The 87,336-nt window shown below is 69.2% G+C and carries 72 protein-coding genes and 2 pseudogenes; 39 read left to right on the top strand and 35 right to left on the bottom strand.

Annotation, left to right across the window (positions count from 1 at the left end; all coding sequences use genetic code 11):
- Nucleotides 1-98: 98 nt before the first annotated feature.
- The 7 genes and pseudogenes from MTDSW087_RS17375 to MTDSW087_RS17345 all read right to left on the bottom strand — a co-directional run.
- Nucleotides 99-1,100, bottom strand: a pseudogene (locus tag MTDSW087_RS17375) (GGDEF domain-containing protein); the annotation flags it as partial.
- Nucleotides 1,101-1,321: 221 nt separating this feature from the next.
- Nucleotides 1,322-2,206, bottom strand: coding sequence for a 3'-5' exonuclease (locus MTDSW087_RS17370; protein WP_238178707.1), 885 nt, complete (start codon nucleotides 2,204-2,206; stop codon nucleotides 1,322-1,324).
- A gap of 144 nt (nucleotides 2,207-2,350) precedes the next feature.
- Complete coding sequence (locus MTDSW087_RS17365; protein ID WP_244948390.1) at nucleotides 2,351-4,402, bottom strand: AAA family ATPase; 2,052 nt, start codon at nucleotides 4,400-4,402, stop codon at nucleotides 2,351-2,353.
- Between the two features lie 78 nt (nucleotides 4,403-4,480).
- A complete protein-coding gene (locus tag MTDSW087_RS17360) occupies nucleotides 4,481-4,996 on the bottom strand; it encodes a hypothetical protein (RefSeq protein WP_238178705.1) in 516 nt (171 codons plus the stop codon).
- 345 nt (nucleotides 4,997-5,341) lie between these two features.
- Nucleotides 5,342-6,301 carry a metallophosphoesterase family protein gene (locus MTDSW087_RS17355; protein WP_238178703.1) on the bottom strand — a complete coding sequence of 320 codons (960 nt, stop codon included), beginning with the start codon at nucleotides 6,299-6,301 and terminating at the stop codon, nucleotides 5,342-5,344.
- A gap of 244 nt (nucleotides 6,302-6,545) precedes the next feature.
- Nucleotides 6,546-7,820, bottom strand: coding sequence for a metallophosphoesterase (locus MTDSW087_RS17350; protein ID WP_144765986.1), 1,275 nt, complete (start codon nucleotides 7,818-7,820; stop codon nucleotides 6,546-6,548).
- 133 nt (nucleotides 7,821-7,953) lie between these two features.
- A complete protein-coding gene (locus MTDSW087_RS17345; RefSeq protein WP_144765984.1) occupies nucleotides 7,954-8,931 on the bottom strand; it encodes a DUF6634 family protein in 978 nt (325 codons plus the stop codon).
- On the opposite strand from MTDSW087_RS17345, the gene MTDSW087_RS17340 reads away from it, so the two are divergent.
- Nucleotides 8,924-9,475 carry a helix-turn-helix domain-containing protein gene (locus MTDSW087_RS17340; RefSeq protein WP_238178701.1) on the top strand — a complete coding sequence of 184 codons (552 nt, stop codon included), beginning with the start codon at nucleotides 8,924-8,926 and terminating at the stop codon, nucleotides 9,473-9,475. The genes MTDSW087_RS17345 and MTDSW087_RS17340 overlap by 8 nt on opposite strands.
- 431 nt (nucleotides 9,476-9,906) lie before the next feature.
- Here MTDSW087_RS17340 and MTDSW087_RS17335 read toward each other — a convergent pair whose 3' ends face one another.
- Together MTDSW087_RS17335 and MTDSW087_RS17330 are read right to left on the bottom strand one after the other, a co-directional pair.
- A complete protein-coding gene (locus tag MTDSW087_RS17335) occupies nucleotides 9,907-11,358 on the bottom strand; it encodes a sensor histidine kinase (RefSeq protein WP_144765982.1) in 1,452 nt (483 codons plus the stop codon).
- Nucleotides 11,351-12,028: a response regulator transcription factor gene (locus MTDSW087_RS17330; protein ID WP_144765980.1), complete on the bottom strand. Its 678-nt coding sequence runs from the start codon at nucleotides 12,026-12,028 to the stop codon at nucleotides 11,351-11,353. Before MTDSW087_RS17330 ends, MTDSW087_RS17335 begins: the two co-directional genes overlap by 8 nt.
- Before the next feature lie 277 nt (nucleotides 12,029-12,305).
- On the opposite strand from MTDSW087_RS17330, the gene MTDSW087_RS17325 reads away from it, so the two are divergent.
- From MTDSW087_RS17325 to MTDSW087_RS17310, 4 genes are all read left to right on the top strand, one after another.
- Nucleotides 12,306-13,568: an efflux RND transporter periplasmic adaptor subunit gene (locus MTDSW087_RS17325; RefSeq protein WP_144765978.1), complete on the top strand. Its 1,263-nt coding sequence runs from the start codon at nucleotides 12,306-12,308 to the stop codon at nucleotides 13,566-13,568.
- Between the two features lie 4 nt (nucleotides 13,569-13,572).
- The gene (locus tag MTDSW087_RS17320) at nucleotides 13,573-16,710 is read left to right on the top strand and encodes an efflux RND transporter permease subunit (RefSeq protein WP_144765976.1); all 3,138 of its coding nucleotides are present in this window, start codon (nucleotides 13,573-13,575) and stop codon (nucleotides 16,708-16,710) included.
- 103 nt (nucleotides 16,711-16,813) lie between these two features.
- Nucleotides 16,814-17,038 (top strand): hypothetical protein, encoded by a 225-nt coding sequence (locus MTDSW087_RS17315; RefSeq protein ID WP_238178700.1) that lies wholly within the window; start codon nucleotides 16,814-16,816, stop codon nucleotides 17,036-17,038.
- Nucleotides 17,039-17,725: 687 nt separating this feature from the next.
- Nucleotides 17,726-20,203 (top strand): TonB-dependent receptor, encoded by a 2,478-nt coding sequence (locus MTDSW087_RS17310; protein WP_144765972.1) that lies wholly within the window; start codon nucleotides 17,726-17,728, stop codon nucleotides 20,201-20,203.
- Nucleotides 20,204-20,344: 141 nt separating this feature from the next.
- Here MTDSW087_RS17310 and MTDSW087_RS30230 read toward each other — a convergent pair whose 3' ends face one another.
- The 3 genes from MTDSW087_RS30230 to MTDSW087_RS17305 form a co-directional block, all read right to left on the bottom strand.
- Complete coding sequence (locus MTDSW087_RS30230; protein WP_186383883.1) at nucleotides 20,345-20,491, bottom strand: hypothetical protein; 147 nt, start codon at nucleotides 20,489-20,491, stop codon at nucleotides 20,345-20,347.
- Nucleotides 20,484-20,642 carry a hypothetical protein gene (locus tag MTDSW087_RS30225; protein WP_186383882.1) on the bottom strand — a complete coding sequence of 53 codons (159 nt, stop codon included), beginning with the start codon at nucleotides 20,640-20,642 and terminating at the stop codon, nucleotides 20,484-20,486. The genes MTDSW087_RS30230 and MTDSW087_RS30225 overlap by 8 nt, the downstream gene beginning before the upstream one ends.
- Nucleotides 20,643-20,746: 104 nt before the next feature.
- Entirely contained in the window at nucleotides 20,747-21,040 is a 294-nt protein-coding gene (locus MTDSW087_RS17305) for a PepSY domain-containing protein (protein ID WP_144765970.1), read from the bottom strand.
- 116 nt (nucleotides 21,041-21,156) lie between these two features.
- On the opposite strand from MTDSW087_RS17305, the gene MTDSW087_RS17300 reads away from it, so the two are divergent.
- The 3 genes from MTDSW087_RS17300 to MTDSW087_RS17290 are packed head-to-tail and all read left to right on the top strand — an operon-like array spanning nucleotide 21,157 to nucleotide 23,545.
- On the top strand, nucleotides 21,157-21,474 hold the full coding sequence (locus MTDSW087_RS17300) for a PepSY domain-containing protein (RefSeq protein ID WP_144765968.1): 318 nt from the start codon (nucleotides 21,157-21,159) through the stop codon (nucleotides 21,472-21,474).
- Nucleotides 21,475-21,513: 39 nt separating this feature from the next.
- Nucleotides 21,514-22,179 carry a response regulator transcription factor gene (locus MTDSW087_RS17295; protein WP_144765966.1) on the top strand — a complete coding sequence of 222 codons (666 nt, stop codon included), beginning with the start codon at nucleotides 21,514-21,516 and terminating at the stop codon, nucleotides 22,177-22,179.
- Entirely contained in the window at nucleotides 22,148-23,545 is a 1,398-nt protein-coding gene (locus MTDSW087_RS17290; RefSeq protein WP_373321906.1) for an ATP-binding protein, read from the top strand. Before MTDSW087_RS17295 ends, MTDSW087_RS17290 begins: the two co-directional genes overlap by 32 nt.
- 191 nt (nucleotides 23,546-23,736) lie before the next feature.
- On the opposite strand, the gene MTDSW087_RS17285 is transcribed toward MTDSW087_RS17290, so the two are convergent.
- Together MTDSW087_RS17285 and MTDSW087_RS17280 are read right to left on the bottom strand one after the other, a co-directional pair.
- Entirely contained in the window at nucleotides 23,737-25,101 is a 1,365-nt protein-coding gene (locus tag MTDSW087_RS17285; protein ID WP_144765962.1) for a sensor histidine kinase, read from the bottom strand.
- Nucleotides 25,094-25,774, bottom strand: a complete 681-nt coding sequence (locus MTDSW087_RS17280) for a winged helix-turn-helix domain-containing protein (protein WP_144765960.1) — start codon at nucleotides 25,772-25,774, stop codon at nucleotides 25,094-25,096. Before MTDSW087_RS17280 ends, MTDSW087_RS17285 begins: the two co-directional genes overlap by 8 nt.
- A 642-nt stretch (nucleotides 25,775-26,416) precedes the next feature.
- Here MTDSW087_RS17280 and MTDSW087_RS30220 point away from each other — a divergent pair.
- From MTDSW087_RS30220 to MTDSW087_RS17235, 10 genes are all read left to right on the top strand, one after another.
- Nucleotides 26,417-26,749: a hypothetical protein gene (locus MTDSW087_RS30220; protein WP_186383881.1), complete on the top strand. Its 333-nt coding sequence runs from the start codon at nucleotides 26,417-26,419 to the stop codon at nucleotides 26,747-26,749.
- Nucleotides 26,749-27,612, top strand: a complete 864-nt coding sequence (locus MTDSW087_RS17275; RefSeq protein ID WP_186383880.1) for a MipA/OmpV family protein — start codon at nucleotides 26,749-26,751, stop codon at nucleotides 27,610-27,612. The genes MTDSW087_RS30220 and MTDSW087_RS17275 overlap by 1 nt, the downstream gene beginning before the upstream one ends.
- A 156-nt stretch (nucleotides 27,613-27,768) precedes the next feature.
- Nucleotides 27,769-28,356: a Ros/MucR family transcriptional regulator gene (locus MTDSW087_RS17270; RefSeq protein WP_306421677.1), complete on the top strand. Its 588-nt coding sequence runs from the start codon at nucleotides 27,769-27,771 to the stop codon at nucleotides 28,354-28,356.
- Between the two features lie 328 nt (nucleotides 28,357-28,684).
- On the top strand, nucleotides 28,685-29,344 hold the full coding sequence (locus MTDSW087_RS17265) for a response regulator transcription factor (protein WP_144765956.1): 660 nt from the start codon (nucleotides 28,685-28,687) through the stop codon (nucleotides 29,342-29,344).
- Nucleotides 29,341-30,636, top strand: coding sequence for a sensor histidine kinase (locus MTDSW087_RS17260; protein ID WP_144765954.1), 1,296 nt, complete (start codon nucleotides 29,341-29,343; stop codon nucleotides 30,634-30,636). The genes MTDSW087_RS17265 and MTDSW087_RS17260 overlap by 4 nt, the downstream gene beginning before the upstream one ends.
- Nucleotides 30,637-30,728: 92 nt before the next feature.
- The gene (locus tag MTDSW087_RS17255) at nucleotides 30,729-31,505 is read left to right on the top strand and encodes a COG4705 family protein (RefSeq protein WP_144765952.1); all 777 of its coding nucleotides are present in this window, start codon (nucleotides 30,729-30,731) and stop codon (nucleotides 31,503-31,505) included.
- 68 nt (nucleotides 31,506-31,573) lie between these two features.
- Complete coding sequence (locus MTDSW087_RS17250) at nucleotides 31,574-31,981, top strand: hypothetical protein (RefSeq protein ID WP_003596871.1); 408 nt, start codon at nucleotides 31,574-31,576, stop codon at nucleotides 31,979-31,981.
- 29 nt (nucleotides 31,982-32,010) lie between these two features.
- Nucleotides 32,011-32,793 carry a COG4705 family protein gene (locus MTDSW087_RS17245; protein WP_238178711.1) on the top strand — a complete coding sequence of 261 codons (783 nt, stop codon included), beginning with the start codon at nucleotides 32,011-32,013 and terminating at the stop codon, nucleotides 32,791-32,793.
- A 28-nt stretch (nucleotides 32,794-32,821) separates the two neighbouring features.
- Nucleotides 32,822-33,598: a COG4705 family protein gene (locus tag MTDSW087_RS17240; RefSeq protein WP_144765950.1), complete on the top strand. Its 777-nt coding sequence runs from the start codon at nucleotides 32,822-32,824 to the stop codon at nucleotides 33,596-33,598.
- Between the two features lie 298 nt (nucleotides 33,599-33,896).
- Nucleotides 33,897-34,670 carry a phosphatase PAP2 family protein gene (locus MTDSW087_RS17235; RefSeq protein ID WP_144765948.1) on the top strand — a complete coding sequence of 258 codons (774 nt, stop codon included), beginning with the start codon at nucleotides 33,897-33,899 and terminating at the stop codon, nucleotides 34,668-34,670.
- Nucleotides 34,671-34,686: 16 nt separating this feature from the next.
- Here the strand turns inward: MTDSW087_RS17235 and MTDSW087_RS17230 are convergent, their stop codons facing one another.
- Nucleotides 34,687-37,353, bottom strand: coding sequence for a PAS domain S-box protein (locus MTDSW087_RS17230; RefSeq protein ID WP_144765946.1), 2,667 nt, complete (start codon nucleotides 37,351-37,353; stop codon nucleotides 34,687-34,689).
- A 130-nt stretch (nucleotides 37,354-37,483) separates the two neighbouring features.
- Nucleotides 37,484-38,845: a sensor histidine kinase gene (locus tag MTDSW087_RS17225; protein ID WP_144765944.1), complete on the bottom strand. Its 1,362-nt coding sequence runs from the start codon at nucleotides 38,843-38,845 to the stop codon at nucleotides 37,484-37,486.
- Nucleotides 38,846-39,489: 644 nt separating this feature from the next.
- Between MTDSW087_RS17225 and MTDSW087_RS17220 the strand changes: the two genes are divergently transcribed.
- From MTDSW087_RS17220 to MTDSW087_RS17185, 7 genes are all read left to right on the top strand, one after another.
- The gene (locus MTDSW087_RS17220; RefSeq protein ID WP_144765942.1) at nucleotides 39,490-39,723 is read left to right on the top strand and encodes a hypothetical protein; all 234 of its coding nucleotides are present in this window, start codon (nucleotides 39,490-39,492) and stop codon (nucleotides 39,721-39,723) included.
- A gap of 1,108 nt (nucleotides 39,724-40,831) precedes the next feature.
- Nucleotides 40,832-44,119 (top strand): PAS domain-containing protein, encoded by a 3,288-nt coding sequence (locus tag MTDSW087_RS17210; RefSeq protein ID WP_144765994.1) that lies wholly within the window; start codon nucleotides 40,832-40,834, stop codon nucleotides 44,117-44,119.
- Between the two features lie 148 nt (nucleotides 44,120-44,267).
- Complete coding sequence (locus MTDSW087_RS17205) at nucleotides 44,268-44,687, top strand: hypothetical protein (RefSeq protein ID WP_144765940.1); 420 nt, start codon at nucleotides 44,268-44,270, stop codon at nucleotides 44,685-44,687.
- A gap of 80 nt (nucleotides 44,688-44,767) precedes the next feature.
- On the top strand, nucleotides 44,768-45,163 hold the full coding sequence (locus tag MTDSW087_RS17200) for a FixH family protein (protein WP_144765938.1): 396 nt from the start codon (nucleotides 44,768-44,770) through the stop codon (nucleotides 45,161-45,163).
- Nucleotides 45,160-46,644 carry an efflux RND transporter periplasmic adaptor subunit gene (locus MTDSW087_RS17195; RefSeq protein ID WP_144765936.1) on the top strand — a complete coding sequence of 495 codons (1,485 nt, stop codon included), beginning with the start codon at nucleotides 45,160-45,162 and terminating at the stop codon, nucleotides 46,642-46,644. Before MTDSW087_RS17200 ends, MTDSW087_RS17195 begins: the two co-directional genes overlap by 4 nt.
- Nucleotides 46,641-49,814, top strand: coding sequence for an efflux RND transporter permease subunit (locus tag MTDSW087_RS17190; protein ID WP_144765934.1), 3,174 nt, complete (start codon nucleotides 46,641-46,643; stop codon nucleotides 49,812-49,814). The genes MTDSW087_RS17195 and MTDSW087_RS17190 overlap by 4 nt, the downstream gene beginning before the upstream one ends.
- 19 nt (nucleotides 49,815-49,833) lie before the next feature.
- The gene (locus MTDSW087_RS17185) at nucleotides 49,834-50,310 is read left to right on the top strand and encodes a DUF411 domain-containing protein (protein ID WP_186383879.1); all 477 of its coding nucleotides are present in this window, start codon (nucleotides 49,834-49,836) and stop codon (nucleotides 50,308-50,310) included.
- 287 nt (nucleotides 50,311-50,597) lie between these two features.
- Here the strand turns inward: MTDSW087_RS17185 and MTDSW087_RS17180 are convergent, their stop codons facing one another.
- The 4 genes from MTDSW087_RS17180 to MTDSW087_RS17165 form a co-directional block, all read right to left on the bottom strand.
- The gene (locus MTDSW087_RS17180) at nucleotides 50,598-50,846 is read right to left on the bottom strand and encodes a hypothetical protein (protein ID WP_238178694.1); all 249 of its coding nucleotides are present in this window, start codon (nucleotides 50,844-50,846) and stop codon (nucleotides 50,598-50,600) included.
- An 86-nt stretch (nucleotides 50,847-50,932) separates the two neighbouring features.
- Nucleotides 50,933-52,264 carry an MFS transporter gene (locus tag MTDSW087_RS17175; RefSeq protein ID WP_144765929.1) on the bottom strand — a complete coding sequence of 444 codons (1,332 nt, stop codon included), beginning with the start codon at nucleotides 52,262-52,264 and terminating at the stop codon, nucleotides 50,933-50,935.
- 10 nt (nucleotides 52,265-52,274) lie between these two features.
- Nucleotides 52,275-52,541, bottom strand: coding sequence for a metal-sensing transcriptional repressor (locus MTDSW087_RS17170; protein WP_144765927.1), 267 nt, complete (start codon nucleotides 52,539-52,541; stop codon nucleotides 52,275-52,277).
- A gap of 714 nt (nucleotides 52,542-53,255) precedes the next feature.
- Nucleotides 53,256-53,444, bottom strand: coding sequence for a DUF1289 domain-containing protein (locus tag MTDSW087_RS17165; protein WP_144765925.1), 189 nt, complete (start codon nucleotides 53,442-53,444; stop codon nucleotides 53,256-53,258).
- 86 nt (nucleotides 53,445-53,530) lie between these two features.
- On the opposite strand from MTDSW087_RS17165, the gene MTDSW087_RS17160 reads away from it, so the two are divergent.
- The 11 genes from MTDSW087_RS17160 (at nucleotide 53,531) to MTDSW087_RS17110 (ending at nucleotide 65,279) form a co-directional block, all read left to right on the top strand.
- Nucleotides 53,531-53,809, top strand: coding sequence for a metal/formaldehyde-sensitive transcriptional repressor (locus tag MTDSW087_RS17160; protein WP_009866592.1), 279 nt, complete (start codon nucleotides 53,531-53,533; stop codon nucleotides 53,807-53,809).
- A 13-nt stretch (nucleotides 53,810-53,822) separates the two neighbouring features.
- Nucleotides 53,823-54,944: a nickel/cobalt efflux transporter gene (locus MTDSW087_RS17155; RefSeq protein ID WP_144765923.1), complete on the top strand. Its 1,122-nt coding sequence runs from the start codon at nucleotides 53,823-53,825 to the stop codon at nucleotides 54,942-54,944.
- A 74-nt stretch (nucleotides 54,945-55,018) separates the two neighbouring features.
- Nucleotides 55,019-55,231, top strand: coding sequence for a heavy-metal-associated domain-containing protein (locus tag MTDSW087_RS17150; RefSeq protein WP_144765921.1), 213 nt, complete (start codon nucleotides 55,019-55,021; stop codon nucleotides 55,229-55,231).
- A 91-nt stretch (nucleotides 55,232-55,322) separates the two neighbouring features.
- Nucleotides 55,323-55,781 carry a hypothetical protein gene (locus MTDSW087_RS17145; protein WP_144765919.1) on the top strand — a complete coding sequence of 153 codons (459 nt, stop codon included), beginning with the start codon at nucleotides 55,323-55,325 and terminating at the stop codon, nucleotides 55,779-55,781.
- Nucleotides 55,782-55,866: 85 nt separating this feature from the next.
- Nucleotides 55,867-57,606: an efflux RND transporter periplasmic adaptor subunit gene (locus MTDSW087_RS17140; protein WP_144765917.1), complete on the top strand. Its 1,740-nt coding sequence runs from the start codon at nucleotides 55,867-55,869 to the stop codon at nucleotides 57,604-57,606.
- A 12-nt stretch (nucleotides 57,607-57,618) separates the two neighbouring features.
- Complete coding sequence (locus tag MTDSW087_RS17135; protein WP_144765915.1) at nucleotides 57,619-60,768, top strand: efflux RND transporter permease subunit; 3,150 nt, start codon at nucleotides 57,619-57,621, stop codon at nucleotides 60,766-60,768.
- Between the two features lie 18 nt (nucleotides 60,769-60,786).
- Complete coding sequence (locus MTDSW087_RS17130; RefSeq protein WP_144765913.1) at nucleotides 60,787-61,152, top strand: hypothetical protein; 366 nt, start codon at nucleotides 60,787-60,789, stop codon at nucleotides 61,150-61,152.
- 160 nt (nucleotides 61,153-61,312) lie between these two features.
- Complete coding sequence (locus MTDSW087_RS17125) at nucleotides 61,313-61,555, top strand: hypothetical protein (RefSeq protein WP_144765911.1); 243 nt, start codon at nucleotides 61,313-61,315, stop codon at nucleotides 61,553-61,555.
- A gap of 91 nt (nucleotides 61,556-61,646) precedes the next feature.
- Entirely contained in the window at nucleotides 61,647-62,024 is a 378-nt protein-coding gene (gene copM / locus MTDSW087_RS17120; protein ID WP_144765909.1) for a CopM family metallochaperone, read from the top strand.
- A 148-nt stretch (nucleotides 62,025-62,172) separates the two neighbouring features.
- Nucleotides 62,173-64,572, top strand: a complete 2,400-nt coding sequence (locus MTDSW087_RS17115) for a heavy metal translocating P-type ATPase (RefSeq protein ID WP_144765907.1) — start codon at nucleotides 62,173-62,175, stop codon at nucleotides 64,570-64,572.
- Between the two features lie 227 nt (nucleotides 64,573-64,799).
- Nucleotides 64,800-65,279 carry a hypothetical protein gene (locus MTDSW087_RS17110; protein ID WP_096486621.1) on the top strand — a complete coding sequence of 160 codons (480 nt, stop codon included), beginning with the start codon at nucleotides 64,800-64,802 and terminating at the stop codon, nucleotides 65,277-65,279.
- Nucleotides 65,280-65,654: 375 nt separating this feature from the next.
- Here MTDSW087_RS17110 and MTDSW087_RS17105 read toward each other — a convergent pair whose 3' ends face one another.
- The 8 genes from MTDSW087_RS17105 to MTDSW087_RS17070 all read right to left on the bottom strand — a co-directional run bounded on the left by MTDSW087_RS17105 (nucleotide 65,655) and on the right by MTDSW087_RS17070 (nucleotide 76,535).
- Nucleotides 65,655-65,993, bottom strand: a complete 339-nt coding sequence (locus MTDSW087_RS17105) for a ubiquitination-like system serine protease family protein (protein ID WP_144765905.1) — start codon at nucleotides 65,991-65,993, stop codon at nucleotides 65,655-65,657.
- Nucleotides 65,993-67,387, bottom strand: a complete 1,395-nt coding sequence (locus tag MTDSW087_RS17100) for a ThiF family adenylyltransferase (protein ID WP_003596986.1) — start codon at nucleotides 67,385-67,387, stop codon at nucleotides 65,993-65,995. The genes MTDSW087_RS17105 and MTDSW087_RS17100 overlap by 1 nt, the downstream gene beginning before the upstream one ends.
- Before the next feature lies 1 nt (nucleotide 67,388).
- Nucleotides 67,389-68,102, bottom strand: a complete 714-nt coding sequence (locus MTDSW087_RS17095) for a multiubiquitin domain-containing protein (RefSeq protein ID WP_003596987.1) — start codon at nucleotides 68,100-68,102, stop codon at nucleotides 67,389-67,391.
- Between the two features lie 144 nt (nucleotides 68,103-68,246).
- Nucleotides 68,247-71,678: an ATP-dependent helicase gene (locus tag MTDSW087_RS17090; RefSeq protein WP_144765903.1), complete on the bottom strand. Its 3,432-nt coding sequence runs from the start codon at nucleotides 71,676-71,678 to the stop codon at nucleotides 68,247-68,249.
- Nucleotides 71,665-72,297, bottom strand: coding sequence for a hypothetical protein (locus MTDSW087_RS17085; protein WP_012455887.1), 633 nt, complete (start codon nucleotides 72,295-72,297; stop codon nucleotides 71,665-71,667). The genes MTDSW087_RS17090 and MTDSW087_RS17085 overlap by 14 nt, the downstream gene beginning before the upstream one ends.
- Nucleotides 72,294-72,986, bottom strand: a complete 693-nt coding sequence (locus tag MTDSW087_RS17080) for an RNA polymerase sigma factor (protein ID WP_238178692.1) — start codon at nucleotides 72,984-72,986, stop codon at nucleotides 72,294-72,296. Before MTDSW087_RS17080 ends, MTDSW087_RS17085 begins: the two co-directional genes overlap by 4 nt.
- 484 nt (nucleotides 72,987-73,470) lie before the next feature.
- On the bottom strand, nucleotides 73,471-73,947 hold the full coding sequence (locus tag MTDSW087_RS17075; protein ID WP_003596991.1) for a hypothetical protein: 477 nt from the start codon (nucleotides 73,945-73,947) through the stop codon (nucleotides 73,471-73,473).
- An 890-nt stretch (nucleotides 73,948-74,837) separates the two neighbouring features.
- Nucleotides 74,838-76,535, bottom strand: coding sequence for a hypothetical protein (locus MTDSW087_RS17070; RefSeq protein ID WP_144765898.1), 1,698 nt, complete (start codon nucleotides 76,533-76,535; stop codon nucleotides 74,838-74,840).
- A 537-nt stretch (nucleotides 76,536-77,072) separates the two neighbouring features.
- Between MTDSW087_RS17070 and MTDSW087_RS17065 the strand changes: the two genes are divergently transcribed.
- Nucleotides 77,073-77,324: a hypothetical protein gene (locus MTDSW087_RS17065; RefSeq protein ID WP_144765896.1), complete on the top strand. Its 252-nt coding sequence runs from the start codon at nucleotides 77,073-77,075 to the stop codon at nucleotides 77,322-77,324.
- On the opposite strand, the gene MTDSW087_RS17060 is transcribed toward MTDSW087_RS17065, so the two are convergent.
- From MTDSW087_RS17060 to MTDSW087_RS17045, 3 genes are all read right to left on the bottom strand, one after another.
- A complete protein-coding gene (locus tag MTDSW087_RS17060; RefSeq protein WP_144765894.1) occupies nucleotides 77,325-78,020 on the bottom strand; it encodes a VIT1/CCC1 transporter family protein in 696 nt (231 codons plus the stop codon).
- A 5-nt stretch (nucleotides 78,021-78,025) separates the two neighbouring features.
- Nucleotides 78,026-78,571 (bottom strand): cytochrome b, encoded by a 546-nt coding sequence (locus tag MTDSW087_RS17055; protein WP_144765892.1) that lies wholly within the window; start codon nucleotides 78,569-78,571, stop codon nucleotides 78,026-78,028.
- Between the two features lie 367 nt (nucleotides 78,572-78,938).
- Nucleotides 78,939-79,796, bottom strand: a complete 858-nt coding sequence (locus MTDSW087_RS17045) for a Dps family protein (RefSeq protein WP_144765888.1) — start codon at nucleotides 79,794-79,796, stop codon at nucleotides 78,939-78,941.
- A gap of 262 nt (nucleotides 79,797-80,058) precedes the next feature.
- Between MTDSW087_RS17045 and MTDSW087_RS17040 the strand changes: the two genes are divergently transcribed.
- Nucleotides 80,059-80,286: a hypothetical protein gene (locus MTDSW087_RS17040; protein WP_144765886.1), complete on the top strand. Its 228-nt coding sequence runs from the start codon at nucleotides 80,059-80,061 to the stop codon at nucleotides 80,284-80,286.
- A 58-nt stretch (nucleotides 80,287-80,344) separates the two neighbouring features.
- On the opposite strand, the pseudogene MTDSW087_RS17035 reads toward MTDSW087_RS17040, so the two are convergent.
- The 3 genes and pseudogenes from MTDSW087_RS17035 to MTDSW087_RS17025 all read right to left on the bottom strand — a co-directional run.
- Nucleotides 80,345-80,473, bottom strand: a pseudogene (locus MTDSW087_RS17035) (glutaredoxin); the annotation flags it as partial.
- A 321-nt stretch (nucleotides 80,474-80,794) separates the two neighbouring features.
- Entirely contained in the window at nucleotides 80,795-81,607 is an 813-nt protein-coding gene (locus MTDSW087_RS17030) for a hypothetical protein (RefSeq protein ID WP_238178690.1), read from the bottom strand.
- A 414-nt stretch (nucleotides 81,608-82,021) separates the two neighbouring features.
- Nucleotides 82,022-83,476 (bottom strand): tyrosine-type recombinase/integrase, encoded by a 1,455-nt coding sequence (locus tag MTDSW087_RS17025; RefSeq protein ID WP_144765882.1) that lies wholly within the window; start codon nucleotides 83,474-83,476, stop codon nucleotides 82,022-82,024.
- Between the two features lie 569 nt (nucleotides 83,477-84,045).
- Between MTDSW087_RS17025 and MTDSW087_RS17020 the strand changes: the two genes are divergently transcribed.
- Entirely contained in the window at nucleotides 84,046-84,717 is a 672-nt protein-coding gene (locus MTDSW087_RS17020; protein WP_144765880.1) for a hypothetical protein, read from the top strand.
- 1,165 nt (nucleotides 84,718-85,882) lie between these two features.
- Here the strand turns inward: MTDSW087_RS17020 and MTDSW087_RS17010 are convergent.
- Nucleotides 85,883-87,336 (bottom strand): AAA family ATPase (locus tag MTDSW087_RS17010; protein ID WP_210248296.1); only part of this gene is annotated, 1,454 nt, incomplete at its 5' end.

Genomic DNA, 87,336 nt, shown 5'->3' with positions numbered 1-87,336 from the left:
ACCCGCCTTCGCCGGGCTGATCAGGGGCGTCCCGCCATACCCATCCAGGGGGTCAAAGTTCGACGCCGATCCAGGGTCAATGTTCAACGCTGTTTGACAGTCAGGGCGTCGGTCCGCGAGAGCCGTGCCATTTCGGCATGCATCTCGGCCCGGCGGCGAAGCTCTCGCCCGAACAGCAGCGACAGGGTCGCGGTGAGGCCGCACAACACCACGACGACCCCGACGATGCCGAGCGCCTTTGCCCGCCATTGAGCCTCGATCTCACGCGTCGAAAGGGCGACGTTGATCACGAGCGGGAGGTCGCCGACCTGGGTGAACGCGTAGTGGCGCTCAACGCCGTCGCGTACCGAGGTCCCTACGAATGCGCCGACCCTGTCGCGCACGAACCTATCGAAGTTCGGCGTGCCGGCGAGGTTCACGCCGATATCCGCCTCCCGGTAGGGATGGCGCACGATGCGCGTACCCTCACGCAGGTAGAGGTTGATCGCGCCGTCCTGTCCGAGGCCGATCTGATCGAACAGGTGGCTGAAATAGGAGAGCTTCAGGCTGCCGAGGACCACCCCGCCGAAGGAGCCGTCCGGCTTGTCGATGCGCCGGCTCAGCACGACGATGGGGACTCCGGTCAGGCGCGAGACGAGGGGCTTGCTGATGTACAGCCCAAGGTCGGCGCTGGCCTTGTGGGCCCTGAAGTATTCCCGGTCGGCGTTGTTGACCCTGCGAGCCGGCAACGACGACGCGTCTAGGATGCTGTCGCCGTTCTCGTCCAGGACCAGCATCACGCCGAGGTCCCTGGCGCTCGCCGCACGGTCGAACAGGATCATCTGCCGTGCCTTCGGGCTCGCTTCCGCGGTCTCTGGCGCGCGTAGGTTGTCGACGACTGCCCGTAGCGAAAGGTCGATGATCTCGACGTTGCGGGCGATGTCGCGTTCGATGACCTGCATGAGGTTTCTGGAGGTCTGCTCGGCCTTGTCCCAGGCATCGCGACGAAGATCGAGGAGCATCGACGCCGACACGATCAGCATGCCGATAGGTGCCAGGACCCCGAGCGCCACCCAAGCGCGGCTGGGTTCAAGTGGTCGCGAGAGGCGCGGCAGGGTCATCGGCTGTTCCCCCCTGGGCTTGCTGGCCGTGGCCCGATCCTTCGCATGCCAGCCATTACGGTCGATTTACCCGGATGGCTTTCGACGCCTTCGTCTCACTCATGGCTAACGCCCGGTTTTATCGCGGTCTCACGCCGGACCGGCGGATCCGGGCGCGGGACCTGCGTCCCGCCGCCCGCTCATGGGGCATCCCCAGGATTGGCTACCCCGCGACCCGGCCCTCAGGCCCCGAGCGAGCTCCGTCGCGCTCCGTGACAGGCGTCCGGACCAGCCACCACCGCACCCGACCCGGTCGTTCGACCCACATGCATCGGCGCGCGCGCTCCAGTCCGTCGCCATTCCCGCGCGAAGGCCGCCAAGTGCGGGCGGGCCGGCCCCTCCGCATCGAGGTAGCGCAGGAATCCCTCCACGGCTGCATCGTGGCCCGCGGCATCCGTCCTACCCGTCAGATGCGCCCAGCGCATGAAGATGACGTAGAGGTTCGCCACGTCGGTCTCGCAGTAGTCCCGCACCCGACCGATTTCGTCGCGCGCGACCAATTCGGCGACGCAGGACCCATGCTCGCCCATCTTGCCCGGTGCGCCGACCGCCGCCGCAGCCTCCTCCAGGGTGAGACGCGAGGCCGCCCCGAAGGATGAGATCGCATCCATGAGGTCGAGGTGCCAGTCCTGGGCGTAGCGCTGCCCGTAATTGGCCCAGCGCGTTCCGCGAAGAAACCATGCGGGGGCCGCGAGACCGTGCATCAACGAGCGGGCGAGGACCACCGGCATGTCGAACGCCCTGCCGTTCCAAGTGACGAGCCTGTACCGTCCCCCCTCGAAGAGCCGCCAGAAGGCGCGCAGCAGACGCGCCTCGTCCCATCCCGGTTCGCCGCCGCTGCGGCAGGACCGCAACTCGTAGGTCTCGACGCCCGTGCCCGCGTCGCGACCGACCCCCGCCTCGATCACCGAGATGGCGACGACCTGATGCCACATGGCTTTTGGAAACCGGTCGGCCGGCCAATCCGCGGGCGTTAGGATCGGGTCCGGAACGGTCTCGATGTCGAGCATCATCAACGTGTCCGGGCTGCCCTCGTCGAAGTCGCGGCGGCGCAAGGGATGTCGCATGGTGTCGGGGCGCGCCTCCGCCCCGGGTGAGGCGGCGTCGAACAACGTCCGTCCCGCGAGCGGGCGACGGGCGGGTGAGCGCGACGCGGACGGGTCCCGGCATGCAATCGGTCGGCGTACGAAGGACGTCATGGCCTCTCCACTTCAGGTGTCGTGCGTGCGGCGGGCACCGCGGCCCGGACCGGCGCGGCGTCGGGGGGAGGCGGCCTTTCCCGAGAACAACGCCCGGGTGGCCGCGTCGTCGAGGTAGGCCGTGCTGAACAGGGCCTCCGCGATCCGTTCGAGGGCGAGGCGCTCGGTCCGCATGAGGTCGCACGCGCGCTCGTAGGCCAGCCGGAGCCGCTCAAGGACCGGGCGCATCAGCCAGGGCATCCGGGCCAGGTCGATGTCCTGGGCGGGGGCCAGGGACAGCAGCGGGAAATCGGCCGAGAACCCCCACGACGCCTCCATCGCCGCGGCGCATCGGGTCGCCTCGGCGAGATCCGAGACCGCGCCGGCGGAGACGTCGCCCAGGAGCACCTCCTCGGCCGCGCGGCCCGACAGGATCATCACCAGGGACCGTTCGAAGTCGCCCTCGGTCAGGGCTCCGTAGGCATCGACGAGCGCATGCTCGGTCAGGCCGCCGGTCGGGGCGACGGATAGCGTCACCGGTCCGCTCGCGCCGCTGGCCAGGAGCGCGACCGCATGCCCGGCCTCGTGGACGGCGACGCGCATCCGGAGCCCGTCCCCGAGCGCCGGCGTCCCATCCGAGGAGCCTGCCAGGATGTCGTCCACCGTGAGGGTGCGGCCGGCCCGTCGCGCGCTGCCACGCGCCCGCCGCACCAGCGCCTCGACGTCGGCACCCGTCATGCCACGCAGCAGCGGGACCACCGGCGCAAGGTCGAGGTCATCGGCGTCGGTCCCGAGATACTGGACCAGCATGCCGGTCAGCGCGTCGAGACCGGGAAGCTCGATCCGGAAGTGCCGTTCAAGCCGCCCCGAACGCAAGATCGCAGGATCGATCCTCGAAGGATGGTTGGTCGTGCCGACGACGACGACCCCTTCGCGGCCGACGGCGCCGTCGAGGTGTTCCAGGAGGGCGTTGACGACCTGGCTGGAGTAATCGCGATGATGTTCTGAGAAAGTATTCCTATCACCAAAGGAGTCGAGCTCGTCGATCAGGACCACGCAAGGCGACCGCCGCGCTTCCTCGAAGAACTGCCGCATGGCGCCCAGGGTATGGCCAAGATGTCCGTCACGGGAGCCCTGCCACTGCGCGAGGGAGCCCGGATGAAGCGGTAGGTTCGCGCTTCGGGCGAGGGCCGCCGCGAACCGTGTCTTGCCCGTGCCGGGCGGCCCGCTGACGAGGACGGCCGATTCACAGGCCGCGAACGGGATGATCCCTTCCTGCCACGACCGTAGGTCCGCCACCAGACCGAGGCCCCAATCCCGGGCGGCTCCGAGACCGAGCGTGTCCTCAAGGCGGGGCGCGTTCGCGGTGCGCTTCCTCTCTCGCTGGCGCGAACGCCCGAGGCGCTCCAGGGCCTCGGATGCTCCACGACCCGGGCGGATACCGAGCCGAAGGTCGGCGGCGGCTCGGACCGCCACGCAGTCCCCGAGCGCGGCGAGGGGCGGAACCTCGCCGGTCACCGCCTCGATCACCAGGCTCAGAACCTCGGCGTCGAGCGGAGCGACGAGAACCTCCCGGTCGACGGCGCGCAGGAAGTCGCGCGGCAGCGTCCTGGCGGGATCCGACGCGACGCCGATGAGCGGGACGCCGGCGACCACGGCCGCGCCGACGGTTTCGTTGCCGCGGTCGGGCCTATGCTCGCGCGAGGCCCCGTCACGCGCGAACACGACGACCTCCCGCCGGCTGCGGTCGTTCCAGGCCCCGCGCCCGCCCTCGCCATCCCGAACCCGCCATCCCAGTCCGAGGAGGCAGGGTCCCACGACGCACCGCATCGGCTCCACCCAATCCGGAGAGGATACGCGCACCAGTAGGACGGGGAAGCCGTCATCGGCCGCGGGAGGTCCTGCCGGAGCGAACGCGCGCCCCAGCATGACCGCGGCGGCCACGACGTCGGCGGCCAGCCTGGGCATGGGTGATGCCTCCTGCCGGCCGAGCGCGAGCGCGTCGAGCTCGGCTTCGTCCAGGCACCATGATGGATCCGGGCTCGCGGCTTCCTTCCGCAACGCCTCGACGAAGGCGCGCGCCATCGCGCAGGCCACCTCGTTCGGTTCGGGCATGGCATCCTCTGGCTTCGCGTGGGACTTCGATGGTGGGGGGCCGATGGTTCAGCGGCGGCGAGACTTGCGCATCCTCGGTCGCGCCCAACGCGCCGCGAGCCGCATGAGCCGGCGCTCGTCGGCGCTGCGCCGTGCCAGCGCGCGCAGGGCGTAGGCGATGACCGCCGGCGCGGTCGCGTCGCCGCGCTCGGCCATCAGCAGGAGATTGCCCATCACGAGATCCGACGCGACCGAAGCCGCGCCGCACGTGCGGACGTGACGGATGGCGAGCGCCGCGGCCGCGGCCGCGTCCCCGTTCCTTGCCGCGGACCAGCGCGGTTCGCCGAGTATCGACGTCGTCGCCAGCAGACGCGCGAGGGCCGTTGCTTCCGCCCGGCCGAGGCGTCCGGGCGGGTACGTCCGCCAAGCCGCCACCACGCCGGCTTCGACCCTGGGCGGCACGCCGCGCCGCGGGGTTCGGATCGCACGCCGCAAAACCCAACACGAAACCACCCGGCCAGGCTCCGATGCCATGTCCACCTCCAGCGGCCCCGCCCGTTCCAAGGCGGTCAGCGAATCGGTCACGCTTTCGAAAAAAATTGGCCCGTGCCCCCGCGGGGAGCCGGTACGACCCGTTGGGTGAATAGGCGGTCGCCGCGTTGCGCACGGGCTCGGCTTCACAGCCCCTAACCAAGTTGGCCCGGCTGTCGAATTGCCCACGACGTTCGAGAATGCCTATATTATACCTGTGGTATATAATACGATCAAGCCATCGCTGCCATTGGCGGCTGGGAAAAGTCGTGGCGGCGGAAGCCCGAGGCGGGAAAGCCAGCGATGGGCGCCGTCCCGGCCAAACCTTTCCCGATGCCCGTCGGACTGTCCGAGGAGCTTGGTGCGGGCGGCCCTAGGCCGTAGGTCGACGTTCCCATCTCAGGCCTCGACCACCAAGGCTGGGTCGAAGGCATCGGCCGCATCCCAGCGCCGCAAGGGATTGGCGACCACCCTGGTCCGGCCGATGCGGTAATCCGCCGGGGCGACGGCCCGGCCGTGGACCCAAAGCGTCGGGGCCCCCCAGGCGTGCATGACATCCTCCAGGTCCGAGGCATGCGAGGCTGCCAGCCAGGCGTCCCCGAGCCATCCCGTCCAGGCGTCGGGCAGCGAACGGCGTGACGGCGCGAAGTGGGTGAGCACGACGGCGCGGTCCCCGGGGCGAACACCGGGCACGAGCGTCCCGGGTCCCCTCGCGACGTTCAGCGATTGGCACACGATGCTGGTGAGGGCGTCCTCGATGTATCCCCGCGACCTTGCATGGGCCCCGAGGGCGTCGAGCGGCGACCACGGGCGCCCCCGCCGAAGCAGGACGCGCCGGCAATCCGCCCAGCTGTGGCGGGCCGCGACCCTAGCCAAGCGGCCCTCGAAGCTCCCTTCGAGGCACCAGTCGGTCCACAGGGTCGCCCCGATCACCACGGTCCCGCCGCCGGCCTCGGGACCGATGCGTACCGCGTCGTCGGCGAGCAGGTGGATGCCGAGGTCCCGGGCGAGCTCCCGGCCGCGGGCGACCGCCTCCACCATGGGCGTCTCGGACCACAGCTCGGCGCTGCCCGCCACCATCAGGACGGGCCTGTTCCCCTGTCTGCCGTCCAGGGCCCGCGCCAACCAGTTCAACGCGACGTCCAGCCCGATGGCCACTCCGCCCGCGACCAGCAGGACGTCGAACTCGGGAAGCGGATCGGGGAGCCGGAACTCGGGATTGCGGTCGACGAGCAGGTCGGACAGGATCCAGAACCTCGCGTTCTCCCTTCGGCTCCCGATGGAGGCCGGTCCGGGACAGGCCGTCCGCACCTCGGGCGTCGGGTCGATCCGCGCTCGGGGCCGAAACGGAAGCGGCAACGGCTCCGGGACCTCGGCGCCCGGAACACGACGAGGGGGGCGAACATGCCGCGTCATCGTAGGCCCCCGGCGGTCGCCGATCCCGTTCCGGTCGAGCCCGGGGAGCGGAACGGGATGGGATGCGGCGGAGGTGCTCCCCGGCATCCTAGCGCACGAGGCTCACGGGCGAAGTCCGGCAAGGGCGTCTCCATCGGTTCTCGGCTTGCAGGAGGCAGTCAGGGTGGGGCGGCCGCCCCGGGCGGTCTCAGACCTCGACGACCAGCCCGGGCTGGAAGCGAGGGTTCTCGCCGGGATATCCTCGCGGGTTGCAGAGCACGCGGGTCCCGCCGAGGCGGTAGTCGAACGGCGTATGGGTGTGTCCGTGGACCCAAAGCGAAGGCCGACCGGCCTCGATCAGGTCGTCCAACCGTGACGCGTAGGCGGCATTGAGCGGCTTGCCGAGGAACCGCGGGGCGACGCTCCCCACCGCGGGAGCGTGATGCGTGACCACGACGTGCGCCCGCGTCGTCGCGTCCGCGGCGGACCGGAGCGCCGTTTCGAGGAAGCGGCGTGACGCGAGGTGCAGCGCGAGCGCCTCCTCCGGCCGGAACCGCCGCCACTCCGGCTTGCGGCTCCAGGCGATGAGGCGGTGATCGTTGAGGCCCACGCGTGCGTCCCGCATGGCGGGGACCCGCGTCGCCGGTCCGTCGAGCTCGTAATCAGTCCACAGGGTGCATCCCGAGACCACGACGTCGCCGAAGCGGACGGTGTCGTTCTCCAGGAGGTGAATTCCGGCCTCCGTCGCGGCCGCGCGTCCCGCCTGCAACTCGTCCGGCAGGCATCGACGGTAGTACTCATGGTTTCCGGCCACGAACGCGACCGGCATATGCGGCCGGACCGTCGCGGCGAGCCACGCGATTGACCTGACGAGGCCCTCGCCGACGTCGCCGGCGACCACCGCGAGATCGGCCCCGGGGATCGAGGCTGGGGTCCATGGACTCCCGATGTCGAGGTGCAGGTCCGAAAAGATCCATAGGCGCATCTGTTCTCCCTCGGTGTCTTCGCCCGGAAGCCGCAGCCGGTCCGGCGCCCTGTCGTCGGTCCCGGTGGAGACGCCCGCCGGCTTAAGTTCCACCCGGGACCGCCACGCACGGGCGAACCGGGCGTGGTGCGGTCCGCCCGTCCCGTCGGCGGCGAGACGGTCGAGCGCATCGGCGAGGAACGTCGCGGCAGCCTTTTCGCCGCGAAGCGCCAGCGCGAGCGCCGTGGTGGCGACCACGTCGACGTCGGGATGCGCCGAACCGCATCGTCCGAGGACCGCCCGGGCGTCTCGGAGCGCCGCCGGGGCGTCTTCCCATTCCGAGGCGGCCACGGAGGGACCGGACCCTCGGAGGGCGGCCGTCGCCGCAGCCAGCAACGGCTTGGCCAGATCGGGCGCGAGGGCACCCGGCCCGACCGTCCGCCACAACCTGGTGAGGGACGTCGAACCGCCCGCCGCCGGCAGCGCCCAGCGACGTTCGCCTTGGGGGTGAACGGGCATCTCCTGATATCCTCGCATGGCCGCACGTACAGGCGGCGAAGGCTCCCCCGCCCACATCTCGACGGGCGGGACCGGCTTCCGTCTTTCGGGCGAGGAGCAGCCGACCCGCCTCGACGGGAAGGGAGACGGCGCGCTACTGCAGGGAGGGACGCAGACCGGCGGGCCGTCCCAGGCGGTAGAGCCTGGAATAGGTGCGCGCCCAGGTACGACGGTCGGAAACGTAGACTTCCGAGGTTCGGACCCGGCGACCTGGGGGAAAGTCCGGATGGTGCGTGACGCGACCGACGAGCGCCGCGACCGGCCGCATCCCGAACTCCCATTCCTCAAGGACGGGGGCGGCGGCGAGCTCCTCCGCGGACGGGTATTCGCCGTCCTCCGCGGCATCCAAGGCATCGGCAAGGTCCCGGAGCCGGCCCTGCGTGTCGCGGCGGTCGGCCTCGCCCATCCCGGCCAGGACGGGAGCGATCACGTCGCCGGGATGCCCGGGCATCTCGACCGCACCGGGTACGACCGCGTTCAGCACGCGAAGCGCCGCGCGAACGGACAGGGATGCGAGCAGGGATCCATGGGCCGGGGCGGCGGCGTCCAGCGGGGGAGCCGGCAGGCCGCGGGGGATCACGCGGATCGAGCTGTCGTCCAGGCCCGCGGCCGCCGCCATGTCGCGCACGGTTCGGTCGGACGCTCCGAGTGAGGGGAATCCGCACCCCAGCAGCCAGGGAACGGCGGCACGCGCGGTCGCGCGCAGCATGGACACGGCCATGGCGCGTTCGAGGACGGACGGTCCGACGGCGATCACCCTGGGACATTCCCCGAGATCGACCGGGCAGTCCGCCGCCCAACCTGGCGGCAGGTCGAGCACCACGAGGCGCCGCGCGGTGTCGGCGGTCGTCTCCTGCGGGAAGTCCTCCGCGAAGGAGGGACCGTCCCTGCAAAGCTCGACAACGCGCAGGGCGTCCGGCACGCTGTCGAGACGAGGCAGCCGGGATTCGTGTGCGCCTACGACGCGCAGGAGTGTCGTGGCGGTGCCGACCGAGGCTGCGGCACGGGCAATCAGGAAGGCGGCGTGCGTGCCAACGGCACGGCCATCGCCGCCGAACAGCGCGATGATCATGGCGAAACCCCAAAGGCGGAAAGCGGCCCTCCCGCTCGACGATCAGTCGGGCGGGGGCGGGCAGGCGGCGGTGCTTGTTGAAGACCCTAATTATACCTGTGCTATAAAAATCTTTCAAGCCTCGCCCGACGCGCCTCGGGGAGTGGACTTCGCCTCGGCTGCGGATTTCCCTCCGGACCGGACCGTGCCAGGGTACCTATGCCAAGCCGCCCGCCTGCTGGTCGGTCTCACCCAGCAAGAGCTTCACCTGCTGGCGCGCGTCTCGAAGAAGTCGATCAACGACTACGAGAACGGCTTCATCGCGATCCGGGTCGCGCTTGCGGAGCGCTTGGTCTCGGCCCTTCGCGGCGCTGGCGCCCGTTTCATCGCGGGCGAGGGATACGTCGGCGTGATCGTGAGCGGGCTGAGAACGGAGGCGGGCGTACCGGCGGCACCCTCCGAACAGGGAGGCCAGGAAGCCGAGGTCGCCTCCGTCCCCGATCCCTCGGGCGATTCCGCCAAGCCTCGCACCGCCCGCGGCAAGCGGGCCTCGAAGGGTAATTGAGGCTCGAAACCCTTGGATAGCGGTCACCGACGCGTTCCAGGCTCACCGCCGTCTCGCTTCCGAGGCTCGTCACACGACCGTGCCGACGAGGCTCACGATGTCTGCGGTGGCGCCCATGGCGAAGGATCCACGGAATGTCACGGGCGCCTTCGCGCGCGGCACGGCGGCACAGCCCGTCTTCGCCCCAGGACGCCGAGGAGCACCAGCGAGGCCGTCGCCGTGAGGGCGGCGAGGTCGGTGATCGAGAGCGCCGCCGCCGGCAGCGGCAGGACGCCGCCGGACGAGAACGTCGTAGCCTACGTCTCCGCGGCCTGGACGGGCCGTGCCGAATTGAGTTCCGAGATGCCGAGCTCGTCGCGGGCGGGCGCCGTCAGAGCGTCCTTGGCCGCGAGCTGATCGGCCACCTGCAGCGCGAGGGTATGACATCGAAACTACGGTCGCGTGCCGCCTCTCGGGTCCGGCGCAACATCGGGTGTGGGCAGTGGGCGGCCAGCGAAGCCGCGCGCCCATTCCCGCCCTTTTGCCTCGCCCTGTGGGCATAGGACCGCGAAGCAGGCACCGCCATAGGGCGAAGCCCGCAGATCCACGGTGAACCCGTGCAGCTTTGCAATCGCGGCGACGAGGCCGAGTCCCAGTCCGTTGCCCGGCGTCTGGCGAGCGCGCTCCGTCCGATAGAAGCGTTGGAACACTTGGTCGCGCTCGGCCGGAGGGATGCCGGGCCCGGTGTCCTCGACGAGGATGACGACGCCCTTCTCCTCCCGCGCCAGGCCGACCCGGACGCGACCGCCGGGCGGTGTGAACTTCACGGCGTTGTCGACGAGGTTCGACACCGTCTCGAAGAGAAGGTCGCGGTCGCCCTCGACCGGCGGGATTCCCCCCTCGACCGCGACATCGAGGGAAACCGCCTTGTCCTCGGCGACCGGCTCGAAGAACTCCGCGGCCTCGCGGACGACCTCGGCGAGGTCGACCAGCGCGAAGCCCGCGAAGCGCCGGCCGTGCTCGATCTCCCCGATGCGCAGCACGGCCGTCACCATCGCGAGCGTCTGGTCGATCCAGGCAAGGCCCTGATCCACCGCCTCGCGGAACTCCGCGACGCTGTTGGCTTGTTCACGGGTCCGCTCCAGCCTCGCCCGCAGCCTGGTCAGCGGCGTCCGCAAGTCGTGCGCGACCGCGTCGCCGACGCTGCTGACCTCGCCCAGCAGGCGCTCGATCTCATCGAGCATCCGGTTGACGTTGCCAGCCAGTCGGTCGAACTCGTCGTTGCCGCCGCCGACCGGCAGACGCTTGCGCAGGTCCCCGCGCATCACCTGGGCCACCGCGGCCTCCGTCGCCGCCAGGCGCCGTCGTGCCCGACCCGCGAGCAGCAATCCCCCAAGTCCCGAGAGCGCGAGCGTTGGCATCAGGCCGAGGCCTAGCGCGCGGAGGGTGGTGGCCTGCACCCGGTCGATCTCGTCGGTGTCGTGTGCGATGACCACTGTACTTCCGTCAGGCAGCGCGAGCGCGGCCGCCCAGATCTCGTCCCGCAGCGCGCGGCCCGCGATGTCGACGTTGGCGCTGACCCGGTGGGCGTCCCCGTCGCGCGCCAAGCCGTCGGGTACGGCGCCGAGATTGCCGGAGCGACGTTCGCCCTCGGGTCCGAAAAGTCCGCCGAAATGCGTGGCGTGAAGGTCCGTGGCAATCCAAGTTTCCACGCGCATCGCGGTCGCGGCCGGATCCGCCGCAGCCGCCCGGACCTCCAGCCGAAGCGTCTCGGCCAGTTCCTCCCGAAGATAGGCGGCCGTCTGCCAGTAGACGAAGGAATACGTCGCCAGCACGAGCAGGACGGACCAGATCGCGATGCCCAGCGCCCACCGGAATGTTGTGGAGCGCAGCAGGTCAGTCATCGGGCGCGAGCGTGAAGCCGATGCCGCGCACGTTGTGGATCAGTGACGGCTCGCCCTCCGCCTCCAGCTTGCGGCGCAAACGGCCGAGATGGACATCGATGAGGTTCGACTTCGGCGTGAACCGATAGTTCCAGACCTCCTCGAACAACAGCGTCCGGGTCACGACCTGCCCCGGACGCCGCATCAGGTATTCGAGGAGCTTGAGCTCGCGCGGCAACAGGTCGAGGTCGCGGGCGCCGCGCCGGCCCGTGCCGCCGATCAGGTCGATCTCCAGGCTGCCAACCCGCAGGATCGTCTCGCGGGTGTCGACCGGGCGCCGCAGCAGCGCCTCGATGCGCGCCGCGAGCTCCGCGAGCACGAAGGGCTTGGCAAGGTAGTCGTCGCCACCAGCCCGCAGGCCACGGATGCGCTCGTCGACGTCGCCGAGCGTGCTGAGAACAAGGGCCGGCGTCCGGTTCCCTGCGCGCCTCAGGTCCTGCAGCACGCTGAGTCCATCGAGTCCGGGCAGCATGCGGTCGAGGATGATCGCGTCCCAGGCCTCGTCGCGGGCGCAGGCCGCGCCCTCCGGTCCGGTCGAAGCCCAGCCGATGACGTGGCCGCGCCCGCATAGGTCGCCATGCACCTCGCGCGCCGTCTCGGCATCGTCCTCGATCAGCAGCAGCCTCGCCACGTCCTTAAGCCTGCCTCGAACGCCCTTCCAGCCAACACACGATCCATTGCCGCAACGAGCCGCCGCCGTCCCGGCGAAACATCAGAATGAACGCGAATTTAGTGGCGCAGGGCACCCTTCGACGTAGGTGTTGGAACGGCTCTAATCTAGCGGGACGAATGCGGGCGTGCTCTTGACCGTCGAGACAGTTTCGCGCCTCGCCGGCGAAGGTGACCCCGTCTCCGACCCGTTCGACGCGAGGGCTCGGGCTGAGCCGGACCCGTCGACACGGGGTCCGATGGGAAAGCCGCCGGCCCGAGTCTGGGTTCTGCTGGTCGCGGCGGTCGCGCTCGCCTCCGCAGGCTGGTGGCAACGCGGGGCTGCGGAAGCCTATGTCGGACCTGCGCTCACCTGGCTCGGCGTCGAAGCCCCCGACTCCGGTCAGGCCAAGCGGGCGGAACAGGCCGACGCGCCTCCACAGGCGGATCCGAACCTCGTGGTGCTCGACGGGGCCGGGCAGAAGCGCCTGGATCTGGCCTTCGCGAAAGCGCAGACCCGCAGGATCGTCCTGCCGGTCCGGTCACCTGGCACGGTCACCTTCGACGAGCGGCGCGTCACCCGCCTCAAGCCGCGCACGCAAGGGCGCGTCCTCAGTCTGGCGGTCCAGCCGGGCGATCCCGTGCGCGCCGGGCAGACGCTCGCGACCCTCGACGCGGCCGGCGTGCTCGACGCCCGCAACGGCCTCGCCGAAGCGAAGGCGAGCCTCGTCGAGGCGCAAGCGACGGAGAAGGTCGCCGAGACGAACCTGAAGCGCGGCCAGGACCTCCTCAAGGTCTCGGGCGTCGCCCAGGCCGACGTCGACCGGCGCCAGGTCGACCTTGCCAAGGCGCACGCGTCCACGCTCTCCGCCCAGGCCAAGGTCGAACTCTACACGGCACAGTACGAGCGCCTCGCGCCCGAGCCCGGCGCGCCTGTCGGCACCAGCGCCATCGTCTCGCCCATCGACGGCGTCGTGACGAGCGCGAACATCACGCTTGGCGAGGTTGTCGATAGCAACCGCGACGCGTTCACGGTGGCCGATCCCTCTCGTATCCTCGTCCTTGCCAACCTCTACGGGCGCGACATCGGCAGGGTGGAAGCGGGGGACGTGGCCGAGGTCCGGGCCCCGGTGCCGGACCACCCCGCATTCGAGGGCCGCGTGCGCTCGGTGAACGCCGCGCTCGATCCCGCCAGCAACACCGCCCCGGCGCGCATCGAGATCGCCAACCCGGGCGGATTGCTCCGCGCCAACATGTTCGTCTGGGTCGAGATCGCCGCCGACCTCGGACGGGAGGGCGTGACCGTCCCGGCCACCGCCGTGCAGCAGACCGAGGGCGGCCCCGTCGCTTTCGTGCGCACGGCGGAGAACCGCTTCGAGAAGCGCGTGCTGAAGCTCGGGGTGCAGCGGTCCGACTGGGTCGAGGTCACGGAAGGCGTGGCAGCCGGCGAGACGGTGGTGACCGACGGCAGCTTCGGCCTCAAGGCCGTCCTGCTGCGCGCGCTACTCGGCTCGACGGATTGACCCGATGAAGGCTTGGTTCGCCCTCCTGATCCGCCGTCGTTGGCTCGTCCTCGTGGTCGCGCTCGCAGGGACCGCTGGCGGCATAGTCAACCTCGAAGGGCTATCCATCGACGCGGTTCCCGACATCTCGCCCAAGCAGGTGATGATCCTGACGCTGTCGCCCGGCCTCGGCCCGCAGGAGGTGGAGCGCCTCGTCAGCTTCCCCGTGGAGAGTGCGATGGCGGGCGCTCCGGGCCTCACCGGCATCCGCTCGGTCTCCCGCTTCGGCGTCTCGGCGGTCTACGTCACCTTCGAGGACGGGATGGCCGTCACGGAGGCGCGGGCCCAGGTCTTCCAGCGCCTGCCCCAAGCCAAGGCGATGATGCCGGCCGGCGTCGGCGACCCGCAAATGGGGCCGATGGCGACCGGGCTGGGCGAGATCTACCAGTTCGAGCTGCGCGGGCCGGCCTATTCGCCGATGGAGCTGAAGCGCATCCTGCAATGGACCATCGCCCCGCGGCTGAAGCTGACGCCCGGCATCGCGGACGTGAACATCTACGGCGGCCAACTCCCGACCTACGAGGCCCGGGTCTCCGCAGAGGCGCTGCATCGCTACGGGGTGACGCTCGGCCAAGTCTACGCGGCGCTCGCCGAGAACAACATGGCCCGTGGCGGCGCCTACATCGAGCACAACGACCAGCAGGAGGTGATCCGCGGCCTCGGCCTGGCCAAGGGACCCGCGGACATCGCCAACATCGTGGTGGCCACGAACGCGGGTGGCCTGCCCGTCACCGTCGGCACCTTGGGCGAGGTGGTGGAGGCGCCGAAGGTCCGGCTCGGCGCGGTGAGCCACGACGCGGCTGGCGAGACCCTCGTCGGCATCGCCATGATGCAGCAGGGCGAGAACGCCAGCGCCGTCGTCGAGCGGGTCAAGGCCACCATCGAGGACCTGCGCCCGCAATTGCCGCCCGGCATCGAGGTCGTGCCCTACTACGACCGCTCGACCCTGGTGGAGCGCACGATCCGCACGGTCGAGCACAACCTACTGGAGGGCGCGGTGCTGGTCGTCGTGGTGCTCCTCCTCCTGCTCGGCAACCTGCGCGCCGGCCTCGTGGTCGCGGTCGCGATCCCGCTCTCCATGCTGCTGGCCTTCGCCGGCATGCGGCTCATCGGCCTCTCGGGCAACCTTATGAGCCTCGGCGCCATCGATTTCGGCCTGATCGTCGACGGCGCCGTGGTGATGGTCGAGAACGTGCTGCGCGCCCGTGGCGAGCACCCCGGGCGACCTGCCCTCGACGTCATCCGCGACGCCACCGCCGAGGTCGCCAAACCCATCCTGTTCGCGGTGGCGATCATCATCCTCGTCTACCTGCCGGTGCTGGCGCTCGAAGGGGTGGCGGGCAAGATGTTTCGGCCGATGGCCTTGACCGTCATCCTGGCGCTCGCAGGGTCGCTGATCCTGACCATGACCCTGATGCCCGCGCTCGCGGCCCTCGCGCTCGCGGGCCGGGGCGTCGGCGAGCGCGAGACGCGCCTCGTCCACGGGGTTCGGGCGCTCTACACGCCGGTGCTGCGGCTCGCCGAGCGCCGGGCGGGTGCCACGGTGCTCCTCACCATCGCCCTGTTCGCGGGAAGTTGCCTCATCGCCACCCGGCTCGGCGGCGAGTTCCTGCCCAAGCTCTCGGAGGGCTCGGTCGTCGTCACCTCGGAGAAGCTGCCGGGGATCAACCTCGACGCCTCGCTCAAGGCCGTCCACCGGATCGAGACGGTCCTGAAATCCTTTCCCGAGGTCAAGCGGGTCGTCTCGCTGACCGGCAGCGCCGAGATCCCCACCGACCCGATGGGAGTGGAATCGACCGACAGCTTCATCACGCTCGCGGATCGCTCGACCTGGACAACGGCGGAGACCCAGGACGGGCTCGTGGCCGCCTTCGACAAGCGCCTGCGCGAGGAGGTGCCGGGGGTCGCCTACTCCTTCTCGCAACCGATCCAGATGCGCATGGACGACCTCCTGGAGGGCGTGCGCGGCGACGTGGCGATCAGCCTCTACGGCGACGACCTCGCCGTGCTGAAAGAAAAGGCCGACGCCATCGTGCGCGCCGTCTCGGACGTGCCGGGCGCGGCGGACGTGAAGGCCGAGGCGCAGGCCGGGATGCCGGCCCTGTCGATACAGGTCGACCGTGCGGCGGCCGCCCGCTACGGCATCAACGTCAGCGACGTCCTCGACACCGTCGAGGCCATCGGCGGCCGCCCTGCAGGCATGGTCTACCGCGACGACAACGCCATCACCGACATCGTGGTGCGGCTCGCCGCCGCCGACCGGGGCGACGTCGAACGCATCCGCGCGCTGCCGGTCGGACGCAACGGCAAGGCCCTCGTCCCGCTCTCCCTCGTCGCGTCGGTCGACGTCGCCACCGGTCCGGCCCAGATCAGCCGCGAGCGCCTGCAGCGGCGGATCTCGGTCCAGGCCAACGTGCGCGGGCGCGACGTGCAGAGCTTCGTGTCTGAGGCGCAGGCGACGGTGAAGGCGCAGGTCAGCCTGCCGCCGCGCTACGCCCTCCAGTGGAGCGGCCAGTACCAGAACCTGCAGGAAGCGACGAGCCGGCTTTCCGTGGTGGTGCCGGCCGCCATGGCCGCGATCCTGGTGCTGCTCGTGGTGATGTTCGGCGACATCCGCCTCGCCGGGCTGATCTTCCTCAACGTGCCGGTGGCGGCCACGGGCGGGATTCTGGCGCTGTACCTGCGCGGACTGCCTTTCTCGGTCTCGGCCGCCATCGGCTTCATTGCTACCTTCGGCATCGCCGTGCTGAACGGCGTCGTGCTGACGAGCTACATCAGGGACCTGGAGCGCAAGGGCCTCGATGCGGTCCAGGCGGCGACCGAGGCCGCGGAGATGCGGCTGCGCCCGGTGTTGACGACCGCCCTCGTCGCGACGTTGGGCTTCCTGCCGATGGCGCTCTCGACCAGCGCCGGCGCCGAGGTGCAGCGTCCGCTCGCCACCGTGGTGATCGGCGGCCTGATCACGGCGACGCTCCTCACGCTCGTCGTGCTTCCGGCCGTCTACCCCTACGTCTCCAGGCTGCGGCTGCCCTTCGGAGGCCCCGGTTCGCAGCGTGACATCCATCCGCCGAACGCCAGGCGCCGGGTCGGGTCCGATGCCTAGAAAGGCCGCATCATACCCACTCGCCCTGGCCTTGGTCGTCGCCTGTGGCATCCCTGCACCCGCAGCGGCCGCTGCTCCCTTCACGTGCTCGGACTTCTTGAGGATGCATGGGCTGCTCCGGCGTGCCTCGGCGATCTGCGGCTACTCCGCCTACAACCCCGCCATCATCGAGCGCGCGAGGAGTTGCTTCGAGGCGGTCGGTTCCCGGGAGGGCGCCCGCCAGATGTTCGCCGGCGCGTCGGAGTACGACCGGATGGAGGCCGTTCGAAATCGGGACGCGCTCTGCCTCAGCCTGGCCAGCAAGTTCCCGATGGTGGTGCGCCCATGATGAAAGCGTTCGAGGCGTTCGGGAGGTTGCTTCGACGCGGGCCAGCCCGGCCGCGGGCCTCTCGGTTGCTTCGCGACAGCGAGATAACCCGGCGCCCGAGCCGGAACGATCGTCCATGGGCTCACGGGTTGGGACCACGGCTGCGCATCGTCCGACACGAAGGCGACGGGATACCCATGCCGAAGCGTCAGCCTGCGACCAGACGGCCAGCCGCCGTTCCTCGTCGTCCCGATCCAAGACCTAGGCTCGGCCGTAACCCGAATTGGCCGAACCGCCGAGGCGGGATGACTTCCGATCCAGACGTCCCTGCGTCCCGGACGAGGGGGGCACCGTCGGCATGGTTCGAGCCGAGCGAGGTGATCTCACGCGTTCCGGAGCCTTGAGCGGCCACGGTGATTCGGGACGAGTGCCAGGATCCCGCTTGCCACTTACGTCGCCGCTATTTCCGGGTTCCGATCCATTGCCGATTTCTCCCGGTGCCTGTGTCTCAAATCTCCCGCTCGGATTAAAACCTTGCGCTAAACGTGTTGCAGGAGACACGACCCTTAACATTCATTGGCGGCACCTTCGCCAGTGCCCCCGGGATCGGGCTCGGCCGTGTTGCTCGCGCGCTTGAACGAAGGCATCGACATGGCCGAGACCGTTCAGAGAAACGGAATGCTATCAGAACGTTAAGGGGGCGTCGGCATGCATGCGCTGCGAAGCGGTCTTGTCGTTGGAATGTTCTTGTCGCCGTATGCAGCCTGGGCGCAGCCAGGCGGATCTCAGGCGGTCACGCTCGACGAGCTGAGCGTCGTGGCGACGACGCCGGCCAGCGCAATCGGCGGCGGGAGCGGCCTGACGCTCAGCCGCGTGCCCAGCACAGTCGAGACGGTCACGGCCCAGGACTTCGCCCAGGACCGCGCAACCTTCGACCCGACCTTCACGCTCGCCCGCAGGACGCCGGCGGTGAACCTCTCGGACAGCCAGGGCAACAGCAACCGGCAGACCCTGAGCTACCGCGGGTTCCAGGCCTCTCCGGTGCAGGGCACGCCGCAAGGCCTCGCCGTCTACCAGAACGGCGTGCGCATCAACGAGGCCTTCGGCGACGTCGTCAATTGGGACCTGATCCCCTCGGTCGCCATCAACCGCCTCGACATCTTCAGCAGCAACCCCGCCTTCGGCCTCAACGCCATCGGGGGTGCCATCAACATCGAGATGAAGAACGGCTTCACCTGGCAGGGAACGGAGCTGACGGTCACGGGCGGGTCGTACGGCCGGATCGCCGGTTCCATCCAGCACGGACAGTCCATAGGCCCCTGGAGCTTCTACTTCGCGGGCGAGGGCCTTCGGGACGACGGCTGGCGCTACCGGTCCCCCTCCGAGATCGGACGCGTCTACGGCGACCTAGGCTACCGCAGCCCGGACAGCGAGTTCCACGTCATCGCTCAGGGCGCCAAGACGTTCTTCGGCGCGGCCGCCGCGACGCCGGTCGACCTGCAGCGCATCGACGAGCGGGCGATCTTCACCAATCCGCAGACCACGAGCAACGAACTCGGGCAGGTCCAGGTCACCGGCAAGGTCAACCTCGCGCCGACCTGGGACTTGGCCGGAACGGCCTACGTCCGGCGCTTCAGCCAGCAGTACGTCGACGGCAACGACGGCAATTTCGAGAGCTGCAACCGCGCGTCCTCCTTCCGCGGCTTCCTCTGCTACCAGGATGACGGCTTCTCACCGTCGGCGGGGCAGTCGAACCAGGCATTCCGCAACCAGTTCCTGCTCCTGGGCCCCCAGAACCAGCGCGCTCCCTTCGCGTCCGGCATCCCGTACGGGACGCTCGACACGACCAAGACCGAGGCGACGGGCTACGGCGGCTCGCTTCAGGCGACGGGCCGCGACCAGTGGTTCGGCCACGCTAATACCTTGATCGTCGGCGGCAGCATCGATGCGGCGGACTACACCTTCAAGTCTTCGAGCGTGCTCGGCGTCATCAATCCCGACCTGAACGTCACCACGAGCCCGCTCAACCCGACCTACGGGCTGGTCCCGGGGCTCGGCACGGGTCCGCTGCGCACGGCCGCCGCGCTCGGCATCGCGCCGAGCCAGGTGTCGGGCTCGAACCTCTACCTAGGCCTGTACGCGGTCGACACCTTCGACGTGACCGACGCGCTGTCGCTCACGGCCGGGGCGCGGCTGAACTTCGCACGCATCGCGACGCAGGACCTGACCGGGTTCTCCCCCGACGTGACGGGCACGCACTACTACAACCGCATCAACCCGGTCGCGGGCCTGACCTACCGCTTCCTGCCCGAACTGAGCCTGTATGGTGGCTACTCGGAATCGAACCGGGCGCCGACGCCCCTGGAACTCGCCTGCGCCAACCCGAGCCGGCCCTGCCTGCTGCCGAACTCCCTTGTCGCCGATCCGCCCCTGAAGCAGGTCGAGGGCCGTACCTACGAGGTCGGCATCCGCGGAACCTTGCCGAACGTCTACGAAGGGGGCCTGCTCAACTACAAGCTCGGCGCCTTCCGCACGGACCTCACCAACGACATCCTGCAGCTCTCCACCCCCGGCAACGCCGCGCGCGGCTACTACGTCAACGTGCCGGCGACGCAGCGCCAGGGCATCGAGGTCTCGGGCGAATACGTGAGCGAACGGTGGTCCGCCTATGCGAACTACGCGCTCGTCGACGCCACCTTCCAGTTCAACGGCACGCTCGCGTCCCCCAATAACCCGCTGGCGAACGCGGACGGCTCGATCACGGTGCGGCCCGGCAACAAGGTGCCGCTGATCCCCGCCCATCAGGTCAAGGCCGGCTTCGACTATGAGATCCTGCCGGGTTGGCGCTTCGGGCTGAACGTGTCGGCCTTCTCGTCGTCATACTTCCGCGGCGACGAGTCGAACCTGAACCGCAAGCTGCCCGCCTATTACGTCATGAACCTGACCACGAGCTACCAGGTCACCCGGAACCTGCAGGTGTTAGGGCTGGTGACCAACCTGACCAACAACCGCTACGCGAACTTCGGGGCTTTCATCCAGCCAAACGCCGCGTTCGCCAACGTCTACAACCTCAACGACCCGCGCACGACGACGCTGGCCCAGCCGTTGTCGGTCTACGGCGGGGTGCGCTACGTGTTCGGCGAGGCGCCGGCTCCCATGCCGGAGCCACTCGTGCGCAAATATTGACTCCCGTCACGGTGTCCGCGACCGGGACCTGCATCGGTGCCGCCATCGTGCCTGTCCTTTTCGGGCCGCGGGCCTTCCAGGTCGAGAGCCGACACCGGACGGTCGGGCGTTCGAGGGGCGTGCCGGGCGGGAGCGGCCGCCTCACTCCCCTTCCAGCAAGTCTTCGTCCCTGAAGTCGTAGCGTCGATGGGCGTACCGGAGGATCGCCTTCGTCGCGAAGTGGAGCGCCAGGAACAGGACCAATCCCGACGCCATCCCGGACATGACGAGGAGCAAAGCGTCAGACATCGCTGGTCGCTCCGGACGCCGCGGAGGTCGGCGCATGGACGCGGCGCTCCGGGAGCCCGCGCGCGAGTTCGCGAGGGAGGCGGCTGCCGACATAGGCCAGCCCGAACAGGGAAAGGCCGACGACGAGGGAATGCACGATGATAGGGGACATGGAGGCTCCTGGAATCCGCGGAGGTGCCTCGCCGTCGGGCGAGGGCGGCCACGCATCGGGCGGCCGGGCTTCCGTCCCGCCCGCGAGGGCGGGACGGAAGACGCTCAGTCGTCGTCCTCTTCGGCGTCCCTGCCGTTGCCCTTGGCGTCCTTCGTTCGTTCCGAGACGACGCCGCTGCGCGGATCGACCTCGAACGAGACCTTCCCTCCGTCCTTACTGGCCTGTCCCTCCCAACGTCCGTCCTCGGCCTCCAGCTTGCGAATGTCGGTGTAGCCGGCTTCGCCCAGCTTGCGCACGACTTGGTCCATGGGCATCCAGTCGGCCTTCTGCGTGGCGGCGGTTGCAGCCATCCCCGGGGTGAGCGCGAGGGAGGCGACGATCAAGGCAGCATGCTTCATCAAGGTCGTGGTCCTGTTCTCGTTTCGACCGCTTCCTTCTGGCAGGCTCCCGCCCCGCCAACCTGACGCCGCCTGTCAGGCTTTTGTCAGCGAGCCCCTCGTACCCTCGTCGCGCCATGCCCTTTCCCAGCCGACCTCACCTCATCCTGGCGCTCGGTGTCCTCGCGTTGGCGCCAGGTCTCGCCACGGCATCGGGCGGCGTCGATCAGGACCAAGCGAGACGCGCGGTCGACCGAGGCGAGATCCAGCCCCTCGACAAGGTCATGACGGCGGTCCGCGCCGGCTTCCCGGGAGAGGTCCTGGCGCTCAAGCTCAAGCGACGGCGCGACCGATGGCTCTACGAGTTCAAGATCCTGTCCGCGTCCGGGAAGCGAAGCGAGGTGACGATCGATGCCAAGACGCTGTCCATCCTCGAAGCCGAAGACGATGACTGAGCCGCGTCCGCCACGTCCCTCCAGACCACGCGGCACGCCATGCGCATCCTGATCGCCGAGGACGAGCCGCGCATCGCAGCGGACGTGAAGTCCGGACTTGAGCGGGCAGGCTACGTTGCCGACGTCGTAAACGACGGCGCCACGGCGTCCTTCCAGGCCGAGGTCGAGACCTACGATGCGCTGGTGCTCGACCTGGGCCTACCGCAACTCGATGGACTCAGCGTGCTCAGGCGTCTCCGCGCCGACGGGAGCTCCCTCCCGGTCCTGATCCTCACGGCGCGTGACGGCTGGCGCGAACGCGTCGAGGGGATCGATGCCGGGGCCGATGACTACCTGGCGAAGCCGTTTCGCATGGAGGAACTGCTGGCACGGTTGCGCGCCATCCTGCGGCGCAGCGCGGGCCATGCCTCACCGGTCCTGAGGACCGGCACGACCGAACTCGATACGCGGACCCGCGCGGTGAGCGTGGATGGACGCCAAGCCGAGCTGACCGCGCTGGAGTACCGCCTCCTCGCCTTCCTGATGCATCGCCAGGGTCAGGTGGTCCCGCCGAGCGAACTGCTCGAACATCTCTACGACACCGGAACCGACCGCGAGGCCAACGCCATCGAGGCGGTCCTGACGCGTCTCAGGCGGAAGCTCGGCGCAGGGGTGGTCGAAACACGCCGCGGCCATGGCTACGTCATACCGGCGGATCCGACATGAGCCGCCGCACGCCGTGACGGGACGTTCCCTCAGGCTTCGGATTGGCTTGGCCGCCGCGGCCCTCGTCGCCCTCGCCCTCGGCCTCGCCGGGATCGGCCTCGTGGTCATCTTCGACCGCGTCTCGGACGCGCGTACGGTCGAGGATCTCGACCGCATGGCGAAGTTCCTGGCAGGCCAGGTCGCGGTCGCGCAGGACGGGACGCTGTCGGTCGCGTCGGAGCCACCGGACCCGCGCCTCACGACGCCCTACGGCGGGCTTTACTGGCAGGTCGACAAGGTCGGGACCGCATCCCTCCGGTCGCGCTCGCTCTGGGACAGGACCCTCGACGTGCCGGTGCCCGTGGCAGGTGCCGGGCCGGCGGAGGCCAGGGAGCTCACCGGCCCGGACGGGGGACGCCTCGCGGCCGTGGTGCGCCGGGTGCAACTCGTCCACGGCAGGACGGAGGTGCCCGCGACGGTGACCGTCGCCCTCGACCGGCGGGCGCTGGCGGGAAGCCGTGCCTCCTACCTGGGCCTGCTCGTACCGTCTCTGCTGGCGCTCTTCACGGTCCTCGCGGGTGCGATGTTCCTCTTCGTCCGGCGTGCGTTGGCGCCGCTTCGGGTCCTCCGCGAGGACCTTCGGGCGGTCCATGACGGGCGACGCACGACGTTGCCCCGGCACTTCCCGGAGGAGGTCCAGCCGCTCGTGGACGACCTCAACCGCCTGATCCTCTTCCAGGAACGGGCGCTCATGAGGGCTCGCATGCAGGCCGGGGACATGGCGCACGGCCTCAAGACCCCGCTGGCGGTCCTCGGGGCGCTTGCCCGCCGGGTGGCCGACGAGCGGCCGGACCTGTCCGGGGAAATCGAGGAGCAGGCGCTCGCCATGGGTCGGCAGGTCGAGCGCTCGCTCGCCCGCGCCCGGGTCGCCGCGGCCGGGGACCTGCGACGTAGGTCCTGTCCCGTCGCGCCCGTCGTCGCGCGGCTCGTCTCCGCCCTCCGGCGCCTGCCAGGGGCCGAGGACGTCCACTGGGATGTGTCTGTCCCGCCGACCGTCGCCTACCCCGGCGACGAGGGTGCCCTCACGGAGCTCCTTGGGAACCTCCTCGACAACGCCCGCAAATGGGCCCGCCGGCGCGTGATGGTGGGGACTTCCGGCAATGGCATCGTCATCGAGGACGACGGGCCGGGGATGAGCGAGGAAGCGATGGCCGGCGTCGGACGCGGGCGGCGCTGGGACGAGACCAAGCCCGGCACGGGCTTCGGGATCGCGATTTCCTCCGACATCGCCGAGGAGACGGGAGGCGCGCTCACGTTGAGCCGCTCCGTCCTGGGAGGGTTGATGGTTGTGGTGGCATGGGACGTCCCTCAACCGCGGGAGCCCTGAACGACCGCGTGCAGGCGACCGACAAGCCTCGGGTGGATCGCATCGCCGCGCGACGGCGCCGGTCGTCTCGTCGTGGGCGGCAGCGGCGCGGAACGAGCAGACCTGGGTGATTGTGGAACCTGCGCGGAAGCTCACGGCACGGCGCGGCGTTCATCGGAAACGCGGCGACGGTCCTGAACGACGGTCAGGGGTCACCCCCCGAGCCGAAAATCCAGTTCGACCCGCAGCCCGGGTCGGTTGTCCGAAAGGGACATGCGCGTTTGGTGAAGGTCTGCGATGGCCGCCGCCATGCTGAGACCAAGCCCGTTTCCGGGCGTGGTCCGGCTTTGTTCCAGCCGGTAGAAGCGGCGGAACACCTTCTCGCGCTCCGGGGTGGGAATGCCCGGACCGGCGTCGGACACGCTTGCGTGGCCGATTCGACCGTCGTCGCTCCGTTTCAATTCCACCCGAATGCCCGTTCCCGCCGGCGTGTGCCCAATCGCGTTCTCCAGCAGGTTGGCGAAGAGTTGCGTCAGCAATTCACGGTCGCCCTCCACCGTGATGCCAGCGGCCAGGGCGACCGCGAAGGGGCGGCCGCCATCCTCGATGGTCGGTGCGTAGGCCTCGCAGACGGTCTGGACGATGTCGGTCAGATCGACCGACTGAAAGGCCGAGCGTCGTGCGCCGGCCTCGATCTGGGCGATCCGGAGAAGGGCCGAGAAGGTTGCGAGCAGACCGTCCGCCTCGACCATCGCCCTGGCCACGGCCGCGTCGTAATCCGCCATCGTCCCGCTATGCCGACGGGCATCCTCAAGGGTCTGGCGTAGGCGTGCCAGTGGTGTCCGCAAGTCGTGCGCGACGTCGTTCGAGACTTGGCGCACGCTCTCCATCAGCGCGCAGATCCGGTCGAGCATGAGGTTGAGCGTCGCCGACAGGCGGTCGAAATCGTCGCCCGATCCGGTTCGGGCGATCCGGCGCGACAGGTCGCCGGCGTTGATGGCCTCGGCCGTGCGCGTGACCGCATCCAGGCGGTTGAGGAGCGTCCGGGAGAGCAGCAGGCCGGTCCCGAGGCCGAGCGCGAGCGACATCGCCAGCACGACGTAGAAGGCCCCCGAGACGACGTCCTCGACGTCCTCGACGCTGTCGAGGTCGATGGCCGCGACGAGCAGGCTGCCGTCCGAGAGCGGTCGGACCGCCGCGAGCATGGTGTCGTAGGGCTTGCGCCCGATCTCATGGACCACGCTGCCGCCGGGCCCGGCCTCGTCCCGGGATGCCTGAGCGAGGGCGGGGTCACCCGTGGCGACTTGTCCGTCCCGCCCCAGGATGGCGTAGTGCAGGCGGTTCTCGCGCATGGCGAACCGCGCGGAGACGAGCTTGCGCAGGTGCTCCGGCCCGCGCTCACGATACTGCGTGAAGAGTTCCGCCGCCTCGCTCTCGATGCGCGCGCGCGCCTGCCGCTTCAGCGCGTGGGTGACGAGGGCTTCTGCCGTGAGGCCAATGACGGCCACCAGCGCCACGAAGACGAGCGTATGGAGGAGTGCGAAGCGGAAGCCGGCGCTGCGCGCGGCTCTAGGCAAACGTGGCACGTAGCAAATACCCGGTCCCGCGCACGGTCTCGATCAGCTCGGGCTCGAAGCCCTTGTCGACCTTCGAGCGAAGGCGGCTGATGTGGGTTTCCACGATGTTGGTCCTGGGATCGAAGTGGAACTCCCAGACTTGCTCCAGCAACATGGTCCTGGTCACCACCCGGCCAGCGTTGCGAAGCAGGTACTCCAGGAGCCGAAACTCCCGGGGTTGCAGGTCGATCTCCCGGCCCCCGCGTCGGACCTTTCGGGAGATCAGGTCCATCTCCAGGTTGGCCGCCCGCAGGACCGTGTCGGCCTGCACCACCGGGCGCCGCCGACCGAGCGCGTGGACGCGGGCGAGCAACTCGACGAAGGCGAAGGGTTTGACAAGGTAATCGTCGCCTCCCGCTTCGAGCCCTGCGACCCGGTCCCCGACCCCCGCCATCGTCGTGAGGAACAGGACCGGCGTCTGCACCTCGGCGGCCCGCAGGGTCTTGACGAGGCCCAGCCCGTCGAGTCCCGGCAACATCCGGTCGACGATCAGCACGTCGTAGGTTCCGCCCGCGGCATGGAAGAGGCCGTCCCGACCGCTGTCGGCATGATCGACGACGTGCCCCTGCTCCCTCAGGCCGCGGCTGATGAAGCGAGCCATCTCGCCGTCGTCCTCGATCACAAGGACCTTCATCGTCTCGGCTCCCAGCGGCATACGGGATGTTGGACCGGGCTCGGCACGTAGGGCCGAATCGCCGGCTTTTCGACCGCAACCTAGAGCCGGTCCCCTTGAGGGTCGACGCACCTGCGCCCGCTGCGCCAGGTCACCGACTATACCAATCCGTATACTTGCGGTCACAGCCTCCCAAGGTCCGCTGCGCTTTGATCGGCCGCGCCGCATGAGCGGGAAAGGACCTTGCCCGCCGATGGTTGCGCCTTCCGGGACCAGACACGCCTACCGAGCCTGCACGCTTCCCGTGCCGGCCCGCAGCCAATCCACCGCAGCGTTCATGCTGAGCTTGTGCCTAGGGGCCATCACGGCAGCGCTCTGCGCAGACGCCGGTCACATCCGCATCGGCCACGGCGACCGGACGCCGGGCTTTCCCGACAAGACCGCCTGGACCTCGCGGACCTTCTCCCGCGGCGCGGCGCTGGCGTCCGACTTTGTAGCCGCGACGCGTTCGGTCGGCCCGGCGGAGGGGCGATGATGTCCCCGCCCGGCTTCCGTCGGCGGGGCCGACTTGTCGGAACGGCCGTATTCGCCTTCGGCATCCAAGCTGCGCTGACGGGACCCGCCGGAGCCGGCGGCTCATCGCCAGCTGGCCTCTTGGATGGCTTGGTCGCCGGATGGGAAGCCTTCACCGGATCGGTCGCGCGCCGTTTGTCGGACACCGCGCAGGCGGTCGCAGACATGCCCGCCATGGACCTGACGCCTCCCGTCACCGTCATCCGCGGGCGGCGGTCCTGCCCGATCCCCGCGCCCGGGCGAAGTGCCGACTGCGCGGCGGCCGCACTCCGGCTCTGCAACGAGCAGGGCTTCCTGTCGGGCCAGGAGCTGGACATCGAATCCGGCCAGGTATGCAGGGGCACGCAGTTGGGTCTTTGGGGCGGCCAACCCGGAACCCCGTGCAAGTTCAAGAACTGGATCACCGAGGCGGTCTGCTGGTAATGGATCGGCCTGCCCTCCCGCCGCGGTGCGGCCAGCGGCGTCTGGCCGCGTTCTGCCTCGTCGGCGCGTTCCTGAGCCGACCCGTCTCGGCCGCGGACGCAGGAAGCGGCTACGCGCTCCCGCCGGCCGGCGCGCAATCGCGCATCGTCTCCCTCGGCGTGTTCTCCCTATACGGGCCGCGGTATCTCGGCGCGGAACGCGACGGGCCGTTCGCATACCCGACGCTCGGCATCCGTCGCCCCGACGAGCCCTTCGCCCTCGATTCGCCCGACGACGGCTTGAGCTTCGCGGTCCTTGATACGTCGCGTCTCAAGCTCGGGCCTGTCGCGAGCCCGCGCCAGGGTCGCGATGCGGGTGTCGACCGCCGCTTTGCCGGCCTCGATCACGACCCCTGGGCCATCGAGGTCGGCATCTTCGTCGACTATTGGCTGCTGCCGGACCGGTTGCGGACGCGCGCCGAGTTGCGCCACGGCCTGCGGGGACGGGACGGCTTCGCCCTCGATCTCTCCGCGGACCTGTTCGAACGAACCGGGCGGTTCACACTCTCCATCGGTCCCCGGCTGGGCCTGCTGGACACCGCCCTGGCACAATTGCAATTCGGGGTCAGCTCGGCCGCGTCGGCGCGCACGGGGTTCTTCGCACCTTACGCGGCCTCCGGAGGTCTGCAGACCGTCGGCTTGAGTTCGGCCGTCGCCTATGACTGGTCGGACGCATGGCGAACGACGCTATACGGGCGCTACGACCGCCTCGTCGGGGACGCGGCCGCCAGCACCATCACGCAGCGTCTCGGAGCCGTCGACCAATTCACGGTCGGGCTCGGGATCACCTACTCCTTTCGCAGCGACCTGCCATTCCTGCCGTGATGTCAGTGGCGGCCGGCTCGCAGACTGTTCTCGCCGCAGCCAACGGCGTTAGACCGTCTCGCCCGGGACGGCGCCGTCCAGTTCGCGAGCCTCGGTCGCACGGCTCTCTTGGCAATTCCGTCTCGATTGCCACCACGGGTCCAAGTCAATCATCCCATGGCCGCCTGCTCGACGGTATATCAGTCGAAGATGGGAGCGGCATCGAGGGACGATCTAGCCGAAGGTCTATGCAGCGAAATGGCGCAAAATAAAACTATGCCCAATCGTAGTCCGCACCGCTCTCATGGCGATCAAAAATACAGATCCAAAAAACTCACACTGTCGAGAATGTGCAATATGCCAAGATTTCACCTCGAAGATACCGAAGAGCGTACGTATCTCACAACGAGCATAGTTTGCGCCTATGTGCGAAACAATGCCGCCGCACCCCGTGAGGTGCCTCGCCTTATCGCGTCCGTCCACTCGGCCTTGACGGGCTTGTCGGGACCCGTCGAAACGGCGTTCGAACGGCCGCCGAAACGCTCGCCGGCGGAGGTGAGAAGTTCGATCACGCCGGATGCGCTCGTCAGCTTCATCAACGGCAAGGCCTACGCGATCCTCAAGCGGCATTTGGCCAGCCATGGATTGACCCCCCGCTCGTACCGGGAGCGCTACGGCTTGCCTGATGACTATCCCATGGTGGCGCCGCAGTATTCGAAACGTCGGTCGACGCTGGCAAAGGCGATCAGGTTGGGCCAGAGGTGAAACTATCCGAAAAAAGATCGTCTGCGCCGCATTTACGGCGTCGGCCTCTCCGGTAATGCAATTCCGGGTCGCGCAGCGCCGTCCCCTGATTGAGGACGGCGCTGGGCGAAAGGCGTATCGGCGGTGCCGGAACCCCTGTGCGCCCGCCCACCGTTACCTCGGGCCGGCCCACGATGGTCCTCCGGTCGCCCCTTGAGCGGTCTTGCCGCCGAGGATGTCGAGCTGCAGGCTGGACCGGTCCATGGCGGGGATCCGCACCCGTTGCGGCTAGCCGAGCGGTGACGGCCTGTACGCCGCCGCGAAGGTTCCGACACGAACGAAGCGACCGATGCGCGTGCTGCTGATCGAGGACGACCGCATGATCGGCGAAGGGCTGTCGCACGGCCTTGCCGCCGAAGGCTATTCCGTCGACTGGGTGCGCGACGGACCCACGGCCGAAACGGCGCTGCGGGTCGGCGGCCATGCCCTGGTCCTGCTGGACCTCGGCCTGCCGGGCGCCGACGGCCTGCAGGTTCTCAGGTCCGCGCGGACGGCGGGCAACGACACGTCGGTGCTCATCATCACGGCGCGGGACGGACTCGACAGCCGCGTCGCCGGCCTCGACCTCGGGGCCGACGACTACCTGGTCAAGCCGTTCGAGATGCGCGAGCTGCTCGCCCGGATGCGGGCGATCCTGCGGCGGCGGGCCGGGCGGGCGAGCGCGCGGCTCGTGGCCGCCGAGACCGAACTCGACACGGAGAGCCATGTGCTATCCCACGCCGGGACCGTCGCGGTCTTGTCGGCGCGAGAATACGCCCTCATGCACGCGCTCATGGAGCGACCGGGGCGCATCCTTTCTCGGGCGCAGATCGAGGAACGCATCTACGGGTGGGGCGAGGAGGTCGAGAGCAACGCGGTGGACGCCCTGATCCTTACGGTCCGCCGCAAGGTCGGCAAGGGCGTGATCCTCAACGTCCGCGGCGCAGGCTGGATGGTGCCCAAGCCATGAGGGCCGCCTCCTTGCGCCGCACGACGCTCGGCTGGATGACCGCCCTGCTCGCCGGAATCGGCTTGGCCGCGATGGTCGCGGCCTATGCCCTCGCGCGGATCGAGGCGGCCGATTTCCTCGACGGGCAGTTGCGGCAGGTCGCCCTCAACGCCGGTCCCGGGCTCCCGGACGCGGACGCGCCGCCCGCCGCCGACCAGGACCCGGAGGACCAACTCGCCGTCACCATCTGGAAGGACGGGCAGGTCCTGCGCGACGACCGCGGCGTCGACGTCCGCCACCCCGACCGCACGGGATACGCGAACGTCGTCATGGGCGGCGAGCTCTGGCGCACCTACACGACCGCCAACGGCACCACGACGGTCCGGGTCGCCCAGCGCGACGTCGTGAGGGCGGAGTTCGCACGCAATGCGGCGCTCGGTGCCGTGGCCCCCCTGCTGCTCCTCGTTCCGCTGTCGTGGATCGTCGTCGGCTGGGCGATGAACCGGGCGCTCGGGCGGCTCGACGGCTTGGTGCATGACCTCGCCGGGCGCGGCGCCGCCGCCCAAGGCCCCTTGCCGACGCGCGGCGTGCCGACGGAGGTGGCGCCCCTCGTCGAGGCCATGAACGGGCTCATCCTTCGCCTGCAGGCCGCTCTGGCCGCCCAGAAGCGGTTCGTCGCCGACGCGGCGCACGAACTGCGTACGCCGCTTGCCGCGATGCAGATCCAACTCGACTCCCTCGGCGGGCCTGCCGGTGGCGGGGGCGACGCGCGGCGTATGGCGCTGGCGGACGGCCTCCGGAGGGCGAACCGGCTGGTGGATCAATTGCTCCGTCTCGCCCGGCTCGACGACGGTGCCGAGGCCCGTCCTGCATCCGTCGACCTCGGCCAGCTCCTGCTCGACTGCGTCGCCGACCACGTCGTGCTCGCCCAGCGCAAGGACATCGACCTGGGCGTGCATATCGAGACACCCGCGACCCTTCACGCATCGGAGGACGAGGTCCGCGTCCTGTTCGCCAACCTGGTCGACAACGCCCTGCGCTACACGCCGTCGGGAGGCCAGGTCGACGTCCGTCTGCTGAACCGGGACGGTGCGTGCGTCGTCACGGTTCGGGACACCGGCTGCGGGCTGCCGCCGGGAAGCGAGGGCCGCCTGTTCGACCGCTTCTTCCGGGCCGCGCCACCGGAGGTCGAAGGCACGGGGCTCGGGCTCGCCATCGCCCGCCGCATCGCGGAGCGCAACGACCTCGACCTGACGGTCGAAAACCGACGCGACGGGCAGGGTACCCTCGCAACCGTCAGACTGCCGGCCTGAGGCCGAGCCCGCGGCTCCTCCGGACGAAGCTCATTCTGCCCTCATTCTGGCTCGCTATCACCGTGCCCGACCATGACGGACGGGAGACGGGGATGAGCGAGATCCAGCGCCAGGTCTTGAACAAGGTACCGGAGGTCACCGCGGCCTTCTGGGTCATCAAGATACTGTCCACGACCGTCGGCGAGACCGGCGCGGACTACCTCGCGGTGAACGTCGGCCTGGGTGCCGCCGTCACCACCACCCTCACGGCCGGCCTCCTCGCGGCCGTCCTCGCCCTGCAGGTGCGCGAGCGGCGCTACAAGCCCTGGACCTATTGGTCGACCGTCGTCCTCGTCAGCGTGGTCGGCACGCAGGTCACCGACATCCTGACCGACAAGCTCGGCGTGAGCCTCTTCGTCAGCACCGGCGTGTTCGCGGCCGCCCTCGCCGCCGTGTTCGCCCTCTGGTACGCGACCGAGCGGACGCTCTCGATCCACGCCATCGTGACCCGGCGCCGCGAGGCGTTCTACTGGCTCGCCATACTCCTCACCTTCGCGCTCGGCACCGCCGCGGGCGACCTGGCTACGGAGGCGTTGGGGCTCGGCTTCAATCTCGGCGTCGTCATCTTCGGCACGATCCTGGCCGCCCTCGCCCTCGCCTGGCGCCTCGGCGCGAACCCGGTGACGACCTTCTGGCTCGCCTACATCGTCACGCGCCCCCTCGGCGCATCGCTGGGCGATCTGCTGTCGCAGGCACGGGAATACGGCGGCCTCGGCTTCGGCACGGCCTCCACCAGCCTCGTCTTCTTCGCCGTCATCGTCGCCCTGGTGACGTCCCTGAGCCTTGTCTCCGGACGCCCTGGCGAGCCGGCCGGACAGCGGCGGGCCTGACCGTCCGCCGCCTCCAGCACCCCCATCCTCCAGTCCTTCCAACGCCGCACGACACGGAGCGAACGACCATGCGCAACATCCTCCTCGCCGCCATCGCCGCGACGGTCATCGGTGCCACGGCCGCCCCCCTGGGCCTGCTGGCGATGCAGGACGCCGCCGTCGGAGCGACGCCAAAGGCGATGGCGGCCTCGAAGCTCGGCGACCTCTCCAAGTTCCGGACCATCGTCGTCGACGTGAAGGCGATGACCGACCGGGGCGACCTCGCCGCCGCCAAGACGCGCATCAAGGACCTGGAATTGTCCTGGGACGCGTCCGAGGCCGGCCTGAAGCCGCGAGCCGCCGCCGACTGGCACGTCGTGGACAAGGCCATCGACCGCGCCCTCGACGCGCTGCGGGCGTCGAACCCCGATCCGGCCGCCTGCCGTCGCGCGGTCGACGACCTGCTCGCCATCATCGACCAGACCCACACCGCATGAGCCGGCCCTCGCTTTCCCACGGCAGCCCGATGCAACCGACCGAGCGACCCGGACACATCGAAGCCGCCAAGGTGCCCGAAGCCACCGCCGGGTTCTGGGCCATCAAGATCGTGGCCACGACCCTGGGCGAGGTCGGCGGCAATGCCGTCGCCCTGACGCTCGGCCTGGGCTATCTCGCCGGCACGGCGATCTTCGGGACCGTCCTTGCCGTTCTGCTTGCGGCGCAGATCCGGGCATCCCGCTTCCATCCCATCCTGTACTGGGCCGTGGTCACCGCGACGACGCTCGCAGGCACGACGCTCGCCGACTTCTGCGACCGGTCCCTCGGCATCGGCTACCTCGGCGGATCCCTGATCCTCCTCGCCTCGGTCGTCGCGACCCTGATCCTGTGGAAGCGCACGCTCGGCACGGTCGCCGTGGAGACGGTGCGGTCCCCGCAGGCCGAAGGTTTCTACTGGGCTACGGTCATGTTCTCCCAGACGCTCGGCACCGCATTGGGCGACTGGATGGCCGACAGCAGCGGGCTCGGGTACAACGGGAGCGCGCTCCTCATCCTCGTCGCGCTAGCCGTGGTCACGGCCCTCCATCTGCGAACGCGTGTTTCCAGGCCCATGCTGTTCTGGACGGCGTTCGTCCTGACGCGGCCGCTCGGCGCCACCCTCGCCAACTCGCTCGACAAGCCGGTCGCTTCCGGCGGCCTGGGCATCGACGACATCACGATCTCCGGCGTGCTCGCGCTCGTCATGGCCGGGCTCGTCCTCCTCATCCCGCAGCGTGCCGGTCGCCGGGCGGCCTGCGCCGACGCGCCGTGAGGTTTTTCTCGAAGAAGGAGCAGGTCCGATGGACGACCGTTACGAACGCGCCCTGAGCAAGGTACCCGAGGTCACGCTGGGCTTCTGGATCATCAAGATCCTAGCCACGACGCTCGGGGAGACCGGCGGCGACACCGTCACCATGACCCTCAATTGGGGCTACCTCGCCGGCACCGCCCTGTTCGCCGTGCTGCTGGTCGCGCTCGTGGTCGCCCAGATCATGTCGAAGCGGTTCCACCCAGTCCTGTACTGGTCCACGATCGTCGCCTCGACCACCTTCGGTACGACGATGGCGGACTTCGCCGACCGGTCGCTCGGCATCGGATACACCGGCGGGTCGACCCTGCTACTCGCCTGCCTCGCGGCCGTGCTCGGGCTTTGGTACGCGACCGAGGGCACCGTGTCGGTAGACACGGTTTCGACCCCGCGGGTCGAGGCGTTCTATTGGGGGGCGATCACCTTCTCGCAGACGTTGGGCACCGCGCTTGGCGACTGGCTCGCGGACACCGGCGGCCTCGGCTACGAGGGTGGCGCCCTCGTCTTCGCGGCGGCGCTCGCGGTCGTCATCGCCCTGTACTATCGGACCTCCGTTTCACGGGTCACGCTCTTCTGGGCGGCGTTCATCCTGACCCGCCCGCTCGGGGCCACGGTGGGCGATTTCCTCGACAAGCCGGTCGCCAACGGCGGGCTGAACCTGAGCCGGCCGCTCGCTTCCGCCGTGATCGCGGCCTTCATCGTGGCGCTCATCGTCCTGCTACCGCAGCGGGCCGGCCGTCATCCGGGCGCGGACGCGACGGCGTCATGAACCTGCGGTCGACACCGCATGGCGACGCGCCGGGGCCCCGCCCTTGTCCGGCGCCGCGGCGACTTCGTCCACGGGGCCGTGCGCGCGGTCGGCCCCCGATCCGTGGAGTTCGCACGGATGCCGGCGGCCCGGGGACGGCGGCCGCGCGCATCCCGAGGCCGGGCCAGAAGCTCTCGCCGTGGGTCAGGGCCGCGGTCCATCGACGATCCTTGCATCCCCGGTCCGGCCGCCTCGCCCCACGGGCGACGCGCGTCAGCCCTGGGGCGGCGTACCGAGGTCCGGCCGGGAGGCGAGGCGGATGAACGAATTAAGTGCCTGGGCAGCAGCCGTGACGCGCCTCGGGAAACGGGAGCTCGGCCTCGTGGCGACGCTGTTCTGCGTCGCCGCACTCCTCCTTGCGTTCGGCCTCCTCGCCGGCGAGGTGATGGAGGGCGATACCATGGCGTTCGACACCCGGGTCGCGCGCTTCTTCCGTCCACTCGGCGCCGCCGGCCCAATCGGGCCGGCCTGGGTGCACGAGATGGCGCGCGACGTGACCTCCCTTGGGAGCATGGTCGTCCTGTGCTTCCTGCTGGCTGCGACCGTGGGGTACCTGCTCCTGGTCCGCAGGCGTGGGACTGCCCTCCTGGTGGTGGGCTCGATGCTGGGCGGCACGGTCATCAGCTTCGGCCTAAAGCTGCTCTTTAACCGCCCTCGTCCCGACATTCCCGGCGGCATCCAAGTGTTCACAGCCAGTTTTCCCAGCAGCCACGCCATGCTCTCTGCGGTGACCTTCCTGACGCTGGGGGCGATCATGACGAGGGTCGCAGCGGGCGCACGGCTGAAGGCGTATTTCATGGGGCTCGCCGTCTTCCTCACCGTCGTCGTGGGGCTGAGCCGCGTCTACATCGGCGTCCACTACGCGACCGACGTGCTGGCGGGCTGGTGCGTCGGGTCGGCCTGGGCGGTGCTGTGCTGGATCGTGGCGCTGCGCCTCCAGCGGCGCGGCCAGGTCGAAGCGTCGGGGGCGGCCGGTGAGCCCGACCGTACGGCTCATGCGGATTCGAAGCTGTCCGTTCGGACCTTGCGTTAGCGTCGCCTTACGGCGCTCAAATGGCTCGGCCGTGCTGCCGGATCACCCGGTTCAGGGTGCGCCCGAGTTGGTCGGCGGCGTAGGGCTTGTGCAGCAGCTCGAAGCCGTCACCACCTCCCTGGGCCAGCGCATCGCTGTAGCCGGACGCCAGGACGACCGGCAGGCCGGGGAGCCGCCCGCGCAACAGCTTGGCCATGGCGAGGCCGCCCATGCCGGGCATGACCACGTCCGAGAACACGACGTGGAAGCCGGCGCCATCCGGGCCGAGCCGGTCGAGGGCTTCCTCGGCGTTCGCCGCCCAGTCCGTCGCGAAGCCCAAGTCCTGGAGGATCTGCGTGGCGAATCGCCCGACCTCGACGTTGTCCTCCACGACCAGCACGCGGCGCCCGGCTCCTGCCGAGGTGGCCTCGTCTCCCGTTTCATGTCTGCCCGGCTCCGGGGCGGCCTCGATCTCGGGCAGGTACAGCGTGAACGTGGTCCCACGCCCCGGAGCACTCTCCACGTTCACGTCGCCGCCCGATTGCTTGGCGAAGCCGAACACCTGGCTCAGGCCCAACCCCGTTCCCTTGCCGACTTCCTTCGTGGTGTAGAACGGCTCGAAGATGCGTCCGAGGCGCTCCGGGGCGATGCCCGTGCCCGTGTCCGACAGCGAGACCGCCGCGAACGGCGCGGGGCTGCCGCCGTGACCGCGGATCGAAGGCATCCCCTGCAAGCAGGCCAGCCGCAGGGTCAGCGTGCCCTCGCCGTCCATGGCGTCGCGGGCATTCACCGCCATATTGATGAGGGCCGTCTCGAATTGGCTTATGTCGGCCAGGACGTGACAGGGCCGCTCGGGCAACTCGGTCAGCACGTGGATGCGCGAACCGGTCACCGTGTCGAGCATGTCGGCCACGCTTTTCAGGCGGTCGCCAACCTCGAACACCTCGGGCTTGAGCGCCTGCCGCCGGGCGAAGGCCAGGAGTTGCCCGGTCAGCTTGGTTGCGCGCTCGACCGTGTCCGAGACCGCGTCCATGTAGCGCCGTCGCCTGTCGTCCGGCAGGTCGGGGCGCCGCAGGAAGTCGACCGACGACCGGATGATAGTCAGCAGGTTGTTGAAATCGTGGGCCACGCCCCCGGTCAGCTGACCGACCGCCTCCAGCTTCTGCGACTGCCTGAGCGCCGCCTCCGCCTCGCCCAGGCGGGCGGTACGCTCCTCGACCCGCTGCTCAAGCGTCGCGTTCAGGGCAGCGAGTTGCCCCGCTGCCTCGCGCAAGGCGGCATCGGCGCGCACGCGCTCGATGTGCGCCCAGCAGCGCTCCGTCACTTCGCGGACCAGCGCAAGATCCCCGTCCGACCATAGCCGGGGAACGCGGTCATGGACCGCCATCAGGGCTGTCAGGCGCCCATCCTTGATCAAGGGCATGCAGATTGTCGCGCTGATGCCGATGGCCTGGAAGGCAGCCGCCTCCTCCGGTGCGAGTTCCGCCACGTTGTCGTTGACGATGAGAGGCGTGCCCGCACCCAGGTTGCGAACCGCGAGCCGACCGAAATCCGCGAGGCTGTAGTGGCCGACGATGCTGGGGGAGCCCTCCGCCGCCCAATCGCCGCGGATCGTGAACCCGTCCTCGTCCGCGTCCATGTCGGCATACGCGCAGTTCGACAAGCCGAGGTGCTCGGCGACCTTTCGGGTGGTGGTCGCGAGGATGGCATCGGCATCCGTGCTCCTGGCGGTCTCCTTGCCGAGGGCGTCGAGGAAACGGAGCCGAGCCTCGTTTGCCTGCCGGGTCTCCTCGGCCCGCCGCCGTTCCGTGATGTCGATGGCGGTACCGAGGGCGCGTACGCACGCTCCGCCCGCGTCGAACAGGCCCTTGCCCTTGGCCGCGACCCAGCGGACGACGCCGTCCTCCTTGCCGACTGTGCGGTATTCGACGTCGTAGGTCGCGCGCCGCGCCGGGTCGAGGGCTGAGGCGAATGCCGCGCTCGTCACCTCCAGGTCGTCCGGGTGAAGGCCGGCGTAGAAGTCGGCCATGCTGCAGGCCACGTCCGGCGAGATGCCGAACATCGCCTTGGTCCGGTCCGACCAGGTCAGCACGTCGGTCGTCAGGTCGAGGTCCCAGGTCCCCACCTCGGCCGCCTCTGTGGCGAGCCGTAGCGACTCCTCGCCGAACGCCAGCCGCTCCAGGTTGGCCCGCCGCTCGGCCGTCAACGCCGCGTTCTTGTCCTCCAGCACGATGAGGCGTTCGCGCTCGACCGTCACGTCTAGCTGGCTTGCGAAGAAGTAGGCGAGGTTCCCGCCCGCGTCGTTGACCGGCGCCAGCAGCAGCCGGTTCCAGAACGGCGTTCCGTCCTTCTTGTGGTTGCGGATGTCGATCTCGATGGACCTGGGCGCGGAGATGGCCGCGCGGATCAGGCGGACTGTCTCCGGGTCGGTCTCAGGGCCCTGCAGGAAGTGGCAATTGCGCCCGAGGATCTCCTCCCGCGCATAACCAGTCAGGCGGCAGAAGGCATCGTTGACGAAGACGATGGGATTGTCCGGCCGGCGCGGGTTGGTGATGACCATTGGCATGCGCGTTGCCCGCACGGCAGCGGGGAACGGGTCGGTCCCGCCGTCCATTCCGGCGAGTTCGGCCTCGATCCTGGCTTGGTCGCGCCGGAGCCGCTCAGGCGTCGCGCGGTATGGGGGTGGCTTGACCGTGTCGTCCATCAGGCTTCGATTCTAGCAGCCGTTGCCACAATTCGCAGCGGGGCCGGGCGCGGCGGCCGCCGGATCCGCCAAGTCGCCCGGTGAAATTTTTACAACCGAGCGACCTCCGAAGGCGAGGCGCCCGACCGGACTACGCCAGGACGGAGGCCGGCAGCCTTACCGTCACGGTCGTCCCGCCCGCGCCACTTGCCATCGCGAGCGTTCCGTTGAGCTGGCGGACGAACGCCTCGACGAACCGGGACCCGAGGCCGGAACCCGGGCCGCTGGTCGCGTCCAGTCCAATGCCGTCGTCGGCGACCGTGAGCACCGCCTCACCGTCCCGGCGCCTGAACCCGAGGAGGATGCGGCCCCCTCCGGACGGAAACGCGTACTTCACCGCGTTGGTGGCGAGTTCGTTGACGATCAACCCGACCGTGACCGCCTGGTCGGCGACGATGGACAGCGGTTCCGCCTCGACGTCGACGGCGATGCGGGCCTCGACGCCGAGCAGGCTGGAACGCAGGCTTCCGGCGATGCCCTCCAGATATGGCCCCATCGCCACCGGGCCGAGCGTCGAGGAGCGGGAGATCACGTCGTAGAGCTCGGCCACGGCGCCGATGCGGCCCTGCATCGCGCGGTAGCCCTCGACGCAGGGCTCGGCCGCCCGGCGGATTTCGTATGACACGAACGAGGTGATGATCTGCAGGCTGTTCTTGATGCGATGGGCGAGCTCGGCGGCGAGAAGGTCGCGGTGCCTCTCCAGCAGTCGTGCCTCGGTCACGTCCTCGAAGACCAGGAGCAGCCGGGTGATATGGTTGCCGGGACGGTGGACCTTGCGGGCGTTGAGCTTGAAGATGCGCCGACCGAGTCCCGGGAACTCGTCCTCGACCTCGAAGCCGTCGATGGCCGTATCGTCGGGCACGATCCGCCCGAGCAAGTCCTGGAGCCGCCCGACCCGCCACTGGCCTTGCGACAGGTCGTAGAGCGACGTGCCGACCATAGTCCCGACGTCGAGGCCGAACATGCGCAGGAAGGAGCGGCTGGCACTGACCACGGTCATGTCGGCTTCGAGGACCACCAGCGGGTCTCGAACCGTGTCGACGATGCCCTGGGCGAGAAGTCGCTGTCGCTCGGCCTCGGCCCGGGCCTCGTGCTCGCCCGTGACGTCGTCGATGGCGAGGAGCAGGTATGGAACGTGGCCGTCCTCCCTGAACACCTTGCAGGCGTTGAGGCGCATGCACTTCACGCCGATGCCGGGAAAGTCGTGCCCGACCTCGTAGCCCTCGACGGTCCCGTCGCGCGGCACGATTTCGCCGAGCAGCGTGCGCAGTTCGGGGATCTCCCACTGGCCGTTGCCGAGCTCGAACAGCGGCCGTCCGACCGTCGCCTCGGGCTCGACCTGGAAGGTGTTGTAGAAGGCGCGGTTCGCCGACTTGACCCTAAGGTCCATGTCGAGAACCAGCAGGCCGGTCCGGACGGTGTCGACGATGTCTTGCGGGCTTACCGTGTCCATGCGTCCACCGTCGGGTTCGAAGCTACCCGTCCGCACGGTCCACGAACCCTAGCCGACCGGTGGGACGCGAGTCCGCGCAGTGGATGCGGGCGGGTTCACACGGCCGTCTCATTTCCCAACCGTCCGCCACCGGAGCCGGGGGGGAGAAGTCGCAAGATTATCCTGGGCAACCTAACAGGGCGCCGCCGCTTGCGGCAATGGCACAGGCTCCAAGCCATTGTGCCGCAGTCCTAACGACCGCGCCCCGATGCTTTGCGGGTGGCGGACCAGCATCCCAGGCGCCGTTGCCGGGGGTCCCTCTGGACGACGGCCTCGGCGAGGTTCGGCGCACGCTGGCGGCCACCAGCACCGCGAGCTCGATCACGCGCACGGCGTCGAGGACCGACATCAACACGACCGCACGGTGGTGCGCGAGTGTCACCGCCACGGCGACGCCCGCAAGCGCGCCATCGTGGAGGAGCACGGCCCCCGTGTAGCGGAACGTCGACCCAGGGCTGGGACGGCGGCATCGGCGGGCGGCCCAGTCCCACGCTCCTCGAAAGGTCGGCGAACCCAGCGTGACGGTTGCCTGAACGGCGGTTTCAGAACGCATTCAACGGCGGCGGCGCAACCTGCCGTCATACGAATCCCCGGAGGATACAGCGATGCGGCGACACCTTGCAGGCTTGATGGCCGCGGCCATCGTCATCGCGCCGGCCGCGGCCTCGGCCCAATATTACGAGCGCGGCTATGGCGAACGGCGGTCGCACGATCATGTCGAGGTCTACCGTCACGGCGACCATGACGACGTCGTAGTCCGGCACCATCACACGCGCCGCGACGAATACGAGCCGCGCCGGTTCGAGCGGCACCATCACCACCACGACTTCGACGACTGAGGTCGCAGGCCGGAATTGGGGGCGGCGCATGGGGAGTAACGTGCGCGGGAGGCTTCGCGGGCGCGTACCCGATGCCCGCGGCCAGGCGCGAAAGCCCGCGAGTTCGGGTAGCATCCGCATGTCCGCACCGCCTGCATGGACGGGCCGCCCGGAGAACCCCTATCTCCTGCCGGGCATGTCGTGCCTGTACCCGTGCGTATGCCAGTCGTTGTCCACGTGCGCGGGCTTGCCGTAGGGCCAGCTTCTCCCCCGCCGGAGCGCGAGCCGTTGCGGTGGGTTGGTCCGCCGGACACGGCTCCGGTGTTCAGGACCGTTCGCTTGGAGTTCGGGACGTTGCCATGCACGTCCACGATGAAGGCAGGATTCACGGCGGCCTCCTGCATCCCGGGGGAGAGCAGCCGCGACCGTCCGCTTCAACTGTCCGCCATCCGGCGGCAACCGCATCGGTCAATTCGAACAACGAGGTAACCACGCCGTTAGTCGCTGGGTCGTTGGGTCCGCGACGAGATGTATCCGCGACCGGACCCCCGGCCGAGGAAGGTGGACATCGGCCGGCAATTCGCCCTCCGGGCCGGTCGCCAGGGCGACGCGCACTCGCGAATGTAGCGCGCGCCAACTCGGTGGTTCTCCAGCACGCGTCGGGGGGCGACCAGGCGCACTGTCGCCAGCACCTGGTCGCCCCCCGTATGCGGCATCCCGAGAGGTAGCTTCGAAGCTGCGGAGTTCGAGCCTGACCTGAGTGGCCTGCCACGTTCCGAGAGGGGGCCGCCATAGGTCGAGGCCGGACGGCGCAAGCTCCGTCGGAACGCCGGGTGGGACAAAACGGGAGACATCCTGACCAGCCAAACGTGTTAAGCGGCTGCCATGCCCGCCAAGCACTCGCGTCATACCTCCCTGGTCGTGCCCCTCGCCGGATGGTCGAAAAGCCAAGCCACCCAAAGTAAGCACACCTCGGCCAGCGAGTTCACCCGCGCTTCGATGCGCGTGAAAGCCCGGCATGAGGCTCACACGGTAGGTCAGGTCCCGTGGTCGACACGGTCTCCGCTAGCGCAAGGGCAAGCCTGATCCGATGACCCAGGCTCCCGGCTTCCTGGCAGGAGGCGGCAACATGGGCGCGCGGATGCGCGCCCACGATTGGGCGTCGACGTTCCTCGGGCCGGCGGACCGGTGGCCGCAAGCCTTCGTGACGCTGTTGCGAGTGATGCTCAGCTCGCGCCAGCCGATGTTCCTGTGCTGGGGTCCCGAGCGTACGCTCGTCTACAACGACGCCTACGCCCCCATGCTCGGCGCCCGGCATCCCGATGCCCTCGGTCGCCCGTTCTTCGATGTCTGGCCCGAGGTCCGCATCGAGGTCGGGGTCCTGATGGATCGGGTGTATGCCGGCGACCCGGTGCACATGGACGACCTCCATCTCACCTTGCACAGGAACGGCTACCCCGAGGAAACGCACTTCTCGTTTTCGTACACGCCCGTCCCGGACGACAGAAACACGGTCGCGGGGCTGTTCTGTGCCTGTACCGAAATCACTAAGCAGGTCCTGGCCGAGCGCCGCCTGTCGGCCGAGCGCGAGCGCTTCGCCAGCCTCTTCGAGCAGACTCCGACGTTCATGACCGTGCTGCGTGGCAGGGAGCATCGGTTCGAACTGGCCAATCCCCGCTACCTGAAGCTCGTCGGCCACCGGGACGTCGTAGGCAGGACGGTCGCGGAAGCCCTGCCCGACGCGGTCGAGCAAGGGTTCCTGGAAATTCTCGACCAGGTCTACGACAGCGGCGTGCCGCAGACGTTCCATGGCATCCGCTACGCCGTGCAGGCGGTGCCGGGCGGCCCGCATGACGAGCGCTTCGTCGACGTCGTCTACCAACCGATCCGGGATGTCGACGGTACGGTCGGGGGTATCTTCATCGAGGGCGCGGACGTCACCGACCGTGCGCGGGCGGAGACGCGTCGCGAGGCGCTGGTGCGAATCACCGACCGGTTCAATGAGCTCACGAGGGCGGACGACATCGCTTTCGCGGCCTCACAGGTCCTCGGCGAGACGTTGGCGGTCAGCCGTGTGGGATACGGCACCATCGACCCCGACGCCGAGACGCTCCACGTCGAGCGCGACTGGAACGCACCGGGCGTCGAGACCCTCGCCGGCGTCGTGCCGCTGCGCACCTACGGGTCGTTCATCGACAGCCTGAAGCGTGGCGAGTTCGTCAGCATCGCGGATGTCGAGCGCGACGATAGGACGGCGGGCGCGGCGGAGGCCTCGAAGGGGCGCGGCGCGCACGCCTTCGTCAACGTGCCGGTGCTCGAACAGGGTCGGCTCGTGGCCGTCCTCTTCGTCAACCATGCAGAGGTGCGGGACTGGGCGCCGGACGACTTGGCCTTCATCCGGGAAGTCGCGGGCAGGACCCGCATCGCGGTTGAGCGGAGCCGTGTCGAGACGGCCTTGCGCGACCTCAACGCCGACCTCGAACGGCAGGTCGCCGAACGGTCGCGCGAGTTGAGCCGGACTTGGCAGGTCTCCACGGACCTCCTGGGCATCGCCGACGACGCCGGATTCTTCGTCCGGACCAACCCGGCCTGGAAGTCGCTGCTGGGCTGGAGCGATGCGGAGGCCGCACGCATCCCCTTCGTCGAGCTGGTCCACCCCGACGACGTCAGGGCCACCCACGCCGCGCTGGATCGGCTACGGGCCGGGGAGGCGGTCCTCCGCTTCGAGAACCGCTGCCGCACCACCGCCGGTGGGTACCGCTGGCTAGCCTGGGTCGCGGTCCCCGAGGGCGGGCAATTCTACTGCAGCGCGCGGGACGTGACGGAGGAGAGGGAGCATGCCGCGACCCTCGCCGAGCGTACCGCCGAGCGCGACCGGCTCTGGAACCTGTCCGAGGACATGCTAGCCCGCGCCAACTACCAGGGGACGATGTCGGCGGTGAGCCCTGCCTGGACCCAGGTGCTCGGCTGGTCCGAGGCCGAGCTCTTGTCGCGGCCCTACGCGACCTTCATGCATCCCGACGACACGGACCAGACGCTCGCGGCCCTCGTCCGGATGGGCGACACGAAGCGGCCAACCCGGTTCGAGAACCGCATCGCCGCGAGCGACGGGTCGTGGAAGCCCATCGAATGGACCGTGGCGCCCGAGCCGGACGGGCTGCACTTCATCGCCGTCGGTCGCGACCTGAGCGTGGCGAAGGCGCGCGAGGCGGAACTCGCGGCGGCTCAGGAAGCCCTGAGGCAATCGCAGAAGATGGAGGCGGTCGGACAGTTGACCGGCGGCCTGGCGCACGACTTCAACAACCTGCTCGCCGGCATCTCCGGCTCGCTGGAACTGATGCAGACCCGGATGCAACAGGGACGGCTCAGCGATGTCGACCGCTACATGGCGGCCGCGCAGGGCGCCTCGAAGCGCGCGGCCGCCCTGACCCACCGCCTGCTCGCCTTCTCGCGCCGCCAGACCCTGGCCCCCAAGCCCACCGACGTGAATCGCCTCGTCTCCGGTATGCAGGAATTGGTCCAGCGTACGGTCGGCCCGGCCATTCCCGTGGAGGTCGTCGGCGCATCCGGGCTGTGGCCTGCGCTGGTGGACCCACCGCAGCTTGAGAACGCGCTGCTCAACCTGTGCATCAACGCGCGTGACGCGATGCCGGACGGCGGGCGCATCACGGTCGAGACCGCCAACAAATGGCTCGACGAGCGGGCCGCACGCCAGCATGACATGCCCGAGGGGCAGTACCTCTCCCTCTGCGTCACCGACACCGGTACCGGAATGCCGCCGGACGTCGTCACGCGGGTGTTCGAGCCGTTCTTCACCACCAAGCCGCTGGGCGAGGGCACTGGCCTCGGCCTCTCGATGATCTACGGCTTCGCCCAGCAGTCCGGCGGGCAGGTGCGAATCTACTCGGAGGTCGGCAGGGGCACGACCGTGTGCGTCTACCTTCCGCGCCACTACGGCGAGATCGCCGAGGACACGGGTGACGAAGTCGCGGCGACGCTACCCCGCTCCGAACAGGGCGAGACCGTCCTCGTCGTGGACGACGAGCCGACGGTCCGCATGCTCGTCAACGACATTTTGGAGGATCTCGGCTACACCGCCATTGAGGCCGCCGACAGCGCCGCGGGCCTCAAGGTGCTGCAGTCGGACGTCCGTATCGACCTTCTGGTAACGGACGTGGGGCTGCCAGGCGGCATGAACGGCCGGCAGATGGCCGATGCCGGCCGCGTCACCCGTCCGGACCTCAAGGTGCTGTTCATTACCGGATACGCCGAGAATTCCATTCTCGGGAACGGCCATCTCGCACCGGGCATGGCGGTCCTGACCAAGCCCTTCGCCGTCGACACGATGTCTGCCCGCATCCGCTCCATGATCGAGGCGTCGGATGCAGGGCCGCTCGGGCGACGCCTGGTTCCCTAGGGCCTGACCCGGGACGACCGTAAGTCAGGCTGCCATCCTGGGCTTGACCTTCCCACCGTGGAAAGCCTTATCCAGGCCACCTGCAGGTCGCTGCGCGCGGGAAACCGGGAGGCTTCATGCGCGCCCTGAAAACTGGCATCCTCGATTGGTGACGTTTTGGCTCGCCCTTCGGCGGCTGCTCCCGCTCATGGCGGTTGTCAGCCTCGCCCTGACGCCAGTGACCGCTTCTGCGGCCGCCGTGGGCATGCGCGCCTCCATGACGGCGCAGGCGCAAGGGTCCCGCGAGGCCATGCTCGGCATGGGCCATGAAGCGATGGGAGGGATCGACATGGCCGGCATGGCCATGGACGACATGCCCTGCTGCCCGCCCGAGAAGCCACTGAACCCGGACTGCGCCAAGGCGGGTTGCCCCCTGAAGGCGCTCTGTCACGCCGGCGTCGCCTCGCTCCTGCCGACCGCGGTCCCCATCCCGAGGCCGGCGGCGACGCGCGCCGCGCCGGCCTGGCCCGAAGCGGCCTCGTTCGCCAGCGTGCACGGCCCCCCGCCGCCAGAGCCTCCCCGAGCCTGACCCGATGCCGCCGGCGCCTGCGCCGGCACGGTGACGCGCGTCCGCGCGTGGCCATTCATCGCATTCAGGAGACGACAAACGTGACCCGGAAATCCTTCTCGCGCGCCCTCTGGGCTGCGCTGTTCGCTGCCGCCCTGACGGGGCCAGCCGTCGCCGACATCAAGGACTACGCGTTCGAGCTCGTGCAGCGTGAGGCGAAGGTCGGCGAGGCCGTCCTGTCCGTCCGCCTCGTCGACAGGCGCACCGGCAAGCCGGTGACCGACGCCGTGATCTTCGCCAAGCGCATCGACATGGCCCCCGACAGCATGGAGGAGATGGTCTCGAAGATCGAGCAGGTCCCCTCGACCGAGCCGGGCGTCTACCGCTTCAAGGCGAAGCTCTCGATGGCGGGAGGCTGGCGTCTGTCGCTCGGGGCCAAGGTCCAGGGCGAGACGGGCACCGTCGAGAACAAGCTCGTCTTCCAGGCCGTCAAATGAGCCGGGCGGGCTGGACGGCCGGTGCCCTCGCCGCGCTGGTGGCGGGGAGCGCCGGCTACGTCGCCGGGCACGGGGGCAATCCCGTGCCGGCGCTCGTCGAACGCGCGCGGAGCCGGCTCGCCCACCGCCCCCCCGGCGAGCCGGCTCCGGTCACCCCGTCCCCCGCGAAGGCGACCGGGCCGGTCGTCTACTATCGGGACCCGGACGGGAAGCCGGCCTACTCGCTCGCGCCGATGCTGACCGCCGACGGGCGCGTCTTCCGGGCCGTGCGTGCCGGCGAGGACGTGCGCTTCGATGACCCGGAGGACGGCGAGGCCATGCCCGCCGACAGGGCCGCGAACGGCATTTCGGGGCAGGGTGCGGCGACGTCCGACGCCCGGCAGGTGCTGTACTACCGCAACCCGATGGGCTTGGCCGACACCTCGCCTGTGCCGAAGAAGGATTCGATGGGGATGGACTACATCCCCGTCTACGCGGGCGAGGACGAGGGCGGCGTCGTGAAGGTGGCAACGGGCAAGGTCCAGCGCACGGGCGTGCGGACCGAGCTCGCGGAGCGCCGCGTCCTGTCTCTGCCGGTGCGGGCGCCGGGCAGCGTCGAGGAGGACGAGCGCCGCATCTCCGTCATCGCCATGCGCACGGACGCCTTCATCGAGAAGGTCGAGCCGGTCACCACCGGCGACCACGTCCACAAGGGCCAGCCGCTGCTGCGCCTGTTCGCGCCCGAGATCAACGCGGTCGCGGCCCAGTACCTGACCTCCATAGGCTACGAGGGGGGCCGCCGGCGGCTGGAGAACCTTGCCATCCCGCCGGAGGTCATCGACGAGATCGGGCGCACCCATAAGGTACCACCCTCCATCACCTGGTCCTCGCCCCGGGACGGGGTCGTGGTCGAGCGCAACGTCTCGGACGGGATGAAGGCCAAGTCCGGGGACGTCCTGTTCCGCATCGTCGATCACACGCGCGTCTGGGTGCTGGCCGACGTGACCGAGCGCGACCTCGCCGGGGTGGCGGAGGGGCAGAAGGCGACGGTGCGGGTGCGGGCCTTCCCGGACCGGACCTTCACCGGGACGGTGACCCGGATCTACCCCCACCTCAACATGGAGACCCGGACCGCCCGCCTGCGCGTCGAGCTGCCGAACCCCGACGGCGCCCTGCGCCCGTCGATGTACGCGGACGTCGAGATCACGACGGGCGACGCGAAGCCGGTGGTGGCGGTGCCCGACGACGCCGTCATCGACACCGGCGAGCGACAGGTCGTGCTGCTCGACCGCGGCGAGGGCCGCTTCGAGCCGAAGGCGGTGAAGGTCGGTCTCCGCGGTCGGGGCTACGTCGAGATCCGCGAGGGCGTCTCGGCCGGCGACCGGGTGGTCACGGCGGCGAACTTCCTGATCGACGCCGAGAGCAACCTGAAGGCCGCGCTGCAGGGCATGACCGCGCCCAAGGACGACCGGCAGGCGTCGGGCGCGGGAGGCACGCCGTGATCGCGCGCCTCATCGGCTGGTCGGCCCGCAACCTCGTCCTGGTGCTGGTCGGGACCATGTTCGCGGTGGCGACCGGCGTTTTGGCGCTGCGCACGCTGCCCCTCGACGCCATCCCCGATCTCTCGGACGTGCAGGCCATCGTCTACACGGAATACCCGGGCCAAGCCCCGCAGGTGGTGGAGGACCAGGTCACCTACCCGCTGACCACCGCCATGCTGACGGTGCCGAAAGCGAAGGTGGTGCGCGGCTTCTCGTTCCTCGGCGTGTCCTTCGTCTACGTGATCTTCGAGGACGGCACCGACCCGTACTGGGGCCGCTCGCGCGTGCTGGAATACCTCAACGGGGCGGCGAGCCGGCTTCCCGCGGGGGTGACGCCGACCCTCGGCCCCGACGCGACCGGCGTCGGGTGGGTCTACCAGTACGTGGTGGTCGCGCGTGAGCGGACGCTCGCCGAACTCCGCTCCCTGCAGGACTGGGTCATTCGGTTCGGAGCCTCGCGCGCCGAGGGCGTGGCCGAGGTCGCGGGCGTCGGCGGGTTCGTGAAGCAGTACAACGTCGTGGTCGACCCGAACCGGCTGCGCGCGCAGGGCATCAGCCTCAACAAGCTCCGGGACGCCATCCGGTCAAGCAACGCCGATGTCGGCGGCCGTACGGTCGAACTGTCCGAGTTCGAGTTCATGGTGCGCGGGCGCGGCTACGTCCGGAGCGTCGCCGACATCGAGAACATCGTGCTCAAGACCGTGGGCGGCACGCCGCTGCGGGTGCGGGACGTCGCCCGGGTCGAGCTCGGGCCGGACGAGCGGCGCGGCATCACCGAGATGAACGGCGAGGGGGAAGTCGCCGGCGGCATCGTCCTGCAACGCTTCGGCGCGAACGCCCTGAACGTCATCGAGGGGGTGAAGGCGAAGCTCGCCGAGGTCGCAAGGAGCCTGCCGGCGGGCACAGAGATCCTGCCGGTCTACGACCGCTCCCAACTCATCGACGCGGCCATCGACACCCTGCGCCACACGCTGGTCGAGGAAAGCTTTGTCGTCTCCCTCGTCTGCATCGTCTTCCTGCTGCACGTGCGCAGCGCGCTCGTGGCCATCCTGATGCTGCCGGTCGGCATCCTGATGGCCTTCGCCGGCATGAGGGCGCTCGGAATCGGCGCCAACATCATGTCGCTCGGCGGCATCGCCATCGCGGTCGGCGCCATGGTCGATGCCGCTATCGTCATGATCGAGAACGCCCACAAGCATCTGGAACGCGCGCCCCCGGGCAAGCCGCGTGTCGAGGTCCTGGTCGAGGCCGCCGCGGAGGTCGGACCCTCGCTGTTCTTCTCGCTCCTCGTGATCACGGTGAGCTTCCTGCCGATCTTCACCCTGGAGAGCCAGGAGGGACGGCTGTTCGGGCCGCTCGCCTTCACCAAGACCTTCGCCATGGCGGCGGCGGCGTTGCTGTCGGTGACCCTGGTGCCGTCCCTGATGGTACTGTTCGTGCGTGGGCGCATCGTCCCCGAGCACCGCAACCCGCTGAACAGGCTCCTCATCTGGCTGTACCGGCCCCTCATCACCGGCGTTCTGCGGGCCCGGGTGCTCACCGTGCTGCTCGCCGTGGGCGTAATGGCGGCGACCGTCTGGCCCGCCCGGCAACTCGGCTCCGAGTTCATGCCCGACCTCGACGAGGGCACGCTGCTCTACATGCCCACCACCCTGCCGGGCATCTCCGTGACCAAGGCCGGCGAGCTCCTCGCCATCCAGGACCGGATCATCAAGAGCTTCTCGGAGGTCGCCTCGGTCTACGGCAAGGCCGGGCGCGCCAACACCGCGACCGACCCCGCGCCGATGGAGATGTTCGAGACGGTCATCGCCCTGAAGCCGAAGGCCGAGTGGCGGCCGGGCGTGACGCTGACCAGCCTGAAGGCCGAGATGGACGCCGCCCTTCAATTCCCGGGCGTCTCGAACGCCTGGACGCAGCCGATCCGCGCGCGCATCGACATGCTATCGACCGGCATCCGCACCCCGGTGGGCGTGAAGGTGCTGGGCACCGACCTGACGGCGATGGAGGGGGTTGCCCGCCAAGTGGAGGCGGTGGTGCGGACCGTGCCGGGCACGTCGAGCGCCTATGCCGAGCGGGTCATCGGCGGCTACTTCCTCGACGTCACGCCGGACCGGGAGACGCTCGGGCGCTACGGCCTGACGGTCGGCGACGTGCAGGACGTGGTCGCGACCGCGCTCGGTGGGCAGAGCGTAACGAACACCGTCGAGGGCCGCGAGCGCTACACGGTCAACGTGCGCTACCCCCGCGCCTTCCGCTCGGACCCGAAGGCCATCGCGAACGAGGTCCAGGTGCCGCTGCCAACGGGCGGTACAGTGCCGCTCGGCGAGGTGGCCAAGGTCGAGCTCACCAGGGGACCGACCTCGATCCGTACCGAGAATGGGCAACTCGCGGTCTACCTGTTCGTAGACATCGCGGGGCGGGACCTCGGCGGCTATGTGGCCGAGGCGCGTCAGGCGGTGGCCGACGCGGTGCGGCTGCCACAGGGCACGACCTTGCAGTGGAGCGGGCAGTACGAATACCTGGAGCGGGCCGAGGCGCGCCTCAGGATCGTGGTCCCGCTGACGCTGCTGGTCGTGTTCCTGCTCCTCTACCTGAACTTCCGGCGGCTCACCGAGACCCTCATCGTCATGCTGTCGCTGCCCTTCGCCCTGGTCGGCGGCGTCTGGCTGCTCTGGTGGATGGGCTTCAACATGTCGGTCGCGGTGGCGGTCGGCTTCATCGCGCTCGCCGGCGTCGCCGCGGAGACCGGCGTGATCATGCTGGTCTACCTCGACCACGCCCTCGACGAGGTCCGCGCCCAGTGCGGGCGCGAGGGACGCCCGCTCGCGCCCGCGGACCTGCGCCGGGCCATCATGGGCGGCGCGGTCGAGCGGGTCCGGCCCAAGATGATGACGGTCGTCGCCATCATGGCGGGGCTCCTGCCCATCCTCTGGAGCACCGGCCCGGGCTCCGAGGTCATGCAGCGCATCGCGGTGCCGATGATCGGCGGGATGGTCTCCTCGATTGTGCTGACCCTGTTGGTGATCCCGGCGGTCTACGCCCTGGTGAAGGGGCGCGGGCTGCCCCCGGCCGGCGCGGTCCGCGAGGGGACGAACGGTGAGGCGAGGCGGCTGCCGCAGGCGGCCGAGTGAGGACGAACGGGAGATGACGATGAGGAGCGATGCGATGCCATCCAGACGTGCCGTGCTCGTGGGCCTGGCGGCGGGGCTGGCGCTCGGACGGGGCGCCTTGGCGGAGGGGCTGCCGACGGTTTCGGTCACCAAGGACCCGAGCTGCGGCTGCTGCGAGAAGTGGATCACCCACCTGCGCGAGGCCGGCTTTACCGTCACCGTGACCGAGGGCCCGGTGAACCCGCTCAAGATCCGCCTGGGGGTGCCTCGCGAGCTTGCCTCCTGCCACACCGCCCAGGTCGGCGGCTACGTGATCGAGGGGCACGTCCCGGCCGGCGCGATCAGGCGCCTGCTGGCGGAAAGGCCGAACGGGATCGGGCTGGCCGTTCCCGGCATGCCGGTCGGCTCGCCCGGCATGGAGGTCGAGGGCATGGAGCCCGACACCTACGACGTCGTCCTGTTCGGGCCGGAGGGCCGGATCGCGTTCGCGCGTTACCGTGGCGGCGTGACCGCCTGAGCCCGGACAGCCACCGCGACCGACCCGGCGGCACACTCCACCTCCCGAACGCCGGAGCCGGGCTGCCTCCTTGGACGGCGGGGATACAGTGACCGTGCTCAGAGCCGGGGTCCCGTAAGCGCTCCGCCCACGGACCCATGGCCTCGCTTCGGAGCCGAGAACTGGGCGTCAAGCCTCCGGCTCGTCGGGTGGCGCGTCGTCTCGAAGGTGGGGCGTGAAGGTCTGCGGCGCCCGGAGCCCGGGGCGTCGTCGCGACGACCCGGGCTTGGGAGAAGGCTGGCGGGATCTTACCGCTCCACGTGGCGCACCTGCATCCTGCGCCCGTCAGCGGTGCGGGCCGAGACCACGACCTTGTCGCCCGAGACGAGCGGCTTCACGAGGGAACCCGCGAGCTTCGCCCCGCCGGCGGAAACGAGGTCGACCGTCTCGGTCTTGCCACCCGAAAGGACCGTGGCCTTGCCGGTCGCCCCCTTTGTGGAGACCGGCTTACCGTCCTCGTCGCTGAGGTGGAGCGCGATCTCGGTCGGGGTGTCCACGGCGCGACCGAGCGCCTTCGAACCGCCGGTACCACCGGTCGCCTAACCGGGGCATGAACCGCTCACCGGGATGGACAGGCAGGCGGTCATCCCGGCCGACCCGATGGCCAGTGGTGGTGAAGGTCATCGATGACGAAGGCGTGGGCATGGCGTCGGCCGCGGGCCGCCACCAGGTGGGGGTGGGACGCGTCGAGATCGGAGTGGGCGTGCTCGACGGTCTCGGGGTCGTCGGACGGCCAGAGCAGCAGGGCCGCGGCGACGGCGGCGAGCGTGATGCAGCCAAGGACGGCCGAGGTGGTGGCCATACCGACGGTCGCCCCGAGCCAGCCGGCCAGCGGGTACGTCGCGAGCCAGGCGGCGTGGGAGAGGGCGAACTGGGCCGCGAACAACGCCGGCCTGTCCTCCGGGGACGCCGAGCGTCGGAGCAGGCGTCCGGTCGGAGTCTGGGCGGCGGAGTAGCCGATTCCGAGCACGAGCCAGGTCCCCAGTAGGGCAACCCAGCCGACACCGTGCCGCGAGCCCCCCGCGAACCCGAGCAGGACCACGCCCAGGAGGGCGGAGGAGACGATCATGACGGTGCGGTCGGACAGACGGTCGAGGACCCGGGGCAGGATCAGGGCCGCGACCATCGAGCCGCCCCCGAACAGTCCGAGCGCCAGGGCGACGTCGTCCTGCGGACGATTGAGGACGGCCTGCACGATCACGACGGTGTTGACGATGACCATGGCGCCGGCCGCCGCCGCCGCGAGGTTCAGGGCGAGGAGTCCCCGCAGGCGCGGCGTCGCGAGACAGATGCGCAGGCCCCGCGTCGTACGGTCGTAAATCCCGGTACGGCGGACAGGCGCCTTCGGCGTTGGAAGCGTCGTGGTGAGCACCAGCGCCGCCGAGCAGAGGAAGCCGACGACCGTGCCCGCGAACAGCCCATGGAAGTCGATGGCCGTCAGCAGCAGGGCCGCCAGCGCCGGGCTGAGTAGGTTCTCCAGGTCGTAGGCGAGCCGCGAGAGCGACAGGGCGCGGGTGTAGTCGCGCTCGTCGGGCAGGATGTCCGGGATGGTAGCCTGGAAGGCGGGTGTGAAGGCCGCCGAAGCCGATTGCAGGACCGCGACCAGCACGTAGACCTGCCAGGCCTGGTCGATGAAGGGGAGCATCAGGGCGACGCAGGCCCTGACGAGATCGGTGGCGACGAGGAAGGCGCGCCGCGGCAGGCGACCTACGAACGCTTGGGCCACCGGCGCCACCAGCACGTAGGCCACCATCTTGATGGCGAGCGCGGTGCCCAGGACTGCACCGGCGTCCGCGCCGGCCAGCCGGTAGGCGAGGAGGCCGAGCGCGACGGTGAGGAGGCCGGTGCCGACGAGGGCGATCACCTGCGCGGCGAACAGGTGCCGGTAGGTCCGGTCGGCGAGGACGCTCAGCATCGGACCGACCTCACAGGTACTTTGCCAGCGCCTTGAACTCGGCCAGCGCCTCGCGCGCGGCCCGGCCGCTCTGGTCGACCCCCTCGCCGAGGCAGTGCTCCATGTGGTCTTGGATCAGGACGCGCTTGGCGTTCGCGAGGGCGCCTTCCACCGCGTGGAGCTGTTGGGCAAGGTCGAGGCACGGGCGGCCCTCCTCGATCATGGCGATCACGCCGGCAAGATGGCCATGGGCGCGCTTCAGGCGCTTGACGATGTCCGGGTGCGAGGCGTGGCTCATTTCCATATCCTATCCCCCTGGAGGGGATATGACAACGATGCGCCCCATCCCGCAACCCTTCGTTTCTCGGTCCCTACGCCGAGCGGGTGCCGCGGGCGACCACGTCCATGGCTCGATCCCGTCGTCGCGAAGGCATTTCTGGTCGTACGGCGGGCCACCGCCCCGTAGCCCGGGTCGATCATCGGACCGACGATAGTCAATCCTGCGGAGCGCCGGAGCGGAACGGTGCGGTCGACGTGGTGCTTCCCGGGGCGGAAGGACCGATGTCCGAACGGAGGTCCTCCCGGGAGGGATCGTGCCGTCGCGGTCGACGCGCTCGGTCGAGGCGACGCAGCACCTCAACCCTCGTCCGGAGCCGGCTAGCGGCCTCCAGCCAGCACGCACGCGAAGCCCCCGCTTTGCCGGATGGGGAGCGCCTGCCCGGACCAGGTCGACGCGGAACCTTCGGCTACCAAGCGTCGCCGTGCCACGGCCATGACGTTGGAACTCCGCTGCCAGCGAGAGGAGCCTCGCACGAGGCGCGCCCCCTGTAGCAGTCGGCGGCGAGCAGCAGGCTTCGTTCGCCTGGGGCATCGTCGTGCCTTGCGGCGGATCGCTCCCCGTCGGCCTGACGCTGGCGCTCGACCAATAACGTTCCGCTCAGCCTGTCGGCACCCACGGAAGCCCCGCGCGACGTGGTCCCCGCGGCATCCGCGTCGGGGACGGCCCGCCCGGTCATGGCGCGTCCCCCTCTGCGGCGGCCCGCTTGACGCGGCGCGGCAAGTCGCGCGCGAGCGCATCGCGCCGAAAGGGCGTCATCTTTCGCCATGCCCTGATCTCCGGGACGGTCCGACCGCAGCCCGCGCACCAGCCGGACTTGCCGTCGAACCGGCAGACGCCGATGCAGGGATCCTTTTCCTTCACGGCACGCCCTCCTCGACCCGCAAGGGGGCACCCACTCGACGTAAATAGGGTACCCCCCTATATTACGATGCGAGAGGAGCCAATCCATGTCCCATACCGTCAAGGACAAGACCAAGCTCCTGGCGCGCGTGCGCCGGATCAAGGGGCAGGCCGAAGCCGTCGAGCGCGCGCTGGAAGCGGAGATCGGCTGCACCGACGTCCTGATGCTGGTCGCCTCCATGCGGGGTGCCATCAACGGGCTGACCGCCGAGCTCATGGAGGATCACATCCGCCATCACGTCGTGGACCCCGCTCGCGAGCCCGACCCGGAGCGTGCCAAGGGCGCGGCCGAGCTCATCGAGGTCGTCAGGACCTATCTCAAGTAGAGGGTGATCCGTCATGGCCTCGTTTCCCGACCTGTTGCAGCAAGGAGCCGCGCACGCCTGGCTGTTCGTGCCGAGCGCGATCCTGCTCGGCGCCCTGCACGGCCTGGAGCCCGGCCACTCCAAGACGATGATGGCCGCCTTCATCATCGCGGTCCGCGGCACGGTCATGCAGGCGGTCCTGCTGGGCTTGGCGGCCACGCTTTCGCACACGGCGGTGGTGTGGATGATCGCGCTCGGCGGGCAGTACCTCGGCCAGGAATGGGGCGGCGAGGCCGCGGAGCCGTACTTGCAGCTCGCCTCCGCCATCATCATCGTGGGGGTCGCCCTCTGGATGGCGTGGAGGACCTGGCGTGAGCGGCATGACGCGCACCATCATCATCACGACGAGCGCCGCCGCCTCGCCACGCGGGACGGACCGCTGACGCTGGAGATATTCGAGGACGGTGTGCCGCCGCGTTGGCGCCTGCGAGCCGAAGGCGGGCCATTGCCCGCGGCGGACACGGTCACCGTCGAGACCGTTCGGCGGGACGGGATCCCGCAGGTTTTCTGGTTCGCGGTCCGCGGCGACTGCCTGGAGAGCGCGGACGAGATCCCGGAACCGCACGCCTTCAAGGCGCAGATCCGCATCGAGGGTTCGGCCGGGCCCGAGGCCCACGAGTTCGCGTTCGAGGAACACGGCCACGCACACGACCACATGGACCTGGGCGACGAGGACGACGCGCACGCCCGGGCACATGCCGAGGACATCCGGCGGCGGTTCGGGGGCCGCACCGTGACCACGGGCCAGATCGTGCTGTTCGGCCTGACGGGTGGCCTGATCCCGTGCCCGGCCGCCATCACGGTGCTGCTGCTGTGCATCCAGCTCAAGCAATTCAGCCTCGGCTTCGCGCTGGTCGTGTGCTTCAGCCTCGGGCTGGCGCTCACGATGGTGTCGGCCGGTGTCCTGGCGGCGCTCAGCGTGAAGCACGCGGCGAGCCGCTGGTCCGGGTTCGGCGCCTTCGCCCGTCGGGCCCCTTACGCCTCGGCGGCCCTGATCGTCCTGCTCGGGCTTTACACGGGCTGGCACGGCTGGGAGGGCATCCGGCACGGCCACCGGGAGCACGCGGCGACGGTTTCCGCATGGACCCCGGCCTGACGGGCGCCGCCGGCCCTTGACCTTCCCACGATGGGAAGCCCCATCTGGGTAGGACGCCGCTGAGGGAAAGCGTCATGGTCCGCTACAAGGTCGAGAAAATGGGTTGCGGCGGCTGCGCCAAAGGCGTCACGCGCGCCGTCCTCGGCGTCGAGCCTGAGGCTCGGGTGGACATCGACCTGGGGGCCAAGCTCGTCACCGTGTCGGGTGCCGGCGGTCCCGCCGAGCGCATCGCCCGGGCCATCACGGCAGCCGGCTACCCGGCCGAACCGCTGCCCGCGGCGGCTTGAAGCGCCTCGGCGGCAACCAAACCGTCACTTCGGCATTCACGTTCCCGACGACGACATAGTCCCGCCACTGGAATCGGTGTAAGCAGCCCTCATGAGCCCCGACCGGCAAATCGTGCGCCTGATGGCGGCGATGATCCTCGCGATCATCGCCTACGTCGCGCCGTCCGCGGTCCAGGCCCACGAGGGCCACGCGCACCACGGCCATCATGTGGCTGCGACGCCGTCGAAGCCCGTGCCTTCGACGGTCAAGGCGGCGATGCCCGCGACCGCCAAGCCGGCGGTCCGGTCCGAGGCGCCGACCTGGTCCAAGATCGCGCTCGTGGCGGTGGATCGAGCGAGCATCGAGGCGAGCGCGAACGATTGCTGCCAGCCCGGTTGCAAGACCCGCTGTTGCGGGACGATGGCCTGCTGCGCCACCGGCGTCCTTCCGGGCCCCTCGATCCTGTCGCCGTCCCTGTTCCGGACCGTCACGCTGATCCCGCATGACGTCGTAGGCCATGCCGGCCTCGGCCCCGAGGCCCTGCCCGAGCCCCCACGAACCCTCGCGTGAAGTAGGGCGCGCCTGAGGCGCGCGACGCCCGGAATGCGCCCGCTATCGGCGCCGTCCGGACTTCCCGACGCGAGGATTCCTATTCATGTCGACCCGTTTTGCCGCCGCCTATGGCGTGGTGGCGCTGCTTGCCGCCGTCTTGGCGGGGCCTGCGCTCGCCCATGAGGGCCACGACCACGGCGCCGCGCCGCCGCCCGTCTCGAAGACCATCGCGCCGCGCGGCGAGGCGCTCTCGGATGCCTTCGAGCTCGTCGCCGTCCCGCGCGACGGAACCCTAACGCTGTTCCTCGACCGCTTCCGGACGAACGAGCCGGTGCCCGGCGCGACCATCGAGGTCGAGACTCCCGAGGGGCCGAGGATCGCGACCGCCACTTCGGAGGGCGGCTACGCCCTGCCGGCGCCATGGCTGTCGAAGCCCGGCCGTCACGAACTCGTCGCGACCGTCACCGCGGGCGACGCCGTCGACGTGCTGGCCGTCGCGGTCACCGTGCCCGATAGGAACGCCGCCCCGGCCGCCCTGCCTGCCAAGCCCGCTTCGGCGCAGGGGGTACCGGCGCGCGTCTCGGAGTTCGCCCAGGGCATCAGGGAGCGCCTGACGGCCAAGGACCCGACGCTGGTGGCCGCGGTCGCGGTCGCCTTCCTGCTCGGCATGCTCGTCACCGCAGCCGTGCGCGGACGTCGGAGCGTGCCGGCCATGGCGCTGCTCGCCATCGGCATCACCCTCGTCCTCGGCACCGCGGCCTTCGCACACGGCGACGAGGACCACGGCTCAGCCGTGCAAGGCGCCGCCCTGATCGAGCCGCGCCAGACCGCGCCGGCGGCGTCGGACCTCGCGCAGCGCCTGCCCGACGGCTCCGTCTTCGTGCCGAAGCCGACCCAGCGCCTGCTGGTCCTGCGCACGGTCATGACGGAGCAGGGCAGCTTCCACCGCTCGGTCGAGTTGCCGGGCCGCATCATCCCGGACCCGAACGCCAGCGGCGTCGTCCAGTCCTCGGTCGGCGGACGGATCTCGCCACCGCCGTCCGGCGTCTTCCCCCGCCTCGGCACGAAGGTTCGCAAGGGCGACGTGCTCGCCACGGTGACGCCGCCGGTTCAGGCCGTCGACGTCTCCGACATGCGCCAGCGTCAGGGCGAACTCGACCAGCAGATCGCCATCGTCGAGCGTCGGGTCGAGCGCTACCGCAAGCTCGCCACCACGGGGGCCGTTGCCACGACCCAGCTCGATGACGCGGTCGCGGAGTTGAACGGCCTGCATGACCGCCGCGCCGCCCTGGACAAGATCCGCCAGCAACCCGAGACCCTGGTCGCTCCGGTCGACGGCGTGGTGGCGCAGGCGGCCGCGGTGGCCGGCCAGATGGCGGCTCCGGGCGCCATGATCTTCCAGATCGTCGACCCGAACCGCCTCTGGGTCGAGGCGCTGAGCTTCGACGCCCTGACCGCCGCGCGGAACGCCACGGCCCGCCTCGCGGACGGAAGGACCCTGAGGCTCGCCTACCAGGGCTCGGGGCTCGCCGACCGTAACCAGGCCATCCCGGTGCAGTTCGCGGTCCAGGGCGACGCCTCGGGCCTGCGGGTCGGCCAGTTCGTCACGGTGCTGGCCGGGACCGACACCGAGCAGGCCGGCCTGGCGCTGCCGCGCTCTGCCGTGGTGCGCACCGGCAACGGGCAGGACGTCGTCTACGAGCACACCACCGCCGAGCGCTTCGAGGCGCGGCCCGTTCGGGTCGAGCCGCTCGACGGCGGCCGGGTGCTCGTGGCCGAGGGGATCGGGTCCGGCAAGCGGGTCGTGACCCAGGGCGCCGAACTCCTCGACCAGGTTCGCTGAGGAGGCCGCCCGATGTTCACCTTCCTCGTCAGCCAGTCGGTCCGCAACCGCCTGCTCGTCCTCGCGCTCGCCGCGGTGCTGGTACTGTACGGCGCCTTCACCGCGACCAAACTGCCGGTCGACGTCTTTCCCGACCTCAATAGACCCACCGTCACGGTCATGACGGAGGCGGAAGGGTACGCCCCCCAGGAGGTCGAGCAACTCGTCACCTATCCCATCGAGACCCGGATGAACGGTCTCCCCGGCGTGACCCGCGTGCGCTCGGTCTCGGGCGTGGGCCTGTCCATCACCTACGTCGAGTTCGACTGGGGGACCGACATCTATCGGAACCGGCAGCAGGTCGCGGAGCGCCTGTCCCTCGTCCAGGACCAGCTGCCCCGAGGCGTGACCCCGGTGATGGGCCCTGTCTCCTCCATCATGGGCCAGATCCTGCTAGTGGCGGTCACCAGCGAGACCGCGACCCCCATGCAGGTGCGCGAGGTCGCCGACTTCACCATCCGACCGCGCCTGCTGACCATCCCGGGCGTGGCGCAGGTCATCCCCATCGGCGGCGAGGTGCGCCAGTTCCGGGTCAGCCCGAATCCGGCGGCCATGCGCGCGCTCGGGGTGACCAATGCCCAGCTGGAGACGGCGCTGGCGCAGTTCGGCACCAACGCCGGCGGCGGCTTCACAGACCAGAACGCCCGCGAGTACCTGATCCGGAGCATCGGCCGGACCATGAGCCTCGACGACCTGCGCAACCTCGTGGTCGCGACGGTCGCCGACACGCCCGTGTACCTGCGCCAGGTCGGGGAGGTGTCCTTCGCCGCGAAGGTGAAGCGGGGCGACGCCGGCTACATGGCCAAGCCCGCGGTCATCGTCTCGGTCGAGAAGCAGCCGGACGTCGACACCGTGCGGCTGACCCGCAGCATCGAGACCGCACTGAAGGAACTTAACCCGAACCTGCCCGGCGGCATCAAGGCCGACCAAGTGCTGTTCCGGCAGGCAGACTTCATCGAGACCTCGATCCGCAACGTCGAGCGCGTCCTCGTCGAGGCCGTGCTGGTCGTGGCGGTGGTGCTGTTCGCCTTCCTGCTGAACGTGCGCACCACGGCGATCTCGCTGCTCGCCATCCCGGTCTCGGTGCTGACGACCGCGGTGGTGTTCCACCTGTTCGGGCTGTCCATCAACACGATGACGCTCGGGGGCCTGGCCATCGCCATCGGCGAGCTCGTCGACGACGCGGTGGTCGACGTCGAGAACATCTACCGGCGGCTCGGCGAGAACCGACGGGCCGGCAACCCGAAGAGCGTGTTCCAGGTGGTGGTGGAGGCCTCGAACGAGGTGCGCTCCGGCATCGTCTACGCGACGCTGATCATCATCCTGGTGTTCGTGCCGCTCTTCGCCCTGTCCGGCATCGAGGGGCGGCTCTTCGCCCCGCTCGGCGAGGCCTACATCATCTCGATCCTGGCGAGCCTGCTCACCTCCATCACCCTGACGCCGGTGCTGGCGTCGCTGCTGCTCCCGGGGCTCAGGAACCTTGAGGAGCACGACAGCCGCTTCCTCAAGCTGCTCAAGCGGGGCAACGCCGCCCTGCTGCGGGTCGCCTTCCGGCACAAGGGCTGGCTCGTTGGAAGCGTCGCCGTGGCGGTCGCCGCCGCGGGCGTCGCCGCCTGGAACCTGCCCCGGGCCTTCCTGCCTCCGTTCAACGAGGGCTCGTTCACGGTCAGCATGACCTTCAACCCGGGCATCTCGCTCGCCGAGAGCAACCGGGTCGGGCTGATCGCCGAGAAGCTGCTCCTGGACATCCCGGGCGTGAAGGCGGTGGGCCGCCGGACCGGCCGGGCCGAGCTCGACGAGCACGCCGAGGGCGTCCACTCCTCCGAGATCGACGTGGCGCTCGACGAAGGCACGAAGCGTCCGAAGGAGGCGCTGGTCGCCGACATCCGCGGGCGCCTCGCCGCCCTTCCGGTGGCGGTCAACGTCGGCCAGCCGATCTCGCACAGGCTCGACCACATGCTCTCGGGCGTGCGGGCCGAGATCGCGCTCAAGGTGTTCGGCGACGACCTCGACGCCCTGCGGCGGGTCGCGAACTCCCTGCGCGACCGCATGGCCTCGATCCCGGGTCTCGCGGACCTGCAGGTCGAGCGGCAGGTGCGCATCCCGCAGCTGGAGGTCCGCGTCGACTACACCCGGGCGGCCCTCTACGGCGTCCAGCCCGCGGCCGTCGTCGAGCAGATCAGCCGCCTCTCCAACGGTCGGGTGGTCTCGACGGTCGTCGACGGCGTGCGCCGCTTCGACGTGGTATTGCGCCTCGCCGAGAACCGCCGGACGACGACGGGGCTAGGCGACCTACTCCTGGAGACGCCCTCGGGCTGGGTGCCGGCGCGTCAGGTCGCCGACATCCGCGAGACCGACGGGCCGAACCAGATCCTGCGCGAGAACGCCCGGCGCCGCATCGTCGTCCAGGCCAACACGACGGCCGGCACCGACATGGCGACCGTCGTGGCCGCCATCCGCGAGGCGGTGGCGAAGGAGCCGATGCCGCCCGGCTTCTTCATCAGCCTGGAAGGCACTTTCCAGGCGCAGGAGGAGGCGAGCCGGACCATCGCGGCGCTCTCGGCGCTGTCGCTGGCCCTGGTCTTCGCCATCCTGTTCAGCCGCTACCGCTCGGCCGCCCTGGCGCTCATCATCATGGGCAACGTGCCGCTCGCGCTGATCGGCTCGGTGGCCGCGCTCTGGCTGGTCGGGCAGCCGCTCTCGGTGGCGTCGATGATCGGCTTCATCACGCTGACCGGCATCGCCGCCCGCAACGGCATCCTGAAGATCAGCCACTACCTGAACCTGTCACTGCACGAGGGTATGCCGTTCGGGCCCGACCTCGTGGTGCGCGGCAGCCTGGAGCGGCTGACCCCGGTGCTGATGACGGCGCTCTCGGCGGGCGTGGCGCTGGTGCCGCTGCTGTACGACGCCGCGAGCCCGGGCAAGGAGATCCTGCACCCGGTGGCGGTGACGATCTTCGGCGGCCTCGTCAGCGCGACGCTGCTCGACACCTTCCTGACCCCCGTCCTGTTCCTGCGCTTCGGCCGCAAGCCGCTGGAGCGGCTGCACGCCCTGCACGCCGAGGCGCCGGCCGACCCGTCCCCGGACGGCGCGCGACCGCGCCCGGCCGAGGCCTACTGACCCCCGAGGAGAACCAGCATGATCCTGCACAGACTGACCCTCGTCGCCGGCCTGATGGCGGCGACCGCGGCGTACGCCCACGAAAGCGCCGGCCAGCACGGCGGCCGGGTAGCCGACGCCGGGAAGTTCCACGTCGAGCTCGCTACCAAGGGCGAGACCGTCGACGTCTTCCTGTCGGACGGCGGCCAGAAGCCGGTGCCGGCCACAGGCTTCAAGGGCACGGCCATCCTCGTCGTCGGCGGTAAGCCGACCCGGGTCCCCCTGGAGCCGGCCGACGGCAACCGACTGACCGGGACGGCCCCGGTGGCGCTCGGGAACAGCCCGAAGGGCGCCGTGCAGCTCACCGCGCCCGACGGTGCCACGGCCAGCGGCAAGTTCGACTGAACATCGCCCCCTGTCGCGAGCGCGACCGGAAGGGGGCCTGAAGATCCCACGCAGGGATGCAGGGGGGAGCCGCCCGAGGCGGGTGCCCGTGCCGGAGCCATCGGTCGACGAGCTGCACGCCCGCGGCCGGCCAACCTCAATGAGCCAAGGAGTTCACCACATGAAAATCGCCGCTGTCGCCACCCTTCTGATGGCCTTCGGTGCGGCATCGCCCGCCTTCGCCGACGACCAGGGCAACGCGAACGCCGAGCAGCAGACGCAGCCCACGCCGAGCCGCGGCGGCACGGCGGGAGGGCCTGCCCACGACATGCGTCTCGGGGACACGGGCCCCGCGAAGTCCGGCGAGCGGATGGACCACGGACGTTCCGACGGAACGGCCACCAAGCCTCCCCACGGTCACTGAACGCCGCCGCGCCTCACGACGCCCCGTCGCGCCGGAGCGGACGTCCGTTCCGGCGCGACGGCATCCCACGCCATCGAAAAAGGTAACGACCATGAAAACCCCGAACACGCTCGCCATCGCCGCCATTCTCGGTCTCGGTTTGGCCGGTACCGCCCACGCGCAGGACATGAAGGACCACGGTTCGATGTCCTCCATGAAGCCGGACCCGAAGGACGACGCCTCGACCAAGGACTTCAAGGCCGCCGACATGGCCATGATGAAGGACATGGCCGTCGCTTACACCGGCAACCCGGACGTCGATTTCCGCACCCACATGATTCCGCACCACAAGGGCGCGGTCGCGATGGCCAGGGTCGCCCTGAAGCACGCCAAGGACCCGTCCACCAAGGCGATGGCCCAGAAGATCATCGACGACCAGGAGAAGGAGATCGGCGAGATGGAGGCGTGGCTGAAGCAGCACGCCAAGTAGGTCGGCCGCGCCCCGGTCCGGGGCACCCATCCCGACGGGGACGCCCGCCGTCCCCGTCACCTGTTCGATGTCCTTGGACAGCCTCGGCCTGCTTCCCGTCACCGGAAGCCGGTGACCGAAGGCGATGCGAACCCACGGGAGCCAGGTCATGCCGCATAGCGTCCCCCCCTCGCACGAGCGCCACGGCCATCATGCCGGGCACGACCATGCGCAATTTGGGCACGGTGATCACGAGACCCAGGCTTCCGGCACCGGAACGGTCAAGGATCCCGTCTGCGGGATGACGGTCGATCCGCACGCCGCGAAGCATCGGGCCGAGCACGCCGGGCGCCCGTACTACTTTTGCTCGAACGGATGCCGGACCAAGTTCGAGGCCGATCCGGTCCGCTACCTCGATCCGGGGCAGGCGAGGGTGGAACCGGTGCCGGAGGGCACGATCTACACCTGCCCGATGCACCCGGAGGTGCGACAGGTCGGCCCGGGAGGCTGCCCCATCTGCGGGATGGCGCTTGAGCCGGCCGTGGTCGGCGCCGACACCGGCCCCAGCGAGGAGTTGGTCGACATGACCCGACGCTTCCGGGTCGGGCTCCTGCTGACGCTCCCCGTCTTCGTCCTGGAGATGGGTGGCCACCTGTTCGGTCTGACGGAACGCCTCGGGCAGCAAACCTCGAACTGGATACAGTTCGTGCTCGCCGCGCCTGTGGTGCTCTGGGCGGGCTGGCCGTTCTTCGTGCGTGGCTATCGTTCCGTGGTCTCGCGCAACCTCAACATGTTCACGCTGGTTTCGCTGGGGACGGGCTGCGCCTTCCTCTACAGCGTCGTCGCCACAGCTGCCCCGGGCCTGTTCCCGCAGGCCCTGCGCGGGCATGGCGGGGCCGTGCCTGCCTACTTCGAGGCGGCGGCCGTCATCACGGTTCTGGTGCTCCTCGGGCAGGTACTGGAACTTCGCGCCCGGGAGAGCACCGGCGGCGCGATCCGTGCCCTGCTCGACCTGACGCCGAAGACGGCCCGCCGCATTCGACCGGACGGCTCCGAGGAAGAGACGTCCCTCGACGCTATCGCGGCCGGCGACCGGTTGCGGGTGCGCCCGGGCGAGAAGGTGCCGGTCGACGGCTTCGTCGCCGAGGGGCGGAGCTCGGTGGACGAGAGCCTGGTGACGGGGGAATCGATGCCGGTCACCAAGGCGGCGGGCGCCCCCGTGGTCGGCGGCAGCCTGAACCAGTCCGGGGCCCTCGTGATCGAGGCCACGAAGGTCGGGCGCGACACCATGCTGGCCCGCATCGTCCAGATGGTGGCCGAGGCCCAGCGCTCGCGCGCGCCCATCCAGCGCCTCGCCGATCAGGTGGCCGGTTGGTTCGTGCCCGCCGTCATCGGCGTGGCGGTCCTCGCGTTCCTCGCCTGGATGGCCTTCGGGCCGGAGCCGCGCTTCACCTTCGCGCTCCTGGCCGCCGTCGCGGTGCTCATCATCGCCTGCCCCTGCGCGCTCGGGCTCGCCACGCCGATGTCCATCATGGTCGGCGTCGGACGGGGTGCCGGGGCCGGCGTCCTGGTCAAGAACGCCGAGGCCCTGGAGCGCATGGAGCGGGTGGGCACCCTCCTGGTCGACAAGACCGGCACGCTGACCGAGGGCAAGCCGGCGGTCACCCGGATCGTGCCGGCAGCCGGCTTCGATGAGGCTACGGTGCTGCGCCTCGCGGCGAGCGTCGAGCGGGCGAGCGAGCACCCGCTGGCCACGGCGGTCGTGCGGGCCGCGGAGGAGCGCGGCGTCGCGACCGCCGCCGTCGCCGACTTCGAAAGCCCGACCGGCAAGGGCGCGTTCGGCACCGTGGAGGGGCGCTGGGTTGCGCTCGGCAACGCGGCCTTCCTGCGCGAGCATGGCGTGGACGTGTCGGCATATGCGGCAGGGGCGGACGAACTGAGGCGAGACGGCGCGACCGCGATCTTCGCCGCCGTCGACGGACGGGTGGCGGGCGTCATCGCCATCGCCGACCCCGTCAAGGCGACGACCGCGGAGGCGCTGGCGGCGCTCCGGACCGAGGGCATCCGGGTGGTGATGCTGACCGGCGACAACCGCACCACCGCCGAGGCCGTCGCCCGCCGCCTCGGCATCGAGGAGGTCGAGGCGGAGGTGCTGCCCGACCGGAAGGCCGCCGTGGTCGAGCGCTACAAGGCGGCCGGGCAGGTGGTCGCCATGGCGGGCGACGGCGTCAACGACGCCCCCGCGCTCGCCGCGGCGGACGTCGGCATCGCGATGGGCACCGGCACGGACGTGGCCATCGAGAGCGCCGGCCTGACGCTGCTCAAGGGCGACTTGATGGGGATCGTGCGGGCGCGGCGCCTTTCGAAGGCGGTGATGGGCAACATCCGCCAGAACCTGTTCTTCGCCTTCGTCTACAACGCCGCCGGCGTGCCGGTCGCGGCCGGGGTGCTGTACCCGTTCCTGGGCATCCTGCTCTCGCCCGTCATCGCCGCCGCGGCCATGGCGCTGTCCTCGGTCAGCGTCATCGGCAACGCCCTGCGCCTGCGGACGGCCCGGCTCGATCCTTGAGGCTACGTGTCGGCCGAGCAGGGTCTGCGCGTGAGCATGATCGCGGCAGCACCATGGGTCCGCAGACCCGGCAAGTGAGCCGCGCACGGGCCCCCGCGGCCTCCGGACGAAGCACAGAAAGGTGATCGTCCCCTCGCTCGCACCGGCCGGGGTCAATCTTGAACGGCGTGTGAGGCCAGGCCACCTGACGGGCCGCGCCTGCGGATGGGCGCCCTACGGAGAAGATCATGCCGCACCACGACACGACGGCCCTCTCGGGGGTCATTCAGCACGTTTTTGCCCATCGCTTCACGGTGGAGGCCGGCGGCGGGACGCATCTGGCCGATCTCGGCCCTAAGGGAGCGGAGGCCTTCCCGCTCGTGGCGGGCCTGCATGTGGACATCGAGGGCGAGCGTCGCCCGTCCGAGATCAAGGTGACGCGGATCGCAGCCGAGGGCCGGGAACCCGTGCACATCCAGCATAAGAAGCCCCATCACCCGCCTGGCGATAAGAGACCGGACATGCCGGCCGACCCATCGCGCGTGCTGGAGGCGGTGAAGGCCGCGGGCTGGACCCCGTCGGGGGACCTTCGCCGCAAGCCGAAGCACTTCGAAGTTCTTGCGCGCCAGGGTTGCGGGGCGTGGGCCGAGCTTCACGTGGATTTCGGTGGGACGATCTACAAGAACAAATCACCCGATCCTACGAAGTGGGCCGCTGCCCTGGCCTAACGGCTTCGACGGGGCGGCGCACGTGCGCCGCCCCGTTCAGAGTTCGTCCTGCCGCCGACGGCCGGGGATCACGCGTTCGGGCGGGTGGCGCTTATCCGGCCCTCGGCTTGGTCCGGACCGCAACGATGGAAGCGACATCCCTCCGCCGGTCAATTCTTCCGACGTGATATGGTCGAGGTGACGGCCTCCAAGCAGCACCGTTCGTCGCAACGAGGGCCTCTTGAACGGCCCCATGTCCGGAATTCACCCCGGTCCGGCCAGCGGCGACCTAGCTCCGGGTCGAGCTCACCTCCGTCCGCCGCGGCGGAATCCTCCCCGCTCCGGAGGCGACAGGTTCGGCGTCGGCGGAACCGGCGCCGCGGCGGGCGAAGGTGGTCAGCACCAGTCGGTCCGGCCCTTCCTCAGCCAGAAGTGACTCTGGCATCCCACTTGACGCCAGACGCTCGGCGTCAGCGACGCCGTCCCGTCCCAGTGTCGGCGGATGCGCCAGCCCGGCCGGTCGCCGGGAACGAGCGAGAGCTTGATCGTCTCGCCGCAGCCGCACGGGCACCCGAAGGCCGCGAACCACTGATGGCCATTCTCACCCACGACGTAGACCGTGCAAGGCGCGGGCGTATCGGGCTCCTCGTCGACGAAATCCACGGTGTGACGCCCGAGGCGGCGGGCGACCCAGGACAGGGACGCCCGGAGCAGCGTAACGGGAAGTCCCGCCATCACGCCGCCCTCATGAGCATGTCGAGATGCGGTCGGTTCAGGAACGGCCTCATGTCGCCTCGACCGAGGTATCGCGCGAGTGCGTCGTCCGTGCCCTCCTCCGGCGCGAACTGCCAGAACCCGGCCGTCAGGCTTAGGGTCTGGACGGCGAAATCGCCGTTCGGGTCGAGCCTCGACGGATGCAGCCTCAGCAGCAACTCGACCACCGCGAGGCTGGAGAACAGGCCGTTCACCGCACCCACGGCCGGCCGCTCCTGCGGCACGCCGCGGATGTAGCCGCGCGCGAGGCGGTCCTCGTAGGCCGCGGGGTCCTGCCTCCTCAGGCTTTCGGCCTCAAGCATCCCGTCCGTGTAGAGACCGCGCCCCCGGAGGCTGGAGCGCCCCGGCTGCAGGTAGTGGACCGACCCGCAGATCTGGTCGATGCCACCCTCGCCATCGGCGTCGAGCATCACCCCGATGTCCAGGTAGGCCAGGACGTAGAACGTCGCGAGGCGATTCAGCAGGTCGCGGCCCTCGACCCCGTCCATGCACCCGAACACGACGTCGCAGGTCGAAACGGCCCTGAGCGCGTCCGGTCGGGACAGGTCGCAGGGAAAGGCTTCCACCCTCGCACCGAGCCCGAGGCGTTCGACGAAGGCCGCCAGAACCTCCACCTTCGGCCGACCCACGTCGGCGAGCGTCGTGTTGACGATGCGGTTGAGGTTCTTGTCCTCGACCAGGTCGGGGTCGACCAGCACGATCTCGCCGACGCCGAGGCGGGCGATCTGGTCGACGACCGGACCGCCGGTCCCGGAGCACCCCACGACCCCGACGCGGAGGTGCCGCATCGCCTCGAACGTCGCGCGTCCGAAGGCTTGGGCGTGCCGCCGCGCGAACTCGGGAACGGCCTGGGCAGCGTGAACGGGGGGCCGGTGGAAGCGGAGGTCATCGCCGACGACGCCGACGTGGTCGAGCGGCGCGTGCGTGCCGTCCTCGCCATGGGCCCGGGCGATCATCGTCCCGTCCGGGACCATCACCGCGCTGAGGTGCGGCTGGCCGTCGTCGACCCAGGCATGGACCCCGCCGAACAGGTCGGCATCCGCGGCGTCGTCCACCTCGCTGAAGCGCAGGTCGCCGCCCGGATGGCTGTGGACCTTGGCCACGGCCATGCCGCGCTTCGCCGCCTCCGCGAGCAGGGGCTCCAGGTAGGCGGTCGGCCAAGTCACGCGCCTGTCGGTGCGCTCGCAGGCATGGTGCGGGATCGGGACGATCCGGTTCACGACGAATTTCGTCCGTCCGGGCGAGGCGGCGCGCCCGCAGAGCATCAGGGCGACCGCCTCGCGGCCGTCGCCGGGGAAGAGGTGGGCGCAAAGCGCGGCGTGTTGCGCGCCGGTCAGGGCGAGGGTGGTGCGCATGTCAGGCGGCCCCCACTTCCTTGGCGAGGCAATGCTCAACCAGCGCGAGGTGCGTGCCGATGTCGTCGACGTCCGGGCGCCAGGGGTTCTCGCCGGTGCGGTGACGCGACCAACCCTGCCAGTGCTTGCCCTCGAAGGTGTCCCCGACCAGGGCGCGGATCGGAACCCCGTCGGCCCGGGCGAGCGGGGGGTGGAAGTAGAACATGTCGATCTGGGTCGAGGGATACCCCGGCAGCAGGCGCAGCATCAGGTCCGCCTTGGCCGGGGCGTACCCGGTGCGGACGGGATAGTCGCGGACGACGACGCGGGTGGCGCCCGCCTCCTGGATCGCCTCCCAGCGGTGGCCGGCCGCGTCGAGCGTCTCCTCGTCGCCTTCGGGAAGCGCGAAATCCCGGCGGCGGGGGAGCGGCTGCTCCCCCTCCGTCTGGTCGAGCGGCAGGGTGACGAAGCGCTCCTCGCCGCTGTCGCTCACGTGCACGACCTCGTCGAGGCCGATGCGCTTCAACTGGGCGCCGACCTTCTGGAAAATCTTCCAGCGGTCCGGGTGCGCCTTGCCCGCGATAACGAGCAGGTCTCGGCCGGTGAGGTCCGGCAGCGGGTTCTCGTAGCTCTTCTTGTCGATGCGGAAGCCGTAGACCTTGACCGCGCGGACGCCGTCCTCGTCCGTGCGGGGGGCGTCGTCGTCGTGGTGGCCGTGGTTCTCGTTGGTGTTCATCCCGTTGCCTTTCGATCATCCCGGGAAGCCATCCTTCCCGGCCCGTCGAGGGGTTGATCGAAAGGGGCCGGCCAAGCCGGAAACGGCCGGGCCAAGTTTTTTTCGGCCGCGGGCCGAGCAGTCTGTTAGGGGCTCCGGGCCTCGCTACCGGCCCCACGCCAGGGGTCGCCGCACCACCGCCGAGCCGCCGGGAAGGCCGGGGCAGGCGAAGTGATGCGGGCAGCGCGGGCAGCGGGATCCCACGCTCGGGGCGAACAGTCCCGCCCCGATGCCGGACATGTGAGCGACGACGGCGGCACGAAGCTCGTCCCGCTTCTTCGGCGGGATCTCCACCGGTTGCCGGCTGCCGCCGGTGAGATGCACCGCCTCGACCACGACGGGTTCGCCGAACGTCACCTCCGCCGCGGCATCCAGAACGATGTACTCGATCTCCTTCAGCAGCGACGACGGTGCCTTCCTCGTCGCGACGCGGCGCACGACGAGGCGTCCGTCCGCGTTGCGGACCACGTCGTGCGCCCTGGAAAGGACGCTTCCTCCCGCAACGGCCAGGCTCAAGGCCTCGGGAGGCAGCCTGCCTTCCTCGTCACGCAGGCCGAGGAGGAACCGCAGCATCTCGTCCGCGATGGTCCTGTAAGCCTCGGCGTGCCCGTGGTCGACCGGGCCGTGCTCGGTCCAGGCCGCGGCGAAGGCCTCGTCGAAGCCCTCCGGCTCGGCGTGTCCGGCGTCGAAGTTGCGGTCGAGCCAACGGACCGTCTCCGCCACGGCGTTGTGCATCCGCATGTACGGCGTCTCGTCGCGGCGTCCGCCCAGGCCGAGCAGGTAGGTGTAGAGGAAGCGCAGCCCGCATTTCCCGTAGGAATCGAGGTGCTGGTGGTCGAGCGCGAACGGCGTCTCCCATGTGATGGGAACGGCGGCCGGGCCGGATGGCGGCGGAGGCGACGGGAGCCGGACGAGTGCGGGCGGCCGGCCCAGCGTGGCGGCGATCCGGGCGTTGTAGTCGGACGGGTTCCGCTTCTTGGTCCCGCCGGCCATCATGGTGGACCGGTAGAGGCGCAGGTCGTCTCGCGCGCGGGAGAGCAGGACGAAGAAGAGGCAGGCCTCCTGCTCTTCGTGGCCCGTCAGGCAGGCCTGCGGGCCGGTGAGGCCGTCGCTGCCCTCGATCAGCGCGTCCGGCGGCGGGCACGGCGGCGGCTTGGCCGTTCGCGGCAGGCCCGTCTTGATCATGCCGGGCGCATGGACGAGCCGGAACTCCAAGCCCTTGCAGGCGTGGATCGTCATGATGCGCACCGCGTCCAGTTCGAGGGCGGCGTCCGGGACGTGCCTGAGCGATTTCTCCTCGCCGAGGACGACCAGCCTCTTGATCCGGCGGAGCGCCTCGAAGGTCGGGAACTGACCCTCGACCGGCAAGGACCGCAGGAAGTTCAGGAATTGCCAGATCGCAATGCCCGCCATCCGTTCGGGCAGGGTACCTGAGGCCGCGATCCTCCGGCCGATGCCGAGCCGGTCCAGCACCAGCGCGCTCGCGATGCGCCACGGAGGCGTCCGATCCGCGAAGCCCCCGCAGACCTCTCGCAGGCGCCGCAGCGACGCCGTCGCCGGGGGGGCGAGGCCGGGGATGGCGTCGGCGGCGGCGAGCCAGTCCAGGGGCGGCCCCGAAGCGTCCCTCAGGTGAGCGGCGACCGCCGCGACGTCGCCGAGCTCCATCTCGAACCCCGGCATCGTGGCGACGCGGACGAGCGTTGCGGCGCGGGGATCGTGGAAGAGTGCGAGCAGGCAGAGCAGCTCCTTGACCTCCGGCCGTTCGAACAGCGGCCCGAGGTAGAGGACCGGCACGTCCCGGGCGATCAGGCCGGCGGCGAACTCCGCGAGGCGGTCGTTGGTTGTGCACAGGACCGCCTGTTCGCGGTAGTCCACCCCCGCAGCCTTCGCCTGCGCCGCGGAGGCGGCCACCAGCGCGACCTCGTCGTCGGGGGTGCCGGCGTCGTGCAGCACCGGTTTGAGGCCGGACGCCCCCCTGTCGGGGGCGAGGCCGAGCTCGCCGAGCGGGCGGAAGGCGTCGACGCTCGCGGCGAAGCTCGTGAAGGTGTCGATGATCTCCTTGCGCGACCGGTAGTTGACGTCGAGCGCCCCGAGGGTCGCCCTGGGATAGTGCGCCCGGAACGCGGCCATGCTGGCCGAGGTGGCGCCCCGGAACCGGTAGATCGATTGGCGGGCGTCGCCGACGACCCACAGCCGCTCGCCCTCGTCGGCCGCCAGCGCCCGGATCAAGCGCACGGTGGCGAGGTTGACGTCCTGATACTCGTCGACGAGCAGGTGGCGATGGCGGAGCGACAGCGCCTTGGCCACGTCGGGATGCTCGGCCGCAAGTCGCACGGGCCTCATGACGAGGTCACCGAAATCGAGGGCATCGGCCTCCGAGAGCAGCCTCTCGTAAGCCTCGTAGACGATGGCTTCCTCATGCGCCCGCGCTGCCCTCAGGCGCGTCGCGTCGTCCGTGGCGGCACGCTGCATCGCATCGGCCAATTCACGGTAGCGCACGTGGTCGACGAGTTCGTCCTTGGCGCGGGAAATAGCCGAGAGGATGTTCGAGAGATCCTGCACCGGGTCCCAGAGGTCCCGGTAGTGCGCCAGCGGCAGGCTCGGCAGAACCCCCTCCAGCATCGTGATGGCCGTGGGCTTGTCGACGAGCTTCGGGCTCGCGCTTCGTCCGAGGCGTTCGTGGAAGCGTCGGATCACGTCCAGCCCGAACGCGTGGAAGGTGCCCGTCCAGACCGAGGCGGCCGCCTCGGGCCGCGACAGGGCGAGCCGATCCATCAGCTCGGTCGCCGCCTTGTTCGAGAAGGTCAGGACGAGGATTCCGTTCGGGTCGATCCCCTCGTCGACGAGGCTCTCGATCCTTCTGACCAACGTGCGGGTCTTGCCCGTCCCGGGCCCCGCCTGGAGCAGGTAGGGGCCGCCACGATGGGCGACCGCCGCATCCTGGCTCGGATCCGGCCGCATCGTGGCCGCGGGGGCGGGGGCGGCGTCCGGCACGACGGGAAGCAGTAGCGCGTCCAGCAGTTGCTGGGTCACCACGTCCGGGCAGATGCCGAGCCGCCCGGCGATGTCGGCGACGCTCATCCCGTCTTGGTGATGGCGCCGCGCGACGGCTCGCGGCAGCACCAGTTCGCGCGCGAACAGGTCGGCCTGGACCTCGCGGCGCTCCCCACGCCCGTAGTCGGCCAGCCGCTCGACGGCGCTGCCGCTCTCGGAGGATCGGCTCGGGTCGGTATGCGTGGTGACGACGGGAGCGGTCCCGCCGTGCATCACCACGTGCCCGAGCTCATGTCCGAGCAGGAGCGCATCGCCTCCGGGGGTACCCGTCTCGCCGTATAGGATGCCCTTCGACTTCGGGTCGAGCCGTGCCCGGCCTCCGTTCAGGGAGACGTCGCCCGCGTGGACGGGCTGGTGCCAGAGGCCGTGGCCCTCGATGGCCCGCACTGCAAGGTCGAACGGCTGCCAGGGATCGGCTCCCTCGGCGACCATCTCGGCATGGATGCGGGCGGCCTGCTTCCGCCCCGCCTCAATCGGATCCACGTTCGGCCTCTGCCATCGCGAGCAGACGCCGCCGTTGATCCGCCGTCAGGCCCGAGCTCGCCACCGCCTCTTCGAAAGTCTGCTTCACGCCGACCTCCGGCTTGCCGTCGGCCTTGGCCATCGTTCCGGCCGGCATGGATGCGGGGCGCTCCAACAGGGCGATGACCGTGTCGACGCCATGCCCGACCTCGTCCGCGATGTCCCTGGCCAGCGCCTTGGGGAAGGACGCGGCCTCGATCAGGCCGTCCCGGACCTTGATCAGGAAGGCGGGTGTCACTCCGAGCCGGGCCGCGAGCCGTGGGAATGACGGGCCGGCGAAGCCCGCGAAGACGTCCGGCGAAGGCTCGACCACCGCGCCGGCCCGGGACTTCGCCGGGGGGCTGGCGATGCCTGCCTGGAAGCGAGCCCATGCCGACGACACGGTGCGCGCCGTCGCGGCGTCAGCCGCGGGGACCGGCCGCGAGGGTTCCAGCACCAACTCGACCGCAAGGTCGGTGAGCTCGCGGCGGAGGTCTGGGTACTCCTTCGTAAAGGCCTCCAACCGCTTCGGGGTGGGTTCGCCTTCCGCCGCGAAGGTCAGGAGGATTTCCTGCGCGCGGTGCGAGGGGCTGGTCGTCATCGTCTCTCTCCGAGTTCCCGACGCAGCGTCTCGTACGCATTCCTAAGGCGATAACGTACCGCCCGGTCCGAGACGCCGCAAAGCTTCGCTATGGTCTCCGTGTCCCCTCCCTCGATGCGGTGGCCTTCGAGGAAGAGGGCTACGGCTTCCCGCTGAAGGGGTGGCAGACGGTCGATCGCGCGAAGCAGCTCGTTCCGGAAATGTTCTTTTTCCTGTTCGGACCCGTCGGCGGCGAATGCCTGGCTGATACGTTTCGTCAGGGCCGGGACGGCATCACCTTCACCGTCGCCCATGTCTTCGATGTGGTCGGTCCCCTCCGCCTGGCTTTCGGAACGCCGCAGCACGCCGATGCGCAAGGCGGTCATGGCGCGGGCGAACCGCACCTCGAAGAAATCCAGCTTGATGCCCGGAGACTGCCTGTCCTCGACGAGTAGATCGACGAGGCGGTTGACGACCTCGGTCCGCAACTCCTCCGCGTCGTAGCGGCGGCTGGTCCGGATCGAGCCCTTCAGGGAGCGCTCGACCCTCTCGATCAACACCTCGAACAGTCTCTGGAAACGGGTGTCCGTGTTGTCGTGGCGTGTCGAACGCAGCAGATGGACCAAGCATTCGCTCTCGACGTAGCCGGGCGCCTTGGGGTCCTCCGCCCGTGCCTCACGCACCATCCTATCCAGGTCGAGGGTGGCCAATCGGTCGAGGGCGGCTTCTATCGAAGGGGGGCGCACATACCGCTCTCCCTTCTTGGTTCGTCGGTTGAGCGGGGGAGCCATCGCGAAGTCGGGATCAAGCCATGGAAACGGGGATCGCCCGGCTCACGTGGCCACTTAGAGTGGCCGAAATTCGGCAGCGCCGACACGGTTGTGCAATGGCTTGGGGATCTTGCGCGCCGCCATGAACTCAATCGCCTTGGGATGTCGAGGAGCGGCATACCCGCTCCGGCGGGGACCGCGGGTTCGAGACGGCGGGCCTCGCATCGTCGGCACAAGACTCAGCCGATAATGGGCGCTCAAGGTGTCGCGGGCCGGCTCGGCGGAGTAGTCGCTTCCCCCATCCACATCAGGCTCATCCGAGGCGCGGGGGCACGGCGGCAACTCTCTTCCCCGAGCGCGACCGTGAGGCGTCCGCCTCATGCACGGGAGGGCGCAAACCGGCGCCCTCCCGACACGCGGTATCCTACCGTCGCGGACTTGGCTCACGCGGACCGCCGAGGGTGTGGACCCAAGGCCTTTCGGGTGGGCGCCGCGCCTTGGAGCCGACCAGCCTTTTGCGCTCCGACGGCGGCGGCAGGACCTTGACCGACGGCGGCCCGAAGAAGGCGAGTTGGACAGCCAGGGACGTGCCCATGGCGAGCTCCTGGTCGACCGCCGCCAGACGGAAGGTCCGCCCCGCCACCATCGCTTCGATCTGGCGCAGGTCGACGGGGTCGACCACTGCGGCGACCTCGAAACGGCCGCCGGAATCCTCGCCATCCAGGAACTCGATCCACTCGTCGGACCGGTAGGCGAGGCCGACGACCATCAGGTCGGCCCCGGCAATCTTCGTCGGCGGATACAAGGGTTCGGGCACCCCCGGGCCGACGGCCGACGCGCCCGCGTCACCGGGCGTCTCCCGCGCTTCGCGTGCGGGATCTCGATCATGCTTCGTGTTCAATGACAGCTCCGCGCTGGCGACGCACAGCCGGTCGATGCCTGACGGCTGGCGTCGTTCGAGCCGGAGCGGAACGGGGACTCTTGCCAAGGGCGGTGGGAGATGCGAATCCACTGCCCATGCGCCGAAGCGCCCGTTGCCGCCCTCGGCGGTTCGGGGTTGCTGACCGGGGTGCCTTTGGCCTCGTGAGGGCGCACCCCGGTCGATGGATCGCAAGGAGGCGTGTGTGGGCGGCTACCCGCACACGCCTACCTGCGCGACGGCGGTTCCGGCACGGTCATTCCCTTACTCCTGGTCGGCTCGGGCCGACGCGGCCCGGGCAGCGCCTTGTACCGCGAGCACGGCCCTGGGAGTCAAGTCCGACCACCGCCTATTACTGCAAGATCGGCCTGCGATCTGGCATGATCGCGAGATGATGCTCGATTGAAGCAGGATATCGGAGGGGCGCCGAAGCATTCCAAGGATTGAATAGCCTATTCTTTTGGATTTGATCTTGAAATATGAAAAAGTTCAATCCAAACAGTTACTTATACAGAATTCCCAATCAATGAGGCGACGGAAGGAGCAACGACGCAATCCTTGCCCCTGCTCCGGCAATCCTTCGCTGGCGGGTGGAGGAAACCGCGGGCAGGCTTGGCACCGCCGCGCCGACCTCAAGGGCGTTCCGCGTGTCGGAAGCGGAGCGGCCCATGGTGCGCGATGTGGGTTGCGTCGGCCGCCGGTCCCATCCGGCCCAAATAACGAGGCGGCCAGGGCGATGGTGGCACATATCCGTCTCCGAAGCGGCCGGTGCCGCGCGAAGGCGTTATGTCCGGGTGGATGCCGGGCCCGCGAATAGCCCTGCGGACCATCGGCCGGGGGCATGCCTTCCCCGAGCGAGGATATTTTTTAGGCTATCGGGCAGCTTGGGGTGAAACCCGTGCTTCCCGACTGTCCGTCGCGGCGGCCGTCCCGGGTTGAACCGGGCGTTTCACCGCCGTCGGCCGGAGCACGAGCCCCGGGCGACGACGGTGGCCGAGGCGCGACACCGCGTGGCCCGGCCCGCTGACGCGGGCATGGCCATCGGCCCCGGAGACAAGCTCTGGGTGCGGTCGGCGGACGCCAATGGCCGCCGATTTGATTTCCCGATGGACCGCCTGCCACGTCCCCGCCTGTCGCAGCCGTGCTTGCACGGCTGCGTTGGGCATGTCCGAATCCTTCCATAGGCTCGGCAACGCCTCAGGGCATGGGAATGGCAGGAGGTCCTTCTCCACCCCACCCTTGGGCAGGGAGCCGTTCAGGCGCGCGGCGCGTGTGCGCGCGCGCCAATCCACCTCGGCCAGGCCGCGCCGCCCGATGTCGGCGGCCGCCGCGCAGGCGTCCGGGAGGGCGAAGACCACGTTGCCGATGGTCGTCGAGTAAGCCGCCCACACGGTCACTAGCGATGCCTCGCGCAGGCCCAGCCTGCGCGCCAGCATCGCCTTCAGCCGCGTCCGGTCCCACGAGTTGAGCCGGTGGTTGGTCGCCTTCGACCGCCCGCCGGATCGGAGCTTGCCGAGGCCTTCCTCCATCGACACAAAGCCGACGCCGTGCATCTCGCATAGGCCCACGGCCAGGCCCGCGACCTTCGCCAGCGTCTCGGTGACGAGCTCCGGCGAAGCGCCACGCGGTAGGTCGAGCCGGACAAGGCGATGGTCGAGGACGTGGGTGGCGGGCAGGCTGCGCAGGTTGCCGCGGTTCTCGACGACGGTGAGGCCGATCCAGCCCGGGTTGAGATCGATGCCGAGGCAACGGCCGGGGAGCGCCGTAATGGCCGGACCCCATTCGGGGTGGACGGGACGCTCGACGTCCGCCCAGCGGAACGGCGGCGGCTTCCATCCCTCGCCGCGCGGGCGGCCGCGTGGCTTGTGTCCCTTGGCGGCGAGGCGCGCGTCATCGTCCTGCTGGAGCGTGACGCCGGCCGGCAGACGGCGCAGGTCGGCGGGATCGAAGATCACCGACAGCCTGTCGCGGCCGAGCCGGAACTCGACGTTGATCTCGCCCGCTGCCGTCAACGCGGCGACGGCGCGAAGGAGTTCGCCGCGCTTGCCGCGCATCTCGGGCAGAGCCAGGACGACCGCGTGGCCGTAGACCCGCAGCGTGCAGGTGCGCGCGTCCTCGGACAGGCGGAAGTGCCGATTGCCGAGTTCCCCCTTGTCGCCGATGGAGACAAGCGGCCGGAGGCGCAACGAGCGCCAGTCGCCGGCGGTTATCAGGCCCTTGCGCCGCCGCTCCAAGTTCTGTCGTCCGCCGAAGACAAGCTTTCCGTCAGGGCGTTGTGCGCGGAGCTTGATGCCCTCGCGTGTGGCGCAGTGCAGGAGCCAGGCGTCGACGGAGCCGGAGTCGCGTGCGGAGGCGGCGTACCGGACTTTGATGAGGTCGCGCAGCTCCTCCTCGGTTCGTCCGGGCGCGTTGGTGTAGGCGGAGCGCACGGCGGCCGACTGGACGCGACGGAGGGCCACGAGGATCTCGTGGCCGGCGTCGTGGACGTCGTAGGGGAGAGAGATGGCCTGCACGGGAGGAACGTTCCCGTTCCGTACCAGCCTGTCAAGCGGGTTCGGTTCGGCGTCCACCGCCGTGTCACCCTATCCTTCCCGTTTCCAACTCGGACTGCACGGACCGTGCCATCACCCCATTCTGCCCGATGACCATTTTTTCCGCCTGATGTTTGCCGGACACCGTTCCAGTGATGGCCGACGCAAAGTCACGCTTTCGGGTACCAAAGCTCCGCAGCGGAGAAATCTAGAGTGAATGAGGGCAACCATCACAATGGCGGCCCTCAGCCTTTGCAACCGACGCAGATCACTCCTTCCGCGGCTCAGCCCGATCACCTCGGGGTCAACTTCAAGCCAACGCCGCGCTAATTTTGTATTAGGATCACCTCGTGCGGGCCGATCACCGTTCCGGCTTGCCCAGGGCAATGCAATCACTTCTCCGGCATAGGCATCGAAGTGCTTGCCGCCACTCGCTACTGTCGGAGCTGGTATTTGATGAAATAAATTTTAGTCGATATCATCCACATCTTCAGTTGCTTCGTACAGCTTGACTACGGCATTGCATCGTCGGCGCAGACATGGGACGTGTGCCTGCCGCTTTTCGAGGAGACGGCGATGGCGGGACGTTTGCGCTGGCCCTTGTTGGTTCAACTCGCGGTCGTGCCTGCAGCCTTCGCCCAGCAACCCACGGCGTCACCCGACGCGCCGGCATCCTTCGTCGAACCGACGGACGCGGCCCACCGGCACTGTTCCGGCTCGTGCCTGAAGACCGGCGCCCTGCAGTGGTTCTGCCGGCCCGACCAGACGTGCTCCATCGATTGCGCAACCGCGCCGCCGAAGATGCACTGCCACGATCCGCAGCGGTAGTCAGACGGCCTTGCCGACCAGGCTCCCGATTCCCGCCGTGACGGCCATGGCGAGTACGCCCCAGAAGGTCACTCGCGCCGTCGCCCGGGCGATGGGGGCGCCGCCCGCCTTGGCGCCGAGTGCCCCAAGCACCGCCAGGAATACCAGCGAGGCCCCCGACACCGTATAGACCGCGATGTTGCCGGGCGAGAGCGCCGCCGTCGCCAGGGGTAAGGCCGCGCCGGCCGAGAAGGTCGCCGCCGAGGTCAGCGCCGCCTGGACCGGCCGAGCCGTCGTGACCTCGGAGATGCCGAGCTCGTCCCGGGCATGGGCGCCGAGCGCATCCTTGGCCATCAGTTGTTCCGCGACCTGCAAGGCGAGCGCATGGTCGAGGCCCCGGTCGACGTAGATCCGCGCGAGTTCCTCCCGCTCGGCGGCTGGGTCGTCGACGAGCTCGCGCTGCTCGCGGGCGAGGTCGGCCTGCTCGGTGTCAGCCTGGGAACTCACCGAGACATACTCGCCGGCCGCCATCGACATCGCGCCTGCCACGAGGCCCGCGCTGCCGGCGACGAGGATTTCACCCGTGTTGGCGGCCGAGGCTGCCACACCCACGATCAGGCTCGCGGTGGAGACGAGGCCGTCATTTGCGCCGAGGACGGCGGCTCGCAGCCAGCCGATGCGGTCGATCAGGTGCCGCTCCTGGTGGACGGGTCGCATGGGCGTCAGGATCTCCGGGGCAGCATGCGACGCAGGACGGCGTCGTGCCAGAGGTAGTGGTGCACGAGGGCAGCGACCGCGTGGAACAGGGCGAGCGCCATCAGCAGGTTGGCGGCGAGCCCGTGCCAGTGGGTGAGCGAGCGCCGCCATTCCGGATCTCCGAGTTGCGGCAGGCTGACCGGACCGAGGGAGACGCCCCGCACGAAGGCGTTGGCGATGCCGAGGCCGACGATGACCAGCAGCAGGACATACAGCGCGGCGTGGGTCGCCTTGGCGAGGCGATGCAAGGGCCCGGGATCTTCCACCGGCAGGTCGCGCCCCCCGGCCCGTCGCCAAACCAGGAAGGCCAGTACCAAGCCGGTGAGGACGAAGCCCAGATCGAAATGCGCCGACCAGATGCCGGAGCGCAGGGCCCCCTTCGGGACGAGGTCTTCGAGGAAGGTCCCGACCAGCCAAAGGCCGACTACGAGCAAGGCGGTCAGCCAATGCAGCGCGATGGTGCCGCCGTCGTATCTCGCCGTCGGCCGTGTCGTATCGTCGGGTGCATTCATGGTCGAGATCCTGCCTACGCCGGTGATGCTGCCAGGGGATGACGGTCGCCGACTGCCGGACGCACCGGGGCGATGGCTCGCCGGCCCTTGGCGCTGATGAACCAGAGCCCCTCGAGGTCCCGGCTCGAAAGCCGCGGGCGGATCAACCCGCGTTCCCTCAGGGACCGGACCGTGCGCATCTCCCAGGGCTTGGGCGAGACGAGCGGTCCCTCCCGGTCGAGCCGGAGCAACATGGCTCGCTGGCCGGGCGTGAGGGGAGGCTGAGGCGTCGTTCGATCCCAAGGGCGCATCTCTAGTTTGGAATTAATATAAACTGATCGCGGGTCAAGGGGAAACCCCGCGCCTGACGGCGCGGGGTTGGCTGTCGTCAGGGCTTGGCGGGTGTTTGGGCCGGAGGCTGCTGGCCCTGCAGGTCGACCGGCTTGTTGTCGTTGAGGTCCCAGCCGGTGTTCGGGTCGGTGTGCGTCCGCTGGAGCTGCGCCCGCATCTGCCACTGGTACTTGGCGATCCCGTGCTCGACCTCCTGCAGCAGGTTCGACGTGGTGGGGTCGACGTCCTCGGTCGTCTTGATGGCCGCGTGCACTTCCTCGCCGACGCGCTTGTAGGCGTTGGTGAACCACACGAGGATCTGCGCATCGTCGAGGAAGCCGCCGGGAATCTCCGGCACGCCGGAAGTCTTCACGATGGTGTTCGCGCGCCCGTCGGCCGAGACGCCGACAGCGAGGAGGCGCTCGGCGATGGTGTCGGCGTACTTCGACAGGCCCTCGTAGTGCTCCTGCAGCAGGAGGTGCAGCGGGTAGTACAGGGTGCCCGACGCGTTCCAGTGCGCCTGCTTGGTCTGCAACTGGAGTTGCTGCAACTCGGTCAGGGTCTGCTGAAGGGCGGCGACGTCCTTCTTCATGCCCTCCTCGCCGGCGCCGAGATCGATGACCGGCTGGCGGCTGACCTCGTTCGTTGGGAATGCCCCGAGGGGCTGGCGGCTTGTCACCTGGGTCTGCGAGGACTGGCGAACGCCCTCGGTCTTGTTACCAGGGCCCTGTGAACCCGCGGGCTGGGTCGCGGTGGTTTCCTGGGCGACCTGCATGCGCGCCAGGATCTGTGCGGCGGAGGGGGCGACCGCCTTGGCGGGGGTTGAGGCCGGGGCGGCCTCGCGTGCCAGGGCTGGTGTGAGCACGGTCGAGGCCAGGAGGAGCGTAGCCGCGAGGGCGTGGATCGGACGGGTCATAGGGAACCTTGGGAACGCTGCATTGGGGATGTCCCGCACGCCTTCGGGCGGCCGGGAAGCCCTAGCTGGGACGAACACGGCCTCCCCCTCGTTCCGGTATGAACCCGAATTTAGGCACCGGGGACTCCTGCCCCGCTTGTCCCCTGGCGAGGTCTCGGCCATGTCACGGAACCGTTTTCGGATCGGTTTCCGGAGGCCGTTCATTGCTTGGCCTCATCGTCGGGCGCGCTGACGGGCGGCCTCGCCCGAGGGGAGCAAACCGTTGACGTCCACGCGGCGCTTCGAGGTGCGGTTGGCGACCCGCGACGGACGTCGGGTCCTAATGGCGCAGGCGGAGCGCGAGGTCGCGCTGATGGCCGAGTCGGTGATGAGGCGTTACGGCGACGACATCCTCGACGTGGGCTTTTCGGTCGCGGCCCCCGACCCGGCGGCGAGCCGGCGGATCGCCCTCTACCTCTCGATGCTGGTCAACGAACTCGACCCGGCTTGAGGTCTACGCCCCGGTTCTCGCGCGGGGCGGGTGGTTCCCCGGGCGGTGCGCATGACACTCAACGGTGCATCGCCAGCATCCGGAAGGTCATAACGACCATCATCACGTTCTCGGTGAGCGGGACGAAGCCGAGCGGGACCTTGGTCGACCCGCCCACGCAGGCGCACTTGTCGAGTTGGACCGCCTTTGAACACCGAGACTGAGTCTAAGCGGGCGCTGCGAGCGAGCCCCGCGGGGGTGCGGTTTCGCGACTTCGAGGCCGGCTATGAGGTTGCGCTGACCCGATACCCTGCGCGCGTGGCATCCGAGCGTCGGCCTTGACGCCCATCGCGCCTACTTGGTTGTCCCGTTCGAATGCCACTTTGGGCGGGGCGCAGCGGGCTCCCGACGCACCGTGGCCGGCTCGCGCCCCTACCGGAACCGGATCGGGCAGGGGCGGAGCGTTTCTTGAGACCGGATCGGCGGGTCAGGTGCCGATGCACGGTCGCGTACCGGGAAGCGACACCGGCTATCGACGTCCAGCGGCGGATGCGCTGCCCGCCGGCCAGGATGCCGCCGGCAGTTCCGGGACGGCGTCGCGACAGGGCCGGGCAATCCTCCGCATGCCCCGATCCCGCCTATTGGAGGCGGTCGGCGATGCCGGCGTACCCAGTGCCCGTTCGATGTCGTCCAGCCGATCCGCCAGATCGGACAGGCGTCCGGCCAGGGCTCGGTCAGTCGGATGGGATGCCGGAGACATCAGGTCGGCCATCGTCGCGAGTTCGACGGCGGCGGCCTCGGGATCCGCAGCGGCGACCTCAAAGGTCGCCGCCAGCAGGATCCCAATGCGTAGGGTCTCAAGCGTCGGAAGCCCGCGGTCCATGGCGGCCTTCACGGATCGACCGGGCAAAGGCACCCGGACCGGCAGCGTCCTTGCGGCGGCTTCGGTGCCGCGTCCCTGCAGGCAATGTTTGGCCGATGCGGCAGGCCCATGGGGCCGCCCCGCCCCGAACGTCAGGAGCCACGGGCGACGCGCGCAGCGGTCGGATGCATCCCGACGCTTCGAGCCGGCACCAAGCTCCCCGCCGGCAGCGTGACCGGCGGACCGCCTGGCGCGCTTGGCTTGCAGGGGGTCCCCACCGGAGACCACGGCCACGTCGAGGTGGGTCCAGACGCCGCCCTCATGCAGGAAGCCGAGCGGGGCGACGAAGGCGACGTCGGCTTGGCCGCCGGCCGCCGCCCGCGCGAGCATCGCGGACATGTCCGCCCGGGATGCCGCCGCGTCCTCCATTGATGGACCGCTGGTCGGCCGCCCGATCCCCTGTCCGTCGATGACGGTCATGAGCCGTCCTACGCACGCAAGCCCGCAGCTGGCCAACAGCGCGGCGTAAAGAGCGGAACCATCGTCAGAAAAGAACCCCACGACCATTGCCACCTCCGTCAGTGCACGCTCGAACCTCTTTCTCGGCGATGCTTATTTATACCATGGGTATAATATCTGCGACAAGGTAGTTGTGGCGCTGAGGCGACCCGAAGCCGTCATGAAGGTTACCGCAAACCTCTAGGATGCAGACAAATGACCTTGGGTCACGTCGCATGGCTCGCGCAGCCCAGGCGCTTGCTCCCGGGACGAGGCCATCACGCGAGGGCGACGCCGGTGGGCGAGGCGAGACCGGCTGCCCGAAACGGTTCCTGGCGGGAGGGAAACGGAGCAAGCCGGTCGCGCGGACGGCTGCCCGCCCGTCGTAACCGCGCCCTACCTGGAATGCGCCCGCGGCCTGAGTGTCATCTCATCGCGGATCGGGCTGCCGTCCAGTGGGGGCAACTTGAGCTTTGCGATGGCTCGGCGCGCCGCGCGCATGTGCGGCCCCTCGCTGTATACGTCCAGGGTGATGCTGCTGCGCTTGTGCCCGACGATTGCGGAAATCATCTCGCCCGGCACCCCGGCCTGCTCCATGCGGCTGCTGAACCAGCGCCGGAAGGAGTGGAAGTTCACCAGGGACCGCCGCTTGCCGGCCACCACCTCGTCGACCCCGACGCTTCGGCGGTATTCCGTGAACCGGTTCGAGGCCTTGAAGCTGCGCTCGCGCATCGAGTCGGCCTTCTTGACGGGGGGCCATTCCGGAAAAAGGTCGTCCTCGGGTCGCTTGCCGGCCGTTCGCCGGGCGACGAGTTCCACCAGGTCGGGATGGATCGGTACGTAGCGGGCCGACGCCTCCTGCTTCTGAGGCTTGAACAGGAAGCAATTGTACGCCGTGTCGCGGACCTTCAGGTCGACGATGGCGTCGAGCCGCGCCCCTGTCAGCGCCCCGATCAGCATCAGGTCTCGCAGCTTCGGCGGGGCGGGCCCGAGCAGCAGGTCCGCGAGTTCACTGTCCTTGAAGGGCCTCTCCTTCTGGTCGTGCTTCTCCTTCGGGCCCTTGAGGCGGACGTTGGCGAACACGTTGCCCGACACGGCCGCCGTCCTCGGCACCATCCACTGCCAGTAGCCGGAGAGCCGGCCGATGTACTTGTTGAGCGTCACGTGGTGGAGGCCGGTCATCTCGACCAGCGCGTCGGCGAAGGCGTGCGCGCGCCTCACGTCGATCTCCTGAAGCGTGGCCGGGATGCGCTCGCGCTTGCACCATTCCTGCAGGAGGCGCAGCGCGCGGGCGTCGTCCGCCCGGGTCCGGTCCTTGACGAAGAGCTGCTTGCGGTAGTCCTCGTGCATCAGGTCGACGGGAGTCGCCCGCCCGTGCGAGATCGCCGAGAAGAGCATGGCCTTCTCGGTCTGCTCGGGAAGCGCCTCCTCGATCTCGTTCGGGCCTTCCTCGGGATCTTCGACCCTGACCCAACGCGCGTCCTTCCAGCGGATCTCCGCATGGCGCTCGTAGACCGCCTCCTGAAACTCCTGCCAATCCTCGGCACTGCCCTTCCGCTTGAGTTCCTCCGCGATCTTCGAGAACTCAACGGCGATCTTCATGTCGTCCACGCCGGGGCGCCCCACCGCCTCCATGGCCTCCGCGATCCGCCGCTTGAAGCGCTCCACGTGCTTCCTCTTGAGCACGTTCGCCTCCCTGAGGCTGTCCGTGCCGAGATTGTGCACGAGCTTCGTGGCCCCGAGGGCGCGCCGCACCGCTACCGGAACCGAGACCGTGACCCGCCACGTGCCGCCGTGCAATTCCAGGTAAGCCTTCTTCGGGTCGGGCGTGCGGGCCAAGACGTACTCCATGCGGAGCCCAGCGCGGCGACGCTTCACTCCTGCCAAGCGGGATGCCGGGCACCTCAGACAGTCAATCGTCGGTCCGCTGCAATGCCGATGATGCGGCGAGTGCCTTGATCCAACGCTAACGCGTCGTGCTGCCGCCACCCGGTTCCGCCCCGGTCCCCAAACCGCTCGCCGTGCTATTTGTGGATGGTCAATTATACCGCAGATAAAAAAAGATGGCCACCGCCCGATGCGCATCTCGGACCGATTCGCGTCGGCGAGAGCGAGCTCATGTCACTTCATGCCCACCGAGTGACAGGGCCGATGACAGGACCGGACCCGTCATTCCGGTGCTTTGCCCCCTTTTCGGCAGGACGCATCACGCGCCGAGGGGCGCCTCGTGCACCGGGATATGGATTGGATTTTCTCCGGGAGCCTCGCGACCGTGCCGATGCGGGTATGCGTAGCGCCCACGGGGCCCGAGACCGGTTACGCGCTCTCAACCACGCCATCGTTTTTGCGGCGCGGGTAGCCTGGGCGTTCACGACTGCGAGTCTTGTTCCGTGCACCCTGTTCGCAACTTGGGGGAATACATGGACCAGCGGCTCCTCGCACAGCTAACCGGAATGGCCAACAAGCACGCTCAGGCATTGAACGCCTTACCCGTTCGGGAACGCATGGAATACATGCGCTCGCTCGTCGGGTCGGCTGACTGTGCCTGGGCCGTGTTCCCGGACGGGGAGGGATCGGGCGTCCCGCACGTGATCCTCGTCAAGGGGAAGCGCGTGGGTCGGCGTATGGAGAAGTCCGGCCGGCTCAAGGGGAAGGTGACCGCGGTTCCATGCATCGACCGCTTCATGGCGGAGGCGTTGAACGATGCCTACGGCGACGGATCCACCACCTTGCCAGGAACTGCGCAACCCTCTCCTGAAGTCGCGGCCTTGCTGCGTGCGAACACGACCGAGATGCGCCGCCTTGTCGATGAGGCGAACCGAAACGGCGATCTCGTGAGGGACGGAAAGGTGACCGTGGAAGACCTTTTCCTCCGGGCCGACGTGGTGCACGCGGTCTGGTCGGACCCATCCTCTCCCGGTGGGGTCGGCAAGATGCTGGCCAAGGGCGAAGGCCGGCTCATGCTCATCAGCCAGGGCACCAAAGGCGTTCCCACCAGAGCTGTGGCCCTCCGGTTCCTCGATCGCATGCAGGCCGAGCAAGCTTGGCTCAGCTACGGCGACGGCCGCGGGGCGATGAGCCAGGCATCCTGAACCGGCCGTCGCGTTTGGCCTCACCCGTAGCGGGCGAGCGGCTCGTCATTGCGACCCGGGGCCACACGGGCCTTCGGCGCATGGGCTTGCGGTTCTCGCCGGGGACAAGGAGGCGGCGTGCCTTGCACGCGCCCGGGATCGAGGACGGTCGGCAGGCTTCGCGGTCTGCCACCCTCCTCAGGCGGACGAACCCTAAACACGAACACGGCGATGCGTGGTTCCGGGGACGGGTCTCTCGAAGGGTCGCCGTGCCGGCATCCGAGCCGGATGGAACCACGACGGACCGGGTCGAGCATGACCGCGGGATCTGGCGGCGAAGGCCGCTGATCCACATCCGAGACGGGGAACCTCTGGGGGTGGTAAGATGAGGCCCAAGGGTCCATAAATCCCACGGCCCTCCCAAGCCATCTCCCGACAAGTCACGGAGGGGAAAGAGCATTTTTCCAGTTCAATGGCTTAGCTCCGACCGGGGTAACAGTCCCCTCAGCTCCACCAACTTCCTTAATGCGCCAAGTTTCTCAACAGGTGCAAGGAGTTAGTGGTCGTCCAGACATACCTGCGTACCCCACGAAATACCCCAACTGCGTACCGCAGATTTTTCGTGGATGAGTGCGTTGTCGCATTCGAGCAGCATCGGCGCAGCAGTAACTGACCGCACCTTCGCCTCACTGCCTTCTTCCATTCGGAGTATGCCTCTGCGCGCCGCCTCAGGCGCCCGTGTGGGTAAGATGGCACAGCTTCGAGCTGAGGACATCATCGAACAGGACGGCATCCCAGCCATCCGCATCACCGCCGATGCCGGCTCGGTGAAGACGCTCAGCTCGGAGCGGACGATCCCCATCCACCCCGGGGTGATCGAGGCAGGCTTCTTGGACTTCGTCCGAGGCAAGACTGGGCCGCTGTTTTACGATTCGTCCAGGCGCAAGGCTGACGCCACGAAGCCCTCACACAGGATCGTAGCGAAGAACGTTGCGGCTTGGGTGCAGGGGCTTGGGCTAGAGATTGATCGCACTCATCGGCAGGACCCGTCACATGCCTGGAGACGGTGCCTCCAGACGCTCGCCCAAGCAGCCCGTGTCAACGACAGCGCGGCAGATGTCGTCGGAGGGCATGGGCCGACCCGCTTCAGTACAGGTCAGCAGCTGGGCGCAGGCCCATCAGGCACTTATGTGTTTCCAGCATCCAGAGCATCCCTTATCGGGATGGCTACTTGATCCTTTGCGCTTGTGTTGGCGACATGATTTGCCCAGGCAGCGCAAAGAGCCTGCCACAGTATCTCTGTACCTACAATCAAACGGTCTGCCGCATCCTTCGGCCAATCGTGATGATCGGATAATGACATACTGCGGTTCAGGGCATCGATAGTCTCAGCTGGACTGCGCCCGATTCTCTGAGAAATCTCAGGCCAGTCTTTCTGTTGCAGAGTTTCAAAGACAACACGTTCAGGAGCATCGTCACCGGGAAGCAGGTGACATCCGGTAGCTTTTGCTTGATCGCCATCTAGAAATACGACCGAAGGTCTTGGAAAACGTTGTTGACTTGCCATCATGCCCAAGGCCATGCCAACGGATGCAGTCCCATAAGGAATTATCTTCACTCGTGCGAGCAAGTCTCGCTCCACCGACACGAGCAATTCACTCACAACAGCCGCAGCTCGGATGTCCTCAACATACACGTCGCATTCTGGATGCTGCTCTTCATCCATCCTTGTCATTGCAAATTCTGGACTGACACCTGTAACAGCTGTCTTTCCTCCCGCGCCTTCCATCAAATAAATGCGCCCCTCTGGAGGCAACTCACTGAGGACATAGGGAGAATGCGTTGTCAGAATGATCTGTAGTTCTTTCTCTCGTGCAATGCGCGCAAGATCATGAATCAAACGTCGTTGCGCTCTAGGATGAAGAGAAGTTTCTACTTCGTCAATCAACACAAGGCCATAACTGGGATAATCCGCTGCAAGTAGCTCTGCGGCTGCAATCTCTCCAGCTCCCTGATGAAAGCCTGAGTATCTAGCTTGTCCATGTTCGACAACTGGAATTGCACGTCTACTGTCTATGTTGGTTAGAGAGATTCCAGCTTTCGCGTATCTCTTTCCCATGATTTGTGAGAAGCGATCCAGGCGCGCCGCATCAAACGGCGTATGTTCGCCTTCCATTACGCCAGCCTTGAGCAGTTTGACGTAGCCTACTCGTGCGCCGACCGGCTGTATCCGGCTCAGGTCTACATACTCGATTCTACGCTCAGGGCGCTCCGGGTTACCTCGCCACCTGTCCGAAGGTTTACGTACCGTCCGCGTCGATGATCGTGGCCCCTCTCGATACGAAAAGCGGACGGTCGCACCCTCCACCTTCTCGAAAGGGGTATCAGGGAAGAAATCTGAGGCGTAGCGTTCGATTGAGTTTCCTGGCGCACGGTACACAGCCGCGGCCGCTTGCAAAACTGTGCTTTTTCCTGATCCGTTTTCGCCTACTATAGCAACTATAGGGAATTGGAAGTCGATACGTTGCCCCGTCCAACTGTCCGCCGTCAGCACTCCTGAGACAGATTGAGGGTCTTCACGAACGGAGGATGGCTGGTTCATCGTAGCCCCCAGGAGCGAAGATGAAACAGACGTCCGGG

The sequence above is a fragment of the Methylobacterium dankookense genome, assembly GCF_902141855.1.
Lineage (GTDB): Bacteria > Pseudomonadota > Alphaproteobacteria > Rhizobiales > Beijerinckiaceae > Methylobacterium > Methylobacterium dankookense.
This window is presented reverse-complemented; position numbering and strand designations above follow the sequence as displayed.

What these genes read in the sequence shown, in the direction of transcription:
- MTDSW087_RS17110 (WP_096486621.1), top strand. Translation starts at nt 64,800, where the DNA reads ATGCCGCACCACGACACGACGGCCCTCTCGGGGGTCATTCAGCACGTT.
- MTDSW087_RS17320 (WP_144765976.1), top strand. Translation starts at nt 13,573, where the DNA reads ATGAAGGCTTGGTTCGCCCTCCTGATCCGCCGTCGTTGGCTCGTCCTC.
- MTDSW087_RS17255 (WP_144765952.1), top strand. Translation starts at nt 30,729, where the DNA reads ATGAGCGAGATCCAGCGCCAGGTCTTGAACAAGGTACCGGAGGTCACC.
- MTDSW087_RS17240 (WP_144765950.1), top strand. Translation starts at nt 32,822, where the DNA reads ATGGACGACCGTTACGAACGCGCCCTGAGCAAGGTACCCGAGGTCACG.
- MTDSW087_RS17195 (WP_144765936.1), top strand. Translation starts at nt 45,160, where the DNA reads ATGAGCCGGGCGGGCTGGACGGCCGGTGCCCTCGCCGCGCTGGTGGCG.
- MTDSW087_RS17095 (WP_003596987.1), bottom strand. Translation starts at nt 68,102, where the DNA reads ATGAACACCAACGAGAACCACGGCCACCACGACGACGACGCCCCCCGC.
- MTDSW087_RS17270 (WP_306421677.1), top strand. Translation starts at nt 27,769, where the DNA reads ATGGCCGCCTGCTCGACGGTATATCAGTCGAAGATGGGAGCGGCATCG.
- MTDSW087_RS17115 (WP_144765907.1), top strand. Translation starts at nt 62,173, where the DNA reads ATGCCGCATAGCGTCCCCCCCTCGCACGAGCGCCACGGCCATCATGCC.
- MTDSW087_RS17350 (WP_144765986.1), bottom strand. Translation starts at nt 7,820, where the DNA reads ATGCCCGTTCACCCCCAAGGCGAACGTCGCTGGGCGCTGCCGGCGGCG.
- MTDSW087_RS17230 (WP_144765946.1), bottom strand. Translation starts at nt 37,353, where the DNA reads ATGGACGACACGGTCAAGCCACCCCCATACCGCGCGACGCCTGAGCGG.
- MTDSW087_RS17065 (WP_144765896.1), top strand. Translation starts at nt 77,073, where the DNA reads ATGGCGGGACGTTTGCGCTGGCCCTTGTTGGTTCAACTCGCGGTCGTG.
- MTDSW087_RS30225 (WP_186383882.1), bottom strand. Translation starts at nt 20,642, where the DNA reads ATGTCCCCTATCATCGTGCATTCCCTCGTCGTCGGCCTTTCCCTGTTC.
- MTDSW087_RS17305 (WP_144765970.1), bottom strand. Translation starts at nt 21,040, where the DNA reads ATGAAGCATGCTGCCTTGATCGTCGCCTCCCTCGCGCTCACCCCGGGG.
- MTDSW087_RS17150 (WP_144765921.1), top strand. Translation starts at nt 55,019, where the DNA reads ATGGTCCGCTACAAGGTCGAGAAAATGGGTTGCGGCGGCTGCGCCAAA.
- MTDSW087_RS17315 (WP_238178700.1), top strand. Translation starts at nt 16,814, where the DNA reads ATGCATGGGCTGCTCCGGCGTGCCTCGGCGATCTGCGGCTACTCCGCC.
- MTDSW087_RS17210 (WP_144765994.1), top strand. Translation starts at nt 40,832, where the DNA reads ATGGGCGCGCGGATGCGCGCCCACGATTGGGCGTCGACGTTCCTCGGG.
- MTDSW087_RS17220 (WP_144765942.1), top strand. Translation starts at nt 39,490, where the DNA reads ATGCGGCGACACCTTGCAGGCTTGATGGCCGCGGCCATCGTCATCGCG.
- copM (WP_144765909.1), top strand. Translation starts at nt 61,647, where the DNA reads ATGAAAACCCCGAACACGCTCGCCATCGCCGCCATTCTCGGTCTCGGT.
- MTDSW087_RS17250 (WP_003596871.1), top strand. Translation starts at nt 31,574, where the DNA reads ATGCGCAACATCCTCCTCGCCGCCATCGCCGCGACGGTCATCGGTGCC.
- MTDSW087_RS17130 (WP_144765913.1), top strand. Translation starts at nt 60,787, where the DNA reads ATGATCCTGCACAGACTGACCCTCGTCGCCGGCCTGATGGCGGCGACC.
- MTDSW087_RS17280 (WP_144765960.1), bottom strand. Translation starts at nt 25,774, where the DNA reads ATGAAGGTCCTTGTGATCGAGGACGACGGCGAGATGGCTCGCTTCATC.
- MTDSW087_RS17060 (WP_144765894.1), bottom strand. Translation starts at nt 78,020, where the DNA reads ATGCGACCCGTCCACCAGGAGCGGCACCTGATCGACCGCATCGGCTGG.
- MTDSW087_RS17335 (WP_144765982.1), bottom strand. Translation starts at nt 11,358, where the DNA reads ATGACTGACCTGCTGCGCTCCACAACATTCCGGTGGGCGCTGGGCATC.
- MTDSW087_RS17245 (WP_238178711.1), top strand. Translation starts at nt 32,011, where the DNA reads ATGCAACCGACCGAGCGACCCGGACACATCGAAGCCGCCAAGGTGCCC.
- MTDSW087_RS17340 (WP_238178701.1), top strand. Translation starts at nt 8,924, where the DNA reads ATGATCATGGCGAAACCCCAAAGGCGGAAAGCGGCCCTCCCGCTCGAC.
- MTDSW087_RS17300 (WP_144765968.1), top strand. Translation starts at nt 21,157, where the DNA reads ATGCCCTTTCCCAGCCGACCTCACCTCATCCTGGCGCTCGGTGTCCTC.
- MTDSW087_RS17265 (WP_144765956.1), top strand. Translation starts at nt 28,685, where the DNA reads ATGCGCGTGCTGCTGATCGAGGACGACCGCATGATCGGCGAAGGGCTG.
- MTDSW087_RS17170 (WP_144765927.1), bottom strand. Translation starts at nt 52,541, where the DNA reads ATGAGCCACGCCTCGCACCCGGACATCGTCAAGCGCCTGAAGCGCGCC.
- MTDSW087_RS17345 (WP_144765984.1), bottom strand. Translation starts at nt 8,931, where the DNA reads ATGATCATCGCGCTGTTCGGCGGCGATGGCCGTGCCGTTGGCACGCAC.
- MTDSW087_RS17260 (WP_144765954.1), top strand. Translation starts at nt 29,341, where the DNA reads ATGAGGGCCGCCTCCTTGCGCCGCACGACGCTCGGCTGGATGACCGCC.
- MTDSW087_RS17155 (WP_144765923.1), top strand. Translation starts at nt 53,823, where the DNA reads ATGGCCTCGTTTCCCGACCTGTTGCAGCAAGGAGCCGCGCACGCCTGG.
- MTDSW087_RS17160 (WP_009866592.1), top strand. Translation starts at nt 53,531, where the DNA reads ATGTCCCATACCGTCAAGGACAAGACCAAGCTCCTGGCGCGCGTGCGC.
- MTDSW087_RS17085 (WP_012455887.1), bottom strand. Translation starts at nt 72,297, where the DNA reads ATGACGACCAGCCCCTCGCACCGCGCGCAGGAAATCCTCCTGACCTTC.
- MTDSW087_RS17235 (WP_144765948.1), top strand. Translation starts at nt 33,897, where the DNA reads ATGAACGAATTAAGTGCCTGGGCAGCAGCCGTGACGCGCCTCGGGAAA.
- MTDSW087_RS17325 (WP_144765978.1), top strand. Translation starts at nt 12,306, where the DNA reads ATGGGAAAGCCGCCGGCCCGAGTCTGGGTTCTGCTGGTCGCGGCGGTC.
- MTDSW087_RS17290 (WP_373321906.1), top strand. Translation starts at nt 22,148, where the DNA reads ATGGCTACGTCATACCGGCGGATCCGACATGAGCCGCCGCACGCCGTG.
- MTDSW087_RS17055 (WP_144765892.1), bottom strand. Translation starts at nt 78,571, where the DNA reads ATGAATGCACCCGACGATACGACACGGCCGACGGCGAGATACGACGGC.
- MTDSW087_RS17310 (WP_144765972.1), top strand. Translation starts at nt 17,726, where the DNA reads ATGCATGCGCTGCGAAGCGGTCTTGTCGTTGGAATGTTCTTGTCGCCG.
- MTDSW087_RS17025 (WP_144765882.1), bottom strand. Translation starts at nt 83,476, where the DNA reads ATGGAGTACGTCTTGGCCCGCACGCCCGACCCGAAGAAGGCTTACCTG.
- MTDSW087_RS17185 (WP_186383879.1), top strand. Translation starts at nt 49,834, where the DNA reads ATGAGGAGCGATGCGATGCCATCCAGACGTGCCGTGCTCGTGGGCCTG.
- MTDSW087_RS17030 (WP_238178690.1), bottom strand. Translation starts at nt 81,607, where the DNA reads ATGACCGTCATCGACGGACAGGGGATCGGGCGGCCGACCAGCGGTCCA.
- MTDSW087_RS30230 (WP_186383883.1), bottom strand. Translation starts at nt 20,491, where the DNA reads ATGTCTGACGCTTTGCTCCTCGTCATGTCCGGGATGGCGTCGGGATTG.
- MTDSW087_RS17275 (WP_186383880.1), top strand. Translation starts at nt 26,749, where the DNA reads ATGGATCGGCCTGCCCTCCCGCCGCGGTGCGGCCAGCGGCGTCTGGCC.
- MTDSW087_RS17145 (WP_144765919.1), top strand. Translation starts at nt 55,323, where the DNA reads ATGAGCCCCGACCGGCAAATCGTGCGCCTGATGGCGGCGATGATCCTC.
- MTDSW087_RS17045 (WP_144765888.1), bottom strand. Translation starts at nt 79,796, where the DNA reads ATGACCCGTCCGATCCACGCCCTCGCGGCTACGCTCCTCCTGGCCTCG.
- MTDSW087_RS17020 (WP_144765880.1), top strand. Translation starts at nt 84,046, where the DNA reads ATGGACCAGCGGCTCCTCGCACAGCTAACCGGAATGGCCAACAAGCAC.
- MTDSW087_RS17105 (WP_144765905.1), bottom strand. Translation starts at nt 65,993, where the DNA reads ATGGCGGGACTTCCCGTTACGCTGCTCCGGGCGTCCCTGTCCTGGGTC.
- MTDSW087_RS17225 (WP_144765944.1), bottom strand. Translation starts at nt 38,845, where the DNA reads ATGGACACGGTAAGCCCGCAAGACATCGTCGACACCGTCCGGACCGGC.
- MTDSW087_RS17175 (WP_144765929.1), bottom strand. Translation starts at nt 52,264, where the DNA reads ATGCTGAGCGTCCTCGCCGACCGGACCTACCGGCACCTGTTCGCCGCG.
- MTDSW087_RS17125 (WP_144765911.1), top strand. Translation starts at nt 61,313, where the DNA reads ATGAAAATCGCCGCTGTCGCCACCCTTCTGATGGCCTTCGGTGCGGCA.
- MTDSW087_RS17295 (WP_144765966.1), top strand. Translation starts at nt 21,514, where the DNA reads ATGCGCATCCTGATCGCCGAGGACGAGCCGCGCATCGCAGCGGACGTG.
- MTDSW087_RS17100 (WP_003596986.1), bottom strand. Translation starts at nt 67,387, where the DNA reads ATGCGCACCACCCTCGCCCTGACCGGCGCGCAACACGCCGCGCTTTGC.
- MTDSW087_RS17135 (WP_144765915.1), top strand. Translation starts at nt 57,619, where the DNA reads ATGTTCACCTTCCTCGTCAGCCAGTCGGTCCGCAACCGCCTGCTCGTC.
- MTDSW087_RS17140 (WP_144765917.1), top strand. Translation starts at nt 55,867, where the DNA reads ATGTCGACCCGTTTTGCCGCCGCCTATGGCGTGGTGGCGCTGCTTGCC.
- MTDSW087_RS17365 (WP_244948390.1), bottom strand. Translation starts at nt 4,402, where the DNA reads ATGGCGCGCGCCTTCGTCGAGGCGTTGCGGAAGGAAGCCGCGAGCCCG.
- MTDSW087_RS17370 (WP_238178707.1), bottom strand. Translation starts at nt 2,206, where the DNA reads ATGCGACATCCCTTGCGCCGCCGCGACTTCGACGAGGGCAGCCCGGAC.